Source organism: Micromonospora sp. WMMD710 (genome assembly GCF_029626045.1).
Lineage (GTDB): Bacteria > Actinomycetota > Actinomycetes > Mycobacteriales > Micromonosporaceae > Micromonospora.
In genome coordinates, this window is sequence record NZ_JARUBD010000001.1 from 5088248 (window position 1) to 5201264 (window position 113017).

Genomic DNA, 113017 nt, shown 5'->3' on the forward strand with positions numbered 1-113017 from the left:
ATGATCATGCGGCAGACCTCGCCCAGGTCCCGTTGGCCCTGCAACAGGCCACCGATGCGGGCCAGGTTGGAGTCCAGCCAGCCCTGCTCGGCGTTCTTCTTGGTCGTCTCCCGGAGGGTGACGATCATCTGGTTGATGTTGTCCTTCAGCTCGGCGACCTCGCCCTGCGCCTTGACCGCGATCCGCTGGGTCAGGTCGCCGCGGGTCACCGACGTGGACACCTGGGCGATGGCCCGCAGCTGGGTGGTCAGCGTCGAGGCGAGCTGGTTGACGTTCTCGGTGAGGTCACGCCAGGTGCCGGACACACCCTTGACCTGCGCCTGACCGCCGAGCTTGCCCTCGATGCCGACCTCGCGGGCCACCCGGGTCACCTCGTCGGCGAACGACGACAGCTGGTCGACCATCGTGTTGACCGTCGACTTGAGCTCCAGGATCTCGCCCTGCGCGTCCACGGTGATCTTCTGGCTGAGGTCACCCTTCGCCACCGCCGTGGTCACCGAGGCGATGTTGCGGACCTGGCTGGTCAGGTTGGACGCCATCGAGTTCACGTTGTCGGTCAGGTCTCGCCACGTACCGGAGACGCCCTTGACCTGCGCCTGACCGCCGAGCTTGCCCTCGGTGCCCACCTCGCGGGCCACCCGGGTCACCTCGTCGGCGAACGACGACAGCTGATCGACCATCGTGTTGACCGTCGACTTCAGCTCCAGGATCTCGCCCCGCGCGTCCACCGTGATCTTCTGGCTGAGGTCACCCTTCGCCACCGCCGTGGAGACCTGCGCGATGTTGCGCACCTGGGCGGTCAGGTTCGACGCCATCGAGTTCACGTTGTCGGTCAGGTCGCGCCAGGTGCCGGCGACGCCGCGTACCTGGGCCTGACCGCCGAGCTTGCCCTCGGTGCCCACCTCACGGGCCACCCGGGTCACCTCGTCGGCGAACGACGACAACTGGTCGACCATCGTGTTGACCGTCGACTTCAGCTCCAGGATCTCGCCCCGCGCGTCCACCGTGATCTTCTGGCTGAGGTCACCCTTCGCCACCGCCGTGGTCACCGACGCGATGTTGCGGACCTGGCTGGTCAGGTTCGACGCCATCGAGTTCACGTTGTCGGTCAGGTCCCGCCACGTGCCGGAAACGCCCTTGACCTGCGCCTGACCGCCCAGGTTGCCCTCGGTGCCCACCTCACGCGCGACCCGGGTCACCTCGTCGGCGAACGACGAGAGTTGGTCCACCATCGTGTTGACGGTGTTCTTCAGCTCCAGGATCTCGCCCTGTGCGTCCACTGTGATCTTCTGCGACAGGTCGCCCTTGGCCACCGCCGTGGAGACCTGGGAGATGTTGCGGACCTGGCTGGTCAGGTTGCCGGCCAACTGGTTGACGTTCTCGGTGAGGTCGCGCCAGGTGCCGGAAACGCCCCGCACCTGGGCCTGACCGCCGAGCTTGCCCTCGATGCCCACCTCACGCGCGACCCGGGTCACCTCGTCGGCGAACGACGAGAGTTGGTCCACCATCGTGTTGACGGTGTCCTTCAGCTCCAGGATCTCGCCCTGCGCCGCCACCGTGATCTTCTGCGACAGGTCACCGCGCGCCACCGCCGTGGAGACCTGCGCGATGTTCCGCACCTGGGCGGTCAGGTTCGACGCCATCGAGTTGACGCTGTCGGTCAGGTCCTTCCAGGTGCCGGCCACGTTCGGCACCTCGGCCTGGCCGCCCAGCTTGCCCTCGGTGCCCACCTCGCGGGCCACCCGGGTCACCTGCTCGGCGAACAGCCGCAGCGTGTCCGTGAGGTAGTTCATCGTCGCGGCCAACTCGGCGACCTCACCGCGCGCGCCGACCGTGATCTTCTGCGACAGGTCGCCCTTGGCCACCGCCGTCGCCACCTGTGAGATCGACCGCACCTGGCCGGTCAGGTTCGACGCCATGGTGTTCACCGAGTCGGTGAGGTCCTTCCAGGTGCCGGCGACGCCCCGGACGTCGGCCTGGCCACCCAACTTGCCCTCGGTGCCCACCTCGCGGGCCACCCGGGTCACCTCGTTCGAGAACGACGACAGCTGATCGACCATCGTGTTCACGGTGCGCCCGATGCGCAGGTACTCACCGCGCAGCGGCCGGCCGTCGATCTCCAGCGCCATGTGCTGGGACAGGTCGCCGTCGGCGACCGCCACGATCACCCGGGCGATCTCCGTGGTCGGCCGCCCCAGGTCGTCGATCAGCGAGTTGATCGCCCGCTGCCCCTCCGCCCACGAGCCGTCCAGCCCCTCGTCGTCCAGGCGCTCGGTGAGCCGACCGTCCCGGCCGACGATCCGGCTGATCCGCCGCAGGTCCAGGTACTGCCGCTCCTGGAGCGAGACCACCTCGTTGAAGGCGTCCGCCACCTCACCGGCCGTACCGGCTCGGCGGGGCAGCCGGACCTTCAGGTCGCCGCGACGGACCCGTCGCAGCGCCTCGGTCAACTCACCGAGGAGCGCCTCGTGGTCGGACGCGGACGGATCCGCCACCGACTGCTTCGCCGTGGTCATCATTCCTCGCTCAACTCGGGGGCGCCGGTCAGTGCGCGCACACCGGCACCCCATATTGTGCCCGCGCGCGCCGCAGTGCCAGGGTGCGCGACCCGCCGGACCGCCCGGACACCGCATCGATCCGCCCAAGCAGGACCGATCCGGTACGGTGCCTCGCAGACCTCGCCCCGGTGCCGAACCCGCCACGCGGGCCCGATCGACGCACCTGGGCGGGCGATCTCGGTGCCAGCACCTCCCCGCACGGGGCGACAGTGATCAGCTTGGCACCCAGCGGGGGAACGATGGAGGATACGAGGGTGTCAGCCGAGGCGGGGCCCGCGACGGCCGGGGCCCGGAACGGGGCGGTCCGGCATGTCCGTCTGCCCGCCGACCGGCGTACACCGGCCGCCGCCCGCGCGGTGGTCCGCTCGGTGCTGACCGAGGCGCACCTCGACGAGCTGGCCAACGAGGCTCTGCTGCTCACCACGGAGCTGACCACCAACGCCGTCGAACACGCCCGTACCGAACTGGACATCGACGTCGTCGCGGACGACGTCGGGCTCACCGTGACCGTCTCCGACTTCGCAGCCGGCTCGGGCGACGAGCTGACCGTCGGCACCCGCAACGACGCCACCGAGATCAACGAGGTGTCCGAGCGGGGTCGGGGGCTGCTGCTGGTCGACCACTTCGCCAGCCGTTGGGGCACCACGTACCTGCCCACCGGCAAGGGCGTCTGGTTCCGGCTGGACCGCCCCGGCGCCGACCCGCGCGGCGGCACCGGCCCCGAGGGGTCGGCGACACCGATCGCGGCCGACGACCGCTCCGCGCCGAGCGCCAGCGCCATGAGCGAACTCATGCAGACCGCTCCCGACATGTACGCGGACGATCCGCTGCCCGACTTCGCCACCGGCCTGCTCAGCCGCCTCGCCGAGATGGTGGGAGCGGCCGGCGGCGCGATCCGCCTGGACCGGGGCGACGGGCAGGGCCGCCAGGTGCTGGCCCGTTTCGGCCGGCAGCCCCGCGACGACAGCGAACTGCTCCGGGTGCCGCTGACCGTGCACCGCCCGTACGGCGGGGAGCTGGAGTTGGACGCCGCGCCCTCCGCGTACGCCCAGCCCCTCGCGGTCCTCACCGCCGAGCGGCTGTCGCTGCACCTCGAGAACGACCGGCTGCGCCGGGCCGACGTCCGCCGGCAGGCGTGGCTGACCTTCCTCGCCGAGGCGAGCGAACTGCTGGCCCAGTCCCTGGACGTCGAGCTGACCATGGCGCTGATCCCGCAGCTGGTGGTGCCCCGACTCGGCCAGTGGTGCGCGGTGCACACCACCGACGAGTGGGGCCGGCTGCGGTTGGCCGCGGCGACCCACGCCGACGAGTCGGTGCTGCCGCAACTGCACAAGGTGCTGGCCGAGACCGGCCCCGATTCGATCCAGGCGCGGCTGCGCGAAGCGTCCCGCAGTGCGGCGCAGATCCCGCTCGGCGGGCCGATGGAGGGGTTCGCGGTCCCGCTGATCGCGCGCGGGCAGCGGCTCGGCGTCCTGGCCGTGGGGCGGCACCAGCGGCACCGGCACGACCCGGACGAGGTGGCCGTCCTGGAGGACGTGGCCCGACGGGCCGCGCTAGCCATCGAGAACGCCCGCATCCACGCCGAACGCCGGCGGGTGGCGCAGACCCTCCAGCAGTCCCTGCTGCCCCCGGTGCTGCCGCTGGTGGATGGCATCGGCTTCGCCGCCGAGTACGTCCCGACCGGCGACGACGCGGAGGTGGGCGGCGACTTCTACGACGTGGTGCCGCTGCCCGACGGGCGCTGGCTGGTGGTGATCGGCGACGTCTCCGGCAAGGGTGTGCAGGCCGCCGCGGTCACCGGGCTGGTCCGGGACGTGATCCGGGTGCTGGTCGGCGACGGCAAACCGTTGCCGGAGGCACTGGCCCGGCTCAACGAGACGCTTGTCGAGCGGGGCGGCGGCCGGTATTGCACGTTGGCCCTGGCGGCGGTCGGCCCCGGCGACGGCAACCAGCTGGACGTCGCGCTGCACCTGGCCGGGCACGACCGACCGGTGCTGCTGGCCGGCAAGGGCGGTGCCGGGTTCGTCGGCACCGGCGGCACAGCGCTCGGCCTGCTCGACACGATCACCTCGCCGACGGCGCAGATCGCGCTCGCCCCGGGCGACGCCCTCATCTTCTACACCGACGGCGTCACCGAGCGGCGGCACGGCCGGGAGCTGTTCGGCACCGACCGGCTGCGTGACACGGCCGCGCCGCTGGCCGGCTACTCGGCCGACGTGGTGGCCGCCCGACTGCGCGCCGCCGCGATCAACTTCTCGGTCGAGCCGCCCCGCGACGACATCGCCATCCTGGTGCTGCGCAACGACGCGGTCTGACCGGACGGGTCACAGGCCGCCGGGCAGGCGACCGGGGGCGAGCCGGTGCTCCGGGTCGAGATGCTCCTTCGCGACCCGGAGCTGGGCCAGGCCGGCGATCTCGCCCCACAGGTCGACCGCCTGCCGGACCGGTGCGGGGGCGGAAACCACCACGCAGCGACCCTGCCGGGCCAGCAACACCCCGCGCACGGCGGCCAGGATGGACGCCACCCGGTCGGGGGCCAGCGTGCCGGGCAGCGCCGCGTGCACCACGCCCAGCCCGGCGGAGCCCCGGACCGGCACCGGGCTCCCGGCCGCGTCGCGCAGCGCGTACACGGCGGCGTGCAGGTCGCTGATCGGCACCTCCAGGCGCAGCGCCGTGTCGCCGGGGGCGAACGGGTAGCGACGCCACCACGTCGGGGCGGAGTGCGCGACCGTCGCCTCGCCGTGCAGCAGGCCGACCAGGCGTTCGGCGCGTTCGGTGACGTCGGCCGGGCCGCCCTCCAACAGCACCACCAGGCTGCCCGCGCGGGACGGGGCGCCGGACCGGCCGGACATCGACGGGTGACGCTCCCGAGCGGTGGCGGACGGGTGACCGGGCGGGTACGGCGTGCGCGGCCGGGGCGTACCGCCGGGAAGGTCGAGCTCGATGGCCGCCGGATCCAGGCGGGCGGCGATGATCATCCGGACCAGGTCGTGCACCTCCAACGGGGTCCACACCGGACGGGACACCCACAGCCGGCTGGCCGGCACCGGCTGCACGCGCAGGCTCGCCGAGACCAGCACGCCGAGCGCGCCCTGCGAGCCGCAGAGCAGCCGGGCCAGGTCGAGACCGGGTGCGCCGCCGCCGGCGCTGACCAGCTCACCGTCGGCGCCGAGATAGCGGACGCCGAGGAGCTGGTCACAGGGGCTGCCGTGGCGGTGCCGCAGCGGGCCGGACTCACCGGAGGCGAGCACCCCGCCCAGGGTCGCCCCGGGCGACGGAGCGTCCAACGCCAGCCGTTGCCCGGTGCGCTCCAGCGTCGCCTGCACCGCCCGCAGCGGCGTGCCGGCACCCACCTCGGCGACCGGTGCGCCGACCGGCTCGTGACCGATGCCGGCCAACCGGCCGGTGTCGAGCATGATGTCGACCTGCACCGGCGCGGCACCCCAGTCGATCTTCGTGCCGGCGCCCCGGGGCACCACCGTCAGGTCGTGCGCGGCGGCCAGCCGCAGCACCTCGGCGGCGGCGTGCGGACCGCCGGGGACCGCCACCCAGCGCGCCCGCCGCCCCGCCACCTCGTCGGCCGCCCCGCCGAGCCGGGAGAACGGTGGACCGCAGATCGCCGCCAACCGCCGGGTGATCTCAAGGGCTCCGGACCGGCCGAGGGAACTCGCTGCTGCCGCCATGCCGGCCATCGTACATGTGTTCGAAAGTCGTGGTGGTGGATATCGGGATGCCGCTGGTCCGGCGCGCCGAGCGGCCCGGCCGGTAACGTGGCCGCCGTGACCACCGAGACTGCCCCGCCCGCGGCGAAGCGGGTGCCCACCGAGCGCACCCACCACGGCGACACGGTCGTCGACGAGTACGCCTGGCTCGCCGCCAAGGACGACCCGGAGACGATCGCCTACCTGACCGCGGAGAACGCGTACACCGACGCGCGCACGGCGCACCTGGCCGAGCTGCGCGCCGACCTGTTCGAGGAGACCCGCCAGCGCACCCGGGAGACCGACCTGTCCGTGCCCACCCGCAAGGGCGGGCACTGGTACTACACCCGGACGATCGAAGGTCAGCAGTACGGGGTGCACTGCCGCCGCGCGGTCCGCGACGGCGAGACCGAGCCGCCGGTCAGCGCGGAGGGCGCCCCGCTCGACGGCGAGGAGGTGCTGCTCGACGGCAACCTGCTGGCCGAGGGGCACGACTTCTTCGCACTGGGCGCCTTCGACGTCAGCCCCGACGGGCGCTGGCTGGCGTACTCGACCGACTTCTCCGGCGACGAGCGGTTCACCCTGCGCGTGAAGGACCTCACCACCGGCGAGCTGCTGCCCGACGAGGTACCGGACACGTTCTACGGCACCGCCTGGTCGGCCGACGCGTCGGTGCTGTTCTACGTGACCGTCGACGACGCCTGGCGACCCAACAAGGTCTGGCGGCACACCATCGGCTCGGCCGCCGCCGACGACGTGGTCGTCCACCAGGAGGACGACGAGCGGTTCTGGGTCGGGGTGGAGCTGACCCGCTCGGAGAAGTTCATCCTCATCGACATCCACAGCAAGGTCACCAGCGAGGTGCTGGTGATCCCGGCCGGCAACCCGGCCGGGGCGCCGGCCGTGATCGCGCCACGCCGGCAGGGCATCGAGTACGCGGTGGAGCACCACGGGCACCGCTTCCTCATCCTGCACAACGACGGCGCGGAGGACTTCGCGCTGGCGTTCACCTCGGCCGACGTTCCGGGCGACTGGGTGCCGCTGATCGAGCACACCCCCGGCACCCGGCTGGAGGCGGTGGACGCGTTCGCGAACCACCTGGTGGTGTCGCTGCGCACCGACGGGCTCACCGGCCTGCGGGTGCTGCCGGTCGGCAGCGACGACGGGTACGACATCGACTTCCCCGAACCGCTGTACAGCGTCGGCCTGGACGCCAACCCGGAGTACCGCACCGGGCAGATCCGCCTGCGCTACTCGTCGCTGATCACCCCCGACTCGGTGTACGACTACGACCTGGTCACCCGGCAGATGGTGCTGCGCAAGCAGAAGCCGGTGCTGCCCGGGCCGGACGGACGGCCGTACGACCCGGCCGAGTACGAGCAGCACCGCGACTGGGCGCTCGCCGACGACGGCACCCGCGTGCCGATCTCGCTGGTCTGCCGGGTCGGCACCCCGCGGGACGGCTCGGCACCGTGCGAGCTGTACGGCTACGGCTCGTACGAGGCCAGCATGGACCCATGGTTCTCGGTCGCCCGACTGTCCCTGCTGGACCGGGGCGTCGTCTTCGCGGTGGCGCACATCCGGGGCGGCGGTGAGCTGGGCCGGCGCTGGTACGACCAGGGCAAGATGCTGGCCAAGAAGAACACCTTCACCGACTTCGTCGCCTGCGCCCAGCACCTGGTCAAGGCCGGCTGGACGGCCAGCGACCGGCTGGTCGCCCGGGGCGCCTCGGCCGGTGGCCTGCTGATGGGCGCGGTCGCCAATCTCGCGCCGGACGCGTTCAGCGGGATCGTCGCGCAGGTGCCGTTCGTGGACGCGCTCACCTCGATCCTCGACCCGTCGCTGCCGTTGACCGTCACCGAGTGGGAGGAGTGGGGCAACCCCCTCGACGACCCCGAGGTGTACGCGTACATGAAGTCGTACACGCCGTACGAGAACGTGACGGCGGTGGACTACCCGGCGATCCTCGCGGTGACCAGCCTCAACGACACCCGTGTGCTCTACTCGGAGCCGGCGAAGTGGATCGCCCGGCTGCGGGCGACCACCCCGCAGGGCGACTACCTGCTCAAGACCGAGATGGGTGCCGGGCACGGCGGGCCGAGCGGCCGCTACGACGCCTGGCGCGAGGAGGCGTTCATCAACGCCTGGATCCTGGATCGCCTCGGCCGCGCCTGACGACGCCCAGCGGGCGTGATCACCGTGACGGGCATGATCGCGCTCGATCGTGGAAGTAGTGGCCTCGGCCGGCCGGCGAGGCCACTACTTCCAGGAAGCTGCACGATCATGCGCACCTAGACTTCCCAGGGTGAGCGACGAGGTCGAATCAGGCACCGATACGCCGCCGGGTGCGGCCCGGCGTATGTCGGCGTGGATGATCCTGGGGGTGGTGGCCGCCGCCCTGGTCGTCTGCTGCTGCTCCGCGGCCGTCGGTCTCTTGATCTCCTGGTCAGCGGGCCTGTTCCACGCTCCGACCTGACCGGCGACGTGGTGCGGATCAGGTCAGGCCGCGCGTAACTCGTCCAGTGCCGTGCTGACGCGAAGGAAGAGCAGGCCGACGCCGACGGTCACCAGCACCGCGGCCAGCGCGCCGGCACCGAGCCACGCCAGGTGCTCCAGGGGTACGTCCGGAACCCGCTCGACCGGCGGCGTCTCCACGACCCGCGTGTACTGGGCGCGGGTGGCCGGGTCGGCACAGAGCGCAGCGGTGGCGTTGCAGACCTCCGTCGACGACCCGCCGGTCGTGGCTTTCGGGAAGAGCCCTCGGCCGAGCAGCGTGCCCACGGTGAGCGCGAGCAGGATTGCCGGCACCGCCGGGACCAACGCCTGCCAGGCCACGGAACGGCTCAGCGTGGCGCGGGGCACCCCCGTCGCGACCAGCGCGGCGTACGCGCGTCGACGGGCGACGATCCCCTCGACCAGCGCGACCATCAGCCCGCCCGCCGCGATCAGCACCGCCACCGCGACCGCGGCGTCGACCAGATCCATGGTCGACAGGTAGAACGAGTCGGCGGCCTGGTCCACCCCGCCGAGTCGGCTCTGCTCCCGGTCAAGCTGGTCCTGTGCCGCGAAGAAGGCGCGCAGCGCGGCGGCGCCCCCGCCGAAGATCAGGGCGGCGAGCAGCGCGGCGAACGTACGGCTGCCCGCCCACGGGTCGGCCATCAGCCGGCCCGCCGCGAGCAGGGCGGCCGGGCGGCGGCCATGCCGACGCAACAACCGCCCGCAGGTGTACGAGATCCAGCCGGTACCGATGACCACACCGATCATCGCCGTGAGCCCACCCGCCACGAACAGCAGCGGCACCAGCCAGGCCAACACCTCGTCGTTGCCCTCGAACTGGAACAGCACCGGGCGGACCGCGATGAACGCGGCCAGGCCCACCGCGATCAGCAACCCGGCCCACGGCCGCGGACCACGCTCGCGGGGGGCCTTACGGCTCACCCCGAGCGGGCTCGTGGTGACCGTACGCAGCATCAGGGCGGTGGCCAGCGCCGCGACCACCGGCAGACCGAGCACCACCGCGGCCATCGCGCCGGCCGACGGCAGCACGTCGGTGGGCAGCGCGAGCTGGCCCTGCCCGTCCGGGCGGTGCAGCAACTCGCGGCCACCCAGGTAGACACCCAGCCCGGCGAGCGTGCCGAGCAGGGCGGCCACGCCGGTCTCCAGCACCGCCAGCCGGGTGACCTGACCGGGGGTGGCACCGGCCAGCCGGAGCCCTGCCAGCCGACGGTCCCGGGCCGGCGCGCCGAGCCGGGCGCACTGACCGGCCAACGCCAGCACCGGGATGGTCAGCATCAGCAACGCGAACGTCGTCCCGCCGCGCAACCCGGGCTCGCGCAGCAGCGCGTTGCCGTACTGCTCCGACTCCGCCCACGCGTCGCCCGGCGGTTTGTCGATCGCCAGCACGGCGAGCGCCGCCAGCCCGGCCAGGGTCGCCAGCAGGGCGCTGAGCGCGGTGAGCACCACCCGGGCGGTGTCGGTGCGGGTGCCGGCGAGCGCGAGCCGGACCAGCGTCCCCGGCCTCACCGGGCGCCGCCCGCCAGCGGCACGTCGAGCCCCAGGCCGGTGTGGTCCACCAGGCCGTCGCGCAGCACGATCTCCCGATCGGCGTACGCGGCGATCCGCGGCTCATGAGTGACCAGCACGACGGCGGTGTGCTGCTCGCGGGCGAGCCGGACCAGCTGGGTGAGGACCTGCTCACCGGTGAGCGTGTCCAGCGCACCGGTCGGCTCGTCGGCGAAGAGCACCCGCGGCTCGGTCACCAACGCCCGCGCCGTCGCGCAGCGCTGCTGCTGACCGCCGGACATCTCACCCGGCCGGACGTCGGCCAGGTCGGCCACCCCGAACCGCTCCAGCCAGGTGAGCGCCGCCGTCCGCGCCTCTCGCCGCCCCGTGCCGGCGAGAAGCAGGGGCAGGGCGACGTTCTCCGCCGCGGTCAGCTCGGCGACCAACTGGCCGAACTGGAACAGCACCCCGAACTCGGTGCGCCGCAACCGGGACCGGGCCGCCTCCGACCAGGTGTCGATCCGATGGCCACGCCAGGTGACCTCGCCGACGTCCGGGCGGAGGATCCCCGCCAGGCAGTGCAGCAGGGTCGACTTGCCGCAGCCGCTCGGACCGGTGACGGCGACGATCTCACCCTCGGCCACGTCGAGCGTCACGCCACGCAGGGCGGGCGTCGGGCCGTACGCCCGAACCACGCCGCGAGCCTGGAGTTGCGTCACGGATGCACCTCCCGGTGCCAGTCGGCGACCCGGTCCAGGGTGGCGCGCAGCCACCGCAGGTCGGCGTCGAGGTGGGCGATCGCGAAGTCGGCCGCGACCACATCGCTGAGGGTGGCGGCCGGGTCGGCCTTGACCGCGGTCAACTCGCGCAGCCGCGCGGTGTGCGCGCCGCGCTGGGCGATCAGATAGGACCGGGCCCGGTCCACGTCGGCGACCAGCAGCGCCACGACGACCTTGGTGAAGAGCGTGCTGGCCACGTACGGCATCGGAGGCTCCACCGTGGACAGCCACCGGTCGAGCGTGGCCCGACCCTCACCGGTCAGCGCGTACGTCGTCCGGTCCGGTCCGGCCGCCCGGTCCTGACCGGCGGCCGCCACCAGACCGTCGCGTTGCAGGCGCCCGAGCGTCGCGTAGACCTGCCCGAACGCCAGCGGCCGCGCCCGGGGCAGCCGCTCGTCATGCGCACGCTTGAGGTCATAACCATGCCGGCTCCCACCAGCGAGCAACCCCAGCAGAACGTGCGACGTAGACACAAGTCAAACTATTCACCAAGCGAATACCCAAGTCAACAACCCACCCCCACCCCGCCCCCACCCCACCCCGCCCCACCCCCCACCCCCGCCTCGGTGATCAAGAGGTTTGCGTCAAATTTCGCCCCGCTGATGACGCAAACCTCTTGATCACCGGGGTGGGGGTGGGGGTGAGGCCGGGTGGGTGGGGCGGGGGTTAGGGGGTTTGGGGCCAGGTGGGGGTTCGGCCGGTTTGGGACAGAAGGTGGGCCAGGTTGGGAGTTCCGGTGGCGGTGGGGGTTGAGGTGGGGTCGGCGAAGACGCCCATCTTGCGGGCGGTGGGGCCGAGCTGTTCGACCAGCCCGTGCAGCTCGGCCACCGCCTCCGGGGCCGGCTGGTACGGCTGACCGGTGGCGACGGCGAGGTCCCAGCCGTGCACGGTCAAGTCCAGCAGCGCCATTCCACCGACGACGGGTTGCGGCATGCCCATGCCGGGCGAGACACCCTCCATCGTGGATGGGTCCGACCAGGCGGCGACCAGGCGGTCGGTCTCCACGGCGAACCGGTCCCGCCAGCCGTCGCCCAGGTGATCGGGCTTCTCGGCCCACTCCACCGGACGCTTCACAGCCAGTTCCTGGAAGTTCACCACCACCTCGAACAGGTGGTTGAGCAGGTCGCGGACGACGTAGTCGCGGCACGGCGTGGGCAGGTCGAGCTGGTCGTCGGCGACGCCGCGCACCACATCGACGGTTCGCGGCGCGGCAGCCGCCAGCAGATCGCTAGTCTGAGTGGCCATAGGGCCAGCGTATGAGGGTGGTCTTGAACAAATGCGACAGCGACCGCGTGACGACAGCCGGGGAATTCTGGACCCGGTACGGATGCTGCGCGAGGTTCACTTCCGCCGGTATCTGCCCGCGGAGTCGCTGCGCCCGTGGGTCGAGCACTACTGGCTGATCGACTGGGCGTTGCGGGCACCGTTCGAGCAGCGGGTCGTACCGCACCCCGCCGTGAACGTGGTCTTCCAGAGCAACGTCGGCGGGTCGGAGGCCGGTGAGGTGGCCGGGGTGGGCCGCGACCTGTTCCGGATCACGCTGACCGACACCGGCCGGGTCTGCGGTGTCCAGTTCCGCCCCGGCGGCTTCCACCCGTTCTGGCGGCGATCGGTCGCCGAGTTGACCGGACGCCGGGTCCCACTGCCCGCCGGCCCGCTGGCACGCCCCGTCGGCCCGGTGTGCGCGGGCACCGACGACGATCGCTGCCACGCGCTGGACGCCCTGCTCGCCGCATGGGCACCGACCCCGGACCCGGCGACCGCGGACGTTGTCCGACTGGCGGAGGCGATCCGGACGGACCGGACGGTGCTGCGGGTCGACGACTTCGCCGCGCGACACGACGTGCCGGTCCGCCGGCTGCAACGGCTGTTCACCGAGCACGTGGGCGTCGGGCCGAAGTGGGTGATCCGCCGCTACCGGCTCCAGGAGGCCGTCGAGCAGGCCGCCGGCGGCCCGCTGAACTGGGCGGATCTCGCCGCCGATCTCGGCTACAGCGACCAGGCCCATCTGGTCCGCGACTTCACCGCCGTCGCCGGTGTGTCGCCCGCCGCGTACGCCCGCTCCGTGCACTGACGTCAGCCCATTGGAGGTGGCGGACCGTCAGTCCAGCGGAGGTGGCGGACCGTCAGTCCAGCGGAGGTGGCGGACCGTCAGCTCAGCGGCGGCGCAGCACGACGACGGCCACGTCGTCCTGGATCTCCGGTGGGGCCAGTTCCACCAGCAGCCGCTCGCAGAACCGGTCGAGATCCTCGTCGACGGTGCCGGTCAGCGCGGCGAGTGCGGCCAGGCCCTCGTCGATGGTGGCGTCCCGCCGCTCGATCAGCCCGTCGGTGTAGAACACCAGCGTCGCTCCGGCTGGCAGCACGAACTCCAGGTCGGCGGGACGGGGTGCGCGGACGCCGAGCAGCGGCGCCGAGTGCTGCACGAACTCGACCTTGCCGTCCAGGCTGAGCACCGGCGGAAGATGGCCGGCGCTGGCCAGCCGGACGCGCCCGCTCGGCGGGTGCAGCAGCAGCACGCAGAGGGTGGCCAGTTCGTTCGGCAGGAGGGTACGCATCAGCTCGTTGACCCGGTGCAGGATCTCGCCGGGCTGGTGCCCCTCGACCGCGTACGCCCGCACCGCGTGCCGCAGCTCGGCCATCACCGTCGCCGCGTGCAGTGAGTGGCCGGCCACGTCGCCGATCGCCAGGAGCAGGTGCCCGTCGAGCATCACCAGCTCGTAGAAGTCGCCGCCCACCTCGGTCTGTGCGCTGGCCGGCTCGTAGCGCACCGCGAGGTCGAGCCCGGCCACCGTGGGCAGCCCGCGCGGGAGCAGGCTGCGCTGGAGGGTGACGGCGATCCGGTGTTCCTCGTCGAAGGAGCGTTGCGCCTCCACCGCCGCCGCGACCGCCTGGGCGAGCTGCACCAGCACCGGGGTCCGGGCGGTCTGGGTGGCGGTGGGGACCACCACGTACAGCGGGGCCCGGTCCTCCCGCAGTCGGGCGGCGGCCACCGTCACCGTGTCGTCCGCCGGCCAGTCGACCAGCGTCCAACCCGACGGGGTCTCCACCCGGACCGTGGCGCCGGTCGGCACCCCGGTGTCGTCGACGACCCACGGCACCACGGCGGCCTCCGCGCCCGGGCCGGCGCAGATCCCCGCGAGACAGTCACCGTCGAACGTCTCGGCGATCACCGCCGCCGGGCTCTTGAAGATCTGTGCCGCACCCTCGGCGGCCGTCTCCAGCAGGCGTGCGAACGTCGGCGCGGAGTGCACCGCCACGGTCGTGTCGGCCAGTCCGAGCAGCCGCTCGGCGAGCAGTTCGGCGCGCTGCCGGGCCTGGTAGTAGCGCAGCACCGCCCGGCTGGTGGCGATCAGCTCTTCCGGCTCGATGGGCTCGGTCAGGTAGGCGTCCGCGCCCCGGGTGAGGCCCTGGGCGCGGTCGGCCACGTCGACGGCGTGCGCCGACACGTGGATCACCGGCATCGCCGGATGCCGCTCCTTGATCCGTTCGCAGACCTCGTACCCGCTGAGGTCGGGCAGCCGGACGTCGAGCACCACCAGGTCGATCCGGTCCACCTCGACCCGGGCCAGCGCGTCGGCGCCGTTCTCCGCTTCGAGCACGGTGAACCCGGCCCGGGACAGCCAGCTGACCAGCAGGTAACGCTTGGTGCGACTGTCATCGACCACCAGGACGGTCGTTGGCATGCCGTCCACCGTCACGCTCCTCCGGTGGGCAGGGAGACGGTGAACGTACTGCCCCGGCCCGGTTCGCTGGCCAGGTGCAGTGTCCCACCGAGCAGCGTCACCAGTCGCCGGGCGTACGGCAGACCGAGACCGGTGCCGCCGACGCGGGTGGCGCCGGGCACCTGGTAGAACTCCTCGAAGATCCGTTCCTGTAGGTCCGGCGCGATGCCCGGACCGGTGTCGCTGACCTCGAAGTTCCAGCGGTCGTCGCGCTGCCGGGCCCGCAGCCGCACCTCGCCGCGCTCGGTGAACTTCAGCCCGTTGTGCAGCAGGTTGCGCAGCACCTGACCGAGCAGCACCTCGTCGGTGCGCAGCACGGCCGGCGCGGCCAGCTCCTCCACCACGAGTTCCACACCGGGGCGGGTGGCCAGCGCGCGCAACGTGCCGCGCAGTTGGCCGAAGACCGGACGCAGGTCGACGTCCGCCCAGTCCGGCTCGATCCGGCCGGACTCGGCCTTGGCCAGGTCCAGTAGTTCGTTGACCAGCCCGAGCAGGTCCTCCGCCGACGAGCGGATCAGGCCGACCTGGCGGGCCTGTTCGGCGGTGAGCGGGTCGGACGACGAGTCGGAGAGCAGCCGACCCAACCCGATGATCGCGGTGACCGGGGCGCGCAGCTCGTGGCTCACGTTGGCGAGGAACCGGCTCTTCGATTCGCTCGCCGCGCGCAGCTGGGCCGACTTCTCGTCCAGCTCCGCGTAGAGGGCGACGACGCCCCGGTTGGTTTCCTCCAACTCCTCGGTCAGCTGGTTGTAGAGCGCCAGCACACCGCGGTTGGTCTCGGCCAGCTCGTCGTTGAGCACGGCCAGCTCGTCGCGCTGGCTGCGCACCTCGTCGAGCGCCGCGATGAGCTGCCCGTTCTGGACGGTCAACTCCTCCAGCGCGGTGGCCGGCGCGGTACGGCCGAGTTCGGTGCGGAACTCGGCGAGCCGCTCCGGGGTCGGCGTCGGCGCGTTGGCCGGGACTCGTCGGGACATCCTCACGACCGTAACCCCCTCGACGGTCGACACGCTCAGTGTGTCGACCAGTCGGGACACCGCGCCGGACTGCGGCTCGTACCGGCCGTCGGGCAGCGGGGTCACCGGGGCCAGGTCGGCGCGGAGGCGGAACCGGCCGTCGGCGCCCGGATCGATGTGGAACGAGACGTCCGCACCACCGGCCGTCCGCAGCAGATCGCGGGCGACCTCACTGAGCGCGGTGGCGATCCGGACCTGGTCCTGGTGTTCGAGGCCGACCACCGCGGCCACCTCGCGGCCACGCTGGCGGATCACGAAGATGTCCTGCTCGACCCGCAGCGCCATCTGCAGCAGCGGCAGCGCGGCCGGCTCCGCGGTCATGCCCAGGACCTCGCGACCAGTACGCAGGCGTCGTCGCGTCGCACCCCGGCGTCCCGCAAGAGGGTTGCCGCCATGACCAGTGGTGACCGCTCGGCGAGGCCCGGGTAGTCGGTCAACCGCCAGCGGTCGACCACCCCGTCGCTGTGCATCACCAGCCGGGCGCCCGGCCCGAACGGGTAGTCGTACTCCCGGATCGTCGGCCGTTGGTGCCCGGCGATGCCGGGCAGCGACACGAGCCCCCGGCGCTGGCCGTCGCCGTCGGCGACCACGCCGGCGATGTTGCCCAGACCGGCGTAGTGCAGCACGCCGGCCTCCGGGTCCAGTTCGGCGACCGCGAGCGCGGCGCCGCGGGTGTGCGACATGCCCCGGTGCAGGTGACCGACCACCGCCGCCGGCGGGCCGGCCGGGGCGTTACGGAACGCGGCCAGCGCCGCGTCGGTGGCACCGGCGGCCAGTGGGCCGTGCCCCAGGCCGTCGCTGACCAGCACCTGGTGCCGCCCGTCGGCGACCCGGACGGCGTACCCGTCGCCGCTGACCGTTTCGCCGGTGATCGGCCGGGTGAGGGCGCCGGCCCAGGAGGGTCGGGCTGGTGTGGCCGGCCAGACCTGCACGGCGAGGACGGTGCCCCGGCCGGGCAGCGAGTATCCGTCGAACCAGCTGGCCTGGCGGACGATCGCGCCGAGGCCGATGCCGAGGGTGCCGGTCGTGGAGTGCCCGTCCTGGGACGAGACGGTCAGGTCGGCCATGCCGGGGCCGGAGTCGATGGCCACCAGCTCCACGCCCGCCTCACCAGCGCGGCGTACCGGCCGGAGCAGCAGGACACCCTCGTCGGCGTGCTTGACCAGGTTGCTGGTCAGCTCGGCGGCGACGATGGCGAGGTCGGCGATGCGTGCCTCACCCATCTCGACCTGCGCGCCGAGGCGTTCGGCGGCGCGCCGGACGGCGCTGGCGGCGCTGCCGGCCTCCACCCTGAACCAGATGCCGCTGTCGGTGACCGCGTCCCCGTTCACCGGGACCACTTGGTCACCGTGATACGGGTGCCGGCCTCCGCGGACGTCTCGATCTCGAATTCGTCGACCAGCCGGCGGGCGCCGCTGAGGCCGAGGCCCAGCCCACCGCCGGTGGTGTAGCCGTCGGTGAAGGCCAGGTCGAGGTCGGCGATGCCCGGGCCGGAGTCGGCGAAGACGATCCGTACGCCCATGCGTCGGCCGTTGTCCACGGTTGTCACCTCGACCGAGCCGCCACCGCCGTACACCAGGGTGTTGCGGGCGAGTTCGCTCGCCGCGGTGACCACCTTGGTCTGGTCGACGAGGGACAGCTTGACCGCCACCGCCACGGCACGGACCAGCTGCCGGACGCGCACCACGTCCTCGTCGCTCTGGATCGCCTGTGCCTGCGGGTGGCCCAGGTCGACGCCCGCGGTCACGGGATGGCCGTCTCGGCGTCCGGATCGTCGTCGAGCTGGTATTCGAGCTCGTCGGCGCGGGCCGCCGCGATCAGCTCCATGCCGCGTTCGACGTTCAGCGCGGTACGGATGCCGTTCAGGGACAGCCCCAGTTCGACAAGGGTGATGGCGACGGCGGGACGCATCCCGACGACCACCGTCTCCGCGTCGAGCACCTTGGAGATCGACGCGATGGTGGACAGCATCCGACCGACGAAGGAGTCGACGATGTCCAGGGCGGTGATGTCGATGATGACGCCGTGGCAGCCGGTGGCGACGATCCGCTCGGCGAGGTCGTCCTGGAGCTGGACCGCGGTCTGGTCGGACATGTCGAGCTGGATGGAGACCAGCAGGATGTCGCCGATCTTGAGGATCGGAACGCGTTCCATCAGATGTCCCGGCGTGGCTGGCGGCGGGCGGTCTCCACCCCGGTGAGCCGCAGCACGTGACGCAGCGCGTCGGCGAGGCTCGCCTTGGTGGCGATGTCGCCGAACTCGATGCCGAGCGCGACGATGGTCTGGGCGATCTGCGGCCGGATGCCGGAGATGATGCAGTCGGCGCCCATCAGCCGGGCGGCCACCACGGTCTTCAGGATGTGCTGGGCGACCTGGGTGTCCACCGCCGGCACGCCGGTGATGTCGATGATCGCGTACGGCGACCCGGTGTCGACCAGGGTCTGCAGCAGACGCTCCATGACCACCTGGGCGCGCGCCGAGTCCAGTGTGCCGACCAGCGGGACGGCGACCACGCCCTCCCAGAGCTTGACCACCGGCGTGGACAGCTCGAGCAGTTGCTCGGCCTGGTCGGCGATGAGGCTCTCGCGGGTGCGGACGAAGCTCTCGAAGGTGAACAGGCCCAGCTCGTCGACGAGCTTGGAAAAGGCGATGTAGTCGTGCAGGGCGTTGGCCCCGCCGCCGTCCTGGAGCAGCTCGGCCAGCACGTCCTTGAGCGCGAAGACGCTGATCGTGGTCTCGGTGGCGGAGAAGCCCTGCCGGGCCCGACCACGGGACAGCTCGGAGAGCGCGGCGCGCAGTTCGGCGGAGTTCTCGGCGGACAGGTCGATGGCGCCCTGCTCGCCGCTGGCGACGACGGCACGGTGCAGATCCTGGACCTGCCGGCGCAACTCGGCCTGACTCAGGCGTCCACGCAACGAACCGGTGACGATCTCGGTCCACCGAGCCGTGACCTGTTCGGCGTGTCCGCCGAGCAGTGCGGCGAGCCGACCACTTTCCTCGGCGTTCAACGCCATTACGAAACCCCCCTCGACCTGGACCGGGCGGACTCTATCACCGGGGACTGTCGAACTACTTGCCCCGTAGCAACGGAATGACGATGGCCACCGGATGCCGGCTCCCCTTCTGCGTACGACGCCGGTCGTGGGATACCGTTCCCCCGATAACAGGAGGTCTGCCACATGTCCTTGACGGTGCACACGGAACAACGCGGCGACGTGGTCGTCGTGTCGGTCGCGGGCGAGCTGGACATGGCAACCGCACCGCAGTTGCAGGACCAGATCACCGACCTGCTCGACAAGGGCCGTAACCGGCTGGTGTTCGACCTGGCGAACGTCTCGTTCTGCGACTCGACCGGTTTGTCGGTGTTCGTTCGCGCCAAGAACAGCTGTGACGAGGCCGGCGGTGTGGTGCGGTTGGCCGCTCCGCAGCGGGGCGTGCTGCGCATCCTCGAGGTGAGCGGGCTCGTCGAGGTGCTGCACACCTATCCGACGGTGGACGAGGCCGTCGCCGGCGAACCGACACCGGCGTCCTCCTGACCACCGTTTCGACCTACTCGTCCTCGACGTAGCGGGGACGGGCGATGGCCATGCCCGCCGCCGTCTGGACGGCGAGCGCGGCCAGCAGGAACCCGATCGGCGCGGTCCAGCCGCCGGTGATCTCGTAGAGGATGCCGACCGACAGCGGGCCGAGGGCGGCGATCACGTACCCGGTGCTCTGCGCGAACGCGGAGAGCGCGACGGTCCCCTCGGCGGTGCGGGCACGCAGGCCGATGGCGGTCAGGATCATCGGGAACGCGCCCTGGCCGATCGCCAGCAGGGTCACCCAGAGCAGCGCGGGGCCGTTCGGGGCGATGGCCAACCCCAGGTAGGCCAGGGTCGACGCGGTGGTCAGCCCGAGCACCAGCGGTCGCAGGCTGGTCAACCGGCCGGCCACGGTGGGCATCAGCAGCGCGATCGGCACACCGAGCGCGGTCACCCCGGCGAGCAGCAGCCCGGCCGACTCCGGCTGGTAGCCGGCGTCGCGGAACAGCTGGGCCAACCAACCCATGATCGCGTACCCGCTGAGCGACTGCGCCCCGAAGTAGATGGCCATCGCCCACCCCAGGCGGGTCCGCGCCGGCCGCACCCGCGTCGGCACGGCGGCTCCCGTCGGGGTCGCCCGCCGCCCGCCCGCCCGGGTCCGCAGCGCCAGCGGCACCCACGGGAGTACGGCCACCGCGGCCATCGCGGCCCAGACGCCCAGCCCGGCCCGCCAGGATCCGAAGGCGTGTGCGATCGGCACCGCGGAGGCCGCGGCCACCGTCGTCCCCAGGGTCAACGCCATCGTGTACGCCCCGGTGACCAGGCCGGTGCGCTGCGGGAAGTGCTGCTTGACGAGCATCGGCAGCAGGATGTTGGAGACCGCGATGCCGGCCAGCGCCAGCGCGCTGGTCAGCACGAAGATCCAGGCCGAGTCGGTGGCGGCCCGGAGCACCTGACCGGCGACCAGGGCGAGCATGGCGACCACCAACACCCGGGCGGGTGCCACCCGGCGGACCAGCCACGGGGTGAGCGCGCCGAGGCCGGCGAACGCGATGGTCGGCAGGGTGGTGACCAGACCGGCCATGGCGCCGGAGAGGCCCAGCCCGTCGCGGACCTCGTCGAGCAGGGCGCCGAGGCTCGTCACCACGGCGCGCAGGTTGAGCGCGACCAGCAGCATCCCGGCCAGCACGAGTGCGCCACCGGTCGCCGGGTGCGTCCGACGGCCCGCGGGGTCGCGCGCCGGGCGGGTGTCGACGGCGGCGGGTGCGGGCAGGGCCGGAGCGGCGGTGGGTGGCGGGGTCATGGCCTCTAACCTACAATCATGGGATGAATTTGGGACCGGTGATGTAACCAGTGCCACCGTCGGTTGATTTCCCCTCCGCGCCGCCGGTGCCGCCCCGCGGCCAGCCCGCCGTGCCGCCGCGCGGTCACCGTGTCCGCCAGACGATCGAGCAGCTCCGGGCCCGGATCCTGGGCGGTGAGTGGCCGGTCGGCGCTCGGATCCCCACCGAGCCACAGCTCGTCGCCGCGCTCGGCGTGGGGCGCAACACGGTCCGGGAGGCGGTCCGCGCCCTGGTGCACGCCGGGGTGCTGGAGTGCCGGCAGGGCTCCGGCACGTACGTGGTGTCCACCGACGAACTGGCGCCGGTGGTGGCCCGCCGGCTCGGCGACGACCGGATGACCGAGGTCATCGAGGTACGACGCGCCTTCGAGGTGGAGGCCGCCCGGCTCGCCGCGCTGAGGCGTACCCCGGCCGACCTGGCGGCGCTCGACGGCGCGCTCGCCGACCGCGAGGCCGCCTGGCGCGGCGGCCGGGTTGACGCGTTCGTCGAGGCCGACGCGGCCCTGCACACGGCGGTGGTCGCCGCCGCGCACAACGCCATGCTCGCCGAGCTGTACGCCTCGGTCGGCACCGCCCTGCGCAGCACCGTCGCCCACGCGATGGGCGACGCGCTCACTCCGGAGCGCTACGTCGACCACACCCGACTGGTCGAGGCGATCCGGGCCGGCGAGCCCGACCGGGCGGCGATCGAAGCCGGCGCGTTTCTGGAGCCCGCCCCTGAGGCATAGGTTGTGCCGGACGGAAAACCGGACACCTCGGGAGTACGGATGCTCAAGGGCTTCAAAGACTTCATCATGCGCGGCAACGTCGTCGACCTGGCGGTCGGTGTCGTCATCGGCGCCGCGTTCACGGGCGTGGTCACCCAGCTCACCAAGTCGTTCCTCGAACCACTGATCAAGGCGATCGGCGGGGGCACCAGCCTCTCGGCCGGGACGTGGACTCTCAACGACCAGGTCTTCGACTGGGCGGCGTTCATCAACGCCCTGATCACCTTCCTGCTCACCGCGGCGGTGCTCTACTTCTTCGTGGTGTTCCCGATGAACAAGCTGGCCGAGCGGCGGCAGCGGGGCGAGGAGCCGCCACCGGCCGCGCCGAGCGAGGAGGTCAAGCTGCTCACCGAGATTCGGGACGCGCTGGTCTCCGCCGGCCACACCACCCCCGGCCAGCAGCGCGGGGCACTGGACGACGTGCTGGGCCGCCGCACCGAACCCCCGGCGCCGCGCTGACCCGGACAGATGCACATCGGCCCCTGCGGGAATCCCGCAGGGGCCGCATCTTCTCGTACGTGTGTTCGATAGAGTCCCGCCATGGAGCAGCGAAAGCACTGGTGGAACGGGAAGTGGGGGCGGCTGGCCCGACGGGACGTCTTCCTGCGGGTGGACGCCGACCGGTGGCACGTCGAGCAGCGGGCCGGCGGTGCCGAGGGCATCTCCCGCTTCTACGAGTACGGCAGTGCGGACGAGGCCGAGGAGACGGTCCGGGCTCTCCTTGACGGCACGGACACCTGGCGGGAGTTGTCCCCGCGCCCGCCGGGCAGCTGGACCCTCCCGAACAGCTGAGTGGGGCGGGCGGGTCGGCGGCGCGTTTAACGGCGTACCGCCCCGGGAACCGCGTTGGGATGGACCAGCAGGACGAGCAGCAGGCGACCATCTCGCGGATCACCACCGGGATGCCGGTGATCGACTCCGCGGGCACCGAGGTCGGGACCGTGGACCTCGTCCAGCGCGGCGACCCGAACGCGGTGACCGTGCAGGCGCCGACCGCCGATCCGGGCAGCAGCCTGGACGAGCTGATCGAGTCGACGGCGGTCGAGGAGCCGGATGTGCCGGCCGATCTGGCGGCGCGGCTGCTGCACACCGGCTACCTGAAGGTCTCCACCGAGCTGACCCGCACCGGCGCGGTGTACGTGCCGGCCGACCGGATCGGTTCGGTGGCCGACGGCCGGGTACGCCTCGCCGTCGGCGTGGCCGAGCTGCCCCCGCAGGAGTAACCCCCGCCCAACCCCGCCTTCGCGTTCACCGCCCCTCCGCCTCAGCCGACGCGTGCGCCGACGCCATCGCTGTCGCCCTCCGCAGCCCGATCGGCGACCGGGTCGGAGTCGGCCACGGACGGCTCGACGACCGGGACGGACCGGTCCGGCGTCGCGGCTGAGCGGCGGCGGAAGAGCAGCAGCATCAGGCACCCGGCGACCAGGCCCCAGAACGCGCCGCCCACGCCGATCAGCGTCACGCCGGAGGCGGTCACCACGAAGGTGACCACGGCGGCCTCCCGGGTCGCCGGGTCGGTGACCGCCGACGCGAGCGCGGTGGCGAGGGCGCCGAGCAGGGCCAGTCCGGCGACCGCCTCGATAAGGATGGGTGGGGCGACCGCGACCAGCGCGGTGGCCACGCCGGCGCCCAGCCCGAGCAGGGCCAGTCCGACGCCGGCGGTGACCGAGGCGACCCACCGGCGGTCCGGGTCCGGGTGGGCGTCCGGGCCGGCGGCCAGCGCGGCGGTGATCGCCGCGAGGTTCACCGCGTGCCCGCCGGCCGGGGCGGCGAGCAGGCTGGCCAGGCCGGTGGCCCGCAGCGCGGCACCGAACGGCGGCCGGTAGCCGTAGCCGACCAGCACGGCCATGCCGGGCACGTTCTGCGCGGCCATGGTGACCAGGAACAGCGGCAGGGCGAGCCCGATCAGCGCGGACGCGTTCCAGGCCGGCGCGGTCAGCGTGATCGACGGGATCAGCGCGGCGCCGCTCAGACCGGTCGGCGGCGAGGTCAGCGCGATCGCCGCCACCGCCACGAGCAGCGCGCCGGGCACCGCCCAGCGGCGGGCGAAGCGGTGCAGCAGCAGCCAGCCGGCCACCACCGGTCCGGCCACCGTGGGCAGCTCGACGAGCGCGCGGACCGGGGCGGTGCACAGCGGTAACAGCACCCCGGCGAGCATCGCGCCGGCGACCGGCTTGGGAATGGCGGCCACCGCCCGGCCGAGCGGTGGGAAGAGCCCGGCCGCGACGATCAGCAGGCCGGAGACGAGGAACGCACCCACCGCGACCGGCCATCCGCCCGGCGGTGACCCGGTCGCCACCAGCAGCGCCGCGCCCGGCGTGGACCAGGCCACGCTCATCGGTATCCGGTGTCGCCAGCCCAGCCAGGCGGCGGCGAGCCCGCACGCCACGCAGAGGGCGAGCAGACCGGAGGCCGCCTGCGCGTCCGACGCGCCGGCCGCCCGGAGCCCGGCCAGCACGACGGTGAACGAACTGGCGAAGCCCACCAGCGCGGTCACCACACCGGCCAGTACCGGTTGTGTGCGCCCGGCCATCCCCACCCCTCCCGACTGTTCCGTTTACGGAACGACTGCGTGTAGCACGATAGCCGGGTGCCGCACCCACCACCAGCCCGCCGCCCGGGCCTCGACGTGGACCCCGCCGTCGTCGGGCGCCGGGTCCGAGCCCTGCGCGAGGAGCGGGGGGTCTCGCTGTCCACACTGGCCCGGCTCGCCGGCGTCGGTAAGGCCACCCTCTCCGGCCTGGAGAACGGCACCCGCAACCCGACCCTGGAGACGCTCTGGGCGGTCACCGCGCAACTCGGCGTACCGTTCACCGCCCTGCTGGCGGAACCGGCGGCCGAGCCGACCGTGCACGGCACCGCGGTCACCGCCACCCTGCTGGAGGTGTTCTCCGACACCGACGCGACCTACGAGCTGTACCGGATGCGGGTCGCGCCCGGCGTCACGCAACTCTCCCCCGCCCACCAACCGGGAGTCACCGAACACATCACCGTCTTCGCCGGCGTGCTGCGCGCCGGCCGGGCGGACGCGCCGCTGACCGCCCCGGCCGGCGGTCACCTGCGCTGGGTCTCCGACGTGCCGCACACCTACGCGGCGGTGGGCGACGAGGAGGTCGCCGCCAGCCTGCTGCTGCGCTACCCCCGCCGCTGAGCCCGACCGAGCCGGCGCACCGCCCCTCCGGGCGGATATCGCAATCATTTCTCGACCCGACGTAGGAGGCGTAGAGACGAAGGCGGGGTGTTCTTGGCAAGCTTGACCCCATGACGCTGATCCTCCGCTCGGTCATCCTCAACGACATCGGCTTGGTGCGCACCAACAACGAGGACTCCGCCCTCGCCGGTGACCGCCTGATCGCGGTCGCCGACGGCATGGGCGGGCTGCCCGCGGGCGAGGTGGCGAGCGAGATCGTGATCCGGATCCTGGACGAGCTGGCCCCGCCGACCGACCCCGACGGGGCCGCCGACGCCCTACGCGCCGTCGTCAGCACCGCCAACCAGCGAATCCACGCCGCCATCACCGTCGACCCGACCCGCGAGGGGATGGGTACGACACTGACGGCGGCGCTGCTCGCCGGGGAGACGCTGGTGCTGGCGCAGGTCGGTGACTCCCGCTGCTACCTGCTGCGGGACGGGGAGTTGACCCAGCTCACCCGGGACGACACGTTCGTGCAGGCGCTGGTCGACCAGGGCACGCTCTCCCCCGAGCAGGCCCGGCACCACCCGCAGCGCTCCCTCGTGACCCGGGCCGTGCAGGGTGCCGACACCCCACCGGCCGTCGGTGTGCTCACCGTCGTCCCCGGCGACCGGCTGCTGCTGTGCAGCGACGGGCTCTCCGACTACGTCGAGGACGACGCCATCGCCGCGGCGCTGGGCATGTACGCCGACCGCCAGCAGTGCGGCGAGCAGTTGGTGAAGCTCGCCCACCACGCCGGCGCACCGGACAACGTCACCGTCGTCGTCTCCGACGTCACGGCCCGCTGACCTCCACCTGCTCGTGACACAGGCCGGAGCGGGCGGTCGGCGACCTCAGTAGGTAGTTGTGCCATCTAGGTTGCGCAGCTAGTGTCCGGCGGGTGGATTCCGACCGACGCGGGCAGTGGCTGCGGGGGGTGCTCGACATCTGCGTCCTGGCCCTGCTGGCCGAACGCGAGTCCTACGGCTACCAGCTCGCCCAGGCGCTCGACGCGGCGGGCGTCGGGCCGATCCAGGGCGGCACGCTCTATCCCGTGCTGCTGCGCCTGCAGAAGACCGGTCTGGTGACCGCGCAGTGGCGGGAGGGCACCGCCGGGCCGGCCCGCAAGTACTACCGGCTGACCGAGGGCGGGCAGGCCGCGCTGCGCGACGGAGGCAACGCCTGGCTCACGTTCGTCAGGCCGGTGAGCGACATCGTCACGAAGGGGGTTGCCGGGTGAACGACGACTGGCTACGCACGTTCGCGGCCGAGCTGCACCACCGCCGGGTCGCGGTGGACGCCGCCCGGCACGTGGTCGCCGAGGCCGCCACACACCTGCGCGACTCCGGCGGCGACCCGTGGATCGTCTTCGGCCCACCCCAGCAGTACGCGGGCGCGATCGTGGAGAGCATCGGCACGGCACCCGGGCCACGCCCCGGACCGGTCCGGCTGCACGCCCGCGGCATCACCAAGCGGTACGGCCGAAAGACGGTGCTGCGCGACGCGACGCTGACCGTCCGGGCCGGACAGATCGCCGCCGTGGTCGGCGCCAACGGCTGCGGCAAGAGCACCTTCCTGCGGATCTGCGCCGGGCTGATCTCACCCGACGCCGGTGAGGTGACCGTCTCCGGGCGACTCGGCTACTGCCCACAGTCCGGCGGCACCGCCGACTTCCTGCTCGCCGACGAGCACTTCGTGCTGGTCGGCGCCGGTCAGGGCGTGGCCCGGGGGCCGGCCCGCCGCGCCGGACGGGCGGCCGCCCGACAGCTCGGCTGGGAGGCGGGCGGAAACGTGCAGGCCCGGCACCTCTCCGGCGGTACGCGCCAGAAACTCAACCTGACCATGTCCACGCTCAGTGAGCCGGACGTGTTGCTGCTCGACGAGCCGTACCAAGGCTTCGACCAGGGCACCTACGTCAACTTCTGGGACCAGCTCAGCCGACTGCGCGACGAGGGCGCGGCGATCGTCGTGGTGACCCACCTGCTCAACCAGCTCGACCGGGTGGACACCGTGCTCGACCTGACCCCAGCACAACCGTCCGGGCGGATCGCGCCCGGCGTCCGAGGAGGCCGTCCGTGAACCGGCTCGTCACCGTCGCCGAGATGACCCTGCGGGAGTTGTTGCGTCGTCGGGGCGTACTCCTGCTGTTGTTGTTGATGCCGTTGACCTTCTACCTGATCCGGCGGGACGCCTACCTCGGGCAGTCGGTACGGTCGCTGCTGCTCGGCGTGGGCTGGGCGGTGAGCACCGCCGCGCTCTTCGCCACCACGGCGGCCCGGGAGCTGGAGCCGAGGTTGCGGTTCGCCGGCTACCGCCCACACCACCTCTACCTGGGTCGGATGCTCGGCCTGTGGGCGGTGGGGCTCGTCATCTCCGTACCCTTCTTCCTGCTTCCCCTGGTCGACGGCGCGGACCTGCGGTACGGCGGCCTGGCCGCGGCGATGCTCTGCTCGATCGGTGTGGCGGCGCCCTTCGGGATGCTGATCGGCACGCTGCTGCCCCGCGATTTGGAGGGAACGCTGCTGCTGCTGACCGTGGTGACCGTGCAGATGCTGATCGACCCGGCCGGGTCGGGTGCGAAGCTGACGCCGTTCTGGTCGAGCCGGGAGATCGCCACCTGGTCGGTGGATCACACCGACGAGGGTTACCTCACCCGGGGCGTGCTGCACGGGTTCGCCGTCACCGCCCTGCTGGTGCTCAGCGTGGCCGCCGTGGCGAGTGTCCGGCTGCGCCGCCGCCGGCACCTGCGCCACCTGCCCGTCGGCTGATCCGGTCAATTCGGTTGCTCGGACCTGCGCGGCGGGTTGAGATGGGCGGATGACCATCCGCCGGGTGACCGCCGACGACCGTCTCACCACCAGTTTTCCGCTGGCCGCGTACGCGTTCGAGTCGTCGCCGCTCGGTGCCGCCCGGGTCGAGCACTTCCGCGACTACCTGCCCTACCACCAGGGCAACACGACGCTCGTCATCGAGGAGGACGGGGCCACGCTGGCCGCCGTGTCGGCCATTGGAATGCGGCAGAACCTCCGCGGGGTGGTGCTGCCGATGGCCGGCGTCGCCGGGGTGGCCACCCATCCGCTGGCCCGCCGGCAGGGGCATGTCCGGACGCTGCTGCACCGGCTGCTCGACGAGATGCGCGACGAGGGGCGTCCGCTCAGCGCCCTCTATCCGTTCCGGCCCAGCTTCTACGCCCGGTTCGGCTACGTCGGGCTGCCCAAGCCGCGCACGGTCACCTTCACCCCGGCGGATCTGGGGTCGCTGCTGCGCGCCGAGCTGCCCGGCGAGGTGGGCTGGGAGCGGATCGCCGCCGGCTACCCGACGTGGCGCGCGTTCACCGAGCGCTGCCTTGAGCAACGGCACGGCTTCTCGGTCTTCCCCGACTACCGGGCGGTCGGGTTGCGCGACCGGGACGAACACTGGCTGCTCACCGCCCGGGTGGATGGCGCGGTCACCGGCGCGATCACGTACCGGATCGACGACTACGGCGGCACCCTGCTCGGCAACGAACTGCTCGCCACCGATCCGCTCGCCCGGACGTTGCTGTTGCAGTTCCTCGCCCGGCACGTCGACCAGGTCGAGCGGGTCAGCCTCCAGGTCCCGCCCGACGAGCTGCCCGAGCTGTGGCTCACCGACCTGGACGTGCGCGTCGAGGCGCGGGCGGGCCGGCCCGGCTCGTCCGCCCCGATGGCCCGGCTGCTGTCGCTGGACGCGCTGAGTGGGCTGCCCGTCGGGCCGGGCCGGGTACGCGTCGAGCTGACCGGGGACCGGTGGCTGGCCGGCACCCACCTGCTGGACGGCACGAGCGGCACCCTCGACGTGGTCACCGACGGCAGCGCCCGGGTGCCGTCCGCCACGCTCACCGCCGCCGGGCTCTCCGCCCTCGCGTACGGGGTGCTGGACCCGGCCGAGCTGCCGTTGCGAGGGCTGGGCGAGGTCCAGCCGGACGCGGCCGCCGAACTGCGCAGCATCTTCCCGCGCGAAGTGCCGTACCTGTTCGCCGACTTCTGAGCACGGTTTGCCGCTCGTGCCCCACCGGGTACGGTCCCCGGAATGCCGGAGTGGTTGCAGGCGGGCGGATGGGGATTGCTGGCCGGGTCGGCCCTGTTGGTCGGGGCGGCGGTCGGCTGGTTCGCGCGCGTGCCGCAGACGCTCATCGCGTCGGTCATGGCGTTCGGCGCGGGGGTGCTGCTCTCCGCGGTGTCGTACGAGCTGATCGAGGTCGCGCACGACCAGGGCGGGATGCTGCCCACCGTGCTCGGTGCGGCCGGCGGCGCGAGCGCGTACACCCTCGCCAACGTAGCCCTGGCCCGGCGCGGCGCCCGTAACCGGAAACGCTCCGGCGCCCGCCAGCCCTCCGAGGGTGAGAAGCCCGGCTCCGGCACGGCGATCGCGGTGGGTGCGCTGCTCGACGGCGTACCGGAATCGGTGGTGATCGGCGCCAGCCTGCTCAGCGGCGGCGCGGTCAGCCTGGTCACGGTGGTGGCGGTGTTCCTCAGCAACATCCCGGAGGGGCTGTCCAGCGCGGCCGGCATGCGCCAGGCCGGCCGGACCCGACGGTACGTGTTCCTGCTCTGGACGGGGATCGCGCTGATCAGCGGCGTCGCGGCGCTGGTCGGCAACACCCTGCTGGGTGGCGCACCGCCGGAGGTGCTGGCCAGCATCACGGCGTTGGCCGCCGGGGCGATCCTCGCCATGATCACCGACACCATGGTCCCGGAGGCGTTCGAGGACGCCCACCTGCTGGTCGGTCTCATCACGGTCGCCGGTTTCCTGACCGCCTTCGCCCTCTCCCACGCCTGAGTGACCCGACCAGCCTTAGCGAGGCATTAAACCGGCACGGCGGATTCGTCGCGACGCCGTCACGGCTCCTAGCATCACGGGGTGCGCATGACGTCGCTTGCCGCTCTGCTCGTCCTCGGTGTCGCTACCGCGACCCTGCCCGCCTGCGCGTCCGACGATCCGGCGCCCGCCTTCGAGGCCGGCTCGCCCGCCTCGCCGCAGGCCCTGGCGACCGGCGACCAGGGCGTCGTACCGGCGGGCCGCGACGGCCTCGGCGGCCCCGGGGCCAGCGCGAGCCCGAAGCCCGCCGCGAAGGCGCTCGCGGCCGGCAACCCGAACGGCAAGGCCACCGTGCCCGCCGAGGCACGCGCGGTGGACACCTCGAAGCCGACCCGGACCGTCGGCACCGGCACCCCGGCGAGCTGCACCTCCGCGGCGGTCGTGAAGGCCGTCGCGGCCGGCGGCATCATCACGTTCAACTGTGGACCGGCACCGGTGACGATCACGATGGCGGCCACCGCGAAGGTCCGCAACGCCAACGGGCCGAAGGTCGTCCTCGACGGCGGCGGCACGGTCACGCTCAGCGGTCAGGGGCAGCGCCGCATCCTCTACATGAACACCTGCGACGAGGCCCAGGGCTGGACCACCTCGCACTGCCAGAACCAGGACCACCCGCAGCTCACCGTGCAGAACCTGACCTTCGCCGACGGCAACTCCACCGGCGACAAGGCCGAGGGTGGCGGCGGTGGCGCGATCTTCGTACGCGGCGGGCGGTTGACGGTGGTCAACTCGCGCTTCGTCCGCAACCGCTGCGACCGCACCGGCCCCGACCTGGGCGGCGCGGCCGTCCGGGTGCTCAGCCAGTACGACAACAAGCCGGTGTACGTGGTCAGCAGCACCTTCGACGGCGGCTCCTGCTCCAACGGCGGGGCGCTGAGCAGCATCGGCGTGTCGTGGGTGGTACTGAACAGTGTGCTGAAGAACAACGAGGCGATCGGCAGCGGCGCCAACCCGGCCAAGTCGGGTACGCCCGGCGGCGGCAGCGGCGGCGCGATCTACTGCGACGGCAACGAGTTCACCGTACGGATCGCCGGCACCGTCATCGAGAGCAACAAGGCCAACGAGGGTGGCGGCGCGATCTTCTTCGTGAGCAACAACCGCACCGGCACGATGCGGATCGAGAACTCGACCCTGCGCCGCAACCCGAGCGGAAAGTTCGAGACCCGCGGCTACCCCGGCATCTTCTTTCTGGGCGCCCAGAACCCCACGGTCATCGGCACCAAGCCTCAGTAGGGATTTCCCTGGCCCGGGGGGCGTGCTTCGAGGAGGCCCTCCGGGCGACCCGGCAGGGTGGGCGCGCCCGACAAGGGCGGGCTCGCGGTGTGGTCGCCGCCGGCCATGCCGACGATGAGTTCCTTGAGCGCGGTGAGCGCGTCGATCCGGGGCACCCACCCCAGCTCGCTCTCCGCCCGCTCACTGGACATCAGCGGCGCGTTCAGGCCCAGCTCCACCCAGCCCGCGTCGACCGGTTGCAGCCGCGCCCGCCAGGTCAGGGCCGCCGCCACCCGCAGCACCGGCGCCGCGACCGGCACCGTCCAACCGTGGAAGTGCCGGGCCACCAGCTCCGGGGTCAGCACCGGGTCCGCGGCGAGATTGAAGGCGCCGCGCGCATCACCCAAAACCGCCCTGGCGTACGCGTCAGCCACATCGTCGGCGTGCACCGCCTGCATCCGCAGCCGGCGGTTCGTCGGCACCAGCGGAATCCGGCCGAAGCGCAGCAGCCGTACCGGCGCGAAAGGACCCAGAAAATAGCGGGTGATCTCCACACCGGCGGCCCGCTGGAAGATCAGCCCCGGCCGCAGCCGCACCACCCGCACCGCGGGATGCTCCCCCTCCAGCCCGTCGAGCAACGCCTCCACCTCGGCCTTGTGCTCGCTGTACGACGAGCCGGACACACCGGTCGCCGGCCACCGCTCGCTGATCGGGTGATCCTTCGGGCCCGGCGCGTACGTGCCGACCGACGACGCGTACACCAGCGCCGGCACCCCGGCCCGCACCACCGCGTCGAACACCGCCCGGCTGCCGTCGACGTTGGTGCGGCGCAGCACCCGCTGATCATGACTGGGCTGGATCTGCCAGGCCAGGTGCACCACCGCGTCCGCGCCGGCGAAGATCTCGGCGAGCTGGGGTGGGGCAGTCGGCGCGCCGATGTCACACGAGTGCCACTCCACCTGGTCGTACGGCGTACCGGCGTCCGGGCCGGGCAACCGCCGAGCCACCCCGGCCAGCTCCACCCCCCGCTCCCGGCGCAGCCTGCGCAACACCGCCGTACCGACGTTGCCGCTCGCCCCCACCACCACGATCCGCATGCCCGACCCCGTACCCGCCCAGCACCACCTCAACCGCCCCGCCGCTGCCCGCGGCGCCGGCCCTTGATCGACTCGCCTTCAAGGATTCCGGGCCATCCCACCGCGCCCCGACACCCCACTTTCCAGGAGCACGAGTCGATCAAGCACTTGTGCCGGGCTCCATACCCCGACCTGGGGGCCTCCAGCGCTCTGGACACCGCCAGTGGGTCGAGCTAGTGATGATCGAGTGGGGTGCCGGTCGTCCGGCGGCAGGCATCGACGGCCCGGCCGGAAGCCGAGAGTCGGCGGCGCTCACTGTCAGGTAACCTGAGCGCGCGGGCCGCTACAGATCTTGAATGGTTAGGTTGAGTCGGGTTCGAGGGTCAGGCCGGTGTGGGCGAGGAAGCTGTCGAGCAGGTCGGCCCGGTACTGGATGCGTTTGAGTCGGTTCTTGACGATCGCCTGGAGATGATCGACGCCGCGGACGGCGAGGTTGCCGATGCTGTGTTTGAGGTGTGACCACACCTGCTCGGTGGGGTTGAGGTCGGGGGCGTAGGCCGGCAGACGAATCACGTGTAGCCAGTCCCGGCCGTTGATCATCTGCCGCATCGCGGCGCTGATGTGGGTATTGAGGTTGTCCCAGACGAGCACGATCGGACCGCCGAGCTGCTGGTGGGCTGCGTCGAGCAGGGCGATGTAATCGGTTTCGGCGAAGCTGCGTCGTTCGTTCTTGCGGCCGCGGTGGGTGATCGTTCGGTAGATCAACCGGCTGCGTCGGCCCGGTTTCACGCAGACCAGCCCCGCGATCGAGACCCGGCCAGAACCCCCTTACCTGACAACGGAATCACCGGAGTTTCGCCGCGTCGGCCCCAGGTGCGGGCCTTCGGTGGGCGCAGCGTCTGACCGGCCTCGTCCTCGAAGCAGATCCACGCGTCGCGCTGCGCCGCTACCGTTTTCCCGCCGGCCACACCTCCCGCCGCCACGTCGCGATCGCCTCCTCGTCACGCTCGACGGGCCGGTGCGACGGAACCTGCACCGACCAGCCGATGCGATGCAGCAAATACGAGGTGCCGCGCAGCGTGTACCGGGTGCGGAACATCCGAGCGATCAGATCCGACACCCGCGCCAGGGTCCACCGCTGGTCCTCGCCGAACCCGTGCGCGGCTGGCCCCTCATCCAGGGCATCGGCCAGGCGCCGCAGCCGGCCGGCGTCCAGGCGGCAGCGGGAACCGCTCGGCCCTTTCGACGCCAACCCGGCCTCACCTTCGGCACGCCACCGCTTCCGCCAGCCGTACACCGCTGTCTGCGACACCCGCAACCGCCGGGCGACCTCCGCAACCGGCACGTCCTGCGCGAACCACCCGGCCGCTTGCCGCCGCACCGCCTCACGCTTCACCCGCCCTCGCTCGGACAGCCCACCTCCGTCGGGATACCTCATCCCTCCGGCCTACGCCCCCGACCCGCGAAGATCACGCCGACACGCCGACCCACAGTGGACAAACCTGACCTTTCAAGATCTGTAGCGCAAGCTGGGCTTGTCGCCCGTCGGTAGCGCGGCAGGTCAGGAATGGGAGATGCTGCGCTTGGTGACCGGGCGGGGGCGGCGGACTGCGCCGCTGCGGGCTCAGCAAGGGCTGGCAGCAAGGTCCTAGCCCTCATGCGGTTCGCGCTGATCACCCGCCGGATGACTGAGCAGAACGCTTATATGGTGGGCCGCCTGGGACTCGAACCCAGAACCTAAGGATTAAAAGTCCTCAGCTCTGCCATTGAGCTAACGGCCCGCTGCGCTTCAGGCTACCCGACCACCTGGGGCCGGGTTGATGTCCGCCCCCGGTCCAGACGAGCGATGCTGATCTACGCCCGCCGTGACGCGTGAGCGGCGATACCCTCCCGCCGATCGCCGTCTGCCTCGGGGTTGCGGCGCATCGGGTGCAGGGTTGGACCGTCCGGCAGGATGATCGGGGGACAGGGTGCGTAGCCGTGCCGGCTGTAGAGGTCACTGGCGGTGGTGGTGCTGGTCCAGGACGGCAGGCCTACGTGGTCGAGGCGGCTGCGGTGGTGGGCGAGCATGGCGGTGCCGTAGCCGGCACCTGTGCTGCTGGGCCGTACCGCGAGAAACGCCAGCTCGTAGTGGGGCTCGGTGGGTCGCGCCTTGGCGAGCAACCGATCGAGAATGTCGAAGCGGCCGGTGTGCGGGCCTGCCGCGTCAGCTAGCCGCATCTGATAGTTCGCCGGTGGCGGGATGCTGCGGTATCGGTGGAAGCCGACAGTGGCGGCGTCGTCAGTGAGGTGGATGTCGCCGTAGAACATGGCGTGTTCGATCCAGATGCCGAGGACGTCGGTGAGGATCCGGCGGCGTGGGCCTGGGTCGGGGATCAGCCATGTGGCGAGAGGGCTGGGATGCAGTGCGTCGGCGATCAGTGCGGCGACATGGTCTTTGTCCGCCCACCGGGCGGCGCGGATGCGCGTTACAGCGTCCATGGCGAGATTTCCCCTCGATCTTGTCGGTCGCGCAGGTCAGGAGTTGCCGCTGCTGGTGGCATGGGCGTGGACGAGGAACAGGTGGTAGTCGTCAACCAGGGGGCCGGTTCGGTCGCTGCCCGGTGGTGGTGCGAGTGCGGTTCTTTCGTAGGCGAGTAGTTCGCCGGTGGTGGGGTTGAGGATCAGCAGGAAGCGGATGGCGTTGGAGGTGGCGCTGACGCCGATGCCGGTTCGGCCTGCGCGGTCGGTCACCGAGCCGTGGTACGCGATTCCGGGGGTGTCGCTCAGGACGGTGAGGACCGCGGTGCGGGCGGCTTGGTTGGGAGTACGCCAGCCGAGCAGGCTGACGAGGTCGCGGATGACGGCGGTGGGTCCGAGGAACCGGGGCTGGGTGGCGTCGATGTGCGCGCTGAGCGCTACCGGGTCGGTGGCGATCGGTCCGATGGGTCCGTCCAGCTCGCCGGGCTTGTAGGTGCTGTCGTCGGTGGGCCGCTGATCGGTGGGGTACCGGCTGCGGATGACGCGTCCGGAGGCGTCGTCGGTGCGCCAGCGTTGCTCTTCGAACAGCACGATCCGCGTGGTGGTGCTGTTGCCGGCGATCGTGGTGTCCGTGGCCCATTGCATCAGGTGGATGTAGGCGAACCGGCCCGGAATGGCGTCGCAGCCGGACGGCCCAACCGTCACCGCTTCCAGAGCCTGCCGCGCCGAGGTCGACTCCGACAGATGCGTCGGCGACAGGTCGAGTCTCTGCTCTGCGCGTGCCTTGAGCTGTGCTGCGGTGAGGGCGGCGGGTGACAGACACGGCGACACGGCCGACCGGGACGCGGCGGTGCTGGAGGGCGAGGGTGGGGATTGGGCTGGACCGGCGACGCCCGTCCAGTTCGGGATAGCTGTGGCGGTGGCGAGGAGGCCAAGCGCGCAGACGGCGGCAGTGACCTTCGCGGCTCGCCGACCCAGCGGGTGGGGGCGTCTCGGTCGCGGGTCGCACGTGGGGCAGGTTGTTCACGGTCAGCTTTCTCGAGGTGAGGTGAATTGGGCTAGCGGTAGGCGGCCGTAGCGAGGTCCCCCACGGCGGCGTCCACGGCGGCGGTGATGTCGCGTACTGGCTGGTAGTGCTGCCCGGCGATGGCCTTCAAGCGGCTGGTCAGGGTGGTGATGTCGTCGTCGAGGTAGAGGTGGCTGGTGAGGCCGAGGTCGGCGACGAGGCCGGCGAGGGCGGCGGTGTGGTTGTCGGGTTGTTCGCGGCCGGCGGCGAGGTAGCGCAGGCGGGAACGGGCCACGACGGCCCATTTGCTGTCGGTGGCGAGGTAGGTGTCGGTGCGCACGAGGCCGCCGAGGCGCCGTCGAGTGTGCTGGCGCAGGATCCCGCCGGCGACGAGTCCGGCGCGGGTGCGGTCGTAGAGGTCGTCGGAGAACCCGCGCAACCACCCGCGCAGGGGTGGGTGGGTGTGGCGGATGGTGGCGGTCGCGGCGTCGGCGATCAGGTCCCCTACTGGCCGGTCGATGTGCGGGTGGATCCGTTGGTGGTTGGCCGGGCGGGTGTCGTCGTTCGGGTCGAGGGTCACCCGCCCGGCCAGGTACAGGTCGATCAGGACCGCGCCGGCGAGCCCGAGGGCGAGGGTTTGCCGGTGCACGTGGGGGTGTCCGGTGTCGTCGTCGTGGCCGAGGAGGAACAGGTCGTCGCGCAGTGGCAGGCGCGGGATCGACGCGGTCATCGCGGGGCTCCTACCGCAGCCCGGCGGTGAGTCGCCGCAGCCGCTCGTGTGCCCCGCCATACGCGGGGCCAGGAGCGGGGAGCAGGGTTTTGTCGATGGCGGCGAGGACGGTGTAGTTGGGGTCGCACACATTGCCGATCGGTGCCCGCCCCGCCTGCGACACGAGCTGGTAGGCGTCCAGGGTTTCCAGGCCGGTCAGGGCGCTGGCCCAGCCGACAAGGTCGTGCTGGGCGATGCGGTAGGCGTCCTCCAGGGGCCTCGCGCACCCGATCGTCAGGATGTCCCGGTCGGTCTCCAACCGCGGCCACCGTGTGGTGACGCCTTTGATGACGTCGATGGCGAGGGTGGTGGTCGTGGCGATCTCCACGCCGACGCCGCAGGCCTCGCCCTCGCCCTGGCGGGCGTGTCCGTCGCCGAGCGCGAGCATCGCCCCGTGGACATTCACCCCGAGGTAGAGGGTGGTGCCGGCGCGTAGGTGCGGGGTGTCGAGGTTCCCGCCGTGGGTGTCGGGCACGAGGGTGGAGCGGGCTTCGAACCCGCCGGGGGCGATACCGATCGTGCCGATCATCGGGTCCAGCGGCAGGTCAACGCTGTGGTCGCTGCGTGTGGCCTCGAACCGGATGGTCCCGGCCTGCCGGTCGATGCCGTACACCCACACCCGCTCATCCAGCGGCGGCTGCAGAGTGGCGGTGTGGGAGGTGGAGGTCAGTGCCCCGAAGTGCGGGAACGTCGACGACACACCCCAGTCCCGGGCCGGGACGATAGCGGCGAGGTGGACGGCGAGCGTATCGCCAGGTTCGGCGTCCTCGACGAAGAACGGCCCGGACACCGGGTTGAGGTACGGCATGCGGCATACCTGCGACGGCAGGTCCGCCGGCCCCCTCACGAGACCACCGAAGCAGTCCTCCGTCACGACGGTGAGAACATCACCGCCGCGCACATGCGCCACCGGCATCCGACCGCCGAAGGTGTACGCCAGCTCATCCCGAGCCGGCCGGTAGGTGAACGTGTCCATGCCGGTCACACCCGCTCCACGTGACGCGCCTGCGGCTGCACGGGTGCCAACCCCGACAGGGCAGGGCGGCGGCCGGACAGGTACAGGCCGGCCAGGACGATGACGCCAAGGGTGAGCCAGGCCAGGCCGAGGCGCTGGGCGGCGATGTTGGCGTTGACGACCACCCACACCAAGATGGCGAAGCCAATGCCGGGCATGACCAGGTGCGCCCACCAGTTCCCACTGCGCTCCCGGATGAGGTGATGCACCACCACGGAGACATGCAGGACCAGGAACGCGACCATCGCCCCGAAGTTGATCAACGACGACAGCAGCGTGATCCCATCCGCACGGGTCGCCATGTACAGGCCCAGCGCCAGGGACACCGCGCCGGTGAGTAGCGTCGCGTTGATCGGCACGTTCCGGCGGATCGACACCTTCGCCAGGAACCCGGGCAGCTGCCGGTCGCGGGCCATCGCGTACAGCAGCCGAGACGTTGCAACCTGCGCGACCATCGAGTTCGGCAACCCCCACGCAATCGCCGTAGCCACCGCGCACACCGTCGCCAGCCAACTCCCACCAGCCACGGCGGCGGCGTCATAGAAGGCAGTGCCGTTCGGATCACCCTCCGCAACGAGGGTGCCGGGGTCGGGGACGAGCATCGCCGCCAGCCACGTCTGCGCAATGAACAGCACCCCCGCCAGGATCAGGACGGCCGCCATGGCCCGGCCGATCTGACGGGAGCCGCCCTTGGTCTCCTCCGCCAGCATGGAGATCCCGTCGAAGCCAAGGAAGGACAGCACCGCGAGCGACACCGCCCCCGCCACCACCGACCAGGTGAACGTGTCGGCGTTGTAGAAGGCGTCCCAGCTGAATCGGCCCCTACCCGAGGCGAGTGCCCAGCCGGCGAGGGCCAAGAAGACCGCCAGGACGATCAGCTCGCCGACGAGCATCACCCGGGTGACGGCCGCCGTCATGCGGATCCCCACCGAGTTAACGATCGTGTTCACTGCGACGAAACCGAGCAGCCACAGCCACACCGGCACCGCCGGGACCGTGGCGCTGCGGCAGGGTAGCGCCTACCTCGCCGAACAGATGACGCTCGCCGTCAACGCGGCCCTCGACGACCTGCAAGCCCGAATGGTCGCCGAAGCACCGGACGCTCCGAACCCGGCAGTGCTGCTCGAACGGCTCGAAGACGTCCAGCAGCAATCGGTGCGCCAAATGCAATCGTTCCTGAGCGCGCTCACCTCAGCCCAGGCCCGGGCAGCCCGGCCGGTGGATTGACGATGTCGATGGAAATCGATCCGGATCACGTCCAGGCGGCAGGCAGTCGGCTTGTCGACGTGGGTGACCGGCTGGCTGGCGCACTCGAGACGCTCGACGCCCGGCTGAAGAGCTTTGGCGAGCCGTGGGGTGGCGACATGCTCGGCACCCTGATCGGCCTCTCGTTTCCGGTTGTCTCCGGATACCTGGTGCAGTGCTACGCCGCGATGGCCGACGAGTACCAGAGCAGCGGCGAGGACCTCATGGCACTGGCGGAAGACCTGATGGCCGTCGAGGAGGACCTGACCGGCCAGTTCGGTGCACTGGCCTCGAAGTTGGGCTGACGATGGGCATGACAATTCCGGGTGAACTCGCCTCGGTGCTCGCCATGATCGGGTACGACTGGCCGGAGGGCGACGAGGAGAAGCTCTTCGAGCTCGGGCAAATCTGGATGGACTTCGCCAGCACGGTCGAGGAGGTAGGCCGAGAGGCTGACGCGCTGGCCGCGGAGGTGACCGGAGGCAACCAGGGCGACGTGATCGCGGCCTTCGACGCGTACTGGTCTGGTGCCGATGGGCCGGGCGGCGTGTTGGCCGGAAACACCACCGCCACTACCGTGCTGGGCGCCGGTTACGTGGTGGTCGCCGCGGTTGTGCTGGCGCTGAAGGTGGCGATCATCGTTCAACTGGTCATTCTGGCCGTTCAGATCGCCCAAGCGGTGGCCACGGCGGTGCCCACCTTCGGTGCATCCCTGCTGGAGATCCCGATCTTCAAGATGATCACCAGCCTGATCCTCGACCAGCTTATCGACATGGCCATGAGGGCGATCCTCGGTGGGTAAGCGAAACCGCAACCGACATCTCCGCGACGCGGCCGTTCCACCCGCGGTGGAATCGGCGCTGGTCAAGCCGGTCGCGCAACTCGCCAGGACCCCCCGGGTACGCCGGGAGTACCACGTCGGCGACGAGCAGCGGCCCAAGCACCGGGAGACCGACCGCAACCTGGCCATGGGCAGCGCGAGCCGTGCCCCCACCAACGGTCAGAGCGCACTGGACCGGTCGGTGCAGATCAAGGAAACCAACGAGCGTCGCCGTATCGGCGTCGATCACCAGACGGGTGAGATTGTCGTTCTCGACCGGCACCGACGAATCGAGCCGTCGAACCCTGGCGACGACGTCGTCGAGATCTACCACGGCCATGTCCGCAACTGGGAGGACCACAGCAAAGACGGCCCGAACGACGACATGCGCAACGCCCTCAAGCGTGCCGGACTGGTAGACAAGAAGGGCAGGCCGACCGCGCCGCCGAAGGACGGGGAATGAGCACACAGCGCAGCTACTACGAACCGGCTCCGGCGACCCACGACACGGCCACAGCCGCACTCGCGGCGGGCGATATCGACACCCTCACCGACTCGATGGTCGGGCTCGCCTTGCACGATGCGGACTGGCGCTGGTGCCAGGACTTCTACCTACGCGTGCTGGATCATCCGGAGGAGGACGTCCGGGCCACAGCAGCGATCTGCCTTGGCCACCTTGCCCGCATCCACCACCAACTCGACACCGAAAAAGTCCTGCCCGCCCTGCGCGCCCGGCTGCGCGACCCGGAGGTCGGCGGCACGGTGGAGGACGCCATCGCCGACATCGAGCAGTTCCTCGCTCTTCCACCCGGTGCCACGCGGGGATAGACATCCAATCGAAGTTCGCAGCCGCCCACCACACACCACCTCTGCGCGGCGGTAACTCAGATAGGTCAGGGCTGACATGGCGCCGGAAGGGCTACAGGCAGTCACCGCGAGTCGCCAGGTGAACGGTCGCCTACAGAGAAATGTCGCCGCCGTGCTTCACGATGAATCCCTGGGCTGCGTTCGCTCGCCCGCACCCGGGACAGCGCCACTCCCACTTCGTGTTGTCCACGCTGGCGCGGGTTTCCACCTCGTGAAAGTCGTACGTTTCGCCGCAGGCCGGATTGCGACAGGTCAGCGTGGTCGGGATGTCACTGCCATCGGGAGCATCCATACTTTGAACGTAGCGGGGCCGTCTGGCAGGCGGAAGGGCAGTACACCGAACGAAGCTCCCACGCGTCGTCGCGGCGGTCGGCTGCTGGACCAGGCTCCACCGGAGGAGTTTGCTCCGCAACCCACATGGGTTGCCAACCTTTGCAGAAATCGTGCTGCCCGGTGTCGCAGCCAGCCGCACGGCGAGATTGAGAAGGTTCGGCTTGGCGGCGTTGCGCCAGGTGTTGGCGAGGAAGGCGAACTCATTCATGATGCCGACCAGCCCGGGGCCGACAGCGCCACTCGCACTGCATCGCCGTGAACGGCGATTCATCGGCGGTGGGCGAGACCGATGCCGCAGTCAGGTTCCCGTTCAAACGGCGAAGCCTCGGCATCAGCCGAGGCTTCGCGATGTGAACGATATACATGAGCCCAACGCCAGAGGTGCCCTCATGCCCCAGACATCAACTCAGGGTCACCCGTTCGCCATCGAACTCGGCAACAAACTCGGCCTTGCCGCCAAGGGCAGCGATGTACCGGGCAACCGTGCCGACCTCAGTCTTCGGCAGTTCGCCGCTCTCGATGGCGACGACGCGCGGCTGTGAAACGTTCATGCGGTCGGCAACCTGCTGCTGAGTCAGGCCGCGCTTCTCGCGCATCTCACGCAGCCGCGTCGCGCGTACCTCGCCAAGCATGCGCTCCTTGTGCTGCTCAACCTTGGCCTCGTCGAGGTTCATGCGGGAGCGGACATCCCGCCAGCTTCGCGCCATCAGTGCTGTCCCTTCAGCTCTCGCAGATGATCGGCGAACTTCCTGTCGGCTTCGAGAATGCTGGTTTCGTACCAGCCCTTCCAGTTGCCGCTCTTGTCACCCTCCACCAGCAGGATGGCTTCCCGCTGAGGATCGAAGGCGAACAGGATACGGATCTCGGTTCCCCCTGCCGAGCCTGGCCGCAACTCCTTCATGTTCTTGTAGTTCGAGCCCTTGACTCGATCGACCAACGGTCGACCGAGCGCCGGACCCTCGGCGGCGAGCAGATCAATGGCCGCAGCGACCTGGTCAGCGGAGTCGGGGTCAGACTTCGCCAGGTCAAGCAGCCAGTCCTCGACGTCCTCGGTAAGGCCGACCTCCCACTCGCTCACACACCCACTATAGCCCAGAAATAATGCCTGCGTTATCAGAAGTGTAGAGCGCGGCAGAGGGTAGAAGTCGACGTCAGGGACGAGACCTCCCGCAGCCGCCGTCATCGGTGCCGAGTTCAGCCCCGAGCGCATGGATGGGCGCGACCGGCTCGGACCTCCTTGCTGGGCGGTCACCATAGCCCTCCACCGCCCGGAGGCAGGAGAAGTGGCCGGCAAGCGGGCAGCACCCGGGACCGGGGGTGCTCCACGGGTGCTCGGATGCTCCGGTGCCGGACGGACTCACATCGCGATGGCCGGATTCATGCCTCCGCCGGTCACTCATCGTGGCGTCGCTCCCCATAGAACGTGGCGCGGACCAGCCCTGACGCAGCCGGACAACACGGCCGGGATCCGGGCGGCGGATAACTCCGATGCCCCGAAGTAGATTTGTCTCGTTCTGGTCACTTTTAATCCATAGGTTCAGGGTTCGAGTCCCTGGCGGCCCACTCTTTACCCATCCTGAGCTGCAAGAACGTCAGGCAAAGATCATCGGGTACAACCAGGGCACAACCTAGATTCGATCTTGGCCAGTAGAGGGTTCCAGCCGTCGTCCGTCTGCCTGCCTGCCTGCCTGCCGCAGGAGGTTGCCCACCAGGCCGCGCGGACGGTCCTTCTTTGGCAGCCAGTGAACATAGGTCTCCAGCGTGATCCGCAGGTTGGCGTGCCGTAGCGCCTTCTGCACCTCCTGGGGCTCGACGCCGTTGCTCATCAGCGTGGTAGCGAAGAAGTGGCGCAGGGAATGGAAGGTCCCTTCCTTCGGCCATCCGGTCGCCTCGCGCCAGTCCGCCCACAACTCCGACCAGTAGGTGTCGGTCAGTAGCTTCCCTCGGGCCGAGGTGAACAGGACGGCCACCGGACGAGTCAGCCGCTCCCCGGTGGTGATGTCGGGAAGGTCAAACTCGACCGGGCCGACTTCGCCGAGGTGTGCGGTCAGTTCCTCGGCGACCCCCGCGTCCAGGTCCACAGTGCCAGTGGAACCGCTCTTGGGCGTCGAGAGGTAGAAGCCGCCGAAGTGCTCCGGCGAATGGCCGCAACTGCTGAACGACGTGCAGCTCTCCACGGTCGTAGTCGGCGCAACGCGACCCGGCCTCCACGCCCAACACCTCACCGAGGCGAAGCCCCTCCCCTGCCCCCAACCACACAGCGGCCCGGAATCGGCGCGGCACCACCTCAGCGAGCTTGAGCACCTGGTCGCCGGTGGGAACCCACTTCGGTGCCCGCGACAAGCCACGCAGGATCTGCGCAAGCTTTACCCCGTCGCAGGGGTTGTCGGGAATCACCTTGTCGATAACGGCGGCGTTCATGACGGTCTTGAACAGCCCGAAGTACAGACTGACTGACGACTTCGGCGTGCCGTCATCAAGGGCGGGCCTTCGGCCCGCCGCCGTGTCGCGCCGGGGCGCGCGTGCGGCCTGGCCGGCCGGTCACGCCCCGGCGCACACGGCGCGGTGGTGGAGAGCCGTCAACATGGCTACGCGCAAGGCAGGCCGCCGGCGATGGCTGCCACAGGAGCACGCGGGCTGTGGACCGGACGCCCGCGCGGCAGCGGAACCGACGGGTGCGTCGGGCTCCGGGTTGCTGGCGCCGTTCCGGCTGCGTCTGTGGCTCAGCATTGAAGACCGAGAGGCGTGGTCACCCGCTTACCGACTCGCGGTGACCGCTCACCCTGGTAGGGATGCCGCCGCGCCGTCGTGGTCGTCATTCGGTGGCTGGGCGACCGTGCTACGGATGATCTTGGGGGAGGAACCACGACGCCGACGGTCGTGACGCTGGGTGATCTAACTGGCGATCGGGCTAGCAAATGGCGGCTGCCGTGCTATCGCAAAGTGCGCTAAACGGTCAAAGCTCGACCTGACGAATGCCGGCTCTTCGAAGTTAAGCGGGGTTGAGGTGTCCGCGGTGGCGTCGGGTGGTCGCGGTGCGGGTGCGTAGGCGCTGGTTTTCGGGGTTGCGGAAGCCGTAGGCGTCGCGGGCGACGGTCTTGATCACGCGGTTGGTGCCTTCCGATCCGGCGTTGGTGATTCCGGTGTGCAGGAATGCGTGGATCTGCGGCCACCAGGTCTCGATCGTGGTGGCGAGTCGGTGCAGTTCGGGAAGGTCGGTGGCGGCGCAGCGGGTGTAGAAGCGGTGCAGCAGTCGGTGGACGTGTTCCCGGTCGGGTTGGGTGCGGGCGGTCGCGAGCAGGTCGAGCAGGTCTTCCTTGGCGTTCCACGCGGTGAGGATCGGGGCGCCGATCGTGCTCGGGAGGGCATCGAGGGTGTCGACCAGGCGGTCGACGTGCTTGGCGGGCATCCGCGTAGCTGAGCGGGTCAGCCGGTTACGCATCCGCCATTCCGGGTCGGTGCCGCGGCCGCGGCGTCCGCGCTGGGTGAGGGTGACCCGGCGGCGGACCTCGGTGACGGCCCGGTTGGCCAACTGCACGACGTGGAAATGGTCGACGACCAGCAGCGCGTGCGGCAGCACCTGCCGGATCGCGGCCTTGAACACGGTGCACATGTCGATCGCCACCGCTTGGATCTGCTCGCGCCAGGCCGGTCGGCGGGCGGCGAGCCAGCCGGTGACCGCGGCGGTGGTGCGTCCTTCGACCTGGGCGAGCAGCCCCTGTCCGCCGGACAGATCCACGAAGCCGACGTGCCAGCGATCCGCCGTGACCGTCCAGGATTCGGCTTGGGCGTTCCAGATCCAGTGCGGCTTTCCTCGCCGGACCTCGTCGATGCCGAGCACCGCGACCGGCTCCGGCTCGTCCGGCAACACCGCAGTGGCGTGGGTGGTGAACGCGGCCGCGACGACCGGCCAGGAGACGCCGTGATCGCGGGCCGACTGCACGATCGTGCGGCCAGCGTCGGCGACCGCAGCCCCGGCCGCCTGCCGTAATCGCAGGGTCAGCCGGGCACGGGCCGGCACCTGGGCGACCTGCTCGGTGAACGACTGACGCGGACAGGCCGGGGTCGGGCAGTACCAGCGCCGTTTACGCCAGCGCAGCCGCACCGGCCGCCCTGCGACCGGCAAGTCTCGCGGCCGGGTCGTTGTCCACTGCTTGACCCGGGCCGCCGGCTGCCCGCACTTCGGGCAGCATCGCGCCTGCTCACAACCGGTGGACAAGTCCACCACCGGGACACCGGTGGCGTCCAGCTCGACCCGCTCCACCACCAGGCCGTCCAGCCCCAGCAGCCGGGTCGTATCGTTGACCATGCTCGCAGCTCTTCACTTGTGACCATCCGAACTCGACACTCAGATGATCACCGATGAGCTGCGAGCCCTCTATATCCGGGTCGCCGTCACCCGCCAACCCCGCTCAACTTCGAAGAGCCCGAATGCCCTGCGTGAACCGTCGACCCGTCGTTCACGTTGACCGCGGTGGGCGCCCGTAGCGACCCAAGAGATGCCTGCGGTGACAGGTCTTGGAGGGAACAATGGACGAGTCAGATTTTGTCAGTCAAATTCGTGCTGCAATGCGCGGGTTTACCGGACCAAAAGATTTCATCGCACAGAATGTCAGGAACCAATCCCTCGATACGCTGCGCATCGCGGAGGAGGTGGTAAACATATCCGAAGCAGAATTCGAGCGGTCCGGTAGCCGGCGGCGCACACCTACGAGCCTGGCCATGGAGATCGCGAAGGCCTTTGCCGAATTAGGCGTGGAGCAGACCGCCTATCACGAAGCTCTGACGAGTTTCCACAAATTCGATAAGTTTGATAGATACCGCAGCAATTTGGCTAACAAACATTATGTCGCCCAATCCCGGCTGATGTCCGCACGCGTGCTGACAGGAGGGGAAGATTATTGGTCGGCTTCTCAGGAAATCGGCGAGAAAGCCCATGATATTGCCGAATTGATTAAACGGAATGTGCAGAATCGCGAGAATTCGAGGGCAAGCCGGGCACCCGTCGCCACTGTGGCTTCATCGGCGCTGCTCAGCAGCACTTCGCGGGTTGTCGCATTGGCTAACGTTAGGACCAATGCACCCGGACAGCGCCCTGCGGCTGGGAATACCCAGCCATCAACAATCGCAAAAAGGCGGTAACGATCGGCCGGGTCGGCTGCGGGGCTGGTCCGCCAAAGTGCTGCCGGCACCCCGCGTCCGTGGCAGTTCCAGGCACGCCGCAGCGGTGGAGGGTGGCGGGTTCGGAGCGTCGATCCGTACCCGTGGTGCGGTGGTCACGTTCGCGCCGATGCCTGCCGGTGAGCGTGAAGTTATCCGTGTATTGACCCGACGCAGACTGAAGGGCCGGCCCCTGACCAGGAAGTCCGGCCCTTCTACGTCAGGGCGTGCCTCCTGCGGTGGCCTCGGGCTCCGCGATGGCCAGGGGTGACCAGGCGGCGCGGTGGGAGGGTGGTTGAGGGAAGAGCCGTCCCGTCATCGTCGTCCCAGGCTGATCAGAGCAGATCCGCCCTCCTGGTCCAAGGTCGTTCAGTCGTGGAGTGCTCCACCTTGGTCCAGGAGGCCGGACCCGCTCCACGGTGTGTGGGACGACGGCGACGCTATGGCTAAGGCAGTGCGACGTACTACGTCGATCGCCGCACGGGATGCAGGCCGGCGAGCTGAACGAAGATCTCCCGCTTGCTGACCGCGTTGCCCCGCTCATCGAGCTGGTAGCCCGTCACCCAGGCCCAGCCCCGACAAGTCGGCTTCGGGCACACCGAGATCACCCGAAACCGGAACCGCTGCCGCAGGAACTGCACGGTCGATCCATAGTTCCTCGCCGGGTTGGGGCGAGCGGGGCTGCGGCCTGGCCCACGCGCGGCCCTCCTGATCGGTAGGCATGCCGGCCCCTTCCGGATCACGTCCGGGCCTCGGGCAGTGGGCTCGCCGACGTGGGTGACCGGCTGGCGACCGCACTCGAGACGCTCGACGCCCGGTTGAAGAGCTTTGGTGAGCCGTGGGGTAGCGACTTGCTCGGCACCCTGGTCGGCCTCTCGTTCCGGTCGTCGCCGGCCACCTGGTGCCGTGCTATGCCGCGATGGCCGACGAGTACCAGAGCAGCGGCGAGGACCTGGTGACACTGGCTGAGGACCTGATGGCCGTCGAGGAGGACCTCACCGGCCAGTTCGGTGCACTGGCCTCGAAGTTGGGTTGAGCATGGGCATGACGATTCCGGGTGAACTCGCCTCGGTGCTCGCCATGATACCGATGCCGAGCAGCGATCTTCCTGCGCTGAGCGCGGACCCCATCGGCAGCCCCGGATAGGGTTTTGCCATGACGACCAGCGCTACCCAGGTTCAGATCAACCTGTTCTGCGCCGACGTGGACGCGTGCCTCACCTTCTACACCCGCCTTGGGCTGGTTGAGGCGTTCCGGGCACCGACCACGGGTCCGATCGAACATGTCGAGGTCGAGGCTGCCGGTTTCCGGATTGGCCTGACCTCGGCGCAGGTCGCCAACGCGCTCGTGGGTCTTGGTGTGGACCCTGACAGCAGCCCGTCGACCGAGCTGGTGCTGTGGTGCGAAGACACCGACGCGTTCTACGACCGAGCCATGGCGGCAGGCGCGACGAGCGTCGTGGCCCCGATGGACTCGCCTGATGGGCGGCTGCACTTCGCGTGGGTGTGCGATCCCGACGGCCACCTGGTCAAGTTCGTTCAGAAGCGCCGGCGTTAGTCCTCCGCCAGTAACTCACCTCCGCGGAGGAACCGCATCTCACGCGTACCGCACCCTTGACCTCAAGGAGGCTTGAACTTCTACGGTGATCGCGTTCATTCGTCGTCGACAGGGGGCTACGCCGTGATCCCGATGGAGTACACCCGGGAGGAGTTGGCCGCGCAGCCGATCGGCTACTGGAGTGGGGCGGCCTACCGTGCGGTGGTCGGGCGCATCCGGGCCGAGCTGGCCGTGGAACAACTCACCCAGCCGCACTGGTGGACGCTGAACCACGTGGCGGGTGCCCCCCGGCAGGTGGAGTCGCACCCAACTCATCGAACGCCTGGCCCCCTTCGACGACCTCGGCATCGATCTCGAAGAGGTCATCGACGAGCTGGTGACGCGCGGGTGGATGACCGAGCAGGCCGGCACCCTGTCCCTCACCGATGCCGGCGAGGCGGGGCGCCTCCGCGCCAAGGAACGGAGTGCCCGGGCGCACGAGCAGACGCACGATGGCATCACGACAGACGAGTACGTGAACGCCCTCAACGTGCTGCGCCGGATGATCTCCAACCTTGGCGGCAACAGCGACCTGCCCTGAGCTGAGAGCGAGTAGCTGCACGACGGGCCCCCGCCTGCTGGCAGAGCGGCGGGCCTGTGGAACCTGGCGCTGACGGCTGACGTGGCTATCCTCTTCAGGTGCTGGCCCAGGTGGAGATCGTTGCCACGGGTCCGGCACTGCGAAGGGACTATCGACATGCCCCGTGTGGTACCGGCGGTCATCCGCGCACTCGACGTGCTCGAACTGTTCCTGGACTGCCCGCAACTGTCGGCCCGCCAGGTGATGGAGCGGCTCGACCTGCCCCGCACCACCGTCCACGAACTGCTCGTCACGCTTGAGGCTCGCTCGTACCTGATCTCGGTGCCGGGTCAGCCGGTGCAGTACCGGCTCGGCATGCCGTTGTTCCAGCTCGGTGCGGCGTTCGCCGGCCGGCTTGACCTGGTACGCGAGGCGCAGAGCGTCGCGCGGGACATGGCCGCCGCGTGCGACGAGGCGGTGCACGTGGCCGTGCTCGACGGCGCCGATGTCATCTACCTCGTCAAGTTCGACAGCACGCACCCCGTGCGGATGGTCTCCGGGGTCGGACTGCGGCTGCCGGCGCACTGCACGGCGGTCGGCAAGATACTGCTGTCGGGCCTCGGTGCGGCGGATCTGGACGCCGTTCTGCTGAAGGACCCCCTGCCGGGCATGACGCCGGACAGCATCACTGACCCGGACCGTCTGCGCGACCAACTCGACCGTGTCCGGGCGGAGGGCGTCGCGGTCGACATCGGCGAGTCTGACAGCGCCATGCGCTGCGTCGCTGCGGCGATCCGGGACCATTCCGGCGCCATCATCGCTGGGATGAGCCTGTCCGCGCCGATCATCCGCTGGACGCCCCAGTCGCAGGTGGAGTGGACCGGGCTGGTTCGCGAGGGCGCCGCCGAGCTGTCCGCGCGCATGGGTTACCGGGCTCAGGCTCGATAGCCGACCTCCCGTTTTCGGTTCGAAACAGCGTCGAAACATTGACATCGCTCATGGCGTTGCTCTAGCGTCGCGACCACTCGATACGGTATCTCGAACTCAGTTCGAAATCTCGAACGGTGGTGGTCCCGTGATCCGCCCGAACTGGAACGCCAGCGCCACTGCCCCGGCCCGGTCGCCGATCGCCTCGACCTCGTCGCGCCACCCGGCGAGCGGTACCCGGAATCTCTCGGGCGGTTCAGACGAAGCGTGTGTGACGGGCGGGCCCGCTCACCACCGTGGCAACCCACGAACGAACTGACCTCTACGGGCGACGGTCCGTGGTCGCCGCCACAGCGACACAACTGGACGACAAGCATCGCGGTGATTGCCGGTACGCCTTCGGCGTGCGGCCGCGCGCGGGGAGATGAGGGAGGCGAATGTCCATGAAGGGCGAACCGGCGTGGTCTCGGCGCGGCTTTCTGGGAATGGGGGTGGGAGTGCTCGGCGCGGCCGGTCTGGCCGCGTGTGGGGGCACCTCCGAATCGCCCACCCGGGTGCAGGCGGAGGTTCCGCAGGAGCTGATCGACGCGGCAGCGGCGATGAAAGGCTCCTCGATGGGGATGCTGTCGCAGAAGTTGTACTCGACGGCGGCGAACGAGGCTCTCGACAGCTCGATCAAGAAGTTCGCCGACACCACCGGAACGAAGATCGAGAACAGCCTGGTCCAGGCCGACGCCGGTGACGTGGTCGCCAAGATCGACGCCGAGGTCAAGGGCGGAGTGGCGCGTGACCTGGCGTTCATGACCGACTCACGGTTCGTCGCGCAGTTCCAGGCGCTGGGCGACCTGGAGGACGTGACGGACGTCGTCCAGGCGCTGACCGCCAAGTACGGCGAACCCTGCGCCGAGGCCAAGAACTTCTGCGTCTTCGACGGCAGGTGGTTCGCGATCCCGTACCACTTCATCGGGATCGGGTCGTTCCTGCGCAAGGACTGGATGCAGGACAAGGGCATCGCGCCCAAGGACATCTACAGCTGGGAAGAGCTGCGGGACCTCTGTCTGGAGATCTCCGATCCGGGCAAGCGCCGGTTCGGCTGGGGCATGACGGTCAACCGGTCCGGTGACGGCAACGGCATGATCGAGGCGCTGATCAACGCGTACGGCGGGTCGATCGCCTCCAACGACGGCCGGAAGGTCACGTTCGACTCCCCGGAGACCGTGCAGGCGGTGACCTTCCTGGGCGACATCTACACCAACTCCAAGTACAAGCCGATGCTGCCGCCGGGGATCGCCAGCTGGACCGACACCAGCAACAACGAGAACTGGCTCGCCGGAATCCTCGGCTACACCCGCAACCAGTTCAGCGTCTACGCGGACTCCAGGACCAAGAAAAACCCGGTGCACGCGAACACCCACGTCTTCTCCGACTGCATCGGGCCGGCGACCAACAATCCGCTGCTGCTCGGCCAGTCGCAGGGTTTCGTCGTCTTCAAGGGCGCCAAGAACCCGGCGCTCGCCAAGCTCCTGGCGCAGTACCTGGTCAGCGCGCCCGCGCTGCTCGGGGTGGCGAAGGAGGCTCCCGGCCTGGTGATGCCCGCGTGGCAGAAGGTCTGGGACGCCGACCCGTTCTTCACCAGCGGCGACCCGGCGTTCCCCATGCTCCGTAAGATCACCGAACTGTCGCTGCCGTTGAACACGAAGAACGGCCTGACCTTCCCGCAGAAGGCCAGCGCGGGCCAGCAGGCGGTGGGTTCGGCCTACGTCCTGACCGACATGATGCAGCAGGTCGTCCAGGGCACGGCGCCGGCGCAGGCCGTGAAGGCCGCCCACACGAAGATGGTGCAGATCTTCAACCAGCAGGGGCTGCGGCAGTGAGGTCGGTCCGTCCCGCGCGGGTCCCGACGGCGAGGAAATCCCTGCCGTCGGGGCCTGGCTCCCTTACCGCGACCCAGCGACGGCTGGGTCGGGACTGGCGGCTGGCGGCGCTGTTCCTGACGCCGATGGCCGTCCTGGTCGGCGGTCTCGTGCTCGTGCCGATCGCCCGGTCGATCGTCACCAGCACCACGGAACGACACGGGCAGGACACCGTCTTCGTCGGGCTGGACAACTACCTCGCCCTCGTCGGCGACGACCAGTTCCACACCGGCGTGGTGAACTCGTTCGTCTTCACCGCGTACGCCGAGGTTTTCAAGGTTGTTCTGGGGTTGTCCGCGGCCCTGCTGCTGCATCACCGGCGCCGCGGGCGGGCGGTGCTGGCCGGGCTGCTCCTGGTGCCGTGGGTGGTGCCGACGGTGGTGACGGCGTTCAGCTGGCGCGCGTTGCTCGACCCGATCTTCGGCAGCGTCAACACCCTGCTCACCGCCACCGGGATCGGGCCGCTGCTGGCCAGCGCGCACCTGGTGGACAGCTGGCCCGCCGGCTGGCTGTCCGACCCGTCGCTGGCCATGCCGTCGGTGATCCTCGTGAACGTCTGGAAGGGGGTGCCGTTCTTCACCGTGTGTTTCCTCGCGGGGTTGAAGGCCATCCCGGCGGACCTCTACGAGGCGGCGACCATCGAGGGTGCCTCGTCCTGGCAGCGGTTCGCCAACGTGACGCTGCCCGGACTACGTCACGTGATCACCGTGACGGTGACCCTGTCGTCGATCTGGACGTTCAACAACTTCGACCTGGTCTGGCTGTTGACGCAGGGCGGCCCGGGAGACGTGACCGCGCCCTACGTGCTCGTCGCGTACTCGAAGGCGATCCTGCAGTTGCAGTACGGTGCCGGCGCGGCGGTCACGCTCGTCATGCTGCCGGTCATCGGCGGGCTGGTGTTCGTCCTGGTCCGGTTGTTGCGCCAGGACGGCGCCAGCAAACTGCCCCGGCGACGGCGGGCGGCACGCTGGACCGGAGCGCGGCGGTGGGCCGGTACGGCGCGCAAGGCGCTGCCGTGGATCGTCACCGCAGTGGTCACCGGCCTGCTGGCCTGGGCGTCGCCGCAGATCTTCTGGAAGGCGGCGGTCGTCCTCGGGGTGATCCTGCTGATCGCGACGACGGTCGGCCGGGTGGTCTCCGCGCTGTCGTCCCGCGGCGGTCGCCGGTCGTCGTCCGTGGTGTCGGGCCTGGGGTCGTGGGTCGCGCTGGCCGGGCTGCTCTTCTTCGTGCTGGGCCCGCTGTACTGGATCGGCGTCACGGCGTTCAAGTCGGAGGGTCAGGTCGTCATGCGAACCGACGACCTGTGGCCGACGCCGTGGACCCTGGAGCAGTTCAGCGCCCTGTTCGCCAACCAACCGTTCGGCCGCTGGTATCTCAACACCCTGCTGGTGTCCGCGGCGTCCACCGCGGTGGCACTGGTCTGCGCCGCCCTGGCCGGCTACGCGTTGGCCCGGCTGCGATTCCGGGGGGCGCAGGGCTTCACCGTCACGGTGCTGCTCACCTACGTGATGCCGGGCGCACTGCTGTTCATCCCGCTGTACCAGATGCTCATCGGCGCGCGGCTCACCGACTCGTTGTGGTCGCTGGTGGTGACGTACCCGACCTTCACGCTGCCGTTCGCCACCTGGCTGCTGGTGGGCTACTTCTCGTCGATCCCCGTCGAGCTGGAGGAGGCCGCCCTCGTCGACGGCTGCACCCGCCTCCAGGCGTTCGGCCGGGTGGTGCTGCCGCTGGCCAAGCCGGGGCTGCTGGCGGTCGCGCTCTTCACCCTGACCAATGCCTGGAACGAGTTCCTCTTCGCCTTCGTGTTCATCACGAAGGACGAGTACAAGACGCTCCCGGTGGGGATGCAGTCGATGATCGCCGGGGACGTCGTACCGCAAGGCCAGCTCGCCGCGGCGTCACTGCTCGTCAGCATCCCCGTGGTCATCATGTACGCCCTCGGGCAGCGTTTCCTCACCGAAGGGCTCACCGCAGGCGCGGTCAAGGGTTAACCGGCTGCCGAGAGTCAGTTGTAGGCGAGCAGGAAGTCCACGGTTCCGGTGCCGCCCGGCTGGCCGGGTGGGGTCTGGAGGGCGGGTTCGCTGTTCAGGACATAGAACCCGCCGTTGCCGACCAGGCGAGGGGTGACTGCCATCGCCTGGTCGGCCATGTTCGCCCCGGTCGGTAGCACCACGCTGTCGCGCAGCAGCGTGAACAGGTTGGTGTTCAGGTTCGAGACGTGGAGCACCCGGTACGAGCGGGGGGCCGGCATCCCGGTACTCGTCAGGCCCCAGATCGGGACGATCTGGCTTCGCCAGTTCGCCGGGTTGTTGGTGATCGAGTTGTCATAGGCGTTGAGCTGGGTCTGGATACCACTGTGGATGCCGGCCAGATGGATGTGCAGCTGGTCCTGGTCACGGGTGGTGGCCGAATTGATCCCGAGGCCAATGTTCGGGTACACGACGTGTGAGGGTTGACCGGGCTGGGCGTTGATCCATGCGTCCAGCCAGTAGTTCGGCGCGGCGTTGGTCGCGATGAACGGGCATTCGATGCCGCTGATCCGGCAGGTCGGTACCAGCAGGAAGTTGTGCGTGTTCGGTGGTCTGCCGTTGAGCACCACGTAGTCGGACGTCGTGGTCAGACAGTTGGTCGGCGGTGTGGTCCTCGTACCCAGGCAGACCTGCACCCTGTCCCAGAGGTCGTACCTGCCGCCGGTCTGGTTGGTGAAGCCGCACAGGGCCGACTGTTGCGGGCAGTTGGCCCCACCCAGGTCAGGTGGGGAGGGCTGAGGGGTCTGACCACCGTCGGCCATACCGCCGTCCGCGCCGGCCAGCGCCAGCAGTCCGCCGGCGCCGGCGACCCCCGACAGCTTGACGAACTGGCGCCTATGAATCACATCGGTCCGCTTGTCACCGCTCACTGTCACCCTCCGCCACGACGATCCGGGGTCGTTGCCCAGCAACGCTTTCCAGCCCGCACGGCGCGAACTCCCGGGCAGGGATTCGGACTCCCGGGCTGGAACGTGTCGACGGTAGGACGAATCAAACTCACCCCGCCGGGTCACCGGCAGCGAGTCCCCTGATCGTGGCCCTGGCGCAGTCGTGGCCGAGCCCGGGCTGGAATATCAGACGCACCCGCGCGGCGCTCGACCGTAGGGCGGCAACGAGAAACAGAACACGGGCCGAGTCGTCGTCGACGGTCAGCCGTCTGCCAGCCACTCACAGGTCGACAACGCGACGTGCGGGTGAGCAATGGCGTTGCGCGGCCCCGGGGGTTGGCTGGTTAGGCTGCCGCCATGTCCAGCTCGCACGCGTTCCTGTCGGCGTCCCCCGACGTCCTGTTCGGCGCGCTGCGACGCGGCGGTCCTGGCGACCGCCCGCGCTGAGCACTCCTCACCTGCGACCGGCGGCTCGATCCTCCGGTCGTCGCCGATCGTCCCCGGTCCGCCCGCATCCCATTCCGGTGATCCGCGAGCGGCGGATCCGAGCGAGATCGGCGTACCCGTGGATCTGGAGAAACTGCCGACCGACCGGCGCCGGCGTACGCGACGGTGGCCGGCGTACCGGTGGACCCGGTGGTGCGGCGCTCTCAGCGCGCGGATTTCCAGTCCGACACGGCGCGGGCCTTGGCCCGGCGGCTCGGCCGGCCGCCGCGCGCCATCGCCGCCGAGGTGCTGGGGTACGCCGAGCTTGCCGACGCGTGCGGCGTCGTGGCAGTTTTCGGGCCGGGCTCTCTCAACCTGACCGTCGCCGACGAGGTCCTGGCCGCGCTGGTGGCCCGCGCTGGCCGTCGACCCGCGGCTGGGTGTGCCGATGACCGCCGAGCAGGTCGCCCAGGGCGTGCGCGAGCCGGGCGTCGGCCACCACCTCGCGAGAATGAGTCTGAACCTGACTGCTTCTCCGAGCGTTACCTCAGTAAAGTGTCTACGCGTCGCCGCGCCGAAGTGCGAACGGCTTTTCGTGGTAGCTCTCGTGTGCACGCTGTTGTTGATACTGCCGGAGGGATATCGAATGCCTGCCTCAGAATCCGTCGTAAAGGCCGCAAAACTCCTAACAGGGGCTGGCCTGGTAGGAGGTGGCGTTGCCATTATGAACGTGGGGGCTAATAGTCAGAATGACATCATCAAGTCGGTTGGGCTCGCGACCGTAACGGTTGGTGTCGGGGTTCTCTCCGGTGCCAGACAGAATCCGGCGGCCGCTCACGCAGACAATCGACCGCCCCGGATCTTGTAGAGACGGTCGGGGCCATCACCGCAGGGTGATTGCGTCCTCGGTCGGTGGCTGTCCTGAGCTGGGAATCTACGCGGGGATTGGCCCTGTGGCGGCGGGTAGAGCGGGTGAGATCAAGTCGGGCGCCCACACGACCTCATCGCGGCCGTGACCAGCAGTTACCCCGCAACGCAATGACCCTGGCCATCACCGTCCCAGCTGCTTCTCGAACCAGTGGTGGGCGTAGTACTCGGTGTTGTACGCCTCGATCTCCCGGTAACCCGTCGCGCGGTACAGGGCGATGGCCTCGGTGAGGTTGCGGTTGGTGTCCAGCCGGACGGCGGTCGCGCCGCGCTCCGCCGCGTACCGTTCCAGCTCGCTCAGCAGCCGCCGCCCGACGCCGAGCCCGCGTACGGTGTCCGCCACCCAGACGCGTTTGATCTCGGCGGGTGCGTCGCGGTGGAGTTTGACGGCGCCGCAGCCGATCGGTTCGGTGTTGAGGGTCGCGAGGAGGACGACCCCGGCGGGTGGGATGAGTGCCTCGTCGGGGAGCTGCTTGCTCAGTGCCGGGTCGAACCCGTCGTCGAATCGGCGTGCGATGTCCCGGACGTACGCCCGCAGGCATGCGCGGACCCGCGGGTCGCCGGGTGGGCACGGCTCGATGACGACCATCGACCCGATGAGCAGTCGTTCGACCTCGGCCATGGCGGTGACGAGTCGTTCGCGGCGGTTTTCGGTGAGCGGTTCGAGGATCGAGGCGGCGAGTTCGTCGGACCGCTCGTCGAGTTGGGTCCATTCGGTCCGGCCGGCGTCGGTGAGCTGCACGGTGCGTATCCGGCCGTCGCCGCCGGCCTGGTCGGCCTGCCCGACGGTGATCAACCCTTCGGACTCCAGAGTGCGCAGGAGCCGGCTGAGGTATCCCGAGTCGAGGCCGAGCCGGGCCCGTAGTGCCGCGACCTCGGCGCCGGCGGGACCGATCTCCCAGAGCAGGCGGGCCTGCCCGAGGGGGCGACCCTGGGCCATGTACTCGTCGTCGAGCGCACCCACCCGTTGGGTGACCGTCCGGTTGAACCGCCGCACGGCGGCGATGAGCGTGGAGTCCATATACCTGACTTTAGTCAGGTGATCGGCCTCGGCGGTAGGAGGATCCGCAGCGCCCGGCGCCGGACCAGGTGGACCGCGACGTACGCGCCCGCGAACAGCCCGGCCCGTCCGTGCAGCGCCTGCGGGATCGCCACCCCGGCCAGCACACTGCCCAGCGTGGCGGCGACCAGCACCGCTCGGATGACCGGGGTCTCCGGGTCGTACCAGTCGGCGGTCCAGGTGGTGGTCACCCAGATCCACCAGACACCGGCCAGCAGCAGGGCGGTCCGCAGCGTCCCGCCCAGGGTGAGGTCGTGCAGCAGGTGCTGGGCCAGCTGGCTGAGGGCGAGGACGAACGCCAGGTCGAAGAACAGCTCCAGGAAGGAGGCGCTGAGCGGTGCGTCACTCCCCCGTAGCACCCGCTCGGGCCTGCTCGCCATCGGCGCTTCCTCCTCCGGTGGCACGCGCTGCGTCCGTCGTACCACCCGGAGCCGGCCGCCGGCGGCGAAAGCGGGTCAGCGGCGGACGCCGACCCCCGCGTAGCCGTGCGAATCCACGGCCTCCGACTCGCCGTCCGGCCGCCACCGGGTGGTCTCCACCAGGCCGGGCTCCACCAGGTCGTACCCGGCGAAGAAGCTCAACGTCTCGGCGTGCGCGCGCGGCACCAGCGGCGCGCTGCTGTTGCGGTAGATGGCCTTCCCGCGCTCGGCCAACTCCGGTGCGATGCCGTCCAACGTCAGGTGCGACAGCACCAGATGGCTGCCCGGCACGCTCGCGTCGCGCAGTCGGGCGACCGCCGCCCACGGGTCGTCGTCGTTCGACACGAAGTGCAGCACCGCGAGGAGCAGCACCGCCACCGGCTGGTCCAGGTCGAGCGTGCCCCGCACGTCCGGGTGTGCCAGCAGGTCGTCGGGCCGGCGCAGGTCACCCTGGACGACGGCCGTGCCGGGCACGTCCGTCAACAACTGCCGGGCGTACGCGACGGCCACCTCGTCGTAGTCGACGTAGACCACCCGCGCGTCCGGCGCCACCGTCCGCACCACCTCGTGCACCGTGCCCTGGGTGGGCAGCCCGGCACCGATGTCCAGAAACTGGCGTACGCCCTGCGCGGCGGCGTACCGGACCGCTCGGCGCAGGAAGTGCCGGTTGGTCTGGGCGGCGACCCCGGTCTCCGGAAAGATCTCCAGCACCCGTTCGGCGGCGGCCCGGTCGGCGGCGAAATTGTGGCTGCCACCCAGGAAGTAGTCGTACATCCGGGCGACGTTGGGTCGGGCGGTGGCGTCGGCTGCCGGCTGGTCGGTCACGAGAGGTCCCTTCGACGGCGTGGTCGGATCTCGATGTCTAGCACCTGCGGCGACGACCCGCCGACCCCTCGTGTCGTTGATCCGGCTGCACCCATGGTCATCGCAGACCACGGTGGGGGCACCCACTCAACGAGGAGGGACGCCGATGACCACTCAGCGGGAAACCGTGCAGGTCGACAACGACCTGTTCCGCGCCGTGTACGACTCGCCCAGCTCGCTGCCCGGCCGGCACCGGTGGACCACCGGCGAGTCGGACGTCCGGCGGTTGGAGAAGCTGCTCGGCATGCCGCCACGCAGCATCGGCGCTCCGCTCTGGGTCAGCGGTGACGAACCGGACTGCCCGAAGTGCGGCCGGCGGCTCACCTGGTACGACATCGTCTCGTCGGCGCTCTCCGGCCTGCACGACAAGGCCATGATCGCGACCGTCATCCTGGGCGACCGCAAGTACGTCAACACCGAGGTCCCCGATGCCATCGCCGGCGTACGGTGCTCCGACTGCCACACCGCGATCGACGGCCTACGCAGCTTCAAGTGCCACAACTGGGCGTACGCCTTCGAGGCACTGGAGGCCGTCCGCGAACGGATGGCGGGCGGCCCCGGGCCGACCTGAGCAAACCCGGCGGATCAGTCGGTCGAGCGGCGGGTGGGGCGGCGACCCGGCGGGGAGGGTGGTTCCGGCCCGGGGTCGGGCACCGGCGGCATCGGCCGGGTGACCGGCGCGGCACCGGTGACCCGCAGCGACTCGCCGTGGTGCCACAGCTCGACCTCGACGTCCGCGGCGGCGTCGGGCAGCTCGTAGCGGGCCTCGGCGGGAGTCAAGGTGACCCGCAGCCGGTGCCCGCGCCAGCGCAGGCTGAATGCCAGCCGGTCGATCCGCCGCGGTAGCCGGGGGTCGAAGGAGAGCACCCCGCGGTCGTCGCGCAGCCCACCGAAGCCCTGCACCAGCGCCAGCCACGCACCGGCCAGCGACGCCAGGTGCAGCCCGTCGGCGGTCTTGTCGCCCAGGTCCGCCAGGTCCTGCAGCACCGACTCGGCGAACAGGTCGTACGCCAGATCCAGATGCCCGACCTCGGCGGCGAGCACGGCCTGCGGTGCGGCCGACAGAGACGAGTCGCGGACCGTGCGGGCCTCGTAGTAGGCCAGGTTGCGGGCCTTCTCGGCGGCGGTGAACTCGCCGGGGCAGAGCTGCATGGCCAGCACCAGGTCGGCCTGTTTGACCACCTGTTTGCGGTACAGCTCCAGGTACGGATAGTGCAGCAGCAGGGGGTAGTCGTCCTCGTCGGTGCTCGCGAAGTCCCACTCCGGCTGCGCGGTGAACCCGGCGGCCTGCTGGTGCACCCCGCGCTCGCGGTCGTACGGGATGGCCATCGCGTCGGCGGCGGCCCGCCAGCCGGTCACCTCGACCCGGTCCACACCGAGCCGACCGGCCAGCTCGGGCAGGCGCTCGGCGGCGTCCGCCGCGCCCCGCAGATTGCGCCTGGCCATCAGGTTGGTGAAGACGTTGTCGTCGACCAGCGCGGCGTACTCGTCCGGGCCGGTCACCCCGTGCAGGTGGAAGGTCGTCGAGTCGGACCAGTGGCCGAAACCGTGCCACAGCCGGGCCGTCTCCACGAGCAGTTCCAGCCCCGCCTCGGCGAGGAAGCGCTGGTCATCGGTCGCCGCCACGTAACGCAGTACCGCGTCGGCGATGTCGGCGTTGACGTGCAGCGCGGCGGTGCCCGCCGGCCAGTAGCCGGAGCACTCCCGGCCGCCGATGGTCCGCCACGGGAACGTCGCGCCGGTCAGCCGCAGCTCAGCGGCCCGCTCCCGGGCCTCCGGCAGGTGCGCGTGCCGCCACCTCAGCGCCGAGCGGGCCACCGCCGGAGCCAGATAGGTCAGCACCGGCAGGACGTAGCTCTCGGTGTCCCAGAGCACGTGCCCGTCGTAGCCGTTGCCGGTCAGCCCCTTGGCCGAGATGGTCCGGTCCCCGTCCGGACGACCCGCCTGGATCAGGTGGAACATCGCGAACCGGAGGGCCTGCTGAAGGTCCGGGTCACCGTCGAGCTGCACGTCGGCGACCTGCCAGGCCGCGTCGAGGGCGGCACGCTGGTCGGTGAGCAGCGCGTCGAAGCCGTCCGCGCGGGCCGCATCCGCCTCGGCGGCCACCAGGCCCGCCAGTTCGTCGACGGGCATACCGTCGACCGTTCCGCACTCGTACGCGGCGAACTTCGTCAACCGCAGCCGCTCCCCCGGGTGCAGCCGGCCCGCCACGGTCAGCCGTACCCGGTCCGGGGTCGCGTCACCGGTGACCGTCACCGTGTCCGGGGCGTCCACCAGGTGGCTGACCGCCACCGCGACCCGCTGGCCGCTGCGCTCGGTGCGGTGCATTAGCACCCCGTCGAGGCCGTCCGCGCGGTACGCCTCACCGGTCAGCGGGTCGGTGAGCACCGAGGCCGCCCGGGGGGCGTCCGAGCGTTCCGGCACCCTCTCGTTGGCCAGCAGATCCGAGCAGACCCGCAGCTCGACGGAACCGTCCAGCGGCTCGACCTCGTACCGGACGGCGGCCACCGGCCGCCGGGGCAGCGACACCAGCCGGGTGCTACGGATGCGTACCCCCCGCCCGGCCGGCGAGATCCACTCGGTGTCCCGGCGCAGCACACCCGCGCGCAGGTCGAGCACCCGTTCGTGGCTGCGCAGCGTCCCGGTGCGGAGGTCCAGCGGCTCGTCGTTCACCCAGAGCCGGATCAGCGCGGCGTTCGGCGCGCTCACGACAGTGTCGCTGGCCTGCGGAAACGCGTACCCCTCCTCGGGGTAGCTCAGCTCCCGCCGCTCGTGGAAGCCGTTGACGTAGCTGCCCGGCATCCCGCACGGCACGCCCTCGTCGAGGACGCCACGCCAGCCCACCCACCCGTTGCCCAACGCGAAGATCGACTCGGTCTCGCCGAGCCGGTCCCGGTCCGCCGCCGTACGCCGGATCCGCCAGACCTCGTCACCCACCGCCCCGGCAGCGGACGACGGTTGATCGGTGGCCGAACTGGTGTGCACGAAGCCTCCTGTGGATGCCGACGTCCCCGACCAGCCAAGCAGAGCAGGCTGTGCGGTTGCTGGACGAAGGTCGCGCGACCGGCCTGACCTTCCTCCACGCAGCGGTGCCCTCTGCCGCGTTTGTACGATGTCCCCCAGGTGAACGAGGTACGAACATATGGCGAGGTGATGCATGGCCGACAGCGGCAGCATGGACGTTCCGGAGATCAGCGCCGAGTGGTACCGCGACGTCGTCAACGCCGCCGCCGGCAGCCCCGACCCGTTGCGGTGGTTCGTCGGGCACGCCACCGAGTGGGTGCTCCTGCTGCTCGGCGCGCTGCTGCTGGTGGCCGCGCTGAGACGCCTGTCCGGTGGCCCGCACGACCGCGCACTCGCCCTGGTCGCGCCGGTGCCGACCCTCCTGGCGTACGCCAGCAGCGAATGGCTCAAGACTGTCGTCGACGAGGATCGGCCCTGCCGGGCGGTCGGCCGGGCGATCATCGCGGGCACCTGCCCACCACCGGGGGACTGGTCGTTCCCCAGCAACCACGCCACCATCTCCGGCGCCCTGGCGGTCACCACGCTGCTGCTGTCCCGCCGGCTCGGACTGATCGCGCTGCCACTGGCCGTGCTGGCCGCCTTCTCCCGCGTCTTCGTGGGCGTGCACTACCCGCACGACGTGGCCGCGGGCGTACTGCTCGGCGCCCTGTTCGCCGCCCTACTGACCCCACTGCTGGCCCGCCCGACCGCCGAGGCGCTCCGCCGCCGGGCCGACCGCACCACCCGCCCAACCTCAAAACTGGCAAGCCGTACCCGTCCCTGACCGCGGGCCTGCGCGGCGGGTCCGCCCGCCGGGTCCGCCCGCCGGGTCCGCCCGGCGGGTCCGCCCGGCGGGTCCGCCCGCCGGGTCCGCCCGGCGGGTCCGCCCGGCGGGTCCGCCCGGCGGGTCCGCCCGCAAGATCGTGCTTGATCCTGGTTCTAGTGGCCTCTCAGACCGGCCGAGACCACTACATCCTGGATCGAGCACGATCTTGCGGGCGGCCGGGCGACCAGGCGACCAGGCGCAGGGCGGCGGGTCCGCGCGGCGCAGGACGGCCGGGCACGGCGCAGGACGGCGGGTCCGTGCGGCGCAGGCCGGCCGAGCGCGGCGCAGGCCGGCAGGGCGGCGGGTTCGCGCGGCGCAGGGTGGCCGGGCACGGCGCAGGGCGGCGGGCGCGGGGTCGGGTCAGGTTGCCAGCAGGAGGGCGGCTGCCGTGCCCAGGAGCAGGAACGGGCCGAACGGCAGGTGGGTGCTCCAGCGGGCCCGTCGGGCCGCCAGCAGTCCTACGCTGACCAGCGCGGACAGCCCGAACGCGAGCAGCATCCCGAGCAGCAGGACCGGCCAGCCGTACCAACCGAGCAGCGCCCCCACACTGAGCGCCAGTTTGGCGTCGCCCAGCCCGAAGCCCCGGCGACCGAGCAGCAGCGTGCTCGCGGCGAAGAGCAACGCCAGCCCCGTGCCGGCGGCGATGGCACGCAGCCATGACCCCAGCGTGGCTTCGCCGAGCACGGCCAGGCCGAGCAGCAGCCAGGTCCCGGCGGCTGCCGGCAGGGTGAGACGGTCCGGCAGACGGTGCACGGCCAGGTCGACGACGACCGCCGGGATGGTCCAGCCGAGCCACCAGGCCAGCGCCCACAGCGGCCCGACCGGTGGTCCGACCGACAGCAGCAGAACGACCGCGCCGAGCACGGCCAGCTCGATGGTGGCTGCCGGCGGGCCGACCCGGGCCCGGCAGCGACCGCACCGAGCGGTCGGACCGAGCGCGGGCCAGGGCCGGGTCAGGCCGATCGGCGCGCCGCAGGCGTCGCAGCCGGTGCGGTTGGCGGTGCCCGACGGTACGGCGTGCCGCACGGCGGCCAACCGCAGCAGCGGGCTGACCGCCACGATCGCGAGCACAGTAGGGAGCACGGTCGGGAGCCGGAGATGACCCGCGACCGGGCCGAGCCGCGCCGTTCGTGCCCGCCGTCGACTCCGATCGGGTGGGTCCTCCTGCCCGGGAACGGCTGCCGGGGGGCCGGTCAGTGCCATGTCGGCCGTCCCGATCGGCAGGTACCCTCCCGCAACATGAACACGGATCGTGACTGAGGGATCGCTTTGGTGTAGCGGATGGCGCAGAAAGCGACCTGCGCCGCGGCGCCCCGGAGGGCCTCCCGGGCTGGTTCCGGGACGGCTGTCGCGGTGGCACGCGCGGCAACGTCGTGGCCGGCGAGGCCCAGCCGGATGCCGGGATGACGCCGCGATGTCCCACTCCCGGGACCGGCGGACGCGTCGCTGGGACTCGGTCCGACCCGGCCACGCCCGATCATCGTCGGCCGATCATTCGGCCACTGTCGGGGGTGCAGCACGAACACCGGTCACCACCACCTGCCATCACGGAGAGTGTTCACTTGAATTGCCTCTGTTGCATCGGCGACCGTCAGCTTATGCTCGCCCCTTGAGTGTGACGCAAGCCTCACTACAACAACGGGACGACACGGGACCTTGCATTTGTAGAAGATCCGTAACGGTGAATGCAGAGGCGCAATGAACAGCTCCGGATGTGCTGATCCGGGCGCGCTTCCGCATGTCCGGCGGCGGTGACCCGTCACCGCGCCAGGCGACCACGAGGAGGCTCGACGGTGCGCGGACGGCAGCTCAGACGAGCGGCAATCTGCCTGCTGGCGGTCGTGGCGGCGGTGCCGGCCACGGCCTGCGCCAGCGGACGGGACGCCGTCGAAAGGCCGACGGCGGCCCGGGAAGAGGGGCAGCAGACCGACCCGGAGGTCGAACGGCAAGCCGCCGAAAAGGCGGCACTGGACGCGTACTCCGGTTATCTCGCGGCCTCCCGCACGGCGAGCGGACGCAGCGATCCGCGCGCGCCGGAACTATCCCGGTTCCTCGCTGATCCACTTCTCACCCGGGTCCGGTTGTCCATTCACGAGGCCAAGGAGCACGGCGCTATGCGTACCGGGACGGTGAAGTCCGACCCGACCGTCACGGCGGTCAGCCTGGACGCGACCCCGGCCACCGTGGACATCCAGGACTGCCTGGACACGACGGCCTACCGGCTGGTCTACGCCAAGGACAAGCGGGTGGTCCCGGGCAGTGGCGGCGGCAAGCACCTCTCCACCGCCACCGCCACCCGCTACCCGGACGGTCGATGGCTGATCAACTCCGGTACGACGCACCGGGACCAGCCGTGCTGACCCGGGGAGGAAGGGGCGCCCCGGCCCGTACCCCCCGGGTCGGGACGCCCCGCCGGGCGCTCGCCGGGATCGGCCTCGCGCTGCTGCTGGTGGTCGGCGGGACGCTGCCGGCCGCCGCCGCCCGCCGCGCGGACCCGGGGGCGGGCTGCCCGCCCGACCAGCCCGACTGCAGCGTCTGGGACGACGAGCCCGGCACCCCCGGCGGCGGCGGTGACAACGGCGGTGGCGGGGACGACGGCGGCGGAGGTGGGGGCGGCGGTGTCTGCCAGTGGGCCGGGCAGACCGTTCCCTGCTACCACGATGTGCTGGGCTGGTTCAACAACGGCGACGGCTGCTACTACAAGCTGGAGGAGCCGCAACCGGCCAACACCCCCGAGGGCCAGCAGTGGTACCTGTTGACCTGCAACGGCGGTGACCAGGGCAGCCAGCGCGAGGAGCTGCGGGACGGGCCGCCGCCCGGCTACGGCGCACCGCCCGACCCGGAGGAGCTGGCTCGCCGCGCCCTCGCGTCGATCAAGCTGCTCCCGGCGCGCCTGAGAGTCGCGCCCCGCAAGGACGTCGGCCCCGGCCTGGTCGGCCTGCCGGTCTGGATGTGGGCGACCCCGAGCGCCAGCTACTTCGGCCCGTTGCGCGCGTCCGCGTCCGACCGTGGCCTGACCGTCTCCATCGAGGCGAAGGTCGACCGGATCGTCTGGGACATGGGCAACAAGAAGGACACGGTCACCTGCACCACCGCCGGCACCCCGTACGACGCGAAGGGCAGTTACGCCGGCAAACCCTCCCCGGACTGCGGCTTCCACACGGGCTATTCGAAGGCCGGCACGTACCGCGTCGGCGCCACCACGCACTGGACGGTGCGCTGGTGGACCGGCGACGGCGAGACGACCGGGCAGATCCCGCAGACCCGGACCAGCGGCACCGTGCCGATCCAGATCAACGAACTCCAGGTGGTCACCAGATGAGCCTCGCGACTCGCAACGGAACCGGGTCGGTGGACGCGCCGGTCACCCCACCCAAGGTCGTCCGGCAGCGCCGGGTCCGCCCCGGGCTGCTCGGTCTGGCCGTACTCCTGATCGCCCTGGGCGGGTTGGGCGCGGCCTTCGCGGTCACCTCGGTCCGCGCCACCGGCAGCTACCTGGCGGTGGCCCGGCCGGTGGAGGTGGGCCGGGAGATCAGCACCGCCGACCTGATCACCGTGCAGGTCGCCGGAGGGCAGGGGCTGCGGCCGGTGCCCGCCGGCCGGCTCGACGAGGTGATCGGCAAGAGGGCCGCCGTGGCGCTGGTGCCGGGCACCCTGCTCACGCTGTCCCAGATCACCGACGATCCGCTGCTCGGCCCCGGGCAGCAGCAGATCGCGCTCGGCCTGAAGACCGCACAGGTGCCGGCCCGCAAACTGCACCCCGGAGACAAGGTTCTGCTGGTCAGCACCCCGGACAGCAACGCCAACGGCGAAGCGGCCGCCACGGGCACCCGGTTCGCGGCCAGTGTGATCGACATGGTGAACCAGGCCAACGACGACCAGGTCGTGTACCTCGCGTTGCCCGTCCGCGACGTGCCCGCGGTGGTGGCGCTCGCCGCACAGAAGCGCATCGCCGTCGTACTGACCGAGGCGGCCTGAGCATGGCGATCGTCGCGCTGGTGTCCGCGAAGGGTTCGCCCGGCGTCACCACCTCGGCGCTGGCCTGCGCGCTGACCTGGCACCGGCGGCTGGTGCTCGCCGAATGTGACCCATCCGGCGGGTCGATCCTCGCCGGCTACCTCGGTGGCCAGTTGGACGGGCCGCGCGGCATCGGCGAGCTGGCTGTCGGGGAGCTGCGCGACGGCAACCTGGAGACCGCGTTCTGGTCCCAACTGGTCGACCTGGACGCACCTCGCCGCGAACGGCTGCTGCTGCCCGGGCTCGTCGACCCGACGCAGGCCGGCAGTGTCACCCCGCTGTGGCAGCGCTTCGCCGACTACTTCAACGCCCTGGACCGCGGCAACCCCGGCTACGACGTCCTCGTCGACTGTGGCCGGCTGCACGTCGCCGGCCCGCCGTGGCCGCTGCTGCGCGCCGCCTCGGTGGTGCTGCTGGTGACCCGCGCCAACCTGCCCGACCTCTCCGGGACGCGGGCGGTGGTCACCGCCATCGAACGGGACTTCGCCGAGCATCGGGTACCGCCGGGCACCCTGCGGCTGCTGCTGGTCGGCGACGGGCACGGTCGGGCCGAGATCAGCCGCGCGATGAAACTGCCGGTGATCGCCCGGCTGCCGCACGACCCGCGTACCGCCGGGGTGCTCGGCCTCGGTGGGACCGTGCGATCCGGACGGCCGCTGCTGCGCGCGGCGGCCGCGCTGGAGGTGCCGATCGGCGCGCTGCTGGAACGCCGGCAGGCACGACTTGCCTGGCCCGTGCAGCAGGGGGTGCCGGATGCGGTTTGAGCCGGTCTCCGCCGACCCGCGCCAGCAGCCGCCGGGCGCCACCTCCATCGCACCTCCGCTGCCCACGCCGAACGGCCGCCACCACCAGTCCCAGGCGGTGCCACCACCCGCACCCACACCCGGCCCGCCGAGGCCGGAGCAGCCACTCCGCCCCCGGATGGACTTCCAGGTCGTCCGGGAGCTACGGCGGGAACTCACCGAACGGCTCACCCTGTGGCAGCGCGGCCGGGAATTCACCGTCGACGAGGAGGACACCGAGCGGGCACGCCTCGCCGTCACGGTGGTCGCCGAGTACGCCGACGCGGTCCGCCGGGCCGGCACCCCGATGGCCGCCGACGAGGAACGCCTGCTGCTCGACCAGGTGACCGCCGAACTGGTCGGCCTCGGCCGGCTACAGACCCTGCTGGTCGACGACACGATCGAGGAGGTGCACATCCTCGGCTGCGACCAGGTGCGCATCACCCGGCACGGCGGCGGGGTGGACTGGGCCGAACCGATCGCCGACAGCGACGCCGAACTGGTGGAGATCCTCCAGGCGGCGGCCCGCCGGGCGGGCGCGACCGAGCGGTCCCTGTCCACCGTGAAGCCCACCCTCGACCTGCAACTGCCCGACGGCAGCCGCTTGGCCGCGGTGTTCCTGGTCAGCCACCGCCCGTACGCGGTGATCCGCAAGCACAACACGCTGGACGTGAGCCTGGACGACGTGGCCGGCGCCCGGGGTGATCTGGACGAGATGATCGATCCGCTGCTGCGCGACTTCCTCCGCGCGGCGATGCGCGCCGGGCTGAACATCATGGTCGCCGGTCTCGCCGGCGCCGGTAAGACCACGATCATCCGGGCGTTGATGAACGAGATCCCGCCGGACGAGCCGTACGTGCTGCTGGAGGAGAGCCGGGAGCTGCTGCCCGCCCGCCGCCGCGAGCGGCACCGGGCCGTGATGAGCTTCGAGGCCCGCGAGGGGCACGGCGAACGCGGCTTCGACGGTCGCCCGGCCGGCGAGGTGACCATCGCCGACCTGATCCCGCTCTCGCTGCGGATGGGCGTGCTGCGGATCATCGTGGGTGAGGTGCGGTCCCGGGAGATCGTGCCGATGCTCCAGGCGATGACCACCAGCCGGGGTTCGATGTGCACGATCCACGCCCGCTCGGCCGCCGGCGTGGGTGAACGGATCGTCGAGCTGGCGTTGGCGCACGGCCGCGAGATGACCGTCGACCAGGCCCGCCGGATGGCCGGCAACGCCCTCGACCTGATCGTCTACGTCACCGTCGAGGACGAGACCGCCATCGGCGGGCGCAAACACCGGTTCGTTTCGCACGTGGAGGAGATCATCGGAGCCGGCGAGGGTGGCCGGATCACCACCACCTCCGTCTTCGGGCCCGGCCCGGACGGTCGCGCGGTCCCCCGGCACCTGCCGGAACGCGTTCGCGACCAGTTGCTGCGGGTGGGCTACGACGCCCGGCTGCTGACCCGGTGGATCGACGCCGGCACGGGTGCCTGGCGTCGGGCTCGGCAGACCCGACTGGCCCGGCGGTGACGTGATGACCGACAGCCTGGAGTTGATCGCGGTGATCTCCGGGGCCGCGTGTGTGGCGGGGCTGCTGTTGGCCGTGGTGGCACTGGTCGGCACCCGCAAGCCCGCGGGGCCGGCGCCGGGTGCCGGGTCGGGCCTGAGCCGGCTGTGGCGGGGCTCCGGCAGCACACCCGCCGAGCGGCGCGCCTACCAGGTGCTCCTGCTCGCCGCGGTGGTCGCCGGAGCGCTGGCCTTCCTGCTGACCGGGCTGCCGGTGGTCGGCCTGCTGGTCGCCGTCGCGGTGCCCGGCGCCCCGTGGCTGTTCGGGGTGGGCAAGGCCGAGCAGCGGGCGATCGCCCGGATCGAGGCGGTCGGCGAATGGACCCGCCGACTCAAGGACGTCTCCGGCACCGGGCAGGGCCTCCAACAGTCGATCATCGGGACGATCGGCAGCGTTCCGCCCGGCATCGAGGACGAGGTCCGGTTGCTCGCCTCGCGTCTGCAGGCCGGCTGGATGGCGCGCTCCGCGCTGCTGGCGTTCGCCGACGAGATCGGCGACCCGGTCTGCGACCAGGTGGTCGCGGCACTGATCCTGCACCTCAGCGACCGTGGTGAGCGGCTCGGTGACGTGCTCGGCTCAATCGCCGGCGCGGCCGCGGCCGAGGTGGCGACCCGTCGGGAGATCGAGGCCAAACGCACCCAGCCGCGGTTCGCGGTCCGCTTCCTCACCGGAATGACGCTGGCCACCCTGGCGTACGGGCTGATCAACACCGAGTACATCAAGCCGTACGGCACCCCGGTCGGCCAGGTGGTGATGGCCGCGCTCGGTGCCGCGTTCATCAGCCTGCTGGCCTGGGTGCGGTCGATGAGCCAGCCGCAGCGCCCGGCCCGGTTCCTGCCGGCGCCGGATCCGCGCGAGGTGATCGCGTGATGATCGTCAACTGGCAGCTGGCCATCGCGGTGTGCGGCGGTGCCGGGATCGGACTGGGCCTGTTCCTGGTGATCCGGGAGTTGGTGCCGGCGACTCCGGCGCTCGGGCCGGCGCTGCGCCGACTGCACCAGCCGGCGGGTACCGGACGGGTTCCGACTCCCGCGTCCCGGCGGCTGGACTGGTTGACCGGGCTGTCCCGCTGGTTGCGGCCGCCGCACCGGCAGCTCGCCCTGATCGGTCAGACCCCCGAGCAGTACGCGCTGTCGGTGCTGCTGTCCGCGCTGATCGGGTTGGCCACGCCGACCCTGCTCGGGGTGGCGCTGTTGGCGTTCGGTATCTCGTTCCCGCTGGTCGTACCGGTGCTGGGCAGCCTCGGCCTGGCGCTGATGGGCGGCCTGCTGGCGCACCGGGCCGTGCTGACCAAGGCCGATGCCGCCCGCGACGAGTTCCGCCAGGCCGTCTGCACCTACCTGGACCTGGTCGCGTTGCAGCTCTCCGCCGCGCACGGGCCGGTCCAGTCGTTGGAGCGGGCGGCGGCGGTCTGCGACGGCTGGGTGTTCGACCGGATCCAGGAGTCACTGCGGATCGCCCAGATGCAGATGCACGCTCCCTGGGACGAGCTGCGCGAACTCGCCGACAAGATCGGCATCCCGGAGTTGGGCGACGTCGGCGCGATCATGCGCTCCTCAGGCAGCGAGGGCGCACAGGTGCACGAGACCCTGCGCAGCCGGGCCGACTCGCTACGCGACCAGATCCGCACCGACAACCTCGCCCGGGCCGAGGGGGTGACCAGTCGACTCGACATTCCGGGAGCACTGCTCGTCTTCGTGCTGCTCGGCTTCGTCGTCTATCCGTTCATCGCCCGCATCTGACCCCACCCCCGTGAAGGAGTACGCCATGTCCATCCTCAGCTATCTGCACGTCGTGATGACGACGCGCCTGGCCGAGCTGCGCCACGACGGCGAGCGCGGTGACAGCCCGGTGCCGACCGCCGTGATCATCTTCGGGCTGGTCTTCGTCGCCACGGTCGTCACCGGCCTGGCCCTGAGCAGGGCCAACAACTGGATGACCAACATCCCGACCTTCGGAAACCCGACGGCGCCGTAGTAGCCCGAATGAGTCAGGCCGCGTACCCGAGGTGGCGCCGGGCGGTAGTCACCGCCCGGCACCGCCTCGTGGCCGTCGACCGGGAGCGGGGAGCCAACCCGGTGGAACTCGCCGTGGTGATGCCGGTGATCCTGGTGCTGCTCTTCGCGTCGCTGCAGGTGTCGGCCGTCTTCCTGGCCCGCGCCGCCGCGTTGAACGCCGCGCAGAGCGGCGTCAACGCCCAGCGGGTGCAGCAGGCCGAGGACGGCGCCGGCGTGGCCAGCGCCACCCAGTTTCTGAATACCGCCGGTGGCTGGCTCGTCGGTTGGGACAACCCCGGCCCCACCTGCGTGATCACCGACGCGGACACCGAGGTGACCTGCACGGTCTCCGGTAGATCCCTGTCGGTCGTACCGGGCGTGGACTTCGCGGTGCAGCAGACCGCCCACGGCACCGTGGAGAGGGTGACCCAGCCGTGAACCGCACCGCCGAGCGGGGCTCGGTCTCCATCGAGGTGGCGGTGCTCGCGCCCGCGTTCATCGCGCTGATGGTGCTGGCCGGTGTGGCCGGTCGCAGCGCGGTGGCGGCCGAGTCGATCGAGACCGCCGCGCACGACGCGGCCCGCGCCGCCTCGATCTCCCGGAACGCCGACACCGCCCGGGACGCCGCTCGGAACGCCGCCGAGAAGCAACTGGACTGGTCCGGGTTGGCCTGCGCCAACCCCCTGGACCTGACGTTCACTGGCTCGGTGGCCGGCACGGCCGCCAGCTTCGACGACGCGTTCAGCAGCCCGGTCGGCGTGGATGCCACGGTGACGGTGCAGATCAGTTGCCTGGTGTCCTTCACGGACATCTCCCTCGACGTCCTACCCGGAATGCCGACCGACAACGTGATCACGGCGAAGTTCACGTCCCCGCTGGACCGCTACCGGAGCCGGCAGTGACCACGGCCACCCGGACGCCGCCGTCACCGTGGTTGGCCGAGCACGGCCGGGTGAGCATCTTCCTGGCGGTGGCGATGGTCGGGGTCCTGGCCATCGTGGGCCTCTCCTTCGACGGCGCCGGGCAGCTGCGCACCCTGCAACGCGCCAACAACCTGGCCGCGGAAGCCGCCCGGGCCGGCGGTCAGGCCATCGACCTGGCCACGGCCATCGAGGGCGGACCGAAGCGGATCGACGAACCACAGGCCGTCGTCGCGGTCGGCAACTACCTGACCTCCGCCGGCACCACCGGCCACACCGTGAGCTTCCCGCAGGTCGGCGGGGAAACCCTGATCCGGGTGACCGTCACGATCACCTACCAGCGCTCGATGCTCGGGCTGATCGGCTTCCCCGGGACGGTCACCGTCACCGGCGAGGCGACCGCCCGGGCCATCACCGCAGGACCGTAGGAAGGGAGAGGCAGCCATGCCCGTATCGGGTGGGTCCGTCGTACGGCGGACCGGACGCATCCTCACCGGCGTCGGCGCGCTGGTCGTGCTCTGCGCGCTGTTGGCCGGCGCGCCGGTCGCGTTGATCGCCTTCGCCGGCAACCCGCTGCCCGACCACCTGCCCACCATCAGCGAGGTGGGCACCGCGCTGACCAGCCGGGACGACGGTCAGCTCTTCCTGCGGGCACTGGCTCTCGCCGGCTGGTTCGGCTGGGCCACGTTCGCCTTCTCCGTCCTCGTCGAGTTGGGGGCGCAGACCCTGCGCCGTCCGGCTCCGAAGCTGCCCGGGATGAGCCGCCAGCAGAAGGCCGCCGCCGCGCTGGTCGGCTCGGTCGCGCTGATCCTCGCCGCCAGCCCGGCCGCCGCCAGCGCCGCCGCGGTCTACGCCGGTCCGACGTACGCCCCGCCGGGCACCCCGGCGGTCAGCACCGTGGCCGCGCCGACCCGCGCGGCTGCGACACCCGACACCACGGCACAGGTGTACCGGGTGGCCCGGGGCGACTACCTGGGTGAGGTGGCCGAGCGTTATCTGGACGAGTTCGGCGACTACCGACGACTCGCCGAGTTGAACCGGTTGAACGACCCGGACCGGATCCATCCCGGCCAACTGCTCCGGCTGCCCACCGAGGCCGCCGACCAGGGCAAACGACCGCATGCGACCGGCCGGCTAGTGAGCCGACCCACCCCGCCCAAGCCGCCGGCACCCCGGCCGGCACCCGAGCGGACCGCGCCGGAGCGGGTCGATCCGGCACCACCCGGCGGTACGGAGTCGGCGGGTCAACCGCCAGCGATGACCGTGGGCGCGGCACGGGCCGGCACCACCGACCGGGTGAACCGACCGCTCGCGGTCTCCGCCGTGCTGGCCGTGGCGAGCATCGTGGGCGCCCAGATCGGCGCGGTGCTCGGGCTGCGCCGCCGCCCGGCAACCGCCGGTGCGGCACCTCGACTGGCCGCGGCCTCCCGCACGACCATGGGCCGCGCGGCTCGCACCGCTGGCCGCACGGCTCGGGGCGGGGGCGGCACGGCTCGGGGCAGCGGCCCGGCTCGGAGCAGCGGGGCAGCGTGGGCCGCCAGCCGGGCGGCGGCCAGCGAAGCCACCGGTTCACCGGCAAGTGACGCGGCGCCGGCCGGGGCGCCCTTCGGTGGGAACGCGCCCGCCGGGGCGTCCTTCGGTGGGACCGCACCCGCCGGGGCGCCAACCTGGACCGATGACGAGAGCGGGACCGGCGGCGACACCCCCGACGGGCTGCTCGACGGCGGGCATGGCCTGGACTCCGTGCCGGACGGCCCGCCGGTCGGCAGGCACCGGCGTTGACCCGGCCGCTCGGGTGACCACGAGCGGGCTCGGTGCCGAGGTGCCCGCAGAAGCGATACCTGTGAGTCATAAATATGACCTGGAGGCATCGGTCTTCGGTAACCCCGCGCCCGCTCGAGGGCTGTGGCCCGATGGTGGTCAGGGCAGGCGGGTCTGGAGCACGCCGTTCTGGATCCGGGTGGGCAGGATCTGTTGGTCGTTGCCGGACGGGCCCTGCATGACCTCGCCACCGTTGAGCCGGAACGCGCTGCCGTGCCACGGGCAGACCACGCAGGCGTGACCGTCGATCTCCTGCACCTCACCCTCACCGAGTGGTCCGCTCTGGTGCGGGCAGCGCTCCAACATCACGGTGACCTCGTCACCGTGCCGGTAGAGGATCACCGAGATGTCGTCGTCCACCTCACGGGTGATCAGAGTGCGTTGCGGCAGGGTGGCCATGTCCGCCAGGGAGTGCCAGCCGTCGCTCATCCGGTGCAGCTCGGACACGCTCTGGTTGACCTGCGCGCCCTGCTTGTACGCCAGGTGGCCGCCGATGTAGGCCCCGAGGCTCACCGCGGACAACCCGAGGAAGCCGAGGGTACGGCCGACGCCGTACCGCCCGGAGAGCCGCGCGGCCAGCGAGCCCGCGTAGAGGCTGATGCCGACCGTGTTCGCGGCGGCGTGCACCAGGCCGACCCGGCGCTGGTCGCGGGACAGCGCCGCCCAGTCGTTCAGCCCGGCGACGGCCGCCGGCACCGCGCTGACGGTGCCGAGACCGACCAGCACGGTGGCGGGCCGGCGCTGCCCGGGCATCAGGTCCAGCACGGCGGCGCTGATCCAGGCGCCCACCGGCACCTGCACCATGGCCGGGTGCAGCGGATGGCCCAGCGTCACCCCGTGCAGCAGGTCCCGTAGTCGTCGCGGACGCAGCGTGCTCAGGACCGCCCGCTGCAACCGGTCACCGGCCCGGTCCATACCGGATGCCTGCTCAACTCTCGTCAGAAGTGCTCGCACGAGTACCGACTTCCCGGCGAACGCGGTAGCAAACCGGTCGCCGACGACAAATCGTCGGTGGGCGGGCATGCTGGAGCGGTGAGCGTACGGGTGGAGCGCGCAGGTCCGGTTACCACGATCATTCTCGATCGGGCGGAGGCTCGGAACGCCGTTGACGGGCCGACGGCCCGGGCGCTCGCGGACGCCTTCCGGGCCTTCGACGCCGACCTGGACGCGGCGGTGGCCGTGCTCTGGGGGGCGGGCGGCACGTTCTGCGCCGGCGCCGACCTCAAGGCGATCGGCACGCCCAGCGGCAACCGCGTCGAGCCCGAGGGGGACGGGCCGATGGGTCCGACCCGGATGACGCTCAGCAAGCCGGTGATCGCGGCGATCTCCGGGTACGCGGTGGCCGGCGGGCTGGAGCTGGCGCTCTGGTGCGACCTGCGGGTCGCCGAGTCCGACGCGACGCTGGGGGTGTTCTGCCGCCGCTGGGGCGTACCCCTGATCGACGGGGGCACGGCCCGGCTGCCCCGGCTGATCGGCGAGAGTCGCGCACTGGACCTGATCCTCACGGGCCGTCCGGTGCCGGCGGACGAGGCGTACTCGATGGGGTTGGTCAACCGGTTGGTGCCACCCGGCCGGGCGCGGGCCGCGGCCGAGGAGCTGGCGGCGGCGATCGCCCGGCATCCGCAGACCTGCCTGCGCAACGACCGGGCGGCGGTGCTGGCCGGCGCCGGCCGCCCGGAGCCGGAGGCGCTGGCGACCGAGCTGGCGTACGGGATGGCCTCGCTGGCCGCCGACGCGGCGGCCGGCGCGGCCCGGTTCGCCGCCGGCGAGGGCCGGCACGGCACGATGCCGCCGGGAGGGGCGAACCTCCCGGCGGCATCCGGTGCCGGCTAGCTCAGTTGCGGTTGATGGTGAAGGTCGACGTGGTGTTGCGGATGTCCACGGCGTTGTTGCTCAACTGCAGGTTGTTGAAGGTGACCGAGCCGACCGCCGGGCCCTGACCGGGTTCCGGCATCTCGTTGGCCCAGACGGCGAAGCCCGACTTCGCGTCGAACGCGTCACCGCTCTTGCGGGCACCGCTGATCGAGATGTTGGTGAACACCGTGTCGGTGATCGGGTTCTCCGGCTGCGATCCGGTGTACTTGGTCTGGAACATGATTCCCGAGTACGTCGGGTCGACGATGTCCACGTCGGACACCCGGATGCCGCGGAACTCCTTCGAGGCGGAGAAGACCCAGATCGCGGGGAACGTCTGGGAGCCCCAGAAATGGCCACCCGCCCGGATGATCGAGATGTTCTGGAACTGGGTCGGTGGGCTGGCTCCGAAGCCAATGAACGGGTAGCCGAAGTCCAGCGAGCTGATGGTGATCCCGGAGTACGTCAACATGTCCGCGATGTACAGGTTGCGGAAGATGTTGTTGTAGCCGCCGTAGACCGCCAGCCCGGCCGCCCGCCACGTCAACGTGGCGGTGAGGTTCTCGAACACGTTGCCGTTGTTGCCGGTCGACGCGCCCTGGTCGGTGGCCGAGAAGAGGGCGAACGCGTCATCGCCGTTCGACCGCCCCTCGGTGTTGGTGACCAGGTTGTCGGTGCTGCCGTTGGTCAGGTTCACACCATCGGCGAAGGTGTTGCGGAAGCGGCTGTTGCGGATGGTCAGCCCGCTGACGCTCACCCCCCAGTACGCGCAGACGGTGTGCTCGACCCAGACGCTGTCCAGGGTCATGTTGTCGACGTCCTTCAGCTCACCCCAGACCTTGCCCGGCCCGTCGATGCGGTTGGTGTAGTTGCCGAAGAAGGCCAGGTGCGAGAAGGTCGACCCGCTGGCCGAGGACTCCACCCGGAAGCCCGCGTCGGTGTTCTGCTGGCCGGTCGGCGTCTGGAAGCGGGTGTACCACATGCCCGCGCCGGTCACCGTGATCGGCTTGCCGTACACCTGGAGCTTCTGCGCGGTCTCGTACGTGCCCGCCGGCAGGTAGACACCGATGAGGTTGCCGGTGGTGTCCATCCGGACCGCGTCCAGCGCGTTCTGGACGTCCTGGTGGCTGAAACCGCTCGGCACCCGGTAGCGGGACGGGTCCGGGTTGGCCCGCGGTGCGACCAGCTCCAGGTTGATGAAGTCGATCGCGTACGTGGTGGTGTTGGCCGGGTCCTTCTGCAAGCGGATCTTGCTGCCGGCCGGGATGGTCGAGTTCAACATCACGTTGGCCTCGTCGTACAGGTGGCGAGGCGGGCCGGCGCTCGGCGAATCACTCGGGCCGGCCTCCGCGCCGTAGAGCCAGATGTGCTTGGAGGTCAGGTTGATCGGCTTGTGCAGGGTGCCGTTGACATAGATGTTCAACGTCGAATCGATGCCTCCACCACCCGGCGCGTCGGGGATGGAGAAGCGAGTGACCAGGGTGTTGGTCGCCGCCCGGGTGGTCCACTCGACGTACGCGCCGGTGCTGTTCAGGGTGACCGCGCGACGTCCGGACGCCTCACCGCCGAGGTTGCCGATCTCCCGGTTCGGCCCGACCTGCCCGGCACCGCCGCCGGTCGTGCCGTCCTCGGCCTCGTACATGTCGTAGCCGAGGTTGGCGCCGCGCCCCACGAAGAGCGGGCGGTCGCTGGTGTTGTTGGCCTGCTTGACCGGCAGCTCGTTGGCGTCGGCGGCGAGCACCACCCGGACGGTGTACTTGCCGTTCGCGGCCGTCCAGGTGCCCAGGTTGATCGGGCCGACCGTGGCCCCGGCGTTGATCACACCGGAGTACGAGCCGGTCAGGGTACGGACCGCAGTGCCGGACTCGTTGAGCACGGTGAGCGTGATGCCGTGCGCACCCGAGGTGGACGCCTGGTTGCCGGCGTTACGGATGGACACCGAGAAGGTGACCGTGTTGCCGGCCGACGGGTTGCCCGGTGACCAGGCGACCGCCGAGGCGACCAGGTCGGCGCTGGCGACCGCGCTGACCACCAGCGGGCTGGGGTTCGTGTAGCTGTTGTTGGTGTCGTCCTGCTCGACGACCGTGTTCGACTCGTCGACCTTCGCGCTGAGCGGGTAGCTGCCCGCGTCCCGGGTGCCGATGCTGGCGTTGACGGTGGTCGAGGCGCCGGCCGCGAGGCCACCGACGGACGCGGTGCCCACCCGGGTGGAGCCCAGGTAGAAGTTGACGTTGGTCGCCGCCGAGGCCGCCGATCCGGCGTTGCGCACGGTGGCCGAGAGGGTGATGGTGCTGGTCTCCACCGGTGCGGACGGGCTGAACGACATGCCGGTGACGGTCAGGTCCGGGTTCGGCGCCGGAGTGCCGAAGACCTGGAACTCGGCGACCTGCCCGGCCGGTGCGCCGGTGTTCGAGGCGATCGACAGCCGCACGTCGGCCGCCGCAGCGGAGACCGGGATGGTCACCGTGTTGCCGCTGGACGGGTTGAACGTGTAGATCGCCGCGCCGACCAGGGTGGTGAACGTCGACGAGCCCTGGTCCCGGCCGAGCACGGTGATGTTCTGGGTACGCGTACCCCAGGCCGAGTCCGGGTTGAGCTTCAGCACGACCTGGCTGAGGCTGGCGTTCGCGCCGAGCTGCACGGTCAGCGTGCTCGGGTTGCCGTTGCCCTCCCAGTAGGTGGCCACGTTGTTGTCGTTGGCGTTGGTCGCCACGAACGTGTGCACGTACCCGGAGGCGGTGATCGGCTTACCGACCGCCAGGTTGGTACCGGTCGGCGGGGTGCCGGTACCGGTCCGGGTCACGGTGTTGCTGTTCGCCGACTGGTTGCCGGCCGCGTCCCTGGCCCGCACGTAGTACGAGACCGTGGCGCTGTCGGGCTGACTGTCGGTGTACGTCAGCGTCGAGCCGCTGACGCTGCCGCGCAGCCCACCGTTGGCGTACACGTCGTAGCCGGTCACCCCGACGTTGTCGGTGGACGCCGACCAGGTGAGCCGGACCTGCCCGCTGGCGGGCTGGGTGTAGGCGAGGTTGCCGGGGACGCTCGGCGCCTGGGTGTCCGTGCTGCCGCTGGCGCCGTACACCTCAACCTCGGAGAACTGCGCGGCCGGCCAGCCGGTGTTGCCGGTGACCTGCACCCGTACGTAGCGGGTGCTGGCGGCGGTGAAGCTGACGGTCGCGGTGTTGCCGCTGCTCGGGTTGAAGGTGTAGCCGGCGGACGCCTTCAGGGTGGAGAAGGACGAGCCGTTGGTCGAGCCCAGCACCGACAGCGTCTGCGTACGCGTCTGCCAGTCCGAGGAGGGCGGCAGCTTCAGCACCACCCGGTCCACGTTGACCGTGGCGCCGAGGTCGGCCTGGATCCACTGCGGGAACGCGTTGTTCGCGCTCTCCCAGTAGGTCGACGCGTTGCCGTCGTTGGCGTTGCCCGCCACGTAGTTCTGGTTGTAGCTGCTGGCGGTCATGGTGGCGGAGAGCCCGGCGAGCAGGGCCATCCGGGCGGCGGACGCGGACGCGTCGACCGCCGGTGCGGCGCTGGCCGTGGGGGTGACGACCGGGGCGGTGGCGAGGAGCAGGCCGGCGAGCGCGCCGGCGAGGATCCTGCGGCTGGTTCGGGGCGCGCCGCTCGGCGGGGTGCCTCGTCTGGTACCGGTTCTGGACATGGGGTCGCTACACCTCTTTCGGGGGTGGGGTGTGGTGCGTTGCCCGGTGACGGGTGCAGGGGTACGCCCGTCGTGCCGCGACAGGTGGGGGACGGTTGGGGGACGGGATTCTGGCCGGCCCGGGGCGGCGCTGCACCGGGTCGCCGGGACCGGGTGGCCCCCGCCCTGCGGGACGGGGGCCGCCGGTCTAGCTGGAATAGACCTCGAACTCGCTGAGCTGACCGGCCGGCCAGCCGCTGTTGCCGGTCACGGTCAGCCGCAGGTACCGCTGGCTGGTCGCCGTGAAGGTCACGGTGACGGTGTTGCCGCTGGCCGGGTTGAAGGTGTAGCCGGCGGACGCCTTCACGGTGGAGAACGACGAGCCGTCGGCGGAGCCGAGCACCGACAGCGTCTGGGTGCGGGTCTGCCAGGCCGATGACGGTGGCAGCTTCAGCACGACCCGGGACACCGTTCGAGTGGCGCCCAGGTCCACCGTCACCGACTGCGGGAACGCGTTGTTCGCGCTCTCCCAGTAGGTGTTCGGGTTGCCGTCCACCGCGTTGGACGCCGCGTACACGTCGGAGTGGCTGGTCTCGGTGATCGGGCGCCCGGCCGCCAGGTTGCCGGTGGGCGGCGGGGTGGTCGGGGGTGGGGTGGTCGGGGGCGGCGGGGTGGTCGGCGGGGTGGTGGACGTGCCGCCGTACACCTCGACCTCGGAGAGTTGCGCGGCCGGCCAGCCGGTGTTGCCGGTGACGGTCACCCGGATGAAGCGGCGGTCACCGGAGGGCAGGCCGATCGACACGGTGTTGCCCGCGCCGGGGTTGAAGACCCGTCCGGCCGACAACGCCAGGGTGGCGTACGACGATCCGTCGGTGGAGCCGAGCACCGACAGGGTCTGGGTGCGTTGCTCCCAACCGCTGGGCAGCTTGAGCACCACCCGGTCGACCGAGCGGGCCGAGCCCAGGTCGATGGTGACCGACTGGGGGAAGGCGTTGTTGGCGCTCTCCCAGTAGCTGGCCGCGTTGCCGTCCACCACGTTGGCCGCCGTGTAGCTCTGGTTGGTGCTGGTCGCGGTCGCCGACCGGCCCAGCGCCAGGTTCCCGCCGGTGGGAGGCGGGGTCGTGGGGGGCGGCGTGGTGGGGGGAGGCGTGGTGGTCGGAGGCGGCGAGGTCGGGCCACCGCCCCACTGCGGGTCCGGCCACGGGCCGCAGTACGGGGTCGGGGTGTACCAGCCCGAGTTGCCCGAGCCCTGGGTGATCTGGAAGCCCCCGCCCACGCAGTTGTGGATCGGATTGCTCTGCGCGATGTTGCTGGCCCGCACGTTGGTGAAGGACACCTGGCTGGGCGCCTGCACCTGGAGGGCGTACGTGCCGGCGCCGTCGATGCGTACGTTGGTGAGGTTGATTCCGTTGGTCTGGCCCTCGATCCAGTGCAGCGCCGCGTACGAGCTGTCCAGGATGTCGGTGTCGGTGATGTTGATGGTGGGGTTCTGGAACGCCTCGTTGAGGGCGGAGAACCAGATCGCTCCGACGCCGAAGTTCCAGTTGTAGTCCGAGTTGCCGTTGCGGATCAGGGTGTTCCGGGCGATCGTCCAGGTGCCCTGGACACCGGTGGCACCCTGCACGCCGGGGTAGCGGTTGGCGACGTGGATGCCGCCGCCGTTGGTCAGCGAGTCGGCCGTGACGTTGTCGGTGATTGTGATGTCCCGGCCGCCGTAGCTGACCAGGTGGTTCGCCAACAGGGTCACGCCGATGGTGTTGTGCGTGAAGGAATTGTTGACGTTCGGCACGTTCTGCGCCCACATCGCGAGGGCGTCGTCACCGGTGTTGCGGACGAACGTGTTGGTCACCGTCGAGTTGGTCACGCCGGTGTGGAAGTTCACCCCGTCCGCGGTCTGGTCCAGGATCCGGCTGTTGCGGATGGTGAAGTTGTCCATCGGGCCGTCCATCCACGCCCCGACCTTGGTGTTCTCCAGCCACAGGTTGTCCACGACCGAGTTGGACATCGCCCCACCGAGGGCGTTGACCTGGTCGTCGTCCATCCGTTCCCGGATGTCACCGATGATGGCGAAGTCCCGCAGCGTGACGTTGCGGCTCGGCCCGCCGGCCTCGTGCGACCGGATCTCGCCGGTGTAGCCGCCGCCGGGGACGTACTTGCCGTAGACGCCGGCGGCCCGCTTACGGTCGGTGGGGTGCCGGCCGCCGAGCACCGAATACCACGGTCCGGCACCGCGCAGCGTCACCCCGTCGACCACCACGTGGTCCCAGAGGGTGAAGGTGCCGGTCGGGATCCAGACGGCCCTGCCCTGGGCCTTTCCGGCGTCGACCGCGGCCTGGAACTTCGCGGTCGAGTCGGTCGCGCCGCTCGGGTCGGCACCGAAGTCGGTGACCACGTCGAGCACACCGCTGGGCTTGGCGATCGGCGTGACCAGCTCGAAGTCGGCCAGGTCGACGGTGAACGTCGGCGACTGGGCCGTCGACGAGACCTGGAGGCGAATCTTCGTCCCGGCCGGCTGGGTGCTGCCGAACAGCGCCCGGGTCTCGTCGTAGAAGTGGTGCGGGTTGGTGTCGCCCGGGTTGTTGTTGAACGGGTATCCGCCGTAGTACCAGCCGTACCTCGACGTCACCGGGACCGACTTCAGCAGCGTCCCGTTGGCTCGCAGGTCGATGGCGGCGTCCCGGCCGGTGCCGGCCGGGCTGTCCGGCAGGCTGATCCGGAAGGTGACCGCGTTGGCCGGGGCGGTGAGCGTGAACTCGACGTACTCGCCGACGGCGTCGAGGGTGACCGCCTCCCGGCCGGACGCCTCCGACGGCAGCGTGCCGTAGCGGCGGTCCGGGCCGATCTTCGTGCCGTTGTGGGCGGCCTTCTCCGCCTCCTGCTCGACGAACGGCACGGTCGCGCCGCGGCCGGGGATGTCGAAGGGGGACAGCCCGGCCGCCGAGGCCGGGGTGGCGGTGCCGGTGACCGCGAGGACGGTCACCGATGTGGCGGCGAGCAGGGTGGCGGCGATGGCGGCCAACCCTGCCCGGGTCGGGTGTCGAAGGTGGTGCGGGGTGCCGGTGGTGTGGTTGGCCATGAGCTGCGCTCTCCCTTTCGTCAGGCAGGCCAGGTCCCCCCGTTGCGGTGCGGCGTGTCGCGTTCCCCTTGGTCCTCCTCTCTTCGACGGGTGTGGTGCCGGCGGTCGGGACGGGACCGCCGGCACCACGGCGTGGGTCAGGTGAGGTCGGCGCCGTCCGCCGCGGGCGATTCGGCGGTACGCAGCCAGACGGCGGTGTCCGACGGCAGCAGACCGTCGTCGAGCGGCCCGCTGGCCAGCAGCACATCCCCGTCGGCGGGCACCTCCACCGGGGTGTCGGAGAGGTTGACCAGGCAGCGGAAGCCACCGCCCCGGCTGAACGCGAGCACCCCCTCCGGGGCGGGCAGCCAGGTCAGCTCGCCGTCGCCGAGCGCCGGCTGGGCCCGGCGGATCCCGATCGCCGCCCGGTACAGCTCCAGCATCGAGGCCGCGTCGCCGGTTTGCGCCCGGGCGGTCCGTTCCTTCCAGTCGGCCGGCTGAGGCAGCCACGGAGCGGTCGCGCCGTCGGGGCTGAACCCGAACGGCGGCTCGTCGCCGGTCCACGGCAAGGGCACGCGGCAGCCGTCACGGCCGGGGTCGACGCGGCCGGAACGCTCCCACATCGGGTCCTGGCGCATCGCGTACGGAATGTCCTCGACCTCGTAGAGCCCCAGCTCCTCGCCCTGGTAGACGTAGGCGGCGCCGGGCAGCGACAGCGAGAGCAGCGCGGCGGCACGGGCCCGCCGGGTGCCCAGCTCCAGGTCGGTCGGGATGCCCTCGCGCTTGGCGGCGAAGCTGAACGTGGTGTCCGCCCGCCCGTAGCGGGTGACGTGCCGGGTGACGTCGTGGTTGGAGAGCACCCAGGTGGCCGGCGCACCGACCGGCGCGTGCGCGCTCAACGTGCCGTCGATGCTCTCGCGCAACGCAGAGGCGTCCCAGGCGCAGCCGAGGAAGTCGAAGTTGAACGCCGCGTGCAGCTCGTCCGGGCGCAGGTAGTTGGCGAACCGCTGCCGGTCCGGCAGCCACACCTCACCGATCAGGGCGCGCTCGCCGGGGTAGGAGTCGGCGACCCGGCGCCAGCCCCGGTAGATGTCGTGGACCCCGTCGAGGTCGTGGAACGGGTGCGGCTGGTCCGGCCGGACCTCGGGCAGCTCGCCGTCCTTGACCAGCAGACCGGCCGAGTCGATCCGGATGCCGTCGACGCCCCGGTCGAACCAGAACCGCAGGATGTCCTCGAATTCGGCGCGTACCCGGGGGTGCTCCCAGTTGAAGTCCGGCTGCTGCGGGGCGAACAGGTGCAGGTACCAGTCGCCGGGGGTGCCGTCCGGGTTGGTGGTGCGCGTCCAGGTCTCGCCGCCGAACTCGCCGACCCAGTCGGTGGGCCGCTGGTCGCCGTTCGGCCCCCGGCCGGGGCGGAACCAGAACAGGTCCCGCTCGGGCGCCCCGGGGCCGCCGGCGAGGGCGGCCTGGAACCACGGGTGCGCGTCCGAGCAGTGGTTGGGTACGACGTCGACGATGGTCCGGATGCCGAGCGCGTGGGCCTCCGCGATCAGGGCCTCCGCCTCGGCCAGCGTGCCGAAGACCGGGTCGATGTCACGGTAGTCGGACACGTCGTAGCCGGCGTCGGCCATCGGCGACGGATACCAGGGGCTGAACCAGATCGCGTCGACGCCAAGTGCGGCCAGGTGATCCAGCCGGGACCGGATCCCGGCGATGTCGCCGATACCGTCGCCGTTGCCGTCGGCGAAGCTACGTGGATACACCTGGTAGATAACGGCTCCACGCCACCACGGACCACTGTCTGCTGTGGACACGAGCACCTGCTTTCTGCGTCAGTACGTCGGCGAGTTCGCCGGACCTGGATATGTGTCGGGCGAACGGTCATTGTTCGCCGCGGGGAGACGCGGTAATGGTCACCCCTTGAGGCTGCCGGTGGTCAGGCCGGACATGATGTTCCGCTGGAAGATCAGGAAGACGATGACGGTCGGGATCGCGGCGATGACCGACGCGGCGATCACCACGTTCATGGGCGTACCACCCGCGAAGGAGTAGATGCCGACGCTGACCGTCCGCGTCTCCGGCGACGGCATGACCAGCTTCGGCCAGAGGAAGTCCTTCCAGACCGCCGTCATGGCCAGGATCGCGACGACCCCGAGGATCGGGCGGGACATCGGCAGGATGATCGACCAGAGCGTACGCAGTGGCGTCGCCCCGTCCACCAGGGCCGCCGCCATCAGCTCCTCCGGAATCGAGTCGAAGAACCGCTTCAACAGGAAGATGTTGAATGCGTTCGCCACCAGGGGCAGCCAGATCGCGAACGGCGAGTCCAGCAGGTTGATGTGCGCGATCGGCAGGTCGATCACGGTCACGTACTGCGGAACGATGAGGACCATCGCCGGAATCATCAGCGTTCCCAGCATCAGCGCGAGGATCACGTTGCCGAAAATCGGCCTCAGCTTGGACAACGAGTACGCGGCAGCCGCATCGAAGACGAGTTGGAACAGCACCGCGCCGATGGCGTAGTAGAACGTGTTGAACAGCAGCTTGGCGAGTTCCAGGTTGTTCCAGGCGTCGATGTAGTTCTGCGGCTGGGGGTCCTTCGGGAACAGCGTCGGCGGGGTCTGCGCGATCTCCTGGCCGGACTTGAGCGCGCCGGTAACCATCCAGTAGAGCGGGCCGAGGAAAACGAGGGTGAACCCCGTCACGACGACCACCAGCAGCGTCCAGTAGATGATCCTGCCGCGCCCCCGGCTGAGCTGGGCTTGGGAGATGAGGGTCCGGGTTCCGGATTCCTGTGCCATTCCTCGCCGTCCTAGTCCTGTTTCGCGCTCAGCCGCAGGTACACGGCGGAGAAGCCGGCCAGCACCACGAGCATGATCACGCCCAGTGCGGCGGCGCCGTTGAGGTCGTTCTGGAAGAACCCGTGCTGGTAGATCAGGTACGCCACCGTCGTCGCGGAGTCCTCCGCGCCCGCGCCGTTGGCGAGGATCAGGGGCTCGATGAAGAGCTGCATCGTGGCGACGATCTGGATCATCGCCAGGAGCGCGAGGATCAGGCGGGTCTGCGGGATCGTCACGTGCCGGATGCGCCGCCAGATCCCCGCGCCGTCGAGCTCGGCCGCCTCGTACAGCTCACCGGGGATGCTCTGCAACGACGCCAGGTAGATGAGCACCGCGCCACCCATGTTCATCCAGGTCGACGCGATCACCATGGCCGGCATCGTCATGTCGGGCGACTGCATCCACTGGGAGGTGGGCAGGTGCAACGCCTTCAGGATCGCGTTGAAGAGCCCCGCGTCGCTGGGGTCGTACGCGTAGAACTTGAACAGGTACAGCGCGGAGGCCGGCGGCAGCATCACCGGCAGGTAGACCAGGATCCGCAGGTAACCCTTGGCGTGGCGGAACTCGTTGAGCAGGATCGCCACGCAGAACGGCACCGCGTACCCGACGACGAGCGCGAGCACCGTGAAGTAGAGCGTGTTCTGCCAGGCCGGCCAGAAGCTCGGGTCGGCGAGGATGCGGGAGTAGTTGTCCCAACCCACCCAGGTGGTCTCGCCGCGCCGGGTCCGCTGGAAGCTCATGACGATGCCGCGGACCATCGGGTACCAGGAGAAGACGACGAAGCAGAGCACCGCCCCAATCAGGAACGCGTGACCGGTGAGGTTGTCCCGTACCTTGCGGCCGAGGCTCGTGCGCTGCGGCCTCGCCGAGTACGGCGACGGCGGACGGCCCGCTGTCCGAGAGGTCGGCGGGACGGTGGTGATCGCCAAGGCAACTCCTGGGTGAGTCGGTGACGTCGTCGATGCGGCGTGGACGGTGTGGGGGCCGGGTCGGCGTCCCGGCCCCCACACGCTCGGTCAGCTCTCCGCGGCGAGGAGCTGGTTGACCTTCTCCTCGGCGGTCTTGAGCAGCGCGTCGATGTTCGCGTTCGGGTTGGTCAGCACCCCGGACATCGCGGCGTCGAGCACCGCGTAGATGGCCTGCGCGTTGCGCGGCTCACCCTTGATCGGCACCGGGGTCGCCTCGAAGATCGCGAAGTTCGCGGTGTCGACGTTCGCGTTGGCCTTGCGCAGCTCCAGTTCCTGCTTCTGCGCGTCGCTGCCGTTGGCGAACAGCAGCGGCTGGGGCAGACCGACCGGGTAGTTCTGCGGCTTGGCCCGCACGTAGTCGAACTGACCCTTGCCCGGGGTCAGCTTCTGGTACGCGATCCACTTCATACCGGCCTTGACCTGCTCGGGGGTCAGGTCCTTCTTGAAGAAGTAACCCTCGCCGCCGCCGAGCGTCCCCTTCGCCGCGCCATCCTGGCCGGGCAGCGGGGCCATCGCCCAGTCCTGGAACTTGCCCTGGAACTGGCTGACGATCGCCTGGGTGGCGTCCGGAGCACCGATGAACATGCCGACCTTGCCCGCGCCGGCGTTCGTCAGCAGGTCAGCCCACTGGAGCAGCTGGCGGCTGCCCATGCTGTTGTCGCCGTACCGCATGTCCTTGAGGTTCTGCAGGACCTGCTTGCCCTGGGTGTTGTTGAAGTCGGCCTTCTTGCCGTCCTCGGTCAGCACCCGGCCGCCCTGCGAGTAGAGCAGGGAGGTGAAGTGCCAGCCGCCGGTGTTGCCGGCGCTGTACTCCGAGTAGCCGGCGATGCCGTTGCCGAGGGCGGAGATCTTCTTGGCGGCCGCCCGGACGTCCGCCCAGGTCTTGGGCGGGTTGTTCACGTCGAGCCCGGCCTGCTGGAAGAGGACTTTGTTGTAGATCAGGCCCATCGAGTAGTTCTTCACCGGGACGGCGTAGAGCTTGCCGCCGTCGGTGAAGACCTCCTTGAGCGCCGGGTCGATGCTGTCCCAGGTGGGGATCGTGTCCTTGTTGGCGTACTGGGTGATGTCCATCGCCTGGCCGGAGTCGAGCACCTGCTGGACGTCGGTCATGTACCCGTAGAACACGTCGGTCACGGTGCCGCCGGCGAGGCGGGCGGTGAAGTCCGGCGGGTTGTTGCACTGCTCGCCGACGCTCACGCTCTTGACGACGATGTCCGGGTTCTGCCGCTGGAACTCGGCGACGTCGTCGTTCCAGTTCTTCAACAGTTCTTTCTGGGCGCCGACGGGCTGGCAGTCGACCGTGATGGTGACCTTGCCGCCGGCGTTCGTGTCCTTGTCGCCGCTCTTCGTGGAGCACGCCGTGAGGCTGAACCCCAGGCCGGCCACGAGCGCCAGCGCCGCAGCCTTTCGGTATTGCGGTACGGACATCTGTCCATCCCTTCGGGAACGGGTGTCTCCAAGACCTTCGCTGATCTGCGGTGATGCGACCTGACGCCCTGTAGCTGCGCCGGAGCCAGGTGTGAGTGGAGTCACTGTAACGAGGCCGACTCATTTCAGCAAGGTGTCGACCGTGTTCTGAAAGGACGCGACATCTTGACGACAGAGACGAACAGAAGTTGGGATTTCACCCGGTTTGGACGGTTTTGGACAGTGAAAAGGCCGCCGACCGCAGGAGGCGGTCGACGGCCGGAGGGCGGTCGGTCAGTGCGGTACGGCGAGGGTCAGCGGCGGGGTGCCGGTGCGGTGGAGCCGCGTACCACCAGCTCGGGTTCGAACAGCAGCTCGTCGTGCAGCACGCCGGCCCCCTCGATCTGGGTCACCAGCAGGTCCACGGCGGCCTGGCCCATCGTCTCGATCGGCTGCCGCACTGTGGTCAGCGGCGGGTCGGTGCAGGTCATGAACGCGGAGTCGTCGTAGCCCACCACCGAGATGTCGGTCGGCACGGCACGACCCAGCCGCCGTGCGGCTCGAATGGTGCCCAGGGCCAGCACGTCGCTGGCGCAGATGATGCCGGTGACACCCCGCTCGACCAGTTTCGTCGCGGCCACCCGGGCGCCCTCCATCGAGAAGCTGGACCGCTCGACGCATTCCGCGTCGTCGCCCTCGTCCCAGCCCGCGGCCTGGATCATCGCGTCCAGCTTGCGCCGCGACGGCACGTGCCCCTCCGGGCCGAGCACCAGCCCGATGCGCTCGTGCCCGAGCGACCGCAGGTGCCCGTACGCCTGCTCCACGGCCACCGCGTCGTCCGTGGAGACCCGGGGAAAGCCCAACTCGTCCACGCCCGCGTTGACCAACACCACCGGCAGGCCCCGGTCGGTCAGCCGGCGGTAGTGGTCGTGCCGCGCGTCGGCGAGGGCGTACGAACCGCCGGCGAAGATCACCCCGGAGACCTGGTGGTCGAGGAGCATCTCCACGTAGTCCATCTCGGACACACCACCGATGGTGCGGGCGCAGAGCGCCGGGGTGTAACCCCGCTGGGCGAGCGACCCGGTCACCACCTCGGCGAGCGCCGGGAAGATCGGGTTCTGCAGTTCGGGCAGCACCAGCCCGACCAGCCGGGCACGCTCGCCACGCAGCTTGGTCGGCCGCTCGTAGCCGAGCACGTCGAGCGCGGTCAGCACGGCCGTCCGGGTCGCCTCGGACACGCCGTCCCGACCGTTGAGCACCCGGCTGACGGTGGCCTCGCTGACGCCCGCCTTCTTGGCAACTTCAGTCAACCGCTTGGTCACGGTCGCAATCGTACGTCAACCTCATGAAAGAAATGAACAGCCAACCCGCTGGGTTTTGCCGTTGACCTGCCACGTCTTGACGTCGATCGACACGTCGATGTGCACCGTGACGCCAGCCCGACGCGGCGCCGCACTGCCTCCGGCCTGTCCCGCTCGCCCTTTCCCGCGTGATGCCTCAGCGGCATCAAGATGACTGTGAGGCATCACGTTCTTCCGGGCACGGGCCTCGCGGAGCCCGCACAGCGCGGGCATCGCGGAGCCCGCACGGCGCGGACATCGCGGAGCCCGCACGGCGCGGACATCGCGGAGCCCGCACGGCGCGGACATCGCGGAGCCCGCACGGCGCGGACATCGCGGAGCCCGCACGGCGCCGGCCGGCCGCCGGTGTCGTCAGGACAGGTTGCGCAGCGCGTCCTCGATGGCCCGGTGGAACGTCGGGTACGCGTAGATCATGTGCCGGAGCTGACTCAGCGGCACCGCCGCGTGCACCGCCACGACCAGCGCCGAGAGCACCTCGCCACCGGTCGGGCCGACCGACGTCGCGCCGATCAGCACGCCCTGGTCGGCGTCCGCGATCAGCTTGATGAAACCCTCGTCGCCGACCTGGTGGATCCAACCCCGGGTCGAGCTGCTCAGCTTGGTGAACCCGACCTGCACGTTGATGCCGCGCTCGCGGGCTTGCCGCTCGGTCAGCCCCACCGCGCCGACCTCGGGATCGGTGAACGTCACCCGGGGCAGCGCGCGGTAGTCGGCGCGTGGCACGCTGCCCGCTGAACCGCTCGACCCACTGGCCGCCAGCGAACTGGACGCGCCCATCGCACCGCCGACCACGCTGGCGGTGCCGCTGGCATCCGGCCCCGCGTCCGCCTGGCGGGCGTGCGCCAGCATGTCGGCGATCACGATGGCCGCCTGGTACATGGCGATGTGGGTGAAGGCCCCCTCGCCGGTCAGGTCACCGACCGCCCAGATGCCGTCGGTGACGTGCAACCGGTCGTCCACCGGCAGGTAGCGCTGGGCGGCGTCCACGCCGACCGTGTCCAGCCCCAACTCCTCCAGGTGGGCGCGGCGCCCGGTCACCACCAGCAACTGGTCGGCCGTGAACTCGGCACCGCCGGCCCCCCGCAGGGTGAACCGGTTCCCGTCGTGCTCGACCCGTTCGGCGCGTACCCCGGTGTGGATCTCCACGCCGTCGGCGCGCAGCGCCGCGGCGGCGACCTCGGACGCCTCCGGCTCCTCGACGGCCAGCACCCGCTCCAGCGCCTCCACCACGGTGACCCGCACACCGAAGCGGGCGAAGACCTGGGCCAGTTCCAGTCCGATCGCGCCACCGCCGAGCACCAGCAGCGACGCCGGCAACTGCTCGACCTCGATCGCCTGGTGGTTGGTCCAGTACGGGGTGTCGGCCAACCCGTCGATCGGCGGCACCGACGGACGCGTGCCGGTGCCCAGCACGACCCCGTGCCGAGCCTGGAACACCTGGTCACCGACCCGGACCCGCCCCGGGCCGTCGAGCCGGCCGCTGCCCCGGACGAAGCGGCCACCCTTGCCGGTGAACCGCTGCACCGCGACCGTGTCGTCCCAGGTGTCGGTGGCCTCCTCGCGGATCCGCTTCGCCACCGGCGCCCAGTCCGGCTGGACCTGCGCCGTCCCGGCCAACCCGTCGACACGGCGGGCCTCGGCGAGCGCGTTGGCCGCCCTGATCATCATCTTGCTCGGGATGCAGCCCCAGTACGGGCACTCACCGCCGACCAGATCTCGCTCGACACCGACGACGCTCAGGCCGGCGTCGGCGAGCCGCTCGGCCACCTCCTCGCCGCCGACCCCGAGCCCGACCACGACAACATCCACCAGCTCCGGTTCCGCCACCCGAACAGCATCCCCCAGCGACCGCACGCCAACCACCGGGGTCAACGAAAAGTCGACCCCGGTAGCGGGCCGGGCAGCCTACGGTTACCGCATGCACGCACGCTTCACCCCGGTCCGGGATCACTTCCACGACCTGCTCGCCTCCGGCCGGGAGAGCGGCGCGAGCCTGACCGTCTGGTACGACGGGCAGCCGGTGGTCGACCTGGTCGGTGGCACCAGCGACGGGCCGGGTGGCGAGCCGTGGCGGCCGGACACCCTGGTCAACGTCTACTCGGCCGGCAAGCCGGTGGCCGCGCTGTGTCTGCTGACGCTCGTCGACCGTGGGCAGGTCGACCTCGACGCGCCCGTCGATCGGTACTGGCCGGAGTTCCGCACCCCGGCCACCGTGCGGCACCTGCTGTCGCACACCGCCGGGCTGCCGGCCTTCCCGGTGCCCCGGCCGGCCGCCGCGATCGCCGACTGGGCTCTGCTCGCCGGCGACCTCGCCGCCGCCGATCCCGAGTGGACGCCGGGCTCGATGGCCGGGGAGCACGCGTGGACGTACGGGCACCTGGTGGGCGAGCTGGTCCGGCGGGTCGACGGCCGCCCGGTGGGCAGGTTCCTGGCCGACGAGATCGCCGGCCCGTGGCGGCTCGACCTCGGCTTCGGGCTGGCCGAGGCGGACCAGCGGCGCTGCGCGGACCTGCGCTACGGCGACCCGCAGTGGCCGGCCCGGAAGCTCGGCGAGCCGGGTTCACCGCGGGCGCGGGCGATGGGCAACCCGGCCGGTGGGCTTGACCTGGCGGTGCTGAACAGCCCGCTCTGGCGGGGTGCCGAGGTGCCGGCGGTCAACCTGCACGCCAGCGCGTCCGGGTTGGCCCGGCTCTACGCCGGCCTACTGGCCGGTGGCGTCCTGGACGGGGTCCGGCTGGTCAGCCCCGAACTGGTGGCCGAGGCGACCCGGGTCCAGTACGACGGGCCGGACCTCGTGCTGGACCGCCAGGTCCGGTGGACGCTCGGCATGCAGTGGGAGCCGGACGGTAGCTGGGGCATGGGCGGCATCGGTGGCAGCAGTGCGTGGGCCGACCCGGAGCGGGGTTACGTCTTCGCGTACGCCACGGCCCTGCTCGCCGAACACGACCGGGTGGACGAGCTGGTCGAGGCCCTGCACTCCTGCCTGTGACCGTCAGCGCAGCCACACCGGATCGGTGCCGGGCACCGAGAGCGGCGGCGGGTAGTCCAGCGATCGGCGCGGGTCGTCGGGCAGCTTCCACGGCTGGTGCACGGCCTTGCCCGGCACCCCCGCCAGCTCCGGCACCCAGCGGCGGACGTAGTCGCCGTCCGGGTCGTACCGTTCGGCCTGCCGGACCGGGTTGAACCCCCGGTACGGCTTGGTGTCGTTGCCGGTGCCGGCGACCCACTGCCAGTTGCCGGAGTTGTTGGCCACGTCGCCGTCCAGCAGCCAACGGAAGAAGACGCCCACCCCGGCCCGCCAGTCCTGCCCGAGGTGCTTCGTCAGGTAGCCGGCCGTGATCAGCCGGGCCCGGTTGTGCATCCAGCCCTGCGCCCGCAGCTGCCGCATCCCCGCGTCCACGATCGGCATCCCGGTGCGCCCCTCGGCCCAGGCCGCCAGCGCGTCGTCGTCGTAGCGCCACCGCTCGGTGGCACCCGGCCGGTACGCGGCGGTCGAGATCGCCGGAAAGGCGGCGGTGACCTGGTAGTAGAAGTCCCGCCAGCAGAGCTGCCGGACGAACGGGCCGGACCGGTCGCCGGCCCGGTTGGCCACCGCCAGCGGCGACACGCAGCCGAAACGCAGGTACGGGCTGAGCCGGGACGTGTCGTCGCCGGCCATGTCGTCGTGCTGGTCGCCGTACCGGTCGAGGTCGGGCAGCCAGTCGGTGAGCCGCTGGCGGGCGACCCGCTCGCCGCCGACGGCCGCGTCGGGTGACTCTCCGGCCGGCAGCGCCGGCAGCCGACCGACGCGTACCCCGTCGGGCAGCGTGATCCGCCGCGGCGCGGCCAACTCCTCGCGCCATGGCGAGGCCGCCCAGGCCCGGTGGTACGGGGTGAACACCCGGTAGTGGTCACCGCCGCCGCCCGGCCGCAGGACACCCGGCTCGATGACGGTCAGCCCGGGAAACAGTCGCAGGTGCAGCCGGTGCCGCGCACACTCGTCGCGCAGGCGCCGCTCCCGCCGGCGGGCGTGCCGGCTCACATCGGCCGAGAGAGCGACGGCGGTGGCGCCGACCTCGCCGGCCAGCCGGACCTACTCGTCCACCGGGTCGCCGTGGCGCACCACCAGGTCGCCGCCCCGCTCGCGCAACTCGGTGCGCAACTCGGCGACGGCCTGGTGCAGGAACCGGGTGCGGTTGGCCGACAGGCCGGCCAGCGCCGGGTCGAACACGTACAGCGGAACCACCCGGTCGAAGGCCGCGCAGGTGGTGGCCAGCGCCGGGTGGTCGTGCACCCGCAGGTCGCGGGTGAGGAGAACGATCGCGGTGCCCCCGGTCACCGGGCCGCCGGGTGCACCGTCGGCCCGGGGATGGAGACCGGGGTACCGGTCGACGTGAGCAGGGCACGGGCGGCCACCGCCATCCGACGCCGTTGCGGCACCAGGGCCCGCCGGGCGAACACGTCGTAGTCCTGCGCGGCCACCTCGTCGAGGATGCCGCCGTACAGCGCGTACGCGGTGCGCATGCACGCCTGCGAGGCGGGCGCGAGCATGGTGATGCCGGGTGCGGCGGCGGCGTAGTGCGCCTGCGCGCGGGTCACCTCGTACTCGATCAGCTCGCGGGTCCGGGGCGTGCCCCGCCCCCGGTCCCGGGCCTCGACCAACTCGTCGCGGGTGACGCCGAACTTCGCCAGGTCCTCGTCCGGCAGGTAGGTGCGGCCCCGGTCGAGGTCCTCGGCGACGTCCCGGATGAAGTTGGTGAGCTGGAAGGCGAAGCCGAGTTGGCGGGCCGGCTCGCGGGCCGCCGCCGGGTCGGAGCTGCCGAGGATGGGCAGCATCATCGTGCCGATGACCGCCGCCGAACCCTCCATGTAGTCGAGCAGGTGGTCGTAGGTCGGGTACGCGGTGACGGTCAGATCCATCGCCATGCTCTTCAGAAACGACGCAAAGTCGTCCCGGTCGAGATCGAAGACGGCGATCGTGTGCAGCACGGCCGGCAGCAGCGGGTCGTCGACCGGCGCACCGTGCAGGCCGGCCACGAAACGGCTGGCCCAGTCGTCGAGCAGGGCAGCCCGCTCGGCCGGCGGCAGGTCCTCGGTGCGGTCGACGATCTCGTCGGCGTACCGCGTGAACCCGTAGAGGGCGTGCACATGTCGTCGTTTCCACGCGGGAAGCAGCCGGGTGGCGAGATAGTAGGTGCGGCCGTGACGTCTGTGCAGCTCACGGCACCGGTCATAGGCAGCGGTGAGATCGGTGTCCACCGGCCCTCCTCAAATATCGACGCACCAATCGACGCAACTCGTAACCCTAGGGTACGCTCGCCCACATGGCCAACGACGCAGTTGCGGGCAACGCGATTCGTGTGGCGCCGGCAGGGCCGGGCGAGGGGGACGATCCGGTCCGGGCGGTGCTCGCCGCGTACACCCAGGACCTGATCACGGCGGTGGACGACACCCTCACCACGTTCCTCGCCGCCGAGGTCGACACCCTCGCCGAGATCGACGCGGGGATGGGCGGCTTCGCGGTCGCCGCCCGGGACGCCGTGCTGGCCGGCGGCAAGCGGATCCGGCCCACCTTCGCGTACTGGGGCTGGCGCGGGGCGGTCGGCGGCAGCGAGCCACTGGCGCCGGTGCTGCCCGCGCTGGCCGCCCTCGAACTGCTGCACACCTTCGCGCTGGTGCACGACGACGTGATGGACGCCTCCACGGTCCGACGCGGCCGGCCCACCGCACATGTCGCGCTCGCCGAGCAGCACGTCGCCGCCGGCCACCGGGGCGACCCGGGCCGGTTCGGCGAGGCCGTCGCGGTGCTCATCGGCGACCTCTGCATGGTCTGGGCCGACCGGCTGCTGGCGCAGGCCACCGTGGCGCCGGCCCAGCTGTTCGAGGTCCGCCACTGCTACGACCAGATGCGGGTCGACACCGTCGCCGGGCAGTATCTCGACGTGCTCGGTGAGAACGACCCGGCCAACTGGTCGGTCGACCGGGCCCTGCGGGTGGCGCGTTACAAGACCGCCAGCTACACCGTCCAACGGCCGCTGCTCTTCGGCGCCTGCCTGGCCGGAGCGCCCGCCGACGACCCGCTGACCGCCGCGTACACCCGCTACGGCCTGGCCGTTGGCGAGGCGTTCCAGCTGCGCGACGACCTGCTCGGCGTCTACGGCGACCCGGCCGCCACCGGCAAACCGGCCGGTGACGATCTGCGCGCCGGCAAGCCGACGACGCTGCTCATGCTGGCCCGGCAGTTGGCCACGCCGGCCCAGCTCACCGCGCTGGACCAAGCCGGGACGGCACCGGTCGAACGGCTCGCCGAGCTGGTCGCCGAGACCGGCGCGGCGGCCCGGGTGGAACGGATGATCGCCGATCGGGTCGGCGACGCGTTGGCCGCGCTGGACGCCGCACCCGTGGACCGGACGGCACGGACCGCGCTGACCGGGCTGGCCACCGCCGCCACCGATCGGCGGGCCTGATGAACGACTTTCCCAAGGAGGTGGTCACGTGCGGACGGTGACAGGACGGACGGACCGGGTGGTGGTCGTCGGCGCCGGGTTGGGTGGGCTCGCCTGCGCGCTGCACCTGGCCGGCAGTGGCCGGCAGGTGACCGTGCTGGAACGTGAGCCGGTGCCCGGCGGGCGGGCCGGGCGGCTCGCCGTGGACGGCTACGAGTTCGACACCGGCCCCACCGTGCTCACCATGCCCGACCTGATCGCCGAGGCGCTCGGCGCGGTGGGCGAGGAGCTGCGCGACTGGCTCGACCTGACGCCCCTCGACCCCGCCTACCGGGCCTACTACCCGGACGGGTCGACCCTCGACGTGCTCACCGACACCACCCGGATGGCTGCCGAGATCTCCCGGGTGTGCGGGCCGAGGGAGGCCGACGGCTACCTGCGCTTCGTCGACTACGCGCGGGAGTTGTGGCGGTTGGAGCGGGCCGACTTCATCGAACGCAACCTGGACGCGCCGACCGACCTGATCACCGGCAACCTCCTCAAGCTGCTCACCGGTGGGGCGTTCCGACGCCTCCAAACGAAGATCAACCAGTTCTTCCGTGACCCGCGCACCCAGCGGATCTTCTCCTTCCAGGCGATGTACGCCGGCCTCGCCCCGCACGACGCGCTGGCCATCTACGCGGTCATCGCGTACCTCGACTCGGTGGCCGGGGTCTACTTCCCGCGCGGCGGCATCCACGCGGTCTCCCGGGCGATGGCCGGCGCCGCCGAGAAGCACGGCGTCCAGATCCGGTACGACACCACGGTGACCCGGGTGGAGACCGCCAACGGCCGGGCCACCGGCGTCCTGACCGCCGACGGCGAGCTCGTGCCGGCGGACGTGGTGGTGCTCAACCCGGACCTGCCGGTCGCCTACCGCGACCTGCTGCCCGCCGGCCGCGAACGCCGACTCACCTACTCGCCGTCCTGCGTCGTCCTGCACGTCGGCTCCCGGCAGGGATATGCGAAGATCGCCCACCACAACATCCACTTCGGACGCGCGTGGAAGGGCACCTTCGATGAGGTCATCCGGCGGGGCGAGCTGATGACCGACCCGTCGCTGCTGGTCACCAACCCGAGCCGCACCGACCCGTCGGTGGCCCCACCGGACCGGCACACCTACTACGTGCTCGCTCCGGTGCCCAACCTCGCCCGGGCCCCGTTCGAGTGGCGCGGTGACCTGACCCAACGCTACGGCGACCAGCTGATCGGCACCCTGGAGGAGCGCGGCTACGTCGGCTTCGGCGCCGGGGTGGAGGTGCTGCGGGCCATCACCCCCGCCGAGTGGGCCGAGCAGGGGATGGCTGCCGGCACCCCGTTCGCCGCCGCGCACACCCTCTTCCAGACCGGCCCGTTCCGCCCGTCGAACCTGCACCGTGACCTGTCGAACGTCGTCTTCGTCGGCTCCGGCACGCAGCCCGGGGTCGGTGTGCCGATGGTGCTGATCTCCGGCAAGCTGGCGGCCGGTCGGATCACCGGGGAGGGCCGATGAGCAACCGCGAAGAGCACCTCGTCGAGCTGGTCGACGACACCGGGCGGGCACATGGCGAGACCACCGTCGCCGCCGCCCACCAACCACCGGGGCAGCTGCACCGGGCCTTCTCGGTGATCCTGGTCGACCCGGACGGCCAGGTGCTGCTCCAGCGGCGGGCCGCCGTCAAGACACGGTTCCCGCTGCGCTGGGCGAACTCCTGTTGCGGCCACCCCCGACCGGGCGAGTCCCTCGCCGAGGCTGCCAACCGCCGGCTCCGCGAGGAACTGGGCGCGGGCCCGGTCGAGCTGACCGAGGTCGGCGTCTACGTCTACTACGCCGAGGATCCGGCCACCGGTCGGGTCGAGTTCGAGTACGACCACGTGCTGCGCGGCGAGTTCCGTCCGGTGGCTCCGCTGCTGCCCGACCCCGACGAGGTGGCCGAGCTGCGCTGGGCCGACCCCACCGCCCTGGAGGCCGAGCTCGACCGGGATCCCCGGTCGTACGCACCCTGGCTGGGCGGGGTGGTGAGCCGCCTGCTGCGCCCCTCGGCGTCGACGCCCGGCGCGACCGGCCCGGCCGTGACCCCGTCCGGATCGTCGGCGGATGACGCGGCGGAGCGGTCGGGTGGCCGATGAGGCGCTGAGCGCGGGCGCCGTCGCGCGCCGGCTGGGGGTCGCGGTCACCACGCTGCGCACCTGGCACCAGCGCTACGGGCTCGGGCCCAGCCAGCACATCCCGGGCCACCACCGCCGGTACACGCCGGCCGACCTGGCCCGCCTAGAGATCATGCGGCGGCTCACCGCCGAGGGGGTGAGCCCCGCCGAGGCGGCCCGCTGGGCCCGGCAGGCACCGGATCCGGCGTCCACCGACACCATCGGCCACCACCGGGTCCGACCGCCCTCCCGCGACGGCGGCGGAACGATCCCGGTGGGTCGCGCCGGCCCGGCCGCCCGCGGGCTGGCCCGCGCCGCCATGCGGTTGGACGCGGCGTCGATCAGCGAGACGATCGCGCACACCCTGGCCGCCAGCGGGGTCGTCGCCACCTGGGAGGGCCTGCTGCGTCCCGTACTCGCCGGCATCGGCGAACGGCACTCCGCCACGGCTGGCCTGATCGAGGTGGAACACCTGGTGTCCCGCTGCGTGTCGGAGGCGTTCGCGGCGGCCAGCAGGGCCAAGGTGCCGACCGGGCCGGCCCGCATCCTGCTCTCCTGCGCGGATGAGGAACAGCACACGCTTCCGCTCGAGGCGTTGGCCGCCGCACTGGCCGAAGCCGGCGTCAGCTATCGGATGCTCGGCGCCCGGGTGCCGGTCGGCGCGCTCATCGAGGCGGTCAGCAGGACCGGGCCGGCCGCCGTCGTGCTCTGGTCGCACACCCGGGCGACCGCCGACCCGGGCCAGCTCAGTGCGCTGCTCGCCGCACCCCGCCGTCCGCTGCTCGTCCTCGCCGCCGGCCCCGGCTGGCGAGCCGACTCCCTGCCCGCCGGGGTGGTCCGGCCGGTCGACCTCGCGGAGGCGGTGTCACTCTCCGTGGCGGTCCGTGACTCGCTGGACCAGTCCACCGAGGGCTGACGGCCCCTGTGCGCTTCGCGCGGCTTCCACTAGCGTCGGGGGGTCCGCCTACCCCGAACCCCTTCCGGGAGCGAGCAGATGCAAGCCCGCGCTGTCCTGGCGTCCGTCCTCGCCATGGCGCTGGTCTTGTCCGGCTGCGCCCAGCCGGACGGCACCATCGCACCCGCCGGCGCACCACAGCCGGTGGAATCGACCACGCCGCCCACCCCCACCCCCACACCCACGCCGTCGCCGCGTCCCACCCGCACCAAGCCGCCGAAGCCCCAGCTGCGTCCGCTGCCGGCCAAGCTCCCCGCCGGGCTGCGGCGCAACACCGGTGTACGCCCGGTGGCCCTGACGTTCGACGACGGGCCGAGCCCAGCCTGGACGCCGAAGGTGCTCGACCAGCTGCGGGCCGCCCGGGTCACGGCCACCTTCTGTGTGGTCGGTCGCGAGGCGCAACGTCACCCGGAGCTGATCCGGCGGATCGTCCGGGAGGGGCATCAGCTCTGCAACCACAGCTGGCGGCACGACCTGGACCTGGCCCGGCGACCGGTCGCCGAGATCCGGGCCGACCTGGTCCGCACCAACAAGGCCATCCAGGCGGCGGCACCCGGCACCCCGGTGACCTTCTACCGGCAGCCGGGCGGCCGGTGGACGCCGGAGGTGCTGGGCGTGGCGAAGGACCTCGGCATGCGCCCGCTGCACTGGGCCGTCGACCCGCAGGACTGGGACAAGCCGACCGCGGCCACGATCGCCAAGCGGGTCCGCAACGCGGCACGGCCCGGCTCCATCGTGCTGCTGCACGACGGGGGCGGCGACCGGGCGGCGACGCTGGCCGCCTGCCCGCAGTTGATCGCCGACCTGAAGCACCGCTTCGGCGTCGCCCGACTCAGCTGAACCCCTCTGAACTGTGAAAACGTGCCGCCTCAGGCCCTTGCCGATACCGATTTTGTCGAAGGACCGGGCATCACGTATGCTTTCCAAGCCTCCGGCGGGGCCGGATGGGAGCAAGTCCGCTTGAAGTTGCGAGTGTGCAATGATGGCGGGGCCGCCCTCATCGTCTAGCGGCCCAGGACGCCGCCCTTTCAAGGCGGTAGCACGGGTTCGAATCCCGTTGGGGGCACGACCGGCGCAAGCCGGGGCAACACGAGTTTGGTTCTGTGGAGCAGTTTGGAGTGCTCGCCGTCCTGTCAAGGCGGAGGTCGTGGGTTCAAGTCCCGCCGGAACCGCGGTACCGAGGCTGCGTGACGCGCAGTTTTTGCATTAGTTTGGTTCTGTGGAGCAGTTTGGAGTGCTCGCCGTCCTGTCAAGGCGGAGGTCGTGGGTTCAAGTCCCGCCGGAACCGCGCACCAAGGCTGCGTGACACGCAGTTTGCATTAGCTAGGTCCTGTGGAGCAGTTGGAGTGCTCGCCGCCCTGTCAAGGCGGAGGTCGCGGGTTCAAGTCCCGTCAGGACCGCAGCGCTAACGCCGCGCCCCGCGCGGCGTTCTGCGTATCGGAGCGTGTGATCCTGTGAGCGGTTCATCCTGCTGATGGGTAGCATGAGCCGAGCGACACGGCCAGGTAGCTCAGTTGGTACGAGCGTCCGACTGAAAATCGGAAGGTCGGCGGTTCGACCCCGCCCCTGGCCACATAGCCTTTCGCCGGGCTACAGGAACGCCGATCAGCGGAAACGCTGGTCGGCGTTCTGCTTTGTCCCTCCCGCACCTTTGTCCCTCCCCGCACCGCAAGATCCACTCTGTTTCGGCGATAACGGGGCATCCGGGCACCGGGATACCGCGACACCACCGAAACCGAGTCGATCAGGGTGCCGGTGTCCGGGGGTCAGTGATCCCGGCGGCCCTGCTGGCGGTGCTGCGCCACGCCGCCCTGGATCGCCTCCCACACGCTGCGTCCGGCCTGCCACAGGGTCTCCCCCGCCTGCTCGGCGAGCTGCGCCGCCGCCTGCGCCCCACCGGGCACCCCGCTGCCCTGACCACCGCCGCCCTGACCACCGCCACCGCTGCCGGACCGACCCGTACCGGGCGCCGGTGTCCCGCCGGGCCGGTCGCGGGGTTCCCCGGTCGGCTGCCCCGCCGAACCCTCGCCACCACCACCCGCTCCGCCCGGCCGCCGGTCGGCACCCGGGCCCTCGGGTCGCCGTCCCTCGGGGCGCTGCTCCTCCGGCCCACGCCCCTCCGCGCCACCAGCCCCCGGCCGCGACCCCTCCGTGCCACCGGACCCCGGACCACGACCCTCCGTGCCACCGGACCCTGGTCGCGCCTGTTCGGCTGGGCCGGGGCCGCCGGCGCGTGGGCCGGGGCCACCGGCGGCCGGCGGCCCCGGTCGCCCGGGCGCCGGGCGGTCGGCGGGCGGACCCACCTGGTGGCCCAGTTCGTCGAGTACGGGGCGGGGGTGCCGCGCCGACGCGACGACCTCGGCGGTGCCGGCCAGCTGTTGCGCGCTGCGGTTCACGTCGTCGATGGCCGTGCCGGCCGACCGGGCGAGCGCTTCGATGATCTGCGGGTTGTTGTCGATCGTGTCGAGCGCCCGGCCGAGGACCGCGACCAACTGTTCCAACCGCACCCGCAGTTGCGCCTCGGCGTGCACCCCGCTGATGTCCAGCTCGACGCCGCTCAGATGCACCCGTACGCCGGCGTCGAGTTGGAGGAGGTTGGCCAACCGGGCCCGCAGGGACAGGTCGGCGTCCAGGCCGTCCACCGCCAGCCGGATGGAGTCGACCGAGACCCTTGGAATGTCGAGCAGGACGTCCGGGTCCGCCTCGCCGGCGTCCCGGTCCGGCTTCCGCTGCTGCGCGTTCTCGCTCATGCTCTCCCGCCCCGCCGGACACCCACCCGGTCGTCCGGGTCGTCCGGCGCGGTTACCCGCTTTCCGGCGGGCCATCCCGTCCGTAACGGTCCGGCGACCCACTGTCCGGAACCGGGCAGCTGGAAAGCTGCACACCGGGGCATCAGCCGGTATGGTCCGGGCCTATGGGACAGGGGATGACTGATCCGGCCGACATCCGGCAGGATACGGAGCGGTTCTCCTTACGGTGCAGCCTCCTCGTCCCGGACACCGCCGAGCACGCGTTCGCCGTCTTCACCGACGAGCTGACCGACTGGTGGGTCACCGAGTACACCTGGTCCGGCCCGGAGGCGCTCGCCGAGTTGGGCATGGAGCCTCGGGCCGGCGGCATGCTCTACGAGGTCGGCCCGTACGGCTTCCGCGTCGACTGGGGCCGGGTGCTCACCTGGGATCCGCCTCGCCGGCTGGTCTTCGCCTGGCAGATCGGCCCGGACCGGGTGCCGATGCCGGATCCGGCCAGGGCGAGCGAGGTCGAGGTGCTGTTTCTTCCCGAGGGGTCCGAGCACACCAGGGTCGAGTTGGAACACCGGCACTTCGACCGGCACGGTGAGGCCGCCGAGGGGTACCGCAAGGCGCTCACCGCTGGCTGGCACGAGCTGCTCAGCCGCTACCTCGCCACGGTGTCGCGCCGCCATCCCGGCACCGCCGCCTGACCGTTCCGTCCGGAGGTCAGCGGCCGAGCTGCCGGCCGGCAGCGGAGCCGCCGCCGAGGTTGTGACCACCCAGGTCGGCGCGGCTCCCGGCCTCCGCCCCGGAGCCGAACCCGGTGCCGGCCAGCCTCCGCGGCGGTGCCGTGCGCAGGCGCGGGTACTGCTCGGCGAGGCGCCGTTGCACCCGATCCGAGCGGTCGGCGAGCACCAGCGCCACCGACGGGGTGCCCGATTCGTTGACCGCGGCCGTCTCCGCCGCCCAGAGCCGGCCGCCGATGACCTCCGCGAAGCCGGCCAGCCAGGAGCGGCGGAAGGCGGCGGGATGGTCGTCGGCGGGCACCGGGGTGGCGGCCAGGCCGTGCGCCGCCTGCACGAGCAGCGAGGTGAAGAGCAGGTCGACGCGTTCCAGGTCGCTGGCGAAACCGAACAGGTGCAGCGTGAACCCGTTGCCCTGCCGGCGGCGTATGCAGCGGCAGCGCAGCGGCTCGGCGACCGCGGCGAGCAGCCCGACCTTGTCCCGGGCGTACGGGGCGACGACGTCCAGCACCCGGTCGCCGACCGGGTCGGTGGCCGGGTCGCGGGCGGCGAGCAGCGCCCGGTCCACCCCGTAGCGCGCGATCAGCTCGGCGGCCTTGGCGGTGAACGCGGCCGACTCGGCGGGTGTGCAGGCTGGATCCTCCGCCTGGGCGAGCAGCTTGCGCACCTTGCTGAGCATGGCTTCGGACATGCTTCAGAGCTATCACATGGGCCGGACGGGAAGGGTCCACGGCGCCATCAATCGGTCAATCTGATCATCACGATCAGCTCGTCCGTCCAGTACGGACGGTCATCTGACCGTTTCCGGCGGCACGCATGTCATCCCCGGGCGCGGCGTCCGCCCCCAACGGACGCCGCGCCCGACGGCACGTCACCCCGCGCGGCTGCGCAGGGTCGCGATCGTCGAGCCGGCGAGCATGAGCAGACAGTCGGGCAGCAGCCCGTCGGCGACGGCCGCGCCGAACAGCGCCTCCCCGGTCGGTACGTCCCGGTTGGCGTACGCGCTGACGAAGCGGGCCACCCAGCGGGTGTCGTACTCCGCCTGGTCTATCCCCGGGAAGTCCAGCGCCGCCCCGGTGGTCGGCGGTGGGTCACCGACCATCGTCGCGGCCAGGCACCAGGCGACCCCGTACGCGCCGCTCAGGCCGGCGCGGTCGACGACCGCGTCGAACGCCCCCACCACCGCGTCCTGATCCCCGTTGAGCGCCGAACGGAGCACGGCGGCCGCGTCGTCGAACGTCTGCTGTGGTAGGTCGGTCACGCAGCGCACAGTAGGAGGGCCGGTCAAGGCCACCGTCAATCGTCACTCTCCGTGCTCAACGCGAGCGACCTGCACATTAGGCCACCTGCACGGTCCCGCAATCGGCCTCGGCACGCTAATGTGCGCAGCGGACCTTCGCCGGAGGAAGGACGACCATGCTTATATCACGCCGCTCGCGGATGGCCTCGCTGGCCGCCTGCGCGACGATCCTGCTCACCACGAGCGCTTGCGGGGATGACAAGGCCGAGGAGGGAAGCGCCCATCAGGTGCGCCTCTACGGCACCGACGGCAACATGCTCAACTCCTATCCAGCGGAGTTGAAGGAACGTGCCAACCTCGTCGACGGGATGAAGGGAACCACGCCCCTCACCCCTCTGCCGGAGGACTTCAAGAGCCGGCTACGGTCCATCAATCCGGCACTGACGGACTACCTGTACACCGCCGAGACGTACGACGCGGTGGTGATCGGGGTGCTCGCCGCCCAGTTGGCCGGGAGCACCGACCCGGCGGCCATCGCCAAGCAGATCGTCGGCGTGACCAACAACGGTCAGCGCTGCGAGGACCCGGCGAGTTGCCTGGCGTTGGCCCGCAACGGGCAGGACATCGAGTACCGCAGCGTGTCGATGACCCGGGCGGGTTTCACCGAGAAGGGTGAGCCGGCCACCGCCAGCTACGCCATGCTGACCTTCGACGGGCAGCAGATCAACGATGGCAAGACCGAGTTCGTCGGGGCCGGCAACGAGTCGGCGGCGAGCACCAAGTCGCCGCCGAAGCCGAAGAAGTCGCGTCCGGGCAGTGACCCGGACCAGAAGCCGTTGATCCTGGGTGGTCTGCTGCCGAAGACCGGTGACCTGGCGATCGCGTACCCGCCGATGGCCGCCGCCGCCGCGCTGGCGATCAAGGAGATCAACGCCGCGGGCGGCGCGCTCGGCAAGCCGGTGACCTGGCTGGACGGCGACGACGGCACCAGCCCGGCGGTGGCCAAGACGACCGTTGCCAAGCACGTGACGGACGGGGTCAGTCTGATCATCGGCGCGGGCGCCTCGGGTATCTCCCGGGCGGTGCTGCCGGACGTGGTGCAGGCCGGGAAGATCCTGTTCTCGCCGTCCAACACCGATGCCGGCCTCACCGACGTCGAGGACAAGGGCCTCTACTTCCGCACCGCCCCTCCGGACAGCCTCCAGGGCCGGGCGCTGGCCGACGTGATCCTCCGCGACGGATCGCAGAAGATCGTCATCGTCGCCCGCAAGGACTCCTACGGCGAGGGCCTGCAGGCCACTGTCCGCGACGAGCTGGAGAAGGCCGGCATCGCCGACGACCGGCTCAAGCTCATGACGTACGAGCCGCCGGCCGACGCGAAGGCCGCACCGGTCGACTTCAGCGGCGGCGCGAAGGAGATCAAGGAGTTCGGCGCGGACGCCGTGCTGGTCATCGGCTTCGGTGAGTCCGCACAGGTGATCCGGGCGCTCGCCGACAGCGGGGTGCCGATCCGGCACTGAGCGCGTCCACACGGACCACGGACGGCCGCACCGGCAGCTTGCCGGTGCGGCCGTTTTCGGTGCGGGTCACCGGTTGCGGCGACGCTCCAGGAACTCGGTCATCCGGCGGTGCTTCTCGTCGTCCTCGAAGAGCACCGCCTGGCTGACCAGGTCGAGGTGCGGGTGCGCGGCGGCCGGTGCGTCCACCGCCAGTTTGGTCAGCCGCAGCGCCAGCGGCGAGCCCAGGGCCATCTCGTCCAGCAGCCCGTGCGCCACCTCCAGCAGCTCACCAGGCTCGTCCACCACCCGGTTCACCAGACCGATCCGCAGCGCCTCGTCGGCGTCCACCCGCCGGCCGGTGAAGAGCAGTTCCTTGGCCCGGCCCTCGCCGACGAGGGCGGGCAGCCGGTGGGTCGCGCCGGCGCCGGCCAGGATCCCCAACCGCACCTCCGGCTGACCGAAGACCGCCCGCGCCGTGCACACCCGCAGATCGCAGGCGTACGCCAGTTCCGCGCCACCGCCCAACGCCGGGCCGTCCACCGCGGCCACGGTCGGCATCGGCAGTGCCCGGATCCGGGCGAACGCGGCCGAGTTGATCGCGGCGAGGGCGTCGGTGCGGCCCCGCTCCCGGAGCTGGCCGATGTCCGCGCCGCCGGCGAAGATGCCCGCCGCCCCACCGGTGAGCAGCAGCAGCCGGGGGCGGGCTTCCAACTCGGCGCAGACCTGGTGCAGTTCGGCGATCAGGTCGGCGTCGATCGCGTTGCGCTTCTCCGGCCGGTCCAGGGTGACCACGAGCCGGTCCGACCGCTCCTCGATCCGCAGACCGCTCATTGTTTCGCCCCGCCTTCCCAGCGGTAGAAGCCGTGCCCGGACTTCTTGCCCAGGCGCCCGGCGGCCACCATCTCCTCCAGCAGGGGCGGCGGCGCGAAGCGGTCCCCGTACGCGGCCTGGAGGGTGCGGGCGATGTCCAGCCGCACATCCAGGCCGACCAGGTCGGTGAGTTCCAGCGGGCCGATCGGGTGCCGGTAACCCAGCACCATGGCCTTGTCGATGTCGGCCGGGCTGGCCACCTCGTCGGCGACCATCCGGATCGCCTCCAGACCGAGGGTGACGCCGAGCCGGGAGGTGGCGAAGCCGGGCAGGTCGCGTACCACGACGGGGTCCTTGCCCAGCCGGCCGGCGAGCGCGACGGCCGCCGCGGTGGTCTCCTCGGCGGTGGCCGGGCCGACCACGATCTCCAGCAGGGCCATCGCCCAGACCGGGTTGAAGAAGTGCAGGCCGAGGAAGCGCTCGGGCGCGTCCAGCCCGGCGGCCAGGTCGCCGATGGCGATGCTGGACGTGTTGCTGCCCAGCAGCGCCGGGTCCAGCGCGGCGGCCTCGCGCAGCACGGCGCGCTTCAGGTCGAGCCGTTCCGGCACCGCCTCGACGATCACCTCCGGTGTGGGGGCGACGTCGGCGAGGGTGGGGCGCAGCGTCACGCGCTGCCGGTTCGCGGCGGCCTCGTCGGCGCTCAGCTTCCCGCGCTGCACGGCCCGCTCCCACAGGTCGGCGAGCCGGGTCAGTGCGGTCGCACCCCGGCCGGGGTCCACCTCGACCAGTTCCACGGCGTGACCCGCACCGGCCGCCACGTACGCGATGCCCAGCCCCATCGTGCCGGCACCGACGACCACGAAACGATCGCTCATCACGCCTCCCTGTCCCGCCCGGCGGCGCGCGGGGTCTCCGCCGCGCCGGCCCGGATGCTCCGCCCGGTCCGCTCGCTCATGGTGCGACCCTATGCAGCACGGAACCCGGTCCATGCGTGGGGGAGCGCGGGATCGGGTACTGACGGCCCGTCAACCGAGGGAAGGACCGCATCGACATGAGCCAGGCACCGGAGAGCGTCACCGAGCAGGGCAGCACCGACTCCGAGACCGTGGAGACCCGAGGCGACGAGCGGGTGGAGTTGCTGCGCGCCGACACCAACAACGACGGCAAGACCGATGTGTGGGTGGTGGACACCGACGGCGACGGCAAGGCCGACCTGTTCCAGTTCGACACCGACGGCGACGGCAAGGTGGACATCACCATGGTCGACATCGACGAGGACGGCCAACCGGACGAGGTGGTCGACGGCGACGGTGGCCTTCCGCCGGAGCAGCTCCCACCGACCGTCCAGGTCTGAGACGTACGACGGCCCCTGCTTCCGCCCGGCGGACGCGGGGGCCGTCGCTCAGTCGGCGAGGCGCAGGGTGGCCAGGTAGTAGGGGGCGTCGCGGTCGTCCACATCGGTCAACTGCCAGCCGCTGCCGTGCACCAGGCCGGCGAACTCGTCGGCCGAGCAGACCAGGTAGTCGAACCACTCGGTGCCCAGCTCGCGATAGCGCAGCCGCAGCCGTAGCTGGCCGCCGAGCCGGCCACGCCGTCGGTTGCGCTCGTGGTAGCCGGTGTGCAGCGGGTCGCGGGTGCCGTACGGGTCGGTGCCGTGCGCGATGATCTGTGCCCCCGGCCGGGCCAGGGCGGCGAGCGCGGCCAGGAACCGTGGGGCGCGCTCCCGGCCCTCGAAGAGCCCGAGATTGTTGCCGAGCAGCAGGAACGTGTCGTACCGCCGGCCGTCGGCGACGTGGGTGTCCACCGTCCCGTGCACCAGCCGCCGTACGCCGCGACGACGGCTCACCGCGAGCGCGCCGGCCGAGGTGTCCAGCCCGGTGACCGGTACGCCGCGCTCCTGGAGCAGCAGGGCGATCCGCCCGGCGCCGGTGCCGACGTCCAACGTCTCGCCGCGGACCCGGTCCACGGCCCGGTGGTCGTACGGCTGCCAGTCCGCCGGCCCGTCCAGGTAGTGCGCCGCGGGCGCACCGTTGATCAACCCGTCGTCGCGTTCGATGATCTCGATGACCGGTCGGGGCAGTCGGCCGCCGACCAGGGGTCGGGGGCCGACCCCGGTGGCCACGGCGAGCGTGTCCCGCAGCAGTTCACCGACCACGTCACCGATTTGAGGCTCACCCGTCACGGCGTTCACGCTAACCGCCCACCGGAGGACCGCAGCGGTCGTATCCTGGCGGCGTGACCACGCTGGACCGGCTGTCGGCCGAGAAGTACATCCTGCTCACGACCTTCCGCAAGGACGGTCGGGCGGTGCCGACGCCGGTCTGGGCGGTACGCGACGGCGAGGCGTTGGCGGTCTGGACCCGGGCCGACTCGGGCAAGGTCAAGCGGATCCGGCACAACGGCGACGTGACGGTGGCGCCGTGCGACGTGCGGGGCCGGCCGCACGGGGCGGAGGTGCCGGCCCACGCGACGATCTCCGGTGCCGGCGAGACGGGCCGCATCCGCGATCTGCTCAAACACAAGTACCGGGTGATCGGTCGGTTGAGCCTGCTCGGCAGCCGGCTGCGTCGCGGCGAGGGCGGCACGGTCGGCATCCGGGTCACGTTGACCGAGGGGAAGGGCTGACGGCGGGCACGGAAAGGGGCGGCGGATCGAGATCCACCGCCCCTGACCAGAAAGCCCCTGCCGGGTCAGTCGCCCTGCCGCTGCTGCGGGATCTGGCCCTGCAACAGCGCCCTGACCTCCGACTCGCGGTACCGACGGTGGCCACCCAGGGTGCGGATGGCGCTGAGCTTGCCGGCCTTCGCCCACCGGGTCACCGTCTTCGGGTCGACACGGAACATCGACGCCACCTCGGCCGGCGTGAGTAGCGGCTCTGGTTCGTGCGTTCGCGATGCCATCGGTCACTCCTCCACATGTATAGACATCGGCCGGGGTCCCGCCGGCCGACGCGTCTCCCATGGTCCGGCTAGTCCCCGATGTCCGACATGGGCCGAACGGATGAAGGTCCCTAGACGGACGGATGAACCATGCCCGATTTTTACGACTTTTACACGGCAGAAACCACCTTATTCGGACTCATGATCACGGTTCGTGATGCGTTAACTACGAGCAAGCCTCGCCTTGGGAGCGCTCCTGAGGCGATTTGCGTTAGTTGCACCGCTCCAGCAGCTGCACCGCACGCCACCGAGCCACCAACGTGTCGTACGCGGCGGACGCCTCCTCGGCCTCCCCGCGCGACAGCCCGGCCAGGCCGCTGGCCACCAGTTCCGGCGAGTCGTCCGCGGTGAGGGTCTCGTCGGAGAGCAGGTCGACCAGGCCGCCGTAGTCAAGCTCCACCACCGACCGCGGGTGGAACTCCTCCAGCCAGCGGGCCGCCTCCTCCACCGCGTCGGTGATCGGAGCCTCGCCCACCGACTTGCGCAGCACCGACAGCGCCCGCGACGAGCGCCGCCGAGCCTTGGAGATCTCGGTGCGGTAACGCAACGCCCGCCGGCCCGGCTCGGTCACCAGGTCCCGCTCCGCCGCGTCGAAGAGCACGAACCACCGCAGCGGTACGCCCCAGGTCGCGATCTGCTCGTGCACCCGCGGCACCCCGTGCTCCAGCACCCGGGCACCACTGCGCCAGTCGTCCACCACCGCCCTGGCCTGCCCGGCGAGCACCGGCGGCACGAACGCGTCGGCGAGCACCGAGGGCACCCCGTCCCGGGCGCTGAGCGCCGCCTCAGCGACCCGGATCCGCAGGTTCCACGGGCACACCAGCAGGCTGTCGTCCGTCTCCAGGACGTACGCCTCCTCCGGCAGGTCGGGCAGCCGGGTCCAGCCCGCGCCCAGCGCCTCGATCACCGCCGTCCGCTGACGGCCGGGACCCTCCACGGGGGCCACCGCTCGCCCCTCGGAGACGTAGCGGCGCCAGTAACTCTGGCGGTCCCGATCGAAGGCGGTCAGCGGTTCGTACACGCGCAGGTAAGAAGCGAAGAGCGACGGCACGGCGCGATCCTCCCACGAACCGCACACGGGCGCGGTCAGCGGCCGGACCACGCGCGCCGCACCATCGGACGGCGGCGGCGCGTCGAGCACCCGCGGGGCCGCCGATACTAGGCTCGATCGCACCGGCAGCATCCCCGCCGGGGTTCACCAGGTCCGCGTCCCACAAGGACGCACACCACTCCAGGAGCCAGTCATGGGCGTTTTCGCGAGCACCGACGACCCGATATCGACCGGTCACGAACAGGTCGTGTTCTGCCAGGACAAGCAGAGCGGCCTGAAGGCGATCATCGGGATCTACTCCACCGCGCTGGGGCCCGCGCTGGGCGGCACCCGCTTCTACCCGTACGCCAGCGAGGACGACGCGCTCGCCGACGTGCTCGACCTGTCCCGCGGGATGGCGTACAAGAACGCGCTCGCCGGGCTGGACCTGGGCGGTGGCAAGGCGGTGATCTGGGGCGACCCGGAGCAGATCAAGAGCGAGGCGCTGCTGCGCGCGTACGGCCGCTTCGTCGAGTCGCTGGGCGGCCGGTACTACACGGCCTGCGACGTCGGCACGTACGTGGCGGACATGGACGTGGTGGCCCGCGAGACCCGCTACGTGACCGGCCGCAGCGTCGAGCACGGCGGTGCCGGTGACTCGTCGATTCTGACCGCCTGGGGCGTCTTCCAGGGGATGCGGGCCGCCGCCGAGCACGTCTGGGGCACCCCGAGCCTGCGCGGCCGGCGGGTCGGCGTGGCCGGCCTGGGCAAGGTCGGCAAGTACCTGACCGGGCACCTGCTGGAGGACGGCGCCGAGGTGGTCGCCACCGACGTCAACCCGAAGGCGCTGGCGTGGGTGCGCACCAACCACCCGCAGGTCACCCTGGTCGACGACGCCACCGCGCTGGTCGCCGCGGACATCGACATGTACGCCCCGTGCGCGCTGGGCGGCGCGCTGAACGACGACACCGTGCCGGCCCTGCGGGCCAAGGTGGTGACCGGCGCGGCGAACAACCAGCTCGCCCACCCGGGCATCGAGAAGCTGCTGGCCGACCGGGGCATCCTGTACACCCCGGACTACGTGGTCAACGCCGGCGGCGTGATCCAGGTGGCGGACGAGATCGGGGGCTTCAACTTCGAACGGGCCAAGCTGCGGGCGACCCGGATCTTCGACACCACCCGGGAGATCCTGCACCTGGCCGACGCCGAGGGCGTACCTCCGGCGGTGGCCGCGGACCGGCTGGCGGAGCGGCGGATGGCCGACGTCGGCCGGCTGCGCTCCATTCACCTGCGCTGAGCCTTTCCCGGAGGCGGATCGACCGGGATCCGTCTCCGGGGCACCTTCACCGGGCCCATCTGGGTAAGCTGAGGCCGGGTCAAGTTTGGCGTGGTTTGTCCCGTGTCACGGGTGCTCTCCGTTCCGCTCCTTACCGGGTACACTGGGTGACGGTCGGATCGACGCGACGCGCAGAGCCGGCCGACGGTAACCCGAGGTGCCGAACGGTGGCATCCCCATGTACCGTAAGAGCCACGAGAGATGCCTGACGTCATCGGGGCCCGCCTTCGGGCTGCCCCGCATTCTGTGCGAGGGGGTCGAGCCATGGGGCGCGGCCGTGCTAAGGCCAAGCAGACGAAGGTGGCCCGGGAGTTGAAGTACCACTCCCCGAACACCGACCTCACCGCCTTGCAGCGCGAACTGGCGGGTGCTGGTAAGTCTGAGCACCACTTCGACGACGACTCAAAAGAGTTCGTCGACGACGATGATGAGAATCACGCGGACGACGACCCGGATCCCTGGGTCCGTCCGACCCGCTGACCTCTCGACGCAGCTGAGCACGCGGTGACCCCCGCGTGCTCACGCATGTGCCCGTCGGGAGCGGCACCGGTGCCGACGATCAGGGGCCTGCCCTGGCCGGGAACTCATCCGGCCGGCCGACAGGCCCCTGACCGCGGTCGCCCTCAGCGCGGTCGGTTGTTCCAGTTGTAGAAGGTCGGGATGTTCTCGAAGTGGTTCCAGGCGCAGACCGCGCTGGCGCCGTCGGAGCCCGACACCTCCGCCCGGAGCCGACGCGCGTCCTCGGCCTCCTGAAGGAGCGCGACGAGCCCTGGGGCCGCCTCCCGCACCCGTTCGGTGACTCCGTCCGTAGCCCCGTCCGCCTCGCGCTCAGGCCGCCGGTGACTGGTGGTCTCGGGCATGCTCCAACACTCCCTCCAATAGGCGGATCTTGCTGTTGCGGCAGTGCTCGGTCTCCGTACCGTCAAAACGCCCCAGCTCGAAGTAACGGTTGGCGGCATGGCCGCCGCCGCAGAAGCCGAAATAGGGGCAGGACGCCCGGCACGCCTCCACGCCGGCCAGGAACTCGCCCACCCACGGCGTGCCCGCCGCGCCGGCGAGGATCTCGCCCAGCGGGGTGATGAGCACATTGCCGCTGCTGAAATCGCCGTAGCGGGGGTCCGTGAAGCCGGCCAGCTCCGGAGAGAGCACCGTCACCGAACCGTCGTGCCCGATCGTCGGGATCGGATCCAGGCGGCGGGGCAGCACCCCGTCCGCCGAGCCGTCGAGCACCGCTGCCACGTACCGCAGCGACCACTCCACCTCGCGCAGGTGGATCCGGGGCTCCCGGCGCCACGCCGCCACCAGCTCCGCCCAGAACCCGGTCACCGCCGCCGGATCGTGGCGGTTGTCGCGGGTGTTGACGCCCTCGGTCTCCTCGATGTTGATGCCCAGGACGTCGCAGCCCAGCTCGAGGAAATAGTCGTACAGCTCGGTGGCGAGCCCCGGCTCCGGACGGGACACCACGGCCAACGCGGAGAAGGGCAGCCCGTGCCGGCGCAACGCGGCCACACCGCGCAGGATCCGGTCGTACGCCGGCTGGCCGCCCCGGTTGACCCGGTCGCCGTTACGCTCCCGCGGCCCGTCCACGCTCACGCTCACCCGCACCTCGTGCCGGGTGAAGAAGTCACACCACTCGTCGTCGATCAGCGTCGCGTTGGTCTGCACATGATGCTCGACCCGCGGCCCGAACGGCGCGATCAGGGCCGCCAGATGCTCCTGGCCGGCCGCCAACGGCTCCCCGCCGTGCCACACCACCGAGAACCGACCCGCGGTCGCCCACGGCTCGACCGCCGACGCCACCGCGTCGGCGACCGCCACCGGCATCCGCCGGTCGGCGGCACGGAACGGCAGGTAGCAGTACGCGCAGTCCAGGTTGCAGAGGGTGGTCGGCTGCATGACGACGTACGACGGAACCGCGGCGAGGCCGCGCATCCCGCTGAACGACTGTCCCCGAGCAGCCATCGCCCTCCTCCGCCTAGCCTGAGGGTGCCCTTCAGGCTAGGCGGCGTTGGCCACTCGGGTGAAGCCCTGATCAGGTGCCCGTACGATCACCAGAGCGTGATCATCCGCGGGTGTGCTGACCAACCATCTGCACGTTGCCGGTGCCCTCGATGATCTCGCCGGCCTGCCACGCCTCGACCCCGCGGCCGGTCAGCGTGGCCAGCGCACGGTCGGCGTCCTCGGCCGAGACGATCGCGAACATGCCGACGCCCATGTTGAACGTCGACTCCATGTCGTGGTCGTCGATCCGGCCCTTCGACTGGATCAGGTCGAAGACCGGCTGCGGCTTCCAGGTGGACCGGTTGACCACGGCGTCGACGTGCTCCGGCAGCACCCGGACCAGGTTGCCCGGGATACCACCGCCGGTGATGTGGGACAGCGCCCGCACGTCGGCCTCGGCGATCAGCTTGAGGCAGTCCTTGGCGTAGATCTTGGTGGGGGTGAGCAGCTCCTCACCGAGGGTCCGCTGCCGACCGAAGTCGTCGATCACGATGTCCAGTCGCATCCGCGCGGCGCCGAGCAGCACGTGCCGGACCAGCGAGTACCCGTTCGAGTGCAGACCGGACGAGCGCATGGCGATCACCGCGTCGCCCACCTCGACCCGGTCGGGGCTGAGGATGTCGGCCTCCTCGACCACGCCGACACCCGTCGCGGAGATGTCGTACTCGTCGGGGCGCAGGACACCGGGGTGCTCGGCGGTCTCCCCGCCCAGCAGCGCGCAGCCCGCGTACCGGCAGCCGTCGGCGATGCCCGCGCCGATCTCGGCGACCTTGTCCGGAACGACCTCGCCGGTGGCGATGTAGTCGAGCAGGAACAGCGGCTCGGCGCCGCAGGCCACCAGGTCGTCGACGACCATCGCGACCAGGTCGATGCCGACCGTGTCGTGGATGTCCATCTGCTGGGCGATCACCAGCTTGGTGCCCACCCCGTCGGTGGAGGACGCCAGGATCGGGTTCTTGTACTTCGTCGTGTCCAACCGGAACAGGCCGGCGAAGCCACCGAGGTCACCGAGCACCTCGGGCCGGCGGGTCTGGCGCACCTTCGACTTGAGCAGCTCCACCGCGCGGTCGCCCGCGTCGATGGAGACACCCGCGTCGGCGTACGAGACCGAGCGTTTGCGCGCCTGGCGGCCGGCGCCGCCCGTCCAGGGCTGGCGGTCGCCGCCGGCGCCGGTCGGGCTGCTTCCTGCGCCGCTGCGCTCGGACACGTGCGTCACGGTTCTCCCCTTTGTGGTTCTCGGTGCCGCGCCGGCGGTGGCCGGGCCGCGCCGGTTGGTGCTACGGGCGGTTGGCGGTCACGCCACCCGGAGTGGCGACGAGCGAGCCGTTGGTGTGCGGAGCCTCCGGCGCCGAGTTGGCGACCCGTCGACCCACCCCTTCAAGCACGTGCTTGCCGATCAGGTTGCCGGCCGGCAGCTCGATCGGGTACTCCCCATCGAAACACGCCCGGCACAGCCGGGTCTTCGGCTGCTCGGTCGCGGCGATCAGGCCAGGAAGTGAGACGTAACCCAGCGTGTCGGCGCCGATCGAGCGCCGGATGCCGTCGTTGTCCAACCCGTTGGCCAGCAGCTCCGCCCGGGTGGCGAAGTCGATGCCGTAGAAACAGGGCCAACTGACCGGCGGCGAGGAGATCCGGACGTGCACCTCCAGCGCACCCGCCTCGCGCAGCATCCGCACGATGGCCCGCTGGGTGTTGCCGCGGACGATCGAGTCGTCCACCACCACCAGCCGCTTGCCGCGGACGTTCTCCCGCAGCGGGTTGAGCTTGAGCCGGATGCCGAGCTGACGCAGGGTCTGCGACGGCTGGATGAAGGTGCGCCCCACGTACGGGTTCTTCATGAGGCCGGCGCCGTAGGTGATGCCGGACGCCTCCGCGTAGCCGATGGCGGCCGGGGTGCCCGACTCGGGCACCGGGATCACCAGGTCGGCCTCGACCGGGTGCTCCTTGGCCAGTTGCCGGCCGATCTGCACCCGCGCGGCGTGCACGTTGCGCCCGGCGATCGTGGCGTCCGGACGGGCGATGTACACGTACTCGAAGAGGCAGCCCTTCGGCTCCGGCGCGGCGAACCGGGTGGAACGCAGCCCGTCCTCGTCGATCGCGATCAACTCGCCCGGCTCGACCTCGCGCACCACGCTCGCCCCGACGA

109 protein-coding genes, 6 tRNA genes and 5 pseudogenes (2 of these 120 cut by a window edge) are annotated in these 113017 nt (G+C 71.1%); 62 read left to right on the top strand and 58 right to left on the bottom strand.

Annotated elements, in window-relative coordinates; translation table 11 throughout:
• On the bottom strand, positions 1–2516 hold the 5' portion of the coding sequence (locus tag O7620_RS23480) for a HAMP domain-containing protein (RefSeq protein WP_278125177.1). 1852 nt of this gene lie to the left of the window's left edge; the window shows 2516 of its 4368 coding nt (coding positions 1–2516); the start codon lies at positions 2514–2516; its stop codon lies off the left edge, out of view.
• Positions 2517–2812: 296 nt separating this feature from the next.
• On the opposite strand from O7620_RS23480, the gene O7620_RS23485 reads away from it, so the two are divergent.
• Positions 2813–4873 (top strand): SpoIIE family protein phosphatase, encoded by a 2061-nt coding sequence (locus tag O7620_RS23485; protein ID WP_278125179.1) that lies wholly within the window; start codon positions 2813–2815, stop codon positions 4871–4873.
• 9 nt (positions 4874–4882) lie between these two features.
• Here the strand turns inward: O7620_RS23485 and O7620_RS23490 are convergent, their stop codons facing one another.
• Positions 4883–6241, bottom strand: a complete 1359-nt coding sequence (locus tag O7620_RS23490) for an FAD-binding oxidoreductase (protein ID WP_278125181.1) — start codon at positions 6239–6241, stop codon at positions 4883–4885.
• A gap of 96 nt (positions 6242–6337) precedes the next feature.
• Between O7620_RS23490 and O7620_RS23495 the strand changes: the two genes are divergently transcribed.
• Positions 6338–8434 (top strand): S9 family peptidase, encoded by a 2097-nt coding sequence (locus O7620_RS23495; RefSeq protein ID WP_278125182.1) that lies wholly within the window; start codon positions 6338–6340, stop codon positions 8432–8434.
• Between the two features lie 130 nt (positions 8435–8564).
• Entirely contained in the window at positions 8565–8735 is a 171-nt protein-coding gene (locus tag O7620_RS23500; RefSeq protein ID WP_278125184.1) for a hypothetical protein, read from the top strand.
• A 23-nt stretch (positions 8736–8758) separates the two neighbouring features.
• Here O7620_RS23500 and O7620_RS23505 read toward each other — a convergent pair whose 3' ends face one another.
• The 4 genes from O7620_RS23505 to O7620_RS23520 all read right to left on the bottom strand — a co-directional run bounded on the left by O7620_RS23505 (position 8759) and on the right by O7620_RS23520 (position 12285).
• Positions 8759–10282 carry an FtsX-like permease family protein gene (locus O7620_RS23505; protein WP_278125187.1) on the bottom strand — a complete coding sequence of 508 codons (1524 nt, stop codon included), beginning with the start codon at positions 10280–10282 and terminating at the stop codon, positions 8759–8761.
• Positions 10279–10980, bottom strand: a complete 702-nt coding sequence (locus tag O7620_RS23510; RefSeq protein WP_151489274.1) for an ABC transporter ATP-binding protein — start codon at positions 10978–10980, stop codon at positions 10279–10281. Before O7620_RS23510 ends, O7620_RS23505 begins: the two co-directional genes overlap by 4 nt.
• Complete coding sequence (locus O7620_RS23515; protein WP_151489273.1) at positions 10977–11513, bottom strand: PadR family transcriptional regulator; 537 nt, start codon at positions 11511–11513, stop codon at positions 10977–10979. Before O7620_RS23515 ends, O7620_RS23510 begins: the two co-directional genes overlap by 4 nt.
• A gap of 193 nt (positions 11514–11706) precedes the next feature.
• Positions 11707–12285 (bottom strand): TIGR03086 family metal-binding protein, encoded by a 579-nt coding sequence (locus O7620_RS23520; RefSeq protein ID WP_278125190.1) that lies wholly within the window; start codon positions 12283–12285, stop codon positions 11707–11709.
• Positions 12286–12316: 31 nt separating this feature from the next.
• On the opposite strand from O7620_RS23520, the gene O7620_RS23525 reads away from it, so the two are divergent.
• A complete protein-coding gene (locus O7620_RS23525; protein ID WP_278125191.1) occupies positions 12317–13114 on the top strand; it encodes an AraC family transcriptional regulator in 798 nt (265 codons plus the stop codon).
• A gap of 82 nt (positions 13115–13196) precedes the next feature.
• On the opposite strand, the gene O7620_RS23530 is transcribed toward O7620_RS23525, so the two are convergent.
• From O7620_RS23530 to O7620_RS23555, 6 genes are read right to left on the bottom strand one after another with little or no spacing between them, the layout of a single operon-like run.
• Complete coding sequence (locus O7620_RS23530; protein WP_278125193.1) at positions 13197–14726, bottom strand: SpoIIE family protein phosphatase; 1530 nt, start codon at positions 14724–14726, stop codon at positions 13197–13199.
• Between the two features lie 11 nt (positions 14727–14737).
• On the bottom strand, positions 14738–16099 hold the full coding sequence (locus O7620_RS23535) for a sensor histidine kinase (RefSeq protein WP_278125194.1): 1362 nt from the start codon (positions 16097–16099) through the stop codon (positions 14738–14740).
• Complete coding sequence (locus O7620_RS23540; protein ID WP_278125196.1) at positions 16096–17118, bottom strand: SpoIIE family protein phosphatase; 1023 nt, start codon at positions 17116–17118, stop codon at positions 16096–16098. Before O7620_RS23540 ends, O7620_RS23535 begins: the two co-directional genes overlap by 4 nt.
• On the bottom strand, positions 17106–17525 hold the full coding sequence (locus O7620_RS23545; protein WP_151492614.1) for an ATP-binding protein: 420 nt from the start codon (positions 17523–17525) through the stop codon (positions 17106–17108). The genes O7620_RS23540 and O7620_RS23545 overlap by 13 nt, the downstream gene beginning before the upstream one ends.
• Positions 17522–17932 carry an STAS domain-containing protein gene (locus O7620_RS23550; RefSeq protein ID WP_151492616.1) on the bottom strand — a complete coding sequence of 137 codons (411 nt, stop codon included), beginning with the start codon at positions 17930–17932 and terminating at the stop codon, positions 17522–17524. The genes O7620_RS23545 and O7620_RS23550 overlap by 4 nt, the downstream gene beginning before the upstream one ends.
• Positions 17932–18792 (bottom strand): STAS domain-containing protein, encoded by an 861-nt coding sequence (locus O7620_RS23555; RefSeq protein ID WP_278125198.1) that lies wholly within the window; start codon positions 18790–18792, stop codon positions 17932–17934. The genes O7620_RS23550 and O7620_RS23555 overlap by 1 nt, the downstream gene beginning before the upstream one ends.
• Positions 18793–18957: 165 nt before the next feature.
• Between O7620_RS23555 and O7620_RS23560 the strand changes: the two genes are divergently transcribed.
• A complete protein-coding gene (locus tag O7620_RS23560) occupies positions 18958–19314 on the top strand; it encodes an STAS domain-containing protein (protein WP_151492618.1) in 357 nt (118 codons plus the stop codon).
• A gap of 13 nt (positions 19315–19327) precedes the next feature.
• On the opposite strand, the gene O7620_RS23565 is transcribed toward O7620_RS23560, so the two are convergent.
• On the bottom strand, positions 19328–20602 hold the full coding sequence (locus O7620_RS23565; protein WP_278125200.1) for an MFS transporter: 1275 nt from the start codon (positions 20600–20602) through the stop codon (positions 19328–19330).
• Between the two features lie 86 nt (positions 20603–20688).
• On the opposite strand from O7620_RS23565, the gene O7620_RS23570 reads away from it, so the two are divergent.
• From O7620_RS23570 to O7620_RS23585, 4 genes are all read left to right on the top strand, one after another.
• On the top strand, positions 20689–21369 hold the full coding sequence (locus tag O7620_RS23570; RefSeq protein ID WP_278127123.1) for a FadR/GntR family transcriptional regulator: 681 nt from the start codon (positions 20689–20691) through the stop codon (positions 21367–21369).
• Positions 21370–21408: 39 nt separating this feature from the next.
• Complete coding sequence (gene mscL / locus O7620_RS23575) at positions 21409–21867, top strand: large conductance mechanosensitive channel protein MscL (RefSeq protein ID WP_278125202.1); 459 nt, start codon at positions 21409–21411, stop codon at positions 21865–21867.
• 81 nt (positions 21868–21948) lie between these two features.
• Positions 21949–22200: a hypothetical protein gene (locus O7620_RS23580; protein WP_139587082.1), complete on the top strand. Its 252-nt coding sequence runs from the start codon at positions 21949–21951 to the stop codon at positions 22198–22200.
• Positions 22201–22259: 59 nt separating this feature from the next.
• On the top strand, positions 22260–22631 hold the full coding sequence (locus O7620_RS23585; RefSeq protein WP_278125205.1) for a hypothetical protein: 372 nt from the start codon (positions 22260–22262) through the stop codon (positions 22629–22631).
• A 41-nt stretch (positions 22632–22672) separates the two neighbouring features.
• On the opposite strand, the gene O7620_RS23590 is transcribed toward O7620_RS23585, so the two are convergent.
• Positions 22673–23941, bottom strand: a complete 1269-nt coding sequence (locus tag O7620_RS23590) for a benzoate/H(+) symporter BenE family transporter (RefSeq protein WP_278125207.1) — start codon at positions 23939–23941, stop codon at positions 22673–22675.
• Positions 23942–23998: 57 nt separating this feature from the next.
• On the opposite strand from O7620_RS23590, the gene O7620_RS23595 reads away from it, so the two are divergent.
• From O7620_RS23595 to O7620_RS23630, 8 genes are all read left to right on the top strand, one after another.
• Positions 23999–24559 carry an XRE family transcriptional regulator gene (locus O7620_RS23595; RefSeq protein WP_278125209.1) on the top strand — a complete coding sequence of 187 codons (561 nt, stop codon included), beginning with the start codon at positions 23999–24001 and terminating at the stop codon, positions 24557–24559.
• Positions 24560–24669: 110 nt separating this feature from the next.
• Complete coding sequence (locus O7620_RS23600) at positions 24670–25389, top strand: PP2C family serine/threonine-protein phosphatase (protein ID WP_151492764.1); 720 nt, start codon at positions 24670–24672, stop codon at positions 25387–25389.
• Positions 25390–25481: 92 nt separating this feature from the next.
• Entirely contained in the window at positions 25482–25820 is a 339-nt protein-coding gene (locus O7620_RS23605; RefSeq protein WP_151492765.1) for a PadR family transcriptional regulator, read from the top strand.
• Positions 25817–26659, top strand: coding sequence for an ATP-binding cassette domain-containing protein (locus O7620_RS23610; RefSeq protein ID WP_278125212.1), 843 nt, complete (start codon positions 25817–25819; stop codon positions 26657–26659). Before O7620_RS23605 ends, O7620_RS23610 begins: the two co-directional genes overlap by 4 nt.
• Positions 26656–27348 (top strand): hypothetical protein, encoded by a 693-nt coding sequence (locus O7620_RS23615; protein ID WP_278125213.1) that lies wholly within the window; start codon positions 26656–26658, stop codon positions 27346–27348. The genes O7620_RS23610 and O7620_RS23615 overlap by 4 nt, the downstream gene beginning before the upstream one ends.
• 49 nt (positions 27349–27397) lie before the next feature.
• The gene (locus tag O7620_RS23620; protein WP_278125214.1) at positions 27398–28588 is read left to right on the top strand and encodes a GNAT family N-acetyltransferase; all 1191 of its coding nucleotides are present in this window, start codon (positions 27398–27400) and stop codon (positions 28586–28588) included.
• Positions 28589–28630: 42 nt separating this feature from the next.
• Positions 28631–29380, top strand: a complete 750-nt coding sequence (locus O7620_RS23625) for a ZIP family zinc transporter (RefSeq protein ID WP_278125216.1) — start codon at positions 28631–28633, stop codon at positions 29378–29380.
• 87 nt (positions 29381–29467) lie between these two features.
• On the top strand, positions 29468–30652 hold the full coding sequence (locus tag O7620_RS23630; RefSeq protein ID WP_278127124.1) for a hypothetical protein: 1185 nt from the start codon (positions 29468–29470) through the stop codon (positions 30650–30652).
• Here O7620_RS23630 and O7620_RS23635 read toward each other — a convergent pair.
• From O7620_RS23635 to O7620_RS23675, 9 genes and pseudogenes are all read right to left on the bottom strand, one after another.
• Positions 30646–31728 carry an NAD-dependent epimerase/dehydratase family protein gene (locus O7620_RS23635; RefSeq protein WP_278125217.1) on the bottom strand — a complete coding sequence of 361 codons (1083 nt, stop codon included), beginning with the start codon at positions 31726–31728 and terminating at the stop codon, positions 30646–30648. The genes O7620_RS23630 and O7620_RS23635 overlap by 7 nt on opposite strands.
• 339 nt (positions 31729–32067) lie before the next feature.
• Positions 32068–32496: a transposase gene (locus O7620_RS23640; protein WP_278125218.1), complete on the bottom strand. Its 429-nt coding sequence runs from the start codon at positions 32494–32496 to the stop codon at positions 32068–32070.
• A 157-nt stretch (positions 32497–32653) separates the two neighbouring features.
• Positions 32654–33145, bottom strand: a complete 492-nt coding sequence (locus O7620_RS23645) for a winged helix-turn-helix domain-containing protein (RefSeq protein WP_278125219.1) — start codon at positions 33143–33145, stop codon at positions 32654–32656.
• 268 nt (positions 33146–33413) lie between these two features.
• Positions 33414–33488, bottom strand: a tRNA-Lys gene (locus O7620_RS23650).
• A 73-nt stretch (positions 33489–33561) separates the two neighbouring features.
• Positions 33562–34188: a GNAT family N-acetyltransferase gene (locus O7620_RS23655; RefSeq protein ID WP_278125220.1), complete on the bottom strand. Its 627-nt coding sequence runs from the start codon at positions 34186–34188 to the stop codon at positions 33562–33564.
• A gap of 36 nt (positions 34189–34224) precedes the next feature.
• Positions 34225–34872: a hypothetical protein gene (locus O7620_RS23660; RefSeq protein WP_278125221.1), complete on the bottom strand. Its 648-nt coding sequence runs from the start codon at positions 34870–34872 to the stop codon at positions 34225–34227.
• 353 nt (positions 34873–35225) lie between these two features.
• Positions 35226–35903 carry a GPP34 family phosphoprotein gene (locus O7620_RS23665; RefSeq protein ID WP_278125222.1) on the bottom strand — a complete coding sequence of 226 codons (678 nt, stop codon included), beginning with the start codon at positions 35901–35903 and terminating at the stop codon, positions 35226–35228.
• 10 nt (positions 35904–35913) lie between these two features.
• On the bottom strand, positions 35914–36927 hold the full coding sequence (locus tag O7620_RS23670) for an acetamidase/formamidase family protein (RefSeq protein ID WP_278125224.1): 1014 nt from the start codon (positions 36925–36927) through the stop codon (positions 35914–35916).
• A pseudogene (locus O7620_RS23675) lies at positions 36924–37958 on the bottom strand (APC family permease); the annotation flags it as partial. The gene O7620_RS23670 and the pseudogene O7620_RS23675, both read right to left, overlap by 4 nt.
• Here O7620_RS23675 and O7620_RS23680 point away from each other — a divergent pair.
• From O7620_RS23680 to O7620_RS23700, 5 genes are read left to right on the top strand one after another with little or no spacing between them, the layout of a single operon-like run.
• The gene (locus O7620_RS23680; RefSeq protein ID WP_278125226.1) at positions 37858–38184 is read left to right on the top strand and encodes a hypothetical protein; all 327 of its coding nucleotides are present in this window, start codon (positions 37858–37860) and stop codon (positions 38182–38184) included. The pseudogene O7620_RS23675 and the gene O7620_RS23680 sit on opposite strands and share 101 nt — an antisense overlap.
• 2 nt (positions 38185–38186) lie before the next feature.
• Positions 38187–38507 (top strand): hypothetical protein, encoded by a 321-nt coding sequence (locus O7620_RS23685; protein WP_278125227.1) that lies wholly within the window; start codon positions 38187–38189, stop codon positions 38505–38507.
• A gap of 44 nt (positions 38508–38551) precedes the next feature.
• Complete coding sequence (locus O7620_RS23690; protein WP_278125239.1) at positions 38552–39004, top strand: hypothetical protein; 453 nt, start codon at positions 38552–38554, stop codon at positions 39002–39004.
• On the top strand, positions 38997–39485 hold the full coding sequence (locus O7620_RS23695) for a hypothetical protein (RefSeq protein WP_278125240.1): 489 nt from the start codon (positions 38997–38999) through the stop codon (positions 39483–39485). Before O7620_RS23690 ends, O7620_RS23695 begins: the two co-directional genes overlap by 8 nt.
• Complete coding sequence (locus O7620_RS23700; RefSeq protein WP_278125242.1) at positions 39482–39850, top strand: hypothetical protein; 369 nt, start codon at positions 39482–39484, stop codon at positions 39848–39850. The genes O7620_RS23695 and O7620_RS23700 overlap by 4 nt, the downstream gene beginning before the upstream one ends.
• A 130-nt stretch (positions 39851–39980) precedes the next feature.
• On the opposite strand, the gene O7620_RS23705 is transcribed toward O7620_RS23700, so the two are convergent.
• The 5 genes from O7620_RS23705 to O7620_RS23725 form a co-directional block, all read right to left on the bottom strand.
• Positions 39981–40430 carry a hypothetical protein gene (locus O7620_RS23705; protein ID WP_278125245.1) on the bottom strand — a complete coding sequence of 150 codons (450 nt, stop codon included), beginning with the start codon at positions 40428–40430 and terminating at the stop codon, positions 39981–39983.
• A 193-nt stretch (positions 40431–40623) separates the two neighbouring features.
• The gene (locus tag O7620_RS23710) at positions 40624–40896 is read right to left on the bottom strand and encodes a helix-turn-helix domain-containing protein (RefSeq protein ID WP_278125246.1); all 273 of its coding nucleotides are present in this window, start codon (positions 40894–40896) and stop codon (positions 40624–40626) included.
• A gap of 32 nt (positions 40897–40928) precedes the next feature.
• A complete protein-coding gene (locus O7620_RS23715) occupies positions 40929–41300 on the bottom strand; it encodes a type II toxin-antitoxin system RelE/ParE family toxin (protein WP_278125247.1) in 372 nt (123 codons plus the stop codon).
• Positions 41301–41850: 550 nt separating this feature from the next.
• Positions 41851–42399 (bottom strand): site-specific integrase, encoded by a 549-nt coding sequence (locus O7620_RS23720; RefSeq protein WP_278125249.1) that lies wholly within the window; start codon positions 42397–42399, stop codon positions 41851–41853.
• An 815-nt stretch (positions 42400–43214) separates the two neighbouring features.
• Positions 43215–44531, bottom strand: a complete 1317-nt coding sequence (locus O7620_RS23725) for an ISL3 family transposase (protein ID WP_278121478.1) — start codon at positions 44529–44531, stop codon at positions 43215–43217.
• A 221-nt stretch (positions 44532–44752) separates the two neighbouring features.
• Between O7620_RS23725 and O7620_RS23730 the strand changes: the two genes are divergently transcribed.
• Positions 44753–45364 carry a hypothetical protein gene (locus O7620_RS23730; RefSeq protein WP_278125251.1) on the top strand — a complete coding sequence of 204 codons (612 nt, stop codon included), beginning with the start codon at positions 44753–44755 and terminating at the stop codon, positions 45362–45364.
• Positions 45365–45846: 482 nt separating this feature from the next.
• Here O7620_RS23730 and O7620_RS23735 read toward each other — a convergent pair.
• Positions 45847–46105: pseudogene (locus O7620_RS23735) on the bottom strand (hypothetical protein).
• Positions 46106–46537: 432 nt separating this feature from the next.
• On the opposite strand from O7620_RS23735, the gene O7620_RS23740 reads away from it, so the two are divergent.
• The 5 genes from O7620_RS23740 (at position 46538) to O7620_RS23760 (ending at position 52332) form a co-directional block, all read left to right on the top strand.
• Positions 46538–46939 (top strand): VOC family protein, encoded by a 402-nt coding sequence (locus O7620_RS23740; protein WP_278125255.1) that lies wholly within the window; start codon positions 46538–46540, stop codon positions 46937–46939.
• 280 nt (positions 46940–47219) lie between these two features.
• Complete coding sequence (locus O7620_RS23745; RefSeq protein ID WP_278125257.1) at positions 47220–47519, top strand: hypothetical protein; 300 nt, start codon at positions 47220–47222, stop codon at positions 47517–47519.
• Between the two features lie 156 nt (positions 47520–47675).
• Complete coding sequence (locus O7620_RS23750) at positions 47676–48446, top strand: IclR family transcriptional regulator (protein WP_151491655.1); 771 nt, start codon at positions 47676–47678, stop codon at positions 48444–48446.
• A gap of 422 nt (positions 48447–48868) precedes the next feature.
• A complete protein-coding gene (locus O7620_RS23755) occupies positions 48869–50299 on the top strand; it encodes an extracellular solute-binding protein (RefSeq protein WP_278125259.1) in 1431 nt (476 codons plus the stop codon).
• A gap of 125 nt (positions 50300–50424) precedes the next feature.
• Positions 50425–52332 carry an ABC transporter permease subunit gene (locus tag O7620_RS23760; RefSeq protein WP_278125261.1) on the top strand — a complete coding sequence of 636 codons (1908 nt, stop codon included), beginning with the start codon at positions 50425–50427 and terminating at the stop codon, positions 52330–52332.
• Positions 52333–52346: 14 nt separating this feature from the next.
• Here O7620_RS23760 and O7620_RS23765 read toward each other — a convergent pair whose 3' ends face one another.
• Positions 52347–53240, bottom strand: a complete 894-nt coding sequence (locus tag O7620_RS23765; protein ID WP_278125263.1) for a CDP-diacylglycerol diphosphatase — start codon at positions 53238–53240, stop codon at positions 52347–52349.
• Positions 53241–53870: 630 nt separating this feature from the next.
• Here O7620_RS23765 and O7620_RS23770 point away from each other — a divergent pair.
• Positions 53871–54129 (top strand): annotated as a pseudogene (locus O7620_RS23770) (arginine--tRNA ligase); the annotation flags it as partial.
• A 3-nt stretch (positions 54130–54132) separates the two neighbouring features.
• A complete protein-coding gene (locus O7620_RS23775; RefSeq protein ID WP_278127246.1) occupies positions 54133–54552 on the top strand; it encodes a hypothetical protein in 420 nt (139 codons plus the stop codon).
• Positions 54553–54735: 183 nt separating this feature from the next.
• On the opposite strand, the gene O7620_RS23780 is transcribed toward O7620_RS23775, so the two are convergent.
• From O7620_RS23780 to O7620_RS23790, 3 genes are all read right to left on the bottom strand, one after another.
• The gene (locus O7620_RS23780; protein ID WP_278125264.1) at positions 54736–55632 is read right to left on the bottom strand and encodes a helix-turn-helix domain-containing GNAT family N-acetyltransferase; all 897 of its coding nucleotides are present in this window, start codon (positions 55630–55632) and stop codon (positions 54736–54738) included.
• Positions 55633–55646: 14 nt separating this feature from the next.
• On the bottom strand, positions 55647–56051 hold the full coding sequence (locus O7620_RS23785) for a low temperature requirement protein A (protein ID WP_278125266.1): 405 nt from the start codon (positions 56049–56051) through the stop codon (positions 55647–55649).
• 75 nt (positions 56052–56126) lie between these two features.
• Complete coding sequence (locus tag O7620_RS23790) at positions 56127–56915, bottom strand: SAM-dependent methyltransferase (protein ID WP_278125268.1); 789 nt, start codon at positions 56913–56915, stop codon at positions 56127–56129.
• Between the two features lie 145 nt (positions 56916–57060).
• Between O7620_RS23790 and O7620_RS23795 the strand changes: the two genes are divergently transcribed.
• Complete coding sequence (locus tag O7620_RS23795) at positions 57061–57525, top strand: hypothetical protein (protein WP_151491648.1); 465 nt, start codon at positions 57061–57063, stop codon at positions 57523–57525.
• A 14-nt stretch (positions 57526–57539) separates the two neighbouring features.
• Here O7620_RS23795 and O7620_RS23800 read toward each other — a convergent pair whose 3' ends face one another.
• Positions 57540–59939 (bottom strand): glycosyl hydrolase family 65 protein, encoded by a 2400-nt coding sequence (locus tag O7620_RS23800; RefSeq protein ID WP_278125270.1) that lies wholly within the window; start codon positions 59937–59939, stop codon positions 57540–57542.
• 172 nt (positions 59940–60111) lie between these two features.
• On the opposite strand from O7620_RS23800, the gene O7620_RS23805 reads away from it, so the two are divergent.
• Positions 60112–60741 carry a phosphatase PAP2 family protein gene (locus tag O7620_RS23805; RefSeq protein WP_151491647.1) on the top strand — a complete coding sequence of 210 codons (630 nt, stop codon included), beginning with the start codon at positions 60112–60114 and terminating at the stop codon, positions 60739–60741.
• A 402-nt stretch (positions 60742–61143) separates the two neighbouring features.
• Here the strand turns inward: O7620_RS23805 and O7620_RS23810 are convergent, their stop codons facing one another.
• On the bottom strand, positions 61144–61866 hold the full coding sequence (locus O7620_RS23810; protein ID WP_278125273.1) for an A24 family peptidase: 723 nt from the start codon (positions 61864–61866) through the stop codon (positions 61144–61146).
• A gap of 710 nt (positions 61867–62576) precedes the next feature.
• Here O7620_RS23810 and O7620_RS23815 point away from each other — a divergent pair.
• The 12 genes and pseudogenes from O7620_RS23815 to O7620_RS23870 form a co-directional block, all read left to right on the top strand.
• Positions 62577–63143 carry a hypothetical protein gene (locus O7620_RS23815; RefSeq protein ID WP_278125274.1) on the top strand — a complete coding sequence of 189 codons (567 nt, stop codon included), beginning with the start codon at positions 62577–62579 and terminating at the stop codon, positions 63141–63143.
• Complete coding sequence (locus O7620_RS23820; RefSeq protein WP_278125275.1) at positions 63098–64105, top strand: hypothetical protein; 1008 nt, start codon at positions 63098–63100, stop codon at positions 64103–64105. Before O7620_RS23815 ends, O7620_RS23820 begins: the two co-directional genes overlap by 46 nt.
• Positions 64102–64761: an SAF domain-containing protein gene (locus O7620_RS23825; RefSeq protein ID WP_278125277.1), complete on the top strand. Its 660-nt coding sequence runs from the start codon at positions 64102–64104 to the stop codon at positions 64759–64761. Before O7620_RS23820 ends, O7620_RS23825 begins: the two co-directional genes overlap by 4 nt.
• Positions 64762–64763: 2 nt before the next feature.
• Positions 64764–65564: a ParA family protein gene (locus tag O7620_RS23830; protein WP_278125278.1), complete on the top strand. Its 801-nt coding sequence runs from the start codon at positions 64764–64766 to the stop codon at positions 65562–65564.
• Entirely contained in the window at positions 65554–67098 is a 1545-nt protein-coding gene (locus tag O7620_RS23835) for a CpaF/VirB11 family protein (protein ID WP_278125279.1), read from the top strand. The genes O7620_RS23830 and O7620_RS23835 overlap by 11 nt, the downstream gene beginning before the upstream one ends.
• Positions 67099–67102: 4 nt before the next feature.
• Positions 67103–68005: a type II secretion system F family protein gene (locus tag O7620_RS23840; protein ID WP_278125281.1), complete on the top strand. Its 903-nt coding sequence runs from the start codon at positions 67103–67105 to the stop codon at positions 68003–68005.
• Positions 68005–68877: a type II secretion system F family protein gene (locus O7620_RS23845; protein WP_151492331.1), complete on the top strand. Its 873-nt coding sequence runs from the start codon at positions 68005–68007 to the stop codon at positions 68875–68877. The genes O7620_RS23840 and O7620_RS23845 overlap by 1 nt, the downstream gene beginning before the upstream one ends.
• Positions 68878–68902: 25 nt before the next feature.
• The gene (locus O7620_RS23850) at positions 68903–69112 is read left to right on the top strand and encodes a hypothetical protein (protein ID WP_151492324.1); all 210 of its coding nucleotides are present in this window, start codon (positions 68903–68905) and stop codon (positions 69110–69112) included.
• A gap of 8 nt (positions 69113–69120) precedes the next feature.
• On the top strand, positions 69121–69570 hold the full coding sequence (locus O7620_RS23855; RefSeq protein ID WP_151492325.1) for a TadE/TadG family type IV pilus assembly protein: 450 nt from the start codon (positions 69121–69123) through the stop codon (positions 69568–69570).
• Entirely contained in the window at positions 69567–70034 is a 468-nt protein-coding gene (locus O7620_RS23860; protein WP_278125282.1) for a TadE/TadG family type IV pilus assembly protein, read from the top strand. Before O7620_RS23855 ends, O7620_RS23860 begins: the two co-directional genes overlap by 4 nt.
• 74 nt (positions 70035–70108) lie before the next feature.
• Complete coding sequence (locus O7620_RS23865; protein WP_225854745.1) at positions 70109–70480, top strand: hypothetical protein; 372 nt, start codon at positions 70109–70111, stop codon at positions 70478–70480.
• 16 nt (positions 70481–70496) lie between these two features.
• Positions 70497–71450 (top strand): annotated as a pseudogene (locus tag O7620_RS23870) (LysM domain-containing protein); the annotation flags it as partial.
• A gap of 522 nt (positions 71451–71972) precedes the next feature.
• Here O7620_RS23870 and O7620_RS23875 read toward each other — a convergent pair.
• Positions 71973–72827: a Rieske 2Fe-2S domain-containing protein gene (locus tag O7620_RS23875; protein ID WP_151492329.1), complete on the bottom strand. Its 855-nt coding sequence runs from the start codon at positions 72825–72827 to the stop codon at positions 71973–71975.
• 78 nt (positions 72828–72905) lie between these two features.
• Here O7620_RS23875 and O7620_RS23880 point away from each other — a divergent pair, with 78 nt between their 5' ends.
• Positions 72906–73706, top strand: a complete 801-nt coding sequence (locus O7620_RS23880) for a crotonase/enoyl-CoA hydratase family protein (RefSeq protein WP_278125283.1) — start codon at positions 72906–72908, stop codon at positions 73704–73706.
• Between the two features lies 1 nt (position 73707).
• Here O7620_RS23880 and O7620_RS23885 read toward each other — a convergent pair whose 3' ends face one another.
• The 8 genes from O7620_RS23885 to O7620_RS23920 all read right to left on the bottom strand — a co-directional run bounded on the left by O7620_RS23885 (position 73708) and on the right by O7620_RS23920 (position 88822).
• The gene (locus O7620_RS23885; protein WP_278125285.1) at positions 73708–77385 is read right to left on the bottom strand and encodes a discoidin domain-containing protein; all 3678 of its coding nucleotides are present in this window, start codon (positions 77383–77385) and stop codon (positions 73708–73710) included.
• Positions 77386–77572: 187 nt separating this feature from the next.
• Complete coding sequence (locus O7620_RS23890) at positions 77573–80440, bottom strand: discoidin domain-containing protein (RefSeq protein ID WP_278125286.1); 2868 nt, start codon at positions 80438–80440, stop codon at positions 77573–77575.
• A 137-nt stretch (positions 80441–80577) separates the two neighbouring features.
• Positions 80578–82233, bottom strand: coding sequence for a glycoside hydrolase family 13 protein (locus tag O7620_RS23895; RefSeq protein WP_278125287.1), 1656 nt, complete (start codon positions 82231–82233; stop codon positions 80578–80580).
• Positions 82234–82332: 99 nt separating this feature from the next.
• The gene (locus O7620_RS23900; RefSeq protein WP_278125288.1) at positions 82333–83220 is read right to left on the bottom strand and encodes a carbohydrate ABC transporter permease; all 888 of its coding nucleotides are present in this window, start codon (positions 83218–83220) and stop codon (positions 82333–82335) included.
• A gap of 11 nt (positions 83221–83231) precedes the next feature.
• The gene (locus tag O7620_RS23905) at positions 83232–84062 is read right to left on the bottom strand and encodes a sugar ABC transporter permease (protein WP_278127127.1); all 831 of its coding nucleotides are present in this window, start codon (positions 84060–84062) and stop codon (positions 83232–83234) included.
• 213 nt (positions 84063–84275) lie between these two features.
• Positions 84276–85655 (bottom strand): sugar ABC transporter substrate-binding protein, encoded by a 1380-nt coding sequence (locus tag O7620_RS23910; RefSeq protein ID WP_278125290.1) that lies wholly within the window; start codon positions 85653–85655, stop codon positions 84276–84278.
• A 293-nt stretch (positions 85656–85948) separates the two neighbouring features.
• The gene (locus O7620_RS23915) at positions 85949–86956 is read right to left on the bottom strand and encodes a LacI family DNA-binding transcriptional regulator (protein ID WP_278125291.1); all 1008 of its coding nucleotides are present in this window, start codon (positions 86954–86956) and stop codon (positions 85949–85951) included.
• A 390-nt stretch (positions 86957–87346) separates the two neighbouring features.
• Positions 87347–88822: an FAD-dependent oxidoreductase gene (locus O7620_RS23920; RefSeq protein WP_278125293.1), complete on the bottom strand. Its 1476-nt coding sequence runs from the start codon at positions 88820–88822 to the stop codon at positions 87347–87349.
• Between the two features lie 91 nt (positions 88823–88913).
• Here O7620_RS23920 and O7620_RS23925 point away from each other — a divergent pair, with 91 nt between their 5' ends.
• Positions 88914–89984, top strand: coding sequence for a serine hydrolase domain-containing protein (locus O7620_RS23925; RefSeq protein ID WP_278125296.1), 1071 nt, complete (start codon positions 88914–88916; stop codon positions 89982–89984).
• A 3-nt stretch (positions 89985–89987) separates the two neighbouring features.
• Here the strand turns inward: O7620_RS23925 and O7620_RS23930 are convergent.
• Positions 89988–91313: pseudogene (locus O7620_RS23930) on the bottom strand (deoxyribodipyrimidine photo-lyase).
• Entirely contained in the window at positions 91310–92233 is a 924-nt protein-coding gene (locus O7620_RS23935) for a phytoene/squalene synthase family protein (RefSeq protein WP_151491603.1), read from the bottom strand. Before O7620_RS23935 ends, O7620_RS23930 begins: the two are co-directional and overlap by 4 nt.
• Positions 92234–92298: 65 nt before the next feature.
• Here O7620_RS23935 and O7620_RS23940 point away from each other — a divergent pair, with 65 nt between their 5' ends.
• The 10 genes from O7620_RS23940 (at position 92299) to O7620_RS23985 (ending at position 98114) form a co-directional block, all read left to right on the top strand.
• Entirely contained in the window at positions 92299–93441 is a 1143-nt protein-coding gene (locus O7620_RS23940; RefSeq protein WP_278125297.1) for a polyprenyl synthetase family protein, read from the top strand.
• Between the two features lie 28 nt (positions 93442–93469).
• Complete coding sequence (gene crtI / locus O7620_RS23945) at positions 93470–94951, top strand: phytoene desaturase family protein (RefSeq protein ID WP_151491601.1); 1482 nt, start codon at positions 93470–93472, stop codon at positions 94949–94951.
• Positions 94948–95568 carry an isopentenyl-diphosphate Delta-isomerase gene (gene idi / locus O7620_RS23950; RefSeq protein ID WP_151491600.1) on the top strand — a complete coding sequence of 207 codons (621 nt, stop codon included), beginning with the start codon at positions 94948–94950 and terminating at the stop codon, positions 95566–95568. Before crtI ends, idi begins: the two co-directional genes overlap by 4 nt.
• A complete protein-coding gene (locus O7620_RS23955; protein ID WP_151491613.1) occupies positions 95558–96502 on the top strand; it encodes a MerR family transcriptional regulator in 945 nt (314 codons plus the stop codon). The genes idi and O7620_RS23955 overlap by 11 nt, the downstream gene beginning before the upstream one ends.
• A gap of 78 nt (positions 96503–96580) precedes the next feature.
• A complete protein-coding gene (locus tag O7620_RS23960) occupies positions 96581–97381 on the top strand; it encodes a polysaccharide deacetylase family protein (protein WP_278125299.1) in 801 nt (266 codons plus the stop codon).
• Between the two features lie 153 nt (positions 97382–97534).
• Positions 97535–97607: transfer RNA gene (locus tag O7620_RS23965), tRNA-Glu, on the top strand.
• Between the two features lie 31 nt (positions 97608–97638).
• Positions 97639–97713: transfer RNA gene (locus tag O7620_RS23970), tRNA-Asp, on the top strand.
• A gap of 41 nt (positions 97714–97754) precedes the next feature.
• Positions 97755–97829, top strand: a tRNA-Asp gene (locus O7620_RS23975).
• A 38-nt stretch (positions 97830–97867) separates the two neighbouring features.
• Positions 97868–97941: transfer RNA gene (locus O7620_RS23980), tRNA-Asp, on the top strand.
• A 99-nt stretch (positions 97942–98040) separates the two neighbouring features.
• Positions 98041–98114, top strand: a tRNA-Phe gene (locus tag O7620_RS23985).
• A gap of 193 nt (positions 98115–98307) precedes the next feature.
• On the opposite strand, the gene O7620_RS23990 is transcribed toward O7620_RS23985, so the two are convergent.
• Positions 98308–99291 carry a hypothetical protein gene (locus tag O7620_RS23990; RefSeq protein ID WP_278125300.1) on the bottom strand — a complete coding sequence of 328 codons (984 nt, stop codon included), beginning with the start codon at positions 99289–99291 and terminating at the stop codon, positions 98308–98310.
• A 164-nt stretch (positions 99292–99455) separates the two neighbouring features.
• Between O7620_RS23990 and O7620_RS23995 the strand changes: the two genes are divergently transcribed.
• On the top strand, positions 99456–99983 hold the full coding sequence (locus O7620_RS23995; RefSeq protein WP_278125301.1) for an SRPBCC family protein: 528 nt from the start codon (positions 99456–99458) through the stop codon (positions 99981–99983).
• Between the two features lie 16 nt (positions 99984–99999).
• On the opposite strand, the gene O7620_RS24000 is transcribed toward O7620_RS23995, so the two are convergent.
• Both O7620_RS24000 and O7620_RS24005 read right to left on the bottom strand, forming a co-directional pair.
• Positions 100000–100707, bottom strand: coding sequence for a DUF2786 domain-containing protein (locus tag O7620_RS24000; protein WP_151490624.1), 708 nt, complete (start codon positions 100705–100707; stop codon positions 100000–100002).
• 180 nt (positions 100708–100887) lie between these two features.
• Complete coding sequence (locus tag O7620_RS24005) at positions 100888–101277, bottom strand: hypothetical protein (RefSeq protein ID WP_151490625.1); 390 nt, start codon at positions 101275–101277, stop codon at positions 100888–100890.
• Positions 101278–101432: 155 nt separating this feature from the next.
• On the opposite strand from O7620_RS24005, the gene O7620_RS24010 reads away from it, so the two are divergent.
• On the top strand, positions 101433–102776 hold the full coding sequence (locus tag O7620_RS24010) for an ABC transporter substrate-binding protein (RefSeq protein WP_278125302.1): 1344 nt from the start codon (positions 101433–101435) through the stop codon (positions 102774–102776).
• A 66-nt stretch (positions 102777–102842) separates the two neighbouring features.
• On the opposite strand, the gene O7620_RS24015 is transcribed toward O7620_RS24010, so the two are convergent.
• Positions 102843–103586, bottom strand: a complete 744-nt coding sequence (locus tag O7620_RS24015; protein ID WP_151490627.1) for an enoyl-CoA hydratase/isomerase family protein — start codon at positions 103584–103586, stop codon at positions 102843–102845.
• Complete coding sequence (locus tag O7620_RS24020) at positions 103583–104440, bottom strand: 3-hydroxyacyl-CoA dehydrogenase family protein (protein ID WP_278125303.1); 858 nt, start codon at positions 104438–104440, stop codon at positions 103583–103585. Before O7620_RS24020 ends, O7620_RS24015 begins: the two co-directional genes overlap by 4 nt.
• A 176-nt stretch (positions 104441–104616) precedes the next feature.
• On the opposite strand from O7620_RS24020, the gene O7620_RS24025 reads away from it, so the two are divergent.
• Entirely contained in the window at positions 104617–104919 is a 303-nt protein-coding gene (locus O7620_RS24025; RefSeq protein ID WP_151490629.1) for a hypothetical protein, read from the top strand.
• A gap of 48 nt (positions 104920–104967) precedes the next feature.
• On the opposite strand, the gene O7620_RS24030 is transcribed toward O7620_RS24025, so the two are convergent.
• On the bottom strand, positions 104968–105747 hold the full coding sequence (locus O7620_RS24030) for a class I SAM-dependent methyltransferase (protein WP_151490630.1): 780 nt from the start codon (positions 105745–105747) through the stop codon (positions 104968–104970).
• Positions 105748–105800: 53 nt separating this feature from the next.
• Here O7620_RS24030 and O7620_RS24035 point away from each other — a divergent pair, with 53 nt between their 5' ends.
• Entirely contained in the window at positions 105801–106190 is a 390-nt protein-coding gene (locus O7620_RS24035) for a PPOX class F420-dependent oxidoreductase (protein WP_151490631.1), read from the top strand.
• Between the two features lie 65 nt (positions 106191–106255).
• On the opposite strand, the gene O7620_RS24040 is transcribed toward O7620_RS24035, so the two are convergent.
• Both O7620_RS24040 and O7620_RS24045 read right to left on the bottom strand, forming a co-directional pair.
• Positions 106256–106465, bottom strand: a complete 210-nt coding sequence (locus O7620_RS24040) for a BldC family transcriptional regulator (protein WP_007073996.1) — start codon at positions 106463–106465, stop codon at positions 106256–106258.
• 250 nt (positions 106466–106715) lie between these two features.
• On the bottom strand, positions 106716–107555 hold the full coding sequence (locus tag O7620_RS24045; RefSeq protein ID WP_151490632.1) for a hypothetical protein: 840 nt from the start codon (positions 107553–107555) through the stop codon (positions 106716–106718).
• Positions 107556–107748: 193 nt separating this feature from the next.
• On the opposite strand from O7620_RS24045, the gene O7620_RS24050 reads away from it, so the two are divergent.
• Positions 107749–108831, top strand: coding sequence for a Glu/Leu/Phe/Val dehydrogenase dimerization domain-containing protein (locus O7620_RS24050; protein WP_278125304.1), 1083 nt, complete (start codon positions 107749–107751; stop codon positions 108829–108831).
• Positions 108832–109134: 303 nt separating this feature from the next.
• Positions 109135–109350, top strand: a complete 216-nt coding sequence (locus O7620_RS24055) for a DUF3073 domain-containing protein (protein WP_007454329.1) — start codon at positions 109135–109137, stop codon at positions 109348–109350.
• 143 nt (positions 109351–109493) lie between these two features.
• Here the strand turns inward: O7620_RS24055 and amcA are convergent, their stop codons facing one another.
• From amcA to purF, 4 genes are all read right to left on the bottom strand, one after another.
• A complete protein-coding gene (gene amcA / locus O7620_RS24060; RefSeq protein ID WP_278125305.1) occupies positions 109494–109730 on the bottom strand; it encodes a multiple cyclophane-containing RiPP AmcA in 237 nt (78 codons plus the stop codon).
• Positions 109699–110802, bottom strand: coding sequence for a cyclophane-forming radical SAM peptide maturase AmcB (gene amcB, locus O7620_RS24065; protein WP_305069490.1), 1104 nt, complete (start codon positions 110800–110802; stop codon positions 109699–109701). The genes amcA and amcB overlap by 32 nt, the downstream gene beginning before the upstream one ends.
• Positions 110803–110932: 130 nt before the next feature.
• Positions 110933–112087 (bottom strand): phosphoribosylformylglycinamidine cyclo-ligase, encoded by a 1155-nt coding sequence (gene purM / locus O7620_RS24070; protein ID WP_139586136.1) that lies wholly within the window; start codon positions 112085–112087, stop codon positions 110933–110935.
• 61 nt (positions 112088–112148) lie between these two features.
• Positions 112149–113017, bottom strand: the 3' portion of a protein-coding gene (gene purF / locus O7620_RS24075) for an amidophosphoribosyltransferase (protein ID WP_151490636.1). Its footprint extends 670 nt past the window's final position; 869 of the gene's 1539 nt are visible here — the last part of the coding sequence; its start codon lies beyond the right edge, outside the window; the stop codon is at positions 112149–112151.

What these genes read in the sequence shown, in the direction of transcription:
- O7620_RS23775 (WP_278127246.1), top strand. Translation starts at nt 54,133, where the DNA reads ATGACCGCCGAGCAGGTCGCCCAGGGCGTGCGCGAGCCGGGCGTCGGC.
- O7620_RS23820 (WP_278125275.1), top strand. Translation starts at nt 63,098, where the DNA reads ATGGCTGATCAACTCCGGTACGACGCACCGGGACCAGCCGTGCTGACC.
- O7620_RS23665 (WP_278125222.1), bottom strand. Translation starts at nt 35,903, where the DNA reads ATGACCGCGTCGATCCCGCGCCTGCCACTGCGCGACGACCTGTTCCTC.
- O7620_RS23740 (WP_278125255.1), top strand. Translation starts at nt 46,538, where the DNA reads ATGACGACCAGCGCTACCCAGGTTCAGATCAACCTGTTCTGCGCCGAC.
- O7620_RS23560 (WP_151492618.1), top strand. Translation starts at nt 18,958, where the DNA reads ATGTCCTTGACGGTGCACACGGAACAACGCGGCGACGTGGTCGTCGTG.
- O7620_RS23755 (WP_278125259.1), top strand. Translation starts at nt 48,869, where the DNA reads ATGAAGGGCGAACCGGCGTGGTCTCGGCGCGGCTTTCTGGGAATGGGG.
- O7620_RS23520 (WP_278125190.1), bottom strand. Translation starts at nt 12,285, where the DNA reads ATGGCCACTCAGACTAGCGATCTGCTGGCGGCTGCCGCGCCGCGAACC.
- O7620_RS23760 (WP_278125261.1), top strand. Translation starts at nt 50,425, where the DNA reads ATGGCCGTCCTGGTCGGCGGTCTCGTGCTCGTGCCGATCGCCCGGTCG.
- O7620_RS24010 (WP_278125302.1), top strand. Translation starts at nt 101,433, where the DNA reads ATGCTTATATCACGCCGCTCGCGGATGGCCTCGCTGGCCGCCTGCGCG.
- idi (WP_151491600.1), top strand. Translation starts at nt 94,948, where the DNA reads ATGAGCAACCGCGAAGAGCACCTCGTCGAGCTGGTCGACGACACCGGG.
- O7620_RS23550 (WP_151492616.1), bottom strand. Translation starts at nt 17,932, where the DNA reads ATGGAACGCGTTCCGATCCTCAAGATCGGCGACATCCTGCTGGTCTCC.
- O7620_RS23840 (WP_278125281.1), top strand. Translation starts at nt 67,103, where the DNA reads ATGACCGACAGCCTGGAGTTGATCGCGGTGATCTCCGGGGCCGCGTGT.
- O7620_RS23990 (WP_278125300.1), bottom strand. Translation starts at nt 99,291, where the DNA reads ATGAGCGAGAACGCGCAGCAGCGGAAGCCGGACCGGGACGCCGGCGAG.
- O7620_RS23530 (WP_278125193.1), bottom strand. Translation starts at nt 14,726, where the DNA reads ATGCCAACGACCGTCCTGGTGGTCGATGACAGTCGCACCAAGCGTTAC.
- O7620_RS23780 (WP_278125264.1), bottom strand. Translation starts at nt 55,632, where the DNA reads ATGGACTCCACGCTCATCGCCGCCGTGCGGCGGTTCAACCGGACGGTC.
- O7620_RS23620 (WP_278125214.1), top strand. Translation starts at nt 27,398, where the DNA reads ATGACCATCCGCCGGGTGACCGCCGACGACCGTCTCACCACCAGTTTT.
- O7620_RS24055 (WP_007454329.1), top strand. Translation starts at nt 109,135, where the DNA reads ATGGGGCGCGGCCGTGCTAAGGCCAAGCAGACGAAGGTGGCCCGGGAG.
- O7620_RS23625 (WP_278125216.1), top strand. Translation starts at nt 28,631, where the DNA reads ATGCCGGAGTGGTTGCAGGCGGGCGGATGGGGATTGCTGGCCGGGTCG.
- O7620_RS23600 (WP_151492764.1), top strand. Translation starts at nt 24,670, where the DNA reads ATGACGCTGATCCTCCGCTCGGTCATCCTCAACGACATCGGCTTGGTG.
- O7620_RS23995 (WP_278125301.1), top strand. Translation starts at nt 99,456, where the DNA reads ATGGGACAGGGGATGACTGATCCGGCCGACATCCGGCAGGATACGGAG.
- O7620_RS23725 (WP_278121478.1), bottom strand. Translation starts at nt 44,531, where the DNA reads ATGGTCAACGATACGACCCGGCTGCTGGGGCTGGACGGCCTGGTGGTG.
- O7620_RS23555 (WP_278125198.1), bottom strand. Translation starts at nt 18,792, where the DNA reads ATGGCGTTGAACGCCGAGGAAAGTGGTCGGCTCGCCGCACTGCTCGGC.
- O7620_RS23805 (WP_151491647.1), top strand. Translation starts at nt 60,112, where the DNA reads ATGGCCGACAGCGGCAGCATGGACGTTCCGGAGATCAGCGCCGAGTGG.
- O7620_RS23705 (WP_278125245.1), bottom strand. Translation starts at nt 40,430, where the DNA reads ATGAATGAGTTCGCCTTCCTCGCCAACACCTGGCGCAACGCCGCCAAG.
- O7620_RS23580 (WP_139587082.1), top strand. Translation starts at nt 21,949, where the DNA reads ATGGAGCAGCGAAAGCACTGGTGGAACGGGAAGTGGGGGCGGCTGGCC.
- O7620_RS23690 (WP_278125239.1), top strand. Translation starts at nt 38,552, where the DNA reads ATGATCGGGTACGACTGGCCGGAGGGCGACGAGGAGAAGCTCTTCGAG.
- O7620_RS23590 (WP_278125207.1), bottom strand. Translation starts at nt 23,941, where the DNA reads ATGGCCGGGCGCACACAACCGGTACTGGCCGGTGTGGTGACCGCGCTG.
- O7620_RS23630 (WP_278127124.1), top strand. Translation starts at nt 29,468, where the DNA reads ATGACGTCGCTTGCCGCTCTGCTCGTCCTCGGTGTCGCTACCGCGACC.
- O7620_RS23830 (WP_278125278.1), top strand. Translation starts at nt 64,764, where the DNA reads ATGGCGATCGTCGCGCTGGTGTCCGCGAAGGGTTCGCCCGGCGTCACC.
- O7620_RS23565 (WP_278125200.1), bottom strand. Translation starts at nt 20,602, where the DNA reads ATGACCCCGCCACCCACCGCCGCTCCGGCCCTGCCCGCACCCGCCGCC.
- amcA (WP_278125305.1), bottom strand. Translation starts at nt 109,730, where the DNA reads ATGCCCGAGACCACCAGTCACCGGCGGCCTGAGCGCGAGGCGGACGGG.
- amcB (WP_305069490.1), bottom strand. Translation starts at nt 110,802, where the DNA reads ATGCGCGGCCTCGCCGCGGTTCCGTCGTACGTCGTCATGCAGCCGACC.
- O7620_RS23525 (WP_278125191.1), top strand. Translation starts at nt 12,317, where the DNA reads ATGCGACAGCGACCGCGTGACGACAGCCGGGGAATTCTGGACCCGGTA.
- O7620_RS23885 (WP_278125285.1), bottom strand. Translation starts at nt 77,385, where the DNA reads ATGTCCAGAACCGGTACCAGACGAGGCACCCCGCCGAGCGGCGCGCCC.
- O7620_RS23535 (WP_278125194.1), bottom strand. Translation starts at nt 16,099, where the DNA reads ATGACCGCGGAGCCGGCCGCGCTGCCGCTGCTGCAGATGGCGCTGCGG.
- O7620_RS23825 (WP_278125277.1), top strand. Translation starts at nt 64,102, where the DNA reads ATGAGCCTCGCGACTCGCAACGGAACCGGGTCGGTGGACGCGCCGGTC.
- O7620_RS23835 (WP_278125279.1), top strand. Translation starts at nt 65,554, where the DNA reads ATGCGGTTTGAGCCGGTCTCCGCCGACCCGCGCCAGCAGCCGCCGGGC.
- O7620_RS24015 (WP_151490627.1), bottom strand. Translation starts at nt 103,586, where the DNA reads ATGAGCGGTCTGCGGATCGAGGAGCGGTCGGACCGGCTCGTGGTCACC.
- O7620_RS23750 (WP_151491655.1), top strand. Translation starts at nt 47,676, where the DNA reads ATGCCCCGTGTGGTACCGGCGGTCATCCGCGCACTCGACGTGCTCGAA.
- O7620_RS23855 (WP_151492325.1), top strand. Translation starts at nt 69,121, where the DNA reads ATGAGTCAGGCCGCGTACCCGAGGTGGCGCCGGGCGGTAGTCACCGCC.
- O7620_RS23635 (WP_278125217.1), bottom strand. Translation starts at nt 31,728, where the DNA reads ATGCGGATCGTGGTGGTGGGGGCGAGCGGCAACGTCGGTACGGCGGTG.
- O7620_RS23890 (WP_278125286.1), bottom strand. Translation starts at nt 80,440, where the DNA reads ATGGCCAACCACACCACCGGCACCCCGCACCACCTTCGACACCCGACC.
- O7620_RS23710 (WP_278125246.1), bottom strand. Translation starts at nt 40,896, where the DNA reads ATGAACCTCGACGAGGCCAAGGTTGAGCAGCACAAGGAGCGCATGCTT.
- O7620_RS23845 (WP_151492331.1), top strand. Translation starts at nt 68,005, where the DNA reads ATGATCGTCAACTGGCAGCTGGCCATCGCGGTGTGCGGCGGTGCCGGG.
- O7620_RS23685 (WP_278125227.1), top strand. Translation starts at nt 38,187, where the DNA reads ATGTCGATGGAAATCGATCCGGATCACGTCCAGGCGGCAGGCAGTCGG.
- O7620_RS24040 (WP_007073996.1), bottom strand. Translation starts at nt 106,465, where the DNA reads ATGGCATCGCGAACGCACGAACCAGAGCCGCTACTCACGCCGGCCGAG.
- O7620_RS24050 (WP_278125304.1), top strand. Translation starts at nt 107,749, where the DNA reads ATGGGCGTTTTCGCGAGCACCGACGACCCGATATCGACCGGTCACGAA.
- O7620_RS23585 (WP_278125205.1), top strand. Translation starts at nt 22,260, where the DNA reads ATGGACCAGCAGGACGAGCAGCAGGCGACCATCTCGCGGATCACCACC.
- O7620_RS23785 (WP_278125266.1), bottom strand. Translation starts at nt 56,051, where the DNA reads ATGGCGAGCAGGCCCGAGCGGGTGCTACGGGGGAGTGACGCACCGCTC.
- O7620_RS23865 (WP_225854745.1), top strand. Translation starts at nt 70,109, where the DNA reads ATGGTCGGGGTCCTGGCCATCGTGGGCCTCTCCTTCGACGGCGCCGGG.
- mscL (WP_278125202.1), top strand. Translation starts at nt 21,409, where the DNA reads ATGCTCAAGGGCTTCAAAGACTTCATCATGCGCGGCAACGTCGTCGAC.
- O7620_RS23490 (WP_278125181.1), bottom strand. Translation starts at nt 6,241, where the DNA reads ATGGCGGCAGCAGCGAGTTCCCTCGGCCGGTCCGGAGCCCTTGAGATC.
- O7620_RS23850 (WP_151492324.1), top strand. Translation starts at nt 68,903, where the DNA reads ATGTCCATCCTCAGCTATCTGCACGTCGTGATGACGACGCGCCTGGCC.
- O7620_RS23900 (WP_278125288.1), bottom strand. Translation starts at nt 83,220, where the DNA reads ATGGCACAGGAATCCGGAACCCGGACCCTCATCTCCCAAGCCCAGCTC.
- O7620_RS23960 (WP_278125299.1), top strand. Translation starts at nt 96,581, where the DNA reads ATGCAAGCCCGCGCTGTCCTGGCGTCCGTCCTCGCCATGGCGCTGGTC.
- O7620_RS23655 (WP_278125220.1), bottom strand. Translation starts at nt 34,188, where the DNA reads ATGGACGCTGTAACGCGCATCCGCGCCGCCCGGTGGGCGGACAAAGAC.
- O7620_RS24020 (WP_278125303.1), bottom strand. Translation starts at nt 104,440, where the DNA reads ATGAGCGATCGTTTCGTGGTCGTCGGTGCCGGCACGATGGGGCTGGGC.
- O7620_RS23940 (WP_278125297.1), top strand. Translation starts at nt 92,299, where the DNA reads ATGGCCAACGACGCAGTTGCGGGCAACGCGATTCGTGTGGCGCCGGCA.
- O7620_RS24000 (WP_151490624.1), bottom strand. Translation starts at nt 100,707, where the DNA reads ATGTCCGAAGCCATGCTCAGCAAGGTGCGCAAGCTGCTCGCCCAGGCG.
- O7620_RS23925 (WP_278125296.1), top strand. Translation starts at nt 88,914, where the DNA reads ATGCACGCACGCTTCACCCCGGTCCGGGATCACTTCCACGACCTGCTC.
- O7620_RS23795 (WP_151491648.1), top strand. Translation starts at nt 57,061, where the DNA reads ATGACCACTCAGCGGGAAACCGTGCAGGTCGACAACGACCTGTTCCGC.
- O7620_RS24025 (WP_151490629.1), top strand. Translation starts at nt 104,617, where the DNA reads ATGAGCCAGGCACCGGAGAGCGTCACCGAGCAGGGCAGCACCGACTCC.
- O7620_RS23700 (WP_278125242.1), top strand. Translation starts at nt 39,482, where the DNA reads ATGAGCACACAGCGCAGCTACTACGAACCGGCTCCGGCGACCCACGAC.
- O7620_RS23645 (WP_278125219.1), bottom strand. Translation starts at nt 33,145, where the DNA reads ATGAGGTATCCCGACGGAGGTGGGCTGTCCGAGCGAGGGCGGGTGAAG.
- O7620_RS23730 (WP_278125251.1), top strand. Translation starts at nt 44,753, where the DNA reads ATGGACGAGTCAGATTTTGTCAGTCAAATTCGTGCTGCAATGCGCGGG.
- O7620_RS23910 (WP_278125290.1), bottom strand. Translation starts at nt 85,655, where the DNA reads ATGTCCGTACCGCAATACCGAAAGGCTGCGGCGCTGGCGCTCGTGGCC.